Annotated in this window: 99 protein-coding genes and 1 pseudogene (1 of these 100 cut by a window edge); 45 read left to right on the top strand and 55 right to left on the bottom strand. The window is 72.2% G+C overall.

Translation table 11 applies throughout. The annotated features are described in order from the left end of the window. Positions 1-84 precede the first annotated feature (84 nt). The 4 genes from Pen02_RS19415 to Pen02_RS19400 all read right to left on the bottom strand — a co-directional run bounded on the left by Pen02_RS19415 (position 85) and on the right by Pen02_RS19400 (position 4,151). Positions 85-954, bottom strand: a complete 870-nt coding sequence (locus Pen02_RS19415) for an HAD family hydrolase (protein ID WP_203867489.1) — start codon at positions 952-954, stop codon at positions 85-87. Next, entirely contained in the window at positions 954-1,775 is an 822-nt protein-coding gene (locus Pen02_RS19410; RefSeq protein ID WP_203867488.1) for an HAD family hydrolase, read from the bottom strand. The genes Pen02_RS19415 and Pen02_RS19410 overlap by 1 nt, the downstream gene beginning before the upstream one ends. A 152-nt stretch (positions 1,776-1,927) precedes the next feature. Then, entirely contained in the window at positions 1,928-3,184 is a 1,257-nt protein-coding gene (gene serS, locus Pen02_RS19405; RefSeq protein ID WP_203867487.1) for a serine--tRNA ligase, read from the bottom strand. 121 nt (positions 3,185-3,305) lie between these two features. Beyond that, on the bottom strand, positions 3,306-4,151 hold the full coding sequence (locus tag Pen02_RS19400; RefSeq protein ID WP_203867486.1) for a hypothetical protein: 846 nt from the start codon (positions 4,149-4,151) through the stop codon (positions 3,306-3,308). 139 nt (positions 4,152-4,290) lie between these two features. On the opposite strand from Pen02_RS19400, the gene Pen02_RS19395 reads away from it, so the two are divergent. The 3 genes from Pen02_RS19395 to Pen02_RS19385 all read left to right on the top strand — a co-directional run bounded on the left by Pen02_RS19395 (position 4,291) and on the right by Pen02_RS19385 (position 6,024). Then, positions 4,291-4,722 carry an OsmC family protein gene (locus tag Pen02_RS19395; RefSeq protein ID WP_203859424.1) on the top strand — a complete coding sequence of 144 codons (432 nt, stop codon included), beginning with the start codon at positions 4,291-4,293 and terminating at the stop codon, positions 4,720-4,722. Between the two features lie 148 nt (positions 4,723-4,870). Continuing rightward, the gene (locus Pen02_RS19390) at positions 4,871-5,212 is read left to right on the top strand and encodes a metallopeptidase family protein (RefSeq protein ID WP_203867516.1); all 342 of its coding nucleotides are present in this window, start codon (positions 4,871-4,873) and stop codon (positions 5,210-5,212) included. 83 nt (positions 5,213-5,295) lie between these two features. Next, positions 5,296-6,024 carry an AIM24 family protein gene (locus Pen02_RS19385; protein WP_203867485.1) on the top strand — a complete coding sequence of 243 codons (729 nt, stop codon included), beginning with the start codon at positions 5,296-5,298 and terminating at the stop codon, positions 6,022-6,024. A 63-nt stretch (positions 6,025-6,087) separates the two neighbouring features. On the opposite strand, the gene pheA is transcribed toward Pen02_RS19385, so the two are convergent. From pheA to Pen02_RS19360, 5 genes are all read right to left on the bottom strand, one after another. Further along, positions 6,088-7,044 carry a prephenate dehydratase gene (pheA, locus tag Pen02_RS19380; protein ID WP_203867484.1) on the bottom strand — a complete coding sequence of 319 codons (957 nt, stop codon included), beginning with the start codon at positions 7,042-7,044 and terminating at the stop codon, positions 6,088-6,090. Between the two features lie 10 nt (positions 7,045-7,054). Beyond that, positions 7,055-7,618, bottom strand: a complete 564-nt coding sequence (locus Pen02_RS19375) for a hypothetical protein (protein WP_239140964.1) — start codon at positions 7,616-7,618, stop codon at positions 7,055-7,057. An 88-nt stretch (positions 7,619-7,706) separates the two neighbouring features. Continuing rightward, on the bottom strand, positions 7,707-8,096 hold the full coding sequence (locus Pen02_RS19370) for an ACT domain-containing protein (protein ID WP_203867483.1): 390 nt from the start codon (positions 8,094-8,096) through the stop codon (positions 7,707-7,709). Positions 8,097-8,343: 247 nt separating this feature from the next. Next, positions 8,344-8,781 (bottom strand): PAS domain-containing protein, encoded by a 438-nt coding sequence (locus Pen02_RS19365; RefSeq protein ID WP_239140963.1) that lies wholly within the window; start codon positions 8,779-8,781, stop codon positions 8,344-8,346. Between the two features lie 235 nt (positions 8,782-9,016). After that, positions 9,017-9,754, bottom strand: a complete 738-nt coding sequence (locus tag Pen02_RS19360) for a hypothetical protein (protein ID WP_203867481.1) — start codon at positions 9,752-9,754, stop codon at positions 9,017-9,019. Positions 9,755-9,918: 164 nt separating this feature from the next. On the opposite strand from Pen02_RS19360, the gene Pen02_RS19355 reads away from it, so the two are divergent. The 3 genes from Pen02_RS19355 (at position 9,919) to Pen02_RS19345 (ending at position 12,420) form a co-directional block, all read left to right on the top strand. Continuing rightward, positions 9,919-11,142, top strand: a complete 1,224-nt coding sequence (locus Pen02_RS19355) for an arginine deiminase (RefSeq protein ID WP_203867480.1) — start codon at positions 9,919-9,921, stop codon at positions 11,140-11,142. A 107-nt stretch (positions 11,143-11,249) separates the two neighbouring features. Then, positions 11,250-11,795 (top strand): helix-turn-helix domain-containing protein, encoded by a 546-nt coding sequence (locus Pen02_RS19350; RefSeq protein WP_203867479.1) that lies wholly within the window; start codon positions 11,250-11,252, stop codon positions 11,793-11,795. 31 nt (positions 11,796-11,826) lie between these two features. Further along, on the top strand, positions 11,827-12,420 hold the full coding sequence (locus Pen02_RS19345) for a PIN domain-containing protein (RefSeq protein ID WP_203867478.1): 594 nt from the start codon (positions 11,827-11,829) through the stop codon (positions 12,418-12,420). Positions 12,421-12,450: 30 nt separating this feature from the next. On the opposite strand, the gene Pen02_RS19340 is transcribed toward Pen02_RS19345, so the two are convergent. The 12 genes from Pen02_RS19340 to Pen02_RS19285 form a co-directional block, all read right to left on the bottom strand. Next, entirely contained in the window at positions 12,451-13,368 is a 918-nt protein-coding gene (locus Pen02_RS19340; RefSeq protein ID WP_203867477.1) for a DUF5926 family protein, read from the bottom strand. A gap of 125 nt (positions 13,369-13,493) precedes the next feature. Then, entirely contained in the window at positions 13,494-13,934 is a 441-nt protein-coding gene (locus Pen02_RS19335) for an ATP-binding protein (protein WP_239140948.1), read from the bottom strand. Positions 13,935-13,989: 55 nt separating this feature from the next. After that, positions 13,990-15,450 carry a sensor histidine kinase gene (locus Pen02_RS19330; protein WP_203867476.1) on the bottom strand — a complete coding sequence of 487 codons (1,461 nt, stop codon included), beginning with the start codon at positions 15,448-15,450 and terminating at the stop codon, positions 13,990-13,992. Between the two features lie 88 nt (positions 15,451-15,538). Further along, positions 15,539-16,339, bottom strand: a complete 801-nt coding sequence (locus Pen02_RS19325) for a glycerophosphodiester phosphodiesterase (protein ID WP_203867513.1) — start codon at positions 16,337-16,339, stop codon at positions 15,539-15,541. A gap of 138 nt (positions 16,340-16,477) precedes the next feature. Further along, positions 16,478-16,813 carry a rhodanese-like domain-containing protein gene (locus Pen02_RS19320; RefSeq protein ID WP_203867475.1) on the bottom strand — a complete coding sequence of 112 codons (336 nt, stop codon included), beginning with the start codon at positions 16,811-16,813 and terminating at the stop codon, positions 16,478-16,480. 40 nt (positions 16,814-16,853) lie between these two features. Further along, positions 16,854-17,900, bottom strand: coding sequence for an LCP family protein (locus Pen02_RS19315; RefSeq protein ID WP_443678482.1), 1,047 nt, complete (start codon positions 17,898-17,900; stop codon positions 16,854-16,856). A gap of 278 nt (positions 17,901-18,178) precedes the next feature. Further along, the gene (locus Pen02_RS19310; protein ID WP_203867474.1) at positions 18,179-19,426 is read right to left on the bottom strand and encodes an LCP family protein; all 1,248 of its coding nucleotides are present in this window, start codon (positions 19,424-19,426) and stop codon (positions 18,179-18,181) included. A 183-nt stretch (positions 19,427-19,609) separates the two neighbouring features. Further along, entirely contained in the window at positions 19,610-20,863 is a 1,254-nt protein-coding gene (locus Pen02_RS19305) for an LCP family protein (RefSeq protein ID WP_203867473.1), read from the bottom strand. Between the two features lie 75 nt (positions 20,864-20,938). Beyond that, a complete protein-coding gene (locus tag Pen02_RS19300) occupies positions 20,939-21,919 on the bottom strand; it encodes a UDP-glucuronic acid decarboxylase family protein (protein ID WP_203867472.1) in 981 nt (326 codons plus the stop codon). A 151-nt stretch (positions 21,920-22,070) separates the two neighbouring features. Then, a complete protein-coding gene (locus Pen02_RS19295; protein ID WP_203867471.1) occupies positions 22,071-23,762 on the bottom strand; it encodes a monocarboxylic acid transporter in 1,692 nt (563 codons plus the stop codon). Further along, on the bottom strand, positions 23,759-24,139 hold the full coding sequence (locus Pen02_RS19290; RefSeq protein ID WP_203867470.1) for a DUF485 domain-containing protein: 381 nt from the start codon (positions 24,137-24,139) through the stop codon (positions 23,759-23,761). The genes Pen02_RS19295 and Pen02_RS19290 overlap by 4 nt, the downstream gene beginning before the upstream one ends. A 241-nt stretch (positions 24,140-24,380) precedes the next feature. Continuing rightward, positions 24,381-24,989, bottom strand: a complete 609-nt coding sequence (locus Pen02_RS19285; RefSeq protein ID WP_307837722.1) for a flavin reductase family protein — start codon at positions 24,987-24,989, stop codon at positions 24,381-24,383. 102 nt (positions 24,990-25,091) lie between these two features. Here Pen02_RS19285 and Pen02_RS19280 point away from each other — a divergent pair, with 102 nt between their 5' ends. Together Pen02_RS19280 and Pen02_RS19275 are read left to right on the top strand one after the other, a co-directional pair. Continuing rightward, complete coding sequence (locus tag Pen02_RS19280) at positions 25,092-25,592, top strand: RNA polymerase sigma factor (RefSeq protein ID WP_203867469.1); 501 nt, start codon at positions 25,092-25,094, stop codon at positions 25,590-25,592. Beyond that, complete coding sequence (locus Pen02_RS19275; protein WP_203867468.1) at positions 25,585-26,418, top strand: hypothetical protein; 834 nt, start codon at positions 25,585-25,587, stop codon at positions 26,416-26,418. The genes Pen02_RS19280 and Pen02_RS19275 overlap by 8 nt, the downstream gene beginning before the upstream one ends. A 100-nt stretch (positions 26,419-26,518) precedes the next feature. On the opposite strand, the gene Pen02_RS19270 is transcribed toward Pen02_RS19275, so the two are convergent. The 4 genes from Pen02_RS19270 to Pen02_RS19255 all read right to left on the bottom strand — a co-directional run bounded on the left by Pen02_RS19270 (position 26,519) and on the right by Pen02_RS19255 (position 29,773). Continuing rightward, positions 26,519-28,162 carry a sodium/solute symporter gene (locus Pen02_RS19270; protein WP_203867467.1) on the bottom strand — a complete coding sequence of 548 codons (1,644 nt, stop codon included), beginning with the start codon at positions 28,160-28,162 and terminating at the stop codon, positions 26,519-26,521. Between the two features lies 1 nt (position 28,163). Then, complete coding sequence (locus Pen02_RS19265; RefSeq protein ID WP_203867510.1) at positions 28,164-28,571, bottom strand: DUF485 domain-containing protein; 408 nt, start codon at positions 28,569-28,571, stop codon at positions 28,164-28,166. 216 nt (positions 28,572-28,787) lie between these two features. Then, on the bottom strand, positions 28,788-28,970 hold the full coding sequence (locus Pen02_RS19260; RefSeq protein WP_203867466.1) for a DUF397 domain-containing protein: 183 nt from the start codon (positions 28,968-28,970) through the stop codon (positions 28,788-28,790). Then, positions 28,967-29,773 (bottom strand): helix-turn-helix domain-containing protein, encoded by an 807-nt coding sequence (locus Pen02_RS19255; protein ID WP_239140945.1) that lies wholly within the window; start codon positions 29,771-29,773, stop codon positions 28,967-28,969. The genes Pen02_RS19260 and Pen02_RS19255 overlap by 4 nt, the downstream gene beginning before the upstream one ends. A 601-nt stretch (positions 29,774-30,374) precedes the next feature. Between Pen02_RS19255 and Pen02_RS19250 the strand changes: the two genes are divergently transcribed. Next, positions 30,375-30,662 (top strand): flavin reductase, encoded by a 288-nt coding sequence (locus tag Pen02_RS19250; protein WP_203867464.1) that lies wholly within the window; start codon positions 30,375-30,377, stop codon positions 30,660-30,662. Between the two features lie 122 nt (positions 30,663-30,784). On the opposite strand, the gene Pen02_RS19245 is transcribed toward Pen02_RS19250, so the two are convergent. The 3 genes from Pen02_RS19245 to Pen02_RS19235 all read right to left on the bottom strand — a co-directional run bounded on the left by Pen02_RS19245 (position 30,785) and on the right by Pen02_RS19235 (position 34,761). Beyond that, complete coding sequence (locus tag Pen02_RS19245) at positions 30,785-32,488, bottom strand: DUF4153 domain-containing protein (RefSeq protein ID WP_239140959.1); 1,704 nt, start codon at positions 32,486-32,488, stop codon at positions 30,785-30,787. A gap of 359 nt (positions 32,489-32,847) precedes the next feature. After that, a complete protein-coding gene (locus Pen02_RS19240; protein WP_443678481.1) occupies positions 32,848-33,966 on the bottom strand; it encodes a HAMP domain-containing sensor histidine kinase in 1,119 nt (372 codons plus the stop codon). Positions 33,967-34,074: 108 nt separating this feature from the next. Further along, on the bottom strand, positions 34,075-34,761 hold the full coding sequence (locus Pen02_RS19235) for a response regulator transcription factor (protein WP_203867463.1): 687 nt from the start codon (positions 34,759-34,761) through the stop codon (positions 34,075-34,077). Positions 34,762-34,966: 205 nt separating this feature from the next. Between Pen02_RS19235 and Pen02_RS19230 the strand changes: the two genes are divergently transcribed. The 3 genes from Pen02_RS19230 to Pen02_RS19220 all read left to right on the top strand — a co-directional run bounded on the left by Pen02_RS19230 (position 34,967) and on the right by Pen02_RS19220 (position 38,174). After that, entirely contained in the window at positions 34,967-35,608 is a 642-nt protein-coding gene (locus tag Pen02_RS19230) for a hypothetical protein (protein ID WP_203867462.1), read from the top strand. Positions 35,609-35,685: 77 nt separating this feature from the next. Beyond that, on the top strand, positions 35,686-37,032 hold the full coding sequence (locus tag Pen02_RS19225; protein ID WP_203867461.1) for a radical SAM protein: 1,347 nt from the start codon (positions 35,686-35,688) through the stop codon (positions 37,030-37,032). Between the two features lie 5 nt (positions 37,033-37,037). Further along, positions 37,038-38,174 (top strand): formylglycine-generating enzyme family protein, encoded by a 1,137-nt coding sequence (locus Pen02_RS19220; protein ID WP_203867460.1) that lies wholly within the window; start codon positions 37,038-37,040, stop codon positions 38,172-38,174. A gap of 92 nt (positions 38,175-38,266) precedes the next feature. On the opposite strand, the gene Pen02_RS19215 is transcribed toward Pen02_RS19220, so the two are convergent. Beyond that, on the bottom strand, positions 38,267-38,827 hold the full coding sequence (locus Pen02_RS19215; protein WP_203867459.1) for a phosphoribosyltransferase family protein: 561 nt from the start codon (positions 38,825-38,827) through the stop codon (positions 38,267-38,269). Between the two features lie 208 nt (positions 38,828-39,035). Between Pen02_RS19215 and Pen02_RS19210 the strand changes: the two genes are divergently transcribed. From Pen02_RS19210 to Pen02_RS19195, 4 genes are all read left to right on the top strand, one after another. Further along, positions 39,036-39,668, top strand: coding sequence for a septal ring lytic transglycosylase RlpA family protein (locus Pen02_RS19210; RefSeq protein WP_203867458.1), 633 nt, complete (start codon positions 39,036-39,038; stop codon positions 39,666-39,668). Positions 39,669-39,977: 309 nt separating this feature from the next. Continuing rightward, complete coding sequence (locus Pen02_RS19205; protein ID WP_203867457.1) at positions 39,978-41,102, top strand: PP2C family protein-serine/threonine phosphatase; 1,125 nt, start codon at positions 39,978-39,980, stop codon at positions 41,100-41,102. A gap of 244 nt (positions 41,103-41,346) precedes the next feature. Continuing rightward, positions 41,347-43,239 carry an acyl-CoA dehydrogenase gene (locus tag Pen02_RS19200; RefSeq protein WP_203867456.1) on the top strand — a complete coding sequence of 631 codons (1,893 nt, stop codon included), beginning with the start codon at positions 41,347-41,349 and terminating at the stop codon, positions 43,237-43,239. 147 nt (positions 43,240-43,386) lie between these two features. Beyond that, positions 43,387-43,656 (top strand): DUF6458 family protein, encoded by a 270-nt coding sequence (locus tag Pen02_RS19195; RefSeq protein ID WP_203867455.1) that lies wholly within the window; start codon positions 43,387-43,389, stop codon positions 43,654-43,656. Positions 43,657-43,745: 89 nt separating this feature from the next. Here the strand turns inward: Pen02_RS19195 and Pen02_RS19190 are convergent, their stop codons facing one another. Continuing rightward, positions 43,746-44,294, bottom strand: coding sequence for a SixA phosphatase family protein (locus Pen02_RS19190; RefSeq protein ID WP_203867507.1), 549 nt, complete (start codon positions 44,292-44,294; stop codon positions 43,746-43,748). Positions 44,295-44,720: 426 nt separating this feature from the next. Here Pen02_RS19190 and Pen02_RS19185 point away from each other — a divergent pair, with 426 nt between their 5' ends. Then, positions 44,721-44,987 carry a DUF6458 family protein gene (locus Pen02_RS19185; protein ID WP_203867454.1) on the top strand — a complete coding sequence of 89 codons (267 nt, stop codon included), beginning with the start codon at positions 44,721-44,723 and terminating at the stop codon, positions 44,985-44,987. Positions 44,988-45,173: 186 nt separating this feature from the next. Here Pen02_RS19185 and trhA read toward each other — a convergent pair whose 3' ends face one another. The 7 genes from trhA to pdhA form a co-directional block, all read right to left on the bottom strand. Further along, a complete protein-coding gene (gene trhA, locus Pen02_RS19180; protein ID WP_203867453.1) occupies positions 45,174-45,851 on the bottom strand; it encodes a PAQR family membrane homeostasis protein TrhA in 678 nt (225 codons plus the stop codon). Positions 45,852-46,062: 211 nt separating this feature from the next. Beyond that, the gene (locus Pen02_RS19175; RefSeq protein ID WP_203867452.1) at positions 46,063-47,925 is read right to left on the bottom strand and encodes an NHL domain-containing thioredoxin family protein; all 1,863 of its coding nucleotides are present in this window, start codon (positions 47,923-47,925) and stop codon (positions 46,063-46,065) included. Positions 47,926-48,067: 142 nt separating this feature from the next. Next, positions 48,068-51,067: a hypothetical protein gene (locus tag Pen02_RS19170; protein WP_203867451.1), complete on the bottom strand. Its 3,000-nt coding sequence runs from the start codon at positions 51,065-51,067 to the stop codon at positions 48,068-48,070. 358 nt (positions 51,068-51,425) lie between these two features. Then, positions 51,426-51,563, bottom strand: coding sequence for a hypothetical protein (locus tag Pen02_RS19165; protein WP_203867450.1), 138 nt, complete (start codon positions 51,561-51,563; stop codon positions 51,426-51,428). Between the two features lie 234 nt (positions 51,564-51,797). Beyond that, entirely contained in the window at positions 51,798-53,255 is a 1,458-nt protein-coding gene (locus Pen02_RS19160; RefSeq protein WP_203867506.1) for a dihydrolipoamide acetyltransferase family protein, read from the bottom strand. A gap of 5 nt (positions 53,256-53,260) precedes the next feature. After that, complete coding sequence (locus Pen02_RS19155; RefSeq protein ID WP_203867449.1) at positions 53,261-54,250, bottom strand: alpha-ketoacid dehydrogenase subunit beta; 990 nt, start codon at positions 54,248-54,250, stop codon at positions 53,261-53,263. Beyond that, positions 54,250-55,431, bottom strand: coding sequence for a pyruvate dehydrogenase (acetyl-transferring) E1 component subunit alpha (gene pdhA / locus Pen02_RS19150; protein WP_203867448.1), 1,182 nt, complete (start codon positions 55,429-55,431; stop codon positions 54,250-54,252). Before pdhA ends, Pen02_RS19155 begins: the two co-directional genes overlap by 1 nt. Before the next feature lie 483 nt (positions 55,432-55,914). Between pdhA and Pen02_RS19145 the strand changes: the two genes are divergently transcribed. Further along, positions 55,915-56,736 (top strand): hypothetical protein, encoded by an 822-nt coding sequence (locus tag Pen02_RS19145; protein ID WP_203867447.1) that lies wholly within the window; start codon positions 55,915-55,917, stop codon positions 56,734-56,736. A 15-nt stretch (positions 56,737-56,751) separates the two neighbouring features. On the opposite strand, the gene Pen02_RS19140 is transcribed toward Pen02_RS19145, so the two are convergent. Continuing rightward, positions 56,752-57,447, bottom strand: a complete 696-nt coding sequence (locus Pen02_RS19140; RefSeq protein WP_203867446.1) for an NUDIX hydrolase — start codon at positions 57,445-57,447, stop codon at positions 56,752-56,754. A gap of 392 nt (positions 57,448-57,839) precedes the next feature. On the opposite strand from Pen02_RS19140, the gene Pen02_RS19135 reads away from it, so the two are divergent. Both Pen02_RS19135 and Pen02_RS19130 read left to right on the top strand, forming a co-directional pair. Then, on the top strand, positions 57,840-59,372 hold the full coding sequence (locus tag Pen02_RS19135) for a M28 family metallopeptidase (RefSeq protein ID WP_203867445.1): 1,533 nt from the start codon (positions 57,840-57,842) through the stop codon (positions 59,370-59,372). Between the two features lie 92 nt (positions 59,373-59,464). Further along, on the top strand, positions 59,465-60,019 hold the full coding sequence (locus Pen02_RS19130) for a Uma2 family endonuclease (protein ID WP_203867444.1): 555 nt from the start codon (positions 59,465-59,467) through the stop codon (positions 60,017-60,019). An 84-nt stretch (positions 60,020-60,103) separates the two neighbouring features. Here Pen02_RS19130 and Pen02_RS19125 read toward each other — a convergent pair whose 3' ends face one another. From Pen02_RS19125 to Pen02_RS19110, 4 genes are read right to left on the bottom strand one after another with little or no spacing between them, the layout of a single operon-like run. Beyond that, positions 60,104-61,333, bottom strand: coding sequence for a hypothetical protein (locus Pen02_RS19125; RefSeq protein ID WP_203867443.1), 1,230 nt, complete (start codon positions 61,331-61,333; stop codon positions 60,104-60,106). Positions 61,334-61,342: 9 nt separating this feature from the next. Then, positions 61,343-61,768, bottom strand: a complete 426-nt coding sequence (locus Pen02_RS19120) for a hypothetical protein (protein ID WP_203867442.1) — start codon at positions 61,766-61,768, stop codon at positions 61,343-61,345. Continuing rightward, on the bottom strand, positions 61,765-63,477 hold the full coding sequence (locus Pen02_RS19115) for a GTPase (RefSeq protein WP_203867441.1): 1,713 nt from the start codon (positions 63,475-63,477) through the stop codon (positions 61,765-61,767). Before Pen02_RS19115 ends, Pen02_RS19120 begins: the two co-directional genes overlap by 4 nt. Next, positions 63,474-65,312: a GTPase domain-containing protein gene (locus Pen02_RS19110; protein WP_203867505.1), complete on the bottom strand. Its 1,839-nt coding sequence runs from the start codon at positions 65,310-65,312 to the stop codon at positions 63,474-63,476. The genes Pen02_RS19115 and Pen02_RS19110 overlap by 4 nt, the downstream gene beginning before the upstream one ends. Positions 65,313-65,798: 486 nt before the next feature. Here Pen02_RS19110 and dnaK point away from each other — a divergent pair, with 486 nt between their 5' ends. The 7 genes from dnaK (at position 65,799) to Pen02_RS19075 (ending at position 73,505) form a co-directional block, all read left to right on the top strand. Beyond that, positions 65,799-67,676 carry a molecular chaperone DnaK gene (gene dnaK / locus Pen02_RS19105; protein WP_203867440.1) on the top strand — a complete coding sequence of 626 codons (1,878 nt, stop codon included), beginning with the start codon at positions 65,799-65,801 and terminating at the stop codon, positions 67,674-67,676. Between the two features lie 57 nt (positions 67,677-67,733). Beyond that, on the top strand, positions 67,734-68,717 hold the full coding sequence (locus Pen02_RS19100; protein WP_203867439.1) for a nucleotide exchange factor GrpE: 984 nt from the start codon (positions 67,734-67,736) through the stop codon (positions 68,715-68,717). Between the two features lie 140 nt (positions 68,718-68,857). Continuing rightward, positions 68,858-70,045, top strand: a complete 1,188-nt coding sequence (dnaJ, locus tag Pen02_RS19095) for a molecular chaperone DnaJ (protein ID WP_203867438.1) — start codon at positions 68,858-68,860, stop codon at positions 70,043-70,045. 106 nt (positions 70,046-70,151) lie between these two features. Further along, the gene (locus Pen02_RS19090) at positions 70,152-70,544 is read left to right on the top strand and encodes a heat shock protein transcriptional repressor HspR (protein WP_203867504.1); all 393 of its coding nucleotides are present in this window, start codon (positions 70,152-70,154) and stop codon (positions 70,542-70,544) included. A 620-nt stretch (positions 70,545-71,164) separates the two neighbouring features. Further along, a complete protein-coding gene (locus Pen02_RS19085) occupies positions 71,165-71,782 on the top strand; it encodes a DUF4360 domain-containing protein (RefSeq protein ID WP_203867437.1) in 618 nt (205 codons plus the stop codon). Positions 71,783-72,033: 251 nt separating this feature from the next. Next, positions 72,034-72,681, top strand: coding sequence for a DUF4360 domain-containing protein (locus tag Pen02_RS19080; protein ID WP_203867436.1), 648 nt, complete (start codon positions 72,034-72,036; stop codon positions 72,679-72,681). 185 nt (positions 72,682-72,866) lie between these two features. Next, positions 72,867-73,505, top strand: coding sequence for a DUF4360 domain-containing protein (locus Pen02_RS19075; protein WP_203867435.1), 639 nt, complete (start codon positions 72,867-72,869; stop codon positions 73,503-73,505). A 463-nt stretch (positions 73,506-73,968) separates the two neighbouring features. Here the strand turns inward: Pen02_RS19075 and Pen02_RS19070 are convergent, their stop codons facing one another. The 3 genes from Pen02_RS19070 to Pen02_RS19060 all read right to left on the bottom strand — a co-directional run bounded on the left by Pen02_RS19070 (position 73,969) and on the right by Pen02_RS19060 (position 76,306). Beyond that, positions 73,969-74,400 carry a hypothetical protein gene (locus Pen02_RS19070; protein ID WP_203867434.1) on the bottom strand — a complete coding sequence of 144 codons (432 nt, stop codon included), beginning with the start codon at positions 74,398-74,400 and terminating at the stop codon, positions 73,969-73,971. Positions 74,401-74,597: 197 nt separating this feature from the next. After that, positions 74,598-75,800, bottom strand: a complete 1,203-nt coding sequence (locus Pen02_RS19065) for a cation:proton antiporter (protein ID WP_203867433.1) — start codon at positions 75,798-75,800, stop codon at positions 74,598-74,600. A gap of 5 nt (positions 75,801-75,805) precedes the next feature. Then, positions 75,806-76,306, bottom strand: coding sequence for a cation:proton antiporter regulatory subunit (locus Pen02_RS19060; RefSeq protein ID WP_203867432.1), 501 nt, complete (start codon positions 76,304-76,306; stop codon positions 75,806-75,808). A gap of 117 nt (positions 76,307-76,423) precedes the next feature. Between Pen02_RS19060 and Pen02_RS19055 the strand changes: the two genes are divergently transcribed. From Pen02_RS19055 to Pen02_RS43005, 9 genes and pseudogenes are all read left to right on the top strand, one after another. Continuing rightward, on the top strand, positions 76,424-77,572 hold the full coding sequence (locus Pen02_RS19055; RefSeq protein WP_203867431.1) for a hypothetical protein: 1,149 nt from the start codon (positions 76,424-76,426) through the stop codon (positions 77,570-77,572). A 150-nt stretch (positions 77,573-77,722) separates the two neighbouring features. Next, positions 77,723-80,314, top strand: a complete 2,592-nt coding sequence (clpB, locus tag Pen02_RS19050) for an ATP-dependent chaperone ClpB (protein WP_203867430.1) — start codon at positions 77,723-77,725, stop codon at positions 80,312-80,314. Positions 80,315-80,381: 67 nt separating this feature from the next. Continuing rightward, positions 80,382-80,795, top strand: a complete 414-nt coding sequence (locus Pen02_RS19045; protein ID WP_203867429.1) for a hypothetical protein — start codon at positions 80,382-80,384, stop codon at positions 80,793-80,795. A 238-nt stretch (positions 80,796-81,033) separates the two neighbouring features. Then, positions 81,034-81,720, top strand: coding sequence for a hypothetical protein (locus Pen02_RS19040; protein WP_203867428.1), 687 nt, complete (start codon positions 81,034-81,036; stop codon positions 81,718-81,720). 361 nt (positions 81,721-82,081) lie between these two features. Continuing rightward, a complete protein-coding gene (locus tag Pen02_RS19035) occupies positions 82,082-82,858 on the top strand; it encodes an SDR family NAD(P)-dependent oxidoreductase (RefSeq protein WP_239140955.1) in 777 nt (258 codons plus the stop codon). Between the two features lie 182 nt (positions 82,859-83,040). After that, positions 83,041-83,580, top strand: coding sequence for an orotate phosphoribosyltransferase (pyrE, locus tag Pen02_RS19030; RefSeq protein ID WP_203867426.1), 540 nt, complete (start codon positions 83,041-83,043; stop codon positions 83,578-83,580). Between the two features lie 57 nt (positions 83,581-83,637). Next, complete coding sequence (locus tag Pen02_RS19025; protein WP_007073957.1) at positions 83,638-84,015, top strand: ArsR/SmtB family transcription factor; 378 nt, start codon at positions 83,638-83,640, stop codon at positions 84,013-84,015. A 94-nt stretch (positions 84,016-84,109) separates the two neighbouring features. Further along, positions 84,110-84,313 (top strand): annotated as a pseudogene (locus Pen02_RS43010) (class II aldolase/adducin family protein); the annotation flags it as partial. 144 nt (positions 84,314-84,457) lie between these two features. Then, on the top strand, positions 84,458-84,970 hold the full coding sequence (locus Pen02_RS43005) for a class II aldolase/adducin family protein (RefSeq protein WP_372445631.1): 513 nt from the start codon (positions 84,458-84,460) through the stop codon (positions 84,968-84,970). A 106-nt stretch (positions 84,971-85,076) separates the two neighbouring features. Here the strand turns inward: Pen02_RS43005 and Pen02_RS19015 are convergent, their stop codons facing one another. The 3 genes from Pen02_RS19015 to Pen02_RS19005 all read right to left on the bottom strand — a co-directional run bounded on the left by Pen02_RS19015 (position 85,077) and on the right by Pen02_RS19005 (position 90,298). Next, positions 85,077-85,790 carry a DedA family protein gene (locus Pen02_RS19015; protein WP_203867424.1) on the bottom strand — a complete coding sequence of 238 codons (714 nt, stop codon included), beginning with the start codon at positions 85,788-85,790 and terminating at the stop codon, positions 85,077-85,079. Positions 85,791-86,018: 228 nt separating this feature from the next. Beyond that, the gene (locus Pen02_RS19010) at positions 86,019-88,610 is read right to left on the bottom strand and encodes a polynucleotide kinase-phosphatase (RefSeq protein ID WP_203867423.1); all 2,592 of its coding nucleotides are present in this window, start codon (positions 88,608-88,610) and stop codon (positions 86,019-86,021) included. Further along, positions 88,607-90,298, bottom strand: a complete 1,692-nt coding sequence (locus tag Pen02_RS19005; protein ID WP_203867503.1) for a 3' terminal RNA ribose 2'-O-methyltransferase Hen1 — start codon at positions 90,296-90,298, stop codon at positions 88,607-88,609. Before Pen02_RS19005 ends, Pen02_RS19010 begins: the two co-directional genes overlap by 4 nt. Before the next feature lie 200 nt (positions 90,299-90,498). On the opposite strand from Pen02_RS19005, the gene Pen02_RS19000 reads away from it, so the two are divergent. The 3 genes from Pen02_RS19000 to Pen02_RS18990 all read left to right on the top strand — a co-directional run bounded on the left by Pen02_RS19000 (position 90,499) and on the right by Pen02_RS18990 (position 94,014). Further along, complete coding sequence (locus Pen02_RS19000; RefSeq protein ID WP_203867502.1) at positions 90,499-90,978, top strand: SigE family RNA polymerase sigma factor; 480 nt, start codon at positions 90,499-90,501, stop codon at positions 90,976-90,978. 2 nt (positions 90,979-90,980) lie between these two features. Further along, positions 90,981-92,129 (top strand): LCP family protein, encoded by a 1,149-nt coding sequence (locus Pen02_RS18995; protein WP_203867422.1) that lies wholly within the window; start codon positions 90,981-90,983, stop codon positions 92,127-92,129. Positions 92,130-92,436: 307 nt separating this feature from the next. Continuing rightward, complete coding sequence (locus Pen02_RS18990; protein ID WP_203867501.1) at positions 92,437-94,014, top strand: glycosyltransferase family 4 protein; 1,578 nt, start codon at positions 92,437-92,439, stop codon at positions 94,012-94,014. A 59-nt stretch (positions 94,015-94,073) separates the two neighbouring features. On the opposite strand, the gene Pen02_RS18985 is transcribed toward Pen02_RS18990, so the two are convergent. Further along, on the bottom strand, positions 94,074-94,322 hold the full coding sequence (locus Pen02_RS18985; RefSeq protein ID WP_372445626.1) for a hypothetical protein: 249 nt from the start codon (positions 94,320-94,322) through the stop codon (positions 94,074-94,076). Positions 94,323-94,423: 101 nt separating this feature from the next. Here Pen02_RS18985 and Pen02_RS18980 point away from each other — a divergent pair, with 101 nt between their 5' ends. Then, entirely contained in the window at positions 94,424-94,804 is a 381-nt protein-coding gene (locus Pen02_RS18980; protein ID WP_203867421.1) for a phage holin family protein, read from the top strand. Between the two features lie 222 nt (positions 94,805-95,026). After that, a complete protein-coding gene (gene fbaA, locus Pen02_RS18975; protein WP_203867420.1) occupies positions 95,027-96,055 on the top strand; it encodes a class II fructose-bisphosphate aldolase in 1,029 nt (342 codons plus the stop codon). 95 nt (positions 96,056-96,150) lie between these two features. Here the strand turns inward: fbaA and Pen02_RS18970 are convergent, their stop codons facing one another. Next, positions 96,151-97,389 (bottom strand): LOG family protein, encoded by a 1,239-nt coding sequence (locus tag Pen02_RS18970; protein WP_203867419.1) that lies wholly within the window; start codon positions 97,387-97,389, stop codon positions 96,151-96,153. A gap of 261 nt (positions 97,390-97,650) precedes the next feature. On the opposite strand from Pen02_RS18970, the gene Pen02_RS18965 reads away from it, so the two are divergent. After that, a complete protein-coding gene (locus Pen02_RS18965; protein WP_203867418.1) occupies positions 97,651-98,079 on the top strand; it encodes a DUF3151 domain-containing protein in 429 nt (142 codons plus the stop codon). A gap of 198 nt (positions 98,080-98,277) precedes the next feature. Here Pen02_RS18965 and Pen02_RS43000 read toward each other — a convergent pair whose 3' ends face one another. After that, positions 98,278-99,951, bottom strand: coding sequence for a MinD/ParA family ATP-binding protein (locus Pen02_RS43000; RefSeq protein WP_372445630.1), 1,674 nt, complete (start codon positions 99,949-99,951; stop codon positions 98,278-98,280). A gap of 1,174 nt (positions 99,952-101,125) precedes the next feature. Further along, the gene (locus tag Pen02_RS18955) at positions 101,126-102,121 is read right to left on the bottom strand and encodes a diacylglycerol kinase family protein (protein ID WP_203867417.1); all 996 of its coding nucleotides are present in this window, start codon (positions 102,119-102,121) and stop codon (positions 101,126-101,128) included. A gap of 127 nt (positions 102,122-102,248) precedes the next feature. On the opposite strand from Pen02_RS18955, the gene Pen02_RS18950 reads away from it, so the two are divergent. The 3 genes from Pen02_RS18950 to Pen02_RS18940 all read left to right on the top strand — a co-directional run bounded on the left by Pen02_RS18950 (position 102,249) and on the right by Pen02_RS18940 (position 105,811). Then, entirely contained in the window at positions 102,249-103,547 is a 1,299-nt protein-coding gene (locus Pen02_RS18950; RefSeq protein ID WP_203867416.1) for an adenylosuccinate synthase, read from the top strand. Positions 103,548-103,623: 76 nt separating this feature from the next. Continuing rightward, positions 103,624-104,913, top strand: a complete 1,290-nt coding sequence (gene purD, locus Pen02_RS18945) for a phosphoribosylamine--glycine ligase (protein WP_203867415.1) — start codon at positions 103,624-103,626, stop codon at positions 104,911-104,913. Positions 104,914-105,169: 256 nt separating this feature from the next. Next, on the top strand, positions 105,170-105,811 hold the full coding sequence (locus Pen02_RS18940; RefSeq protein WP_203867414.1) for a hypothetical protein: 642 nt from the start codon (positions 105,170-105,172) through the stop codon (positions 105,809-105,811). Between the two features lie 33 nt (positions 105,812-105,844). Here the strand turns inward: Pen02_RS18940 and Pen02_RS18935 are convergent, their stop codons facing one another. The 3 genes from Pen02_RS18935 to Pen02_RS18925 all read right to left on the bottom strand — a co-directional run. Beyond that, positions 105,845-107,434: an AMP-binding protein gene (locus tag Pen02_RS18935; RefSeq protein WP_203867413.1), complete on the bottom strand. Its 1,590-nt coding sequence runs from the start codon at positions 107,432-107,434 to the stop codon at positions 105,845-105,847. A gap of 130 nt (positions 107,435-107,564) precedes the next feature. Then, complete coding sequence (locus Pen02_RS18930; protein WP_203867412.1) at positions 107,565-108,779, bottom strand: acyl-CoA dehydrogenase family protein; 1,215 nt, start codon at positions 108,777-108,779, stop codon at positions 107,565-107,567. Positions 108,780-108,970: 191 nt separating this feature from the next. Further along, positions 108,971-109,091, bottom strand: the end of a protein-coding gene (locus tag Pen02_RS18925; protein WP_203867411.1) for an SCP2 sterol-binding domain-containing protein. Its footprint extends 332 nt past the window's final position; 121 of the gene's 453 nt are visible here — the last part of the coding sequence; the start codon falls outside the window, past its right edge — the gene reads right to left on this strand; the stop codon is at positions 108,971-108,973.

The raw sequence follows: 109,091 nt of genomic DNA, 5'->3' as shown, positions 1-109,091 counted from the left end.
CGTGGCGATCGGTCAGGCCGTGGCGATCGGTCAGGCCGTGGCGATCGGTCAGGCCGTGGCGATCGGTCAGGCCGTGGCGATCGGTCAGGCCGAGCCGACCCGGCCCGTGGGATGCGCCTGCGGGCCGGCGTCGCCGTCCGGCCGGTCGGCGTCGAGCAGGTTCTCCAGGTACGCCGCCACGCCGTCCTCCTCGTTGCTCGCCGTCACGTCGTCGGCGATCTCCAGTACGGCCGGGTGCGCGTTGGCCACCGCCACCCCACGGCCGACCCAGGTGAGCATCGGTACGTCGTTCGGCATGTCCCCGAAGGCGAGCACGTCGGCGGCGTCCAACCCGTGCTGGGCGCAGTACCAGGCCAGCCCGGCAGCCTTGGTCACCCCGGCCGCCGAGATCTCGATCAGCCCGCTGTACGACGAATGGGTCGCCTCGGCCAGCCCGGCCAGCGCCCCGGCGACCACCTTCACGAAGACGTCCGGGTCCTGGGCACCGGCCCGGGCCAGCAGCTTCACCGCCGCGACGGCGTGCAGGTCCGCCGCGGCGTCGATCATCCGGATGTCGGGGCTGCCGCGGTCCCAGTTCAGCGGAAAGTCCACCTCGTGCCGGAACTCCCGGCTGTCGGTCACCTCGACCGCGAAGCTCACCCCGGGCACCTCGGCACGGAGCCGCTCGACCACCTGGGCGAGCAGTTCGGGAGCGAGCGGATCGGCCCGGAGCACCTGGTCGGCGACCGGGTCGTAGACCACCGCGCCGTTGGCGCAGACCGTCGGCAGCGGGGTGCCGAGCTGGTCGTAGACGTGCCGGAGCCAGCGGATCGGGCGGCCGGTCACCAGGGCGACGTCGACGCCCCCGGCGGAGATCCGCGAGATCGCCTCGACGGTACGCGGACTGACCGTCTTGTCCGCCCGCAGCAGCGTGCCGTCGAGATCCGTGGCCACCAGCCGGGGTAGTCGTCCCATCAACGCGAGAGTAGTCGATCGAGGTAGACCGCCACGCCGTCGTCGTCGTTGCGCAGGGTCACCTCGTCGGCGGCCCGCCGTACCGTCGGGTGGGCGTTGGAGACCGCCACCCGCCCCCAGCCGGCCCATTCGAACATCGGCAGGTCGTTCGGCATGTCCCCGAAGACCAGCACCTCGGCGGGGTCGACGCCGAGGGCCTGGGCCACCACGGCCAGCCCGGTCGCCTTGTCCACCCCGGGCGGGCAGATCTCGATGAACCCGAGGCCGGCCTGGGTGACCGACGCCTGATCCGCCGGTACGACCCGGCGGGCCGTTTCGAGCAGGGTGTCCACGTCGTGGTCGGGCGTACGGGCAAACGCCTTGATCACGTCGTTGCCGAGACAGTCGATCCGGGCCCGTGCCTCGAACCGGTCCTGGTACGGCCAGGTCGCGTCGAAGTCGCCCCACAGCGGCGCCCCCGGGGCGTCCAGCGCCTCGACCATCACGGTCAGCGGTCCGACCTCGGCCTCCAGCGCGCGCAGCAGCTCGGCCAGGGTGGTGCCGGGCAGCCGCTCGTCCCGGAGGATCACCGGGCCGGCCGGGTCGGTCTGGTCGACCACCCGACCGCCACCGGCCATCACCAGGAAGTCGGCGGCCCGGATGTCGTTGCGGGTGAGTTCGGCCAGCCGGGGCCCGCGTCCGGTGGCACCCACCACCGGGATTCCGGCGGCCCGCACCCGGTCCAACACCTCGTGGGTGTAGGCCGAGACGGTCTCGTCGGTACGCACCAGTGTGCCGTCGAGGTCGGTGGCGATCAGCTTCGGCAATCCGGGTCGGGGCATGGCTCCTCCTCCAACCCCGCGCCCGCCGGGCGTGGATGACCTGCCGGAACCTGCTGCTACCGGGTCAGCCGGCGGTGACGGGGCAGCAACCGTATCTCACCTTCTGGGGTGGCTCCATGACTTTTGTGTGAAGTGCTCTTCACCGGCAGGGTTCACTTCGGTTCGAGTACGTCCCGGCCGCCGAGGTACGGCTGGAGGGCCTTGGGTACCCGTACCGAGCCGTCCGGTTGCTGGTGGTTCTCCAGGATCGGCACCAGCCAGCGGGTGGTGGCCAGGGTGCCGTTCAGGGTGGCGGCCATCTGCGGCCGGCCCTGTTCGTCCCGGTAACGCACGTTCAGTCGGCGAGCCTGGAAGGTGGTGCAGTTGGAGGTCGAGGTCACCTCGCGGTAGCGGCCCTGCGACGGTACCCACGCCTCGCAGTCGTACTTGCGGGCCGCGCTGCTGCCCAGGTCGCCCGCTGCCACGTCGATCACCCGGTACGGCAGCTCGACCTTGGTCAGCATCTCCTCCTCCCAGGCCAGCAGCCGGAGGTGCTCCTCGTGCGCCTCCTCGGGCCGGCAGTAGGAGAACATCTCGACCTTGTCGAACTGGTGCACCCGGATGATGCCCCGGGTGTCCCGGCCGTACGACCCGGCCTCCCGGCGGTAGCAGGACGACCAGCCGGCGTACCGGACCGGCTGGGCCAGGTCCACGATCTCCCCCGAGTGGTACGCCGCCAGCGGCACCTCGCTGGTGCCGACCAGGAACAGGTCGTCGGCCTCCAGCCGGTAGATCTCGCTGGCGTGCGAGCCGAGGAAGCCGGTGCCCTCCATCGCCTCCGGCTTGACCAGCGACGGGGTGATGGTCGGGATGAAGCCGTATTCGACCGCCTGGGTGATCGCGAGTTGCAGCAGGCCGAGCTGGAGCAGCGCGCCCACCCCGGTCAGGTAGTAGAACCGGCTGCCGGAGGTCTTCGCGCCGCGCTCGACGTCGATCGCCCGCAGCGCCTCGCCCAACTCCAGGTGGTCGCGCGGGTTCTCGATCTCGGGCCGGGTGCCGACCTCGCGGAGCACCACGAAGTCGTCCTCGCCGCCGGGCGGGGCGCCCTCCTCGACCACGTTCGGGATCGCGTACTGCGCCTGGCGCAGTGCCGCCTCGGCCGCGCCGACCGCCGCCTCGGCCGCCTTCACCTCGCCGGAGAGTTCCTTGGTCCGGGCGAGCAGTTCGGCCCTCTCCGCCGGGTCGGCCTTCGGCATCCGCTTGCCGAGCTGCTTCTGCTCGGCCCGCAGCGCCTCGAAGCGCCCAACCGCCGAGCGCCGCTCCTCGTCGGCCCGCAGCAGGTCGTCGACCACGGACTCGGACTCGCCCCGGGCACGCTGGCTGGCACGTACGGTGTCCGGATCGTCGCGGAGCAGACGCAGGTCAATCACGAGAACCGAGCCTACCGGTGCGTGCCGGGGCGGGTGTATCGAGATACGCCCGTCCCGGGCCGTCAGCGCGGGCACGGTCAGCCGTCGCCGCCGCGCCGAGCCGGTGCCGACGGAGCGCCGGTCAGTGCGCGAACGGCTTCGTCGGGGTCACCGTCAGGTCGATCGGCGGCGGACGGCCGTCATCGTCGTCGGGTACCTCCGGCGCGGAGGCCGCCCGGGGTCGCCGCCACGGCCAGTCGGACTCCTCCTGCGGCGGCACCTGTCCGGTCGGGGCGGGCGTGCCCGGCTCGGCGGCCGGTGCCGGCTCGGCGGCGGAACGCCGGACGAAGCGCCCGGCGAGCAGCAGGGCCAGCCCGAGCCCGCCGGTGCCGACGTACGCCATCACCAGGCCCTGGCCGTACTCGATGGTCATCCCGTCGAGTTGGCCGTACATCTGCCAGCGGTCGGCCAGGGTGTCGAGCGAGCCGGCGGTGGCGAACAGTACGCCGAGCACCGCCCCGGCCACGGCCAGCCCGGCGACCCGGGCGTCGTGGCGTACCCGGGGCGAGCCGAAGAACACCAGTGCCAGGCAGCCGACCACTCCGAAGACCCCGACCAGGTACGCCGTGCCGAACCCCGACATGTCCGCCACACCGCTGCCCAGCGTGACCGAACTCTCGGCGCCCTCGACCGTCATGCTGGTGACCGCCCAGTCGCCGACCAGTGAGGCGAAGACCGCCCCTGCTCCGGCCACGCCGACCACCGGTACCAGCCGACCGTCCCGACCGAGCCGGTGCAGCATCAGCCCGGCCCGCCCACCGGTACGCGGTGGGTCGCCCCACGACACGACGCCGGCACCGTCCGGTGTGGTGTCGGTGGCCCCGCCCGACGGCGCCGGATCCTCCCCGCCGGCGTCCCGACGTCCGTCCGGACCCTCCCGGCGGGGGACGGATCCGTCCTGGCGCGGGATGGAGACGTCGTCGGGCATCGCTGACCCCTTCCACGGCGGGCTCCTGGATCGATGATGGCACAGCAGGGGCCGACCAGCGCCGTGGCGCGGGCCGGGTGATCCGCGTCCCGGGCCGGGGTCGTCGCGCCGGGGGTCGCTTTGAGCTAGCGTCGGCACCATGCCTATCCGCACCGCATCCGCCCGCTGGCAGGGCAATCTCACCGAAGGTTCCGGCACGATCCGCACCGGCAAGGGCGGACTGCAGGGGAACTACTCGTTCAAGTCCCGCTTCGAGGAGGGCGAGGGCACCAACCCGGAGGAGCTGATCGGTGCCGCGCACGCCGGCTGCTTCTCGATGGCCTTCTCCAAGGCCCTCGCCGACGCCGGATTCACGCCGACCTCCGTCGAGACCACCGCCCAGGTGCACCTCGACAAGACCGACGCGGGCATGACGGTGACCCGGATCGACCTCGACACCGTCGGCGACGTGCCGGGGATCGACGAGGCCGAGTTCAACAAGCTGGCCGAGGCCGCCAAGGCGGGCTGCCCGATCTCCCGGCTGCTCTCGCCGGGTGCCGAGATCTCGCTGAACGCCCGCCTCTCCGCCTGATTCTCCCGGCGGGCTCCCCGCCACCCGTCCTCCGGTCGCGGTGGTCAGGGCGCGATCCGGCGTACCGCCGCGTGCGGCGCCGTCGGCCCTGATCATCGCGATCGCCCGTGCCGGTCCGGTACGGCACAATTGGGCGGTGCCGGTCGAGATGAACCGCGAACGTTTCGAGGAACTGGTCGCCGAGGCACTCGACGAGGTGCCGGAGGAACTGCTCAACCTGATGAGCAACGTCGTCATCCTGGTCGAGGACGACTCGCCAGCGGACGGCCCCGAACTGCTCGGCCTGTACGAGGGCCACGCGCTGACCAGCCGGGGCTGGGACTACGCGGGCGTACTGCCCGACCGGATCTTCATCTACCGCCGGCCGATCCTGCGGGTCTGCGACACCGAGGACGACGTCGTCGAGGAGGTCGCGATCACGGTCGTGCACGAGATCGCCCACCACTTCGGCATCGACGACGACCGGCTGCACGACCTCGGCTGGGGCTGACCACCGGAAACGAACACACCCCGGGAACTGCCTGGTTGCGCCGGTTGCCTACCCTCGGTCCTCCACCCGTCAGGAGGCACGTGATGCGCAGCGCGCTGTTCTCGGCAGAGAACCTGGAGAAGGAGTCCCACCAGCCGGGCATGCGGCTGCAGAACTCCAAGATGTTGAAGATCGAACTCAACGGCGAGGCGATGGCCCGGGTCGGCTCCATGGTCGCGTACCAGGGGCAGGTGCAGTTCCAGGCACTGGGCTCGGGCGGGCTCGGCAAGTTTCTCAAGCAGAAGCTGACCGGCGAGGGCGTACCGCTGATGAGGATCAGCGGGCGGGGCGACGTCTTCCTCGCCGACTACGCCGCCGACGTGCACATCATCGACCTGGAGCCGGGCGACGCACTGTCGATCAACGGCTCCAGCGTGCTCGCCTTCGACTCCACCCTGCAGTACGACATCAAGATGGTCGGCGGCGCCGGCATGATGTCGTCGTCCGGCCTGTTCAACTGCGTTTTCAGCGGCTACGGCCGGATCGCCATCACCACCAAGGGCACCCCGGTGGTGCTAAACGTCGACGCGCCGACGTACGTCGACCCGCAGGCGGCGGTCTGCTGGTCGGCGAACCTGCAGACCGGCTACCACCGGGCCGAGCAGCTCGGCCTCGGCACGCTGCTCGGCCGGCGTACCGGTGAGGCGTACACGATGAGCTTCGCCGGGCAGGGCTTCGTGATCGTGCAGCCGTCCGAGGAGCCGCCGATCCAGGGCATGGGCCGCCAGGAACAGAGCGGCGGCGGCGGACTGCTCAACCAACTGCTGGACTGACTCCGGCTGCTGGACTGACTCCGGCCTTCGGGGCGCCCGGTCCGGGCGCCCCGAGCCGTCGGTTCAGGCGAGTTCGCCGGTCCGCAGCCGGGAGAGCCAGGCCGCCGCGTCGGCGTAGTCGCCGTCGGAGAGCCCGGCCGGCGCCGGGACCGGCCGCTCGGCCATCGCCGTGGTCCCGCGATGCCTCGGGTACGACCCCAGGAAGCGCACCTCCGCACAGATCCTGCGCAGCCCCTGGAGCGCCTCGCCGACCCGGTCGTCCGCGACGTGCCCGGTGCAGTCCAGGAAGAAGGCGTACCTGCCGAGCGCCTCGCCGGTGGGCCGGGACTCGATCCGGGTCAGGTTGACCCCGCGTACCGCGAGTTCCATCAGCACGGCGAGCAGCGCACCGACCCGGTCGTGCGCGATGTAGACGGCCAGCGAGGTCAGGTCGTCGCCGGTCCGGGGCGGCGGTGGGCCCGGCCGGCTGAGCAGCACGAACCTGGTCACCGCGTCGTCATGGTCGGCGATCTTGTCCGCGAGCGTGGCCAGCCGCTGCCGGCCGGCGCTGATCGGCGCGCAGACCGCCGCGTCCTGCTCGCCGTTCGCCGCCGCGGCGGCTGCCGCCGCGTTGGAGAGCACGTCCACCACCACCGCGTCGGGCAGGTGCTCGCGCAGCCAGCGCCGGCACTGGGTGGACGCCTGCGGATGGGCCGCCACGGTGTGCACCTCGGCGAGGCTCCGGCCGGCCGGGGCGGCGAGCACGAACTCGACCGGCAGCACCACCTCGCGGGTGATCACCAGCGGCTCGCCGTCGACCATCTCGTCGAGGGTCACCGCGACGGCGCCGCCGATGGAGTTCTCCAGCGGTACCAGTGCGGCGTCGGCGTCACCGGCGCGTACCGCGTCCAGCGCCTCCGGAACGCTGCGCGCCGGCGTACGCGAGCCGCGTTCGGCGGCCGGGATGGTCCGCAACGCCTGCTCGGCGAAGGTCCCCTCGGGTCCGAGGAAGACGAAGCGGGTCGGCGGTGTTCCGGGCATGCCGTCCAGCCTACAAACCGCCGCCGAACGGCGGGGGCGCGTCACACACCCTCGTCCGGAGTATCGGCGGCGCCTCGGCCCGGACGGTGATGTTGCAGACGTCGGAGCCGGCGGTGACCAGCCGCAGGTTGCCGGGCCGGCCCCGGGTCACCGCCTGCAACGGCTCCCGGTCGGCCATCGACACGACGCTGTACTGCCAGTCCTCGACGCAGAGCGGTCCCGTGTCGAAGGTGACCCGGCCGGATCGGGGCAGGTTCGCGGTGCGACGCAGCAGTGCGATCACCTGGTCCCGGCTCGGTCGGCCGCCCGGACACGCGGCCAGCCCGCTGGGGCTCGGCGTCGGCGTCGCCGGCAGGCTCGGCCCGGGCGTCGGTACGCCGCTCGCGGTGGCCGTCGGGGAGGGCGTCGGCCGGGTGGGGGTGGCCTGCGGCTGTTCGAGTTCGGGCGGCACTCCGCAGGCCGCCGTCAGGGTGAGGCAGCCGGCCAGGGCGAGCGGGGCGGCCAGCCGGGCGAGCGGGGCGCCGACGGCACGGCGACGGCCGGTGGTGCGGTCGGGCGACGGGAGACGGAGCACGGCCGGGTCCTCGGGCATAGATGGCTGCCGTGGGTGGTGCGGCGGATGGCCCCGCCAATGGTAGGGCGTCGCGATCATCGACCCCGCCTCAGGTGGTGATCCGGTGTCCGAACTGCCGCAGCGCCTCCAGCGCCTCGGCTAGCCGTACCGAGGGGACCAGCAGGTAGTCGGTGTCGTACGTCGAGAACGCCACGATGTTCACCCGGGCGTCGGCCAGCGGCACGACCAGGGAGGCGAGGATCCCGGTCAGGGCCAGGTCGAGCGGACCGGCCACCCGCAGGCAGCGCCACGGGGTCTGCACGGTGGCGTCGGCCGGCACCTGGTCGGCCGGGCAGATGATCGACAGTTCGTCGCCGGTCCGGGTGACCGACACGACGCCGGAATCCGCCGGAGGGTTGAGCAGACCGGCCGGCACCGGTGAGCCGGCGGGGAGCCGGCACACGGCGTACTCCTCCGGCAGCAGAGCGATGTCCAGCATGAGGAGACCCTACGGGGGCTGCGGCATCGGCCCAAGACCGACGCCCGGTCGGAACGCCGGATCGCGACGTGCGTCACCCGCCCGGCCGCTGCTCGGACCTCCGCGACGGGCGATGTTCAACCGCCCGAAAGGCGACGTTCAGGGCTGCCCCGCGAACGGCGCCGTGTTCGGGGTGGCCCGGGAGAGGCGGCGGCTCGGGCTGCGGCGCGAGACGTGGGCGCTGCGGCCGGCTGGCGAGAGGTGGTGCTCAGACTTCCGAGAAGAAGGTCAGCGAGCCGGCGACCTGGCCGTCGGTGAGGATCGGCGTGGCGATCGCGTCGACGGTGGCGTCCGGCCCCTCGATCTCGGGGCACCGCACCCGGAGCAGCCCGCGGGCGAGCCGGCCCGAGTGCAGGGCGAGCAGCGGTGGGATCTTGTCGACGTCCTGCTCGGTGAGGTCGCCCCGGGCGGCGGTGAAGTCGAGCAGTCGCAGCTCGCTGCCGAGCAGCGGCCGGCCGAGCGCGTCGAACGGGCGGCCGAGGCCGAGCAGTTGGCAACAGGATGTGGAGACGGCGGCGATGGTGGTGTCCCGGTCGATCAGCAGGCACGGCTCGGCGGCTGTGGAGACCGTCTCGGACCACCGGCTGAGGCCGTCGAGGTGGCCTCGACCGTCGACGTCGTCGAAGCCGGTGGACCCGTGCTCCAGCGACGAGGTCGCCTGGGTCGGGAATGCCTCCGAGATCGAGAGCTCGACGTGGGCCACCGCGCCTCCTATTTGCCGCACCACACCCCACGCTATCCGGTACGTCCCGGGAGTCGCGACCCCCGCGGTGTACCGGCAGGTGAGGCCGTTCCGCAGCCCCCGCCGGTGCGGCCCACACCCCGCGCCCCCCGGGGGCGGCGGCTGGGCGCCGCCCGACGGGTGGCGTCGGATCGTGACGCTACCGGCGACCGGCGGCCTTGTCAGCCGCCGTTCGGCCCTCCTCGTACCACCGGTAGTCCGCCGCCGAGCGGTACGGGGCGTTCAGCCAGGTGGAGGGGGACTGGGCGACCCGGGACAGCTTCTCCGCGGTGGCGGCGCTGATCCGGTTGCCGCCCGCGACGAGCAGCCGGTCGAGTTCCCGGTGGGTCGCCACCAGGCACTCCTTGGGCAGTCCGTACACGCTGATCACGCCGGAGCCGACGAAGGTCAGCACCGGGGTGACCGGGATGGTCAGGCCGACCGCGTTGGAGAGCGCCTTCGCGGCCCGCTTCGCGTCCCGCCGCGCCTCCGACACGTACGCCGGTCGCTTGCCGTTGATCTGCACGACGTCCCCGGCGATCAGCACCCGGGACCGACCGTGGTCGGCAACGGTGACCGCGAAGAGGCCGCTGGGGCCGATCGCGAGGAAGCCCGCGCGCTCGTCCCGGGACCGGTAGTCCAGGTCGAGCATGCTCGACTCGGTCATCTCGGTACGCGGCCAGTCGACCACGTGCCACGATGGACCGAGGTGGTCGAGTCGGCTGAGCGCCCGGGCACCGGCCGCCTCGATCCGGCGGGTGTCCCGCTCCTGGCGGCGTCGACGGGCCCAGTCCATCGGGGTGGGTCGCACGGCCTCCAGGGTAGGAAGCGGGTTGCCCGGCGCGGGTGGGAGGGCTCGAGCGGCGGGTACTGCTGAGCGTGCAGGAAAGACAGTCATCGTGACCTCCGGCAAAAGGTCCCTCGAAGTTATCTCCTCACTACGGTACGTGGCCAGTCCTAGGGGTCGGCAAGTCGAAGCGCCGGAGTGAGTGTGGATGAATGCCCTATTCACCCAAAGCCCTTTTTCCCGGATGGCGCCAACTGCTGCCCTACGCTGCGAAGATGACCCATTTCGTGGACAGCGAGGTTGGGCGTCTCGGCACCGTACTCCTGCATCGTCCCGGACCTGAGCTCGCCCGACTCACGCCCCGGAACAACGACTCGCTCCTCTTCGACGCGATCCCGTGGGTCGGGCGGGCGCAGGAGGAGCACGACGCCTTCGCCGCAGCGCTGCGGGAGCGCGGCGTCGAGGTGCTCTACATCGGAACCCTACTCGCCGAGACGCTGGCCGTGGCCGACGCGCGGGCCGAAATGACCGAGCGGGTACTCGACGATCCCCGACTGGGCGACACGCTGCGGCGGCGGGTCGCGGCACACCTGTCGTACCTCGATCCGGCTGCGCTGGCCGGGGTGCTGATCGCCGGCCTCGCCCATGAGGAACTGCGGCTCGGCGGCCGGGGCGGCGGCCTGGTCTACCGGCTGATGGACCGGCTCGACTTCGTGATCGACCCGCTGCCGAACCTGCTCTTCACCCGCGACTCGTCCACCTGGATCGGCGACCACGCCGCGGTGACCAGCCTGGCCATGCCGGCGCGCGGCCGGGAGACCAGCCTGACCGACGCGATCTACCGGCACCACCCCCGGTTCGCCGGTACGTCCTTCGTGTACGGCCCCGGGCTGGAGCACCTGGAGGGCGGCGACGTACTGCTGCTCGCCCCGGGGGTGCTGGCCGTCGGGGTCGGCGAGCGGACCACCCCGGCCGGGGCGGAGCGGCTGGCCCGCCGGGTCTTCGACGCGGGGCTGGCGCACACCATCCTGGTGGTGCCGATCGCCCAGGAGCGGGCCACCATGCACCTGGACACCGTCTGCACGATGGTCGACGTCGACGCCGTGCTGATGTACCCGAACATCGCCGACACGCTGTCGGCGTACACGGTGGTGGCCGGTGCGGACGGCGATCTCCAGCTCGACGGGCCGGCCCCGTTCCTGCGGGCGGCGGCGGACGCGATGGACCTGGACACGCTACGGGTGATCGACACCGGCCTGGACCCGGTGACGGCGGAACGCGAGCAGTGGGACGACGGCAACAACACCCTCGCGCTGGCGCCCCGGCTCTGCGTCGCGTACGAGCGGAACGTGGAGACCAACGCGCAGCTCGAACGGGCCGGCGTCGAGGTGATCCGGATCGCCGGCTCCGAACTCGGCTCCGGTCGGGGCGGCCCCCGCTGCATGTCCTGCCCACTCGTCCGTGAACCGCTGCGGGGTCGCCCTACTTCCCTGAAGTAGGGCGTTCCAGCGCCCTGTGAAGCCACTACTCCAGGGAAAGAGCGCGATCTCCGGCCCACGCTGACGAATGCTAGACGCAGCAAACGAAAGCCATTACGATAGTTTCGGTGAGGGAAGAGATGAACGCGGCCACCCTCCGGCAGGAGACCTATCTGCCGGAGGGTGGTGGCGAGGTCGCCGAGGTCTACGACTTCCTGAAGGCTCACGAGGAGGCCGGCAGGGGCCGTCCGGGGCCGCGCTACTTCCTGGCCGGCGCCGAACCCGGCGATCAGGTAGAGCTTCCGTCCGAGGTCTACAAGGTGCTTCGGCAGGTCGTCGAGGCTCTGCGGCAGGGACTTGCGGTGACGGTCGCGCCCCTGACGCAGACGCTGACCACGCAGCAGGCTGCCGATCTGCTCGGCGTCAGCCGGCCCACCCTGATCAAGTTGCTCGACCAGGGCAGGATTCCCTTCGAACGGGCGGGTACGCATCGCCGAGTGCTGCTCCGAGATCTCCTCGCGTACCGAACACGCCGTCGGGCCGAGCAGTACGAAGCGCTTGCTGCGACAAGTGTCAGTCTGGATGACGAGGACGATCTCGATACCGCTCTGGAGCACTTGCGGACAGCACGACAGGCAATTGCCCGACGGCGACGGGGGGAAATCGGGTCGTGACGCAGCGGTGAAGTGCTGACAAGATTCGATGGTGTTTACGGCACTCCTGGACACCTGCGTCCTATGGCCGAGTCTTCAGCGCGACTTCCTGCTCTCGCTGGCAATCGAAGGTCTGTACAGGCCGGTGTGGAGTTCCGTCGTCCTGGAGGAACTCGAGTGGCACGAGGCAGCCAAGCTGATCAAACGAGGAAACGATGAGGACGCAGCCCGCCAGCGAGCCGAGGCCCTCGTCCGCCAGCTACGTTCTGCCTTCGAGGACGCCGAGGTTCAGGGCTGGGAAGGACTGCAAGGCACGTACGGACTTCCTGACCGTGACGACGAACATGTCGTGGCAGCGGCTGTTGTCGCGGGTGCGGGCGCCGTCGTCACGCACAACGTGAAGGATTTTCCGCACGACAGAATTCCCGCCGGCATTCAGGTACTCCAGCCGGCGGAGTTCGCCACGAACACCGTCGCTGTGGATCCGGTGCAGGCACGCGCTGCGGTGGCGGCAATCGCCAGCCGCTCAGGCAGAAAGGGTCCCTTCCTGACCGAGGACGATGTTCTCGACAGCCTTTCCCGTCGCTATGGCATGACACGTGCGGTCGAACTCATGGCGCAAGTCGACCTTCGGAAACAGGGATGACCGTCTGGTCCGTCCGGTCGAGGTTGCGGGCTAGCGGAGTGTGAGTTGGCGGCCGAGCAGGCCCTGCTTGGCGCGCCGGCCTGCCGCATCCAGCGGGGTCGGGTCGGCGAGAGCCGTGGCGTACCGCTTGGCGAAGTCGGCCAGCGGGGCCTCCCAGGACTCGGGCGCGGCGTCGCGCGGGATGTCCCAGACCGGTACGAGCCGGCCGTGCGCCCGGAACATGCCGGCGAACCGGGTCTCCGGGCCGAGTGGCAGCTCGCCGACGGCGGAGAGCCGGGACAGCGCGTCCAGCGCGGCGTCCTCGTCGTCGGGGAGTACCCAGCGGACGTGGCTCTTGTCGCTTACCTGGCACCAGTACGCGGCGGGCGCCGCGGCCAGCCGGACGGTCGGGTAGATCGAGGCGTTGGCGCGTTCGAGAGACGCCTTCACGTTGGGGTCGTCGGCGGCACCCGTGTCGAGCCAGAACTCGAAGCCCTCGTGCATGGTGACGTCGAGCGGGCCGTCGACCAGTACGTCCGGCAGCCGGGGACCCTCGCCGGGCAGCGCCGGCACCGACACCGTGCCGCCGGGCTCGGTACGCAGTGCACAGAGCAGCGCCTCGGCCAGGTCCCGGGAGACGTCGCCGGACTGCACGTGCCGCTGGAGACCGATCATGATCCGGCCGTCCGCCTTGGTGATCGCGGGCGTGGCCATCGGCAGCACGGTGGCCAGGGTGACCGGGCGGTCCCCGAACTCCTCGACCAGGTGGGGCGCGAGGGTCAACGGGGCGGAGGCCGCCGGCACCAGTTCGCGGAGCGCGATCCACTCCGCCTCGTCGGTCAGCCCCTCGAAGGGGCGGGGTACGAAGATGTCCCGTACCTTCTGCCGCTTCTCGGACCGGTTCTCCCCGCGCGCGGAGCTACTGGCGTCCGCCGTGGCGGACCGGGAAATCTTTCGACGCTTGCCCACGGCGAGACAGCCTAGGCGCTACCGCGCAGGCGTGGACACCGGGCGGCGCCAGCGGCGGGTCGCCCGCCGAGCACCGCGCGCTCCGGCGGCTGGCGGGAGTAGGTGCCGGGGGTGGCGGGAGCGCGTCAGTGGACGGCGAGGGCGTGCCGGGCCGGGTGGACCAGCCGGGCCCAGACGCTCTGGCCGAGCCCGTCGCGTTCGACCCCCCAGTCGGTGGCGAGCGCGGCCACCAGGAACAGTCCCCGGCCGTCGGCCGCGTCGGGCCCGACCCGCCGGATCCGGGGCGGTCCGGCCGCGCCGCCGTCGGTCACCCGGATCTCCACCAGGTCGGCGGTCGGGCCGGTACGCAGCAGCCAGGTCAGCCGGATCATCCCGCCGGGCAGCGGTGCGGCGTGCCGTACGGCGTTGCCGAGGAGTTCGGCGGCGACCATCTCGGCATCGCCGACCAGGGCTCTCGGCACCGTACCGTCGAGTTCGGTTCCGAGCCGGTGCCGGGCGGTACGCGCCCCCTCGGCGTGCTGCGGCACCAGCAGGCACCACGACCGTTCGGTCGAGACCCGAGCCATCCCAGATGCCTCCTCGGCGGACCACCGGGGCACGGCACCGCCGGTCGATCTCGGTTCAGCCTCGGGGCAGCCGGACCTCTGCGACCGTACCGCCACCTTCACGCGGGCGGAGGGAAACCCAGCCGTTCTGCCGCTCGACGATCCGGCGGACGAGATAGAGGCCCAGGCCGGCGCCGGGATAGCGACGCCGGTCACCCGACTCCCCCTGCCAGAACCGTTCGAATGCGCGCTCCACATGCTCGGGACGTACCCCGATTCCCCGGTCGCTCACCCGGAATGCCACGGTCCGTCGGTCGGCCTCGGCGGTCAGCAGCACCGGCGAGCCGTCCGGCGAGTACTTGCCGGCGTTGGTGGTGAGTTCGGTCAGCACGGTGGCCAGGCTGGCCCGGTCGCCGAGCGCCTTCGGCAGGTTCTCCGGAAGCTGGATGACCAGCCGGTGACGCAGTTCGGCGGGGAGGTCGGCGGCGGCGGCGCGGAGCGTGTCGAGCAGGTCGAAGGGGATCGGCGGGGAGCCGCCGACCGGGCCGGCGTCGTTGGTGGTGGCGAGCAGCCGGTCCACCAGCCGGGCCAGTTCGCCGGCCCGCTGGCCGATCACCCCGGCCGCCTGCCGCCGGTCCGGGTCGGGGAGCGACTCCCAGTGCGTGCCGAGCGTGTCGGCGTACCCCTTGATCACGGTGACCGGGGTACGGAGTTCGTGGCTGGTCACCGCCACGAAGAGGTCCCGGTCGTGGTCCCGGATGTGCTGGTCGCTGCTGTCCCGGAAGGTGACCACCCGGGCCGATGCGGTGCCGGGCAGTTCGCCAGAAGTGATCTTGAGCCATCGCCCGTCCGGCAGCCGGTGGTCGAGCACCTGGCCGGGCGGCGGCACCGGGAACGGCAGCGGATGGTCGAGCAGCTCGGCGGCGCGCAGCCCGGTGACCTTCTCGGCGGCCGGGTTCCAGAGCTGGACGGTGCCGTCCCGGGTGACGACCGCCAGCCCGTCGGCGAGCGCCGCGACCACCGTGCCGTCGCCGTGTACCGGCAGGCCGGCCTGGTCGCCGTACATGTGCGCGGCGGTGGCGGCCAGGAAGCCGAGTACCGACCGGTGCTCAGGGTCGGCGGGGCGCTCGGCGTCCGGGTACAGCGCGTAGAGGTTGCCGATGGTCAGCCCGCCGATCTCCACCCGGGCGGCGAGCAGGTGCCGCAGCCCGCGCCCGTCCAGCTCCACGGCCAGGTCCGGCGGCAGGACGTCGACGCTGATCGCCCGGACCCCGGGGCCGCAGAGCGACTCGTCGGCCGGCTGTTCGAGGCTCGGGATCGGCCGGCCGACCGCCCAGTCGAGTTCACCGGTGCCGGAGACCACCCGGCCGCCGTTCGGGCCGAACTCCACGAACGCCATGCCGGCCGCCCCGAGCGCCCGTACGGCGACCAGCACGAGCTGGTTGAGCACCGGGAGGCCCACCTCGCCCGCGTTGAGCATCTCCATCACGTGGGCGTGGCCGGCGACGAGGCAGGGGTAATCGGGGCGCTCCGGCATGCTCCGAGTCTGCCCGTTCACCGCCGCTTTCGGCAGTACCGCCACCCGTCCCGGGACCACTTGTCGATCTTCAGCTAGCTGGTGGGGCTCACCGGCCTAGCCGGTCGAGGACCATGGCGGGGCGGTCGGTGATGATCCCGTCCACCCCGCAGGCCAGGGCCAGATCCAGTTCGGGAGCGTCGTTGACCGTCCAGACGTAGACCCGGTTGCCGGCCCGGTGCAGGGCCGGGACGAGCTGCGGTCGGGTGCGCAGCAGCTTGAGGCTCGGGCCGGCGATCCGGGCGCCGAACGGCAGCCGGCCCCGGCGCAGCCCCGGCGGCGCGACCTCCAGCAGCAGTACCGTGGACAGCCGGGGCGCGAGCCGGCGGATCTGGCGTACGGCCAGCGGGGAGAAGGACATCACGGTCGCGCGTACCGGATCGTCCGGCCGGGGATCGGCCAGCCCGTGCCGGCGCAGCATCGCGACGAGCCGGCGCTCGACGCCGGAGCCGTACCGGGCCGGGTGTTTCGTCTCGATCAGCAGCTCGACCTCGCGGTCGGCGGCCCGGACCGCGCGGAGCAGGGCGTCCAGGGTGAGTAGCCGGGTCCGTTCCGGGTCCGCCGGCAGGCCGCCGTCGGGCGCGGTCCGGTCGTGCCACGAGCCGTAGTCGAGCCGTTCCAGCTCGGCCAGGGTGTACGCGCCGACCGGCCCCCGCCCGTTGCTGGTCCGTTCCAGCCGCCGGTCGTGTACGCACACCAGGTGCCCGTCCCGGCTCAGCCGTACGTCGCACTCCAGCCCGTCCGCACCCTCGGCCAACGCCCGGACGTACGCCGCCAGGGTGTGCTCCGGCAGCGCCGCCGAGGAACCCCGGTGCGCGAAGACCAGCGGGCCGGTCCCGAACCCCGGCACCCGGGGCCGAGGGGCCGGCCATCCCGGCTCACCCGTCGCGCTCACGGTCTTCGCCGACCTTCGGACACCTCACCCGCCGACCCTGAACGGAACTCGGACGACTCGGCTCGCACGGAACTCGAACGATTCGGACAGTACTCAGATAACCCGGGCCTGGTGCCCGTCCTCGCTGGCCAGCGGGCGGCCGGCGGCGGCCCAGTCCCGCATCCCGCCGTCGAGGTTGCGCACGTTGTCCCAGCCGTTGTTCATCAGATAGCCCACCACCTGGGCGGACCGGCCACCGGAGCGGCAGACCACGACGACGTCGCCGTCGGAGGGGATCTCGGACATCCGCGCGGGGATCTCCATCATCGGCAGGTGGTGGGCGTCGGGCGCGTGCCCGGCCGTCCACTCGTCCGCCTCCCGTACGTCGAGCAGGTAGGCGTCGGCGGGTACCTCGGCGGCGGTCACGGAGGGCAAGTTGGCTGCGAACACGGTTACCAAGGGTAGAGCCTCGCCGGGGTACCGCCGCAATCTAGAGCCGGTTGACCCACTTCGGGTGCTGTCGTGCCCAGTTGTCCAGGTCGGCGCCGTGCATCGCGCCGAACAGGGTAGTTGCCGGCTCGTCCAGCAGGACGTACGAGACTCCGTCGATGTCCTCCGAGTGGGACGGAAGCTGGATCCCGCGCAGCGCGTCGGAGCGGATCCGGCGCAGGCCGAAGATCAGCTCCTCCAGGGGTACCCCGTTGGTGTCGACGGTGAACGACGAGCCGATGGCCCGGATCACCTGGTCCATCCGGAGCGGGTTGCGCAGCATGTCCGTGGTGGTGGCCCGGTCCATCATCGCCCGCAGCAGTTGCTGCTGGTGCCGCTGCCGGTCGAAGTCGCCGTTCGGCAGGTCGTAGCGCTGGCGGGCGTAGTCCAGCGCCTGCGGGCCGCTCATCTGGTGGCAGCCGGCCTCGAAGACGTGCCGGGTGTGTATCGAGCGGACCGGGGTGTCGACGCACATGCGTATCCCGCCCAGCAGGTCGATGGCGCGCTGGAAGCCGGCGAAGTTGACCAGGGCGGCGCCGTCGAACCGGATTCCGGTGAGCCGGGTCAGGGTCGCCGAGAGCAGCCGGGTGCCGCCCTGGCCACCGCCGCCGTACTGGAACGCTGAGTTGATCTTGTCGGGTCCGCCGGGCCAGCCGCTGGCCGGCGCGGGCGGGATCTCGACCAGCAGGTCCCGGGGTACCGAGATCAGGTAGGCCCGGTCCAGCCCGGCGGGCAGGTGGGCGATCATGATGGTGTCCGACCGCTGGTCGGCGCCGGGGTCGGCGCTGGGGCGCTCGTCGGAGCCGACCAGCAGGTAGTTGAGCGGGCCGGCGACGTCGCCCCGCTCGCCCCGGGCGGCCGGATCGAGGAGCAACTCCTTGACCACGCTGTTGTCGTAGCGGTTGGTCAGCATGTGCAGGCCGGCGCCGCCGGCTCCGGAGATCAGCAGCAGCACCAGGCCGAGCCCGAGCGCCACCTTCGCCCAGGCGGGCGCCGGCCGCCGGTGCCGCCGCGCGCCCTCGGACCCGCCGGTACGGCCGGCGGTCACGTCGCGTCCTGGCTGCCCGGGTTGGTCCGGAACCGCCCGTTTGGGTGTGAACGTGACCCCTCCCCGGACCGACTGGGTGAAGCTTCTTCACCTCAGGCTAGGGGCCCGGTTTGAGCGTTCAGTGGCTTTTGGCATTTTCGCTGGCGCTGCCAGCCGCAGCCAATCCGATGCTGCGGACTACCTGTCCGGTGTGTGCCCGACTACCGGCGCCGGTGTACCGGAACCCTGTCCGGTGTGCCCGGCCCGGTGTGCCGGGTTGACCTGCCCGGTGCGCCGGGCTACTTGCTCGGGGCGAGCACGGTCGGATTGCTGATGATGAACTCGTCCAACCTGTCGTTCTTGACCGCGGTGAACATCTGCTGGCTGATCGGCTTGAGGGTCTCCCGGCCCTCGCCGTTGCCGCTGAAGTTGCCGTCGTTGGTACGCAGCAGCACCAGGTCGTTGGCGGCCACACCCCGCATGGTGAAGATGAAGTTGGCGATCGGCGTGCCGCCGGTGTCCAGGATGAGTGCCTCGCCGGCCGCCTTCATCAACGCGTTGAGCTTGCCGATGTCGGTCATCACGCCGTCGCTCATGGCCTTCTTGGCCATCGCCTTGATCAGTTGCTGCTGGTTCTGCTGGCGGTCGTAGTCGCCGTGGGTGAGGCCGTACCGCTGGCGCGAGTAGTCCAGCGCCTCCCAGCCCTCCATCTGCCGGCAGCCCTTCTTGTGCACCACCGGCTTCTTGGTGCCGCTGACCTTGTCGGCCTCGTGGTTCCACATCGGCTTGCCGTTGACCATCTTCATGTGGTGCGACTTGACCTCCTGGCGCACGCACATCGGGATGGTGCCAAGGGCGTCAATGATCTTCTTGAAGCCGCTGAAGTTGATGATCGCCGCGCCGTCGAAGCTGATCCCGGTCAGCTTGTTGACGGTGAGCGCCATCAACTGCGCACCGCCCTTGAGCCCGCCGCCGTTCTGTGCGCCGTGGTAGAACGCCTCGGTCGCCTTGGCGGTGCCGCCGCCGTACTTGCTGGTCTTGAACGCCGGCACCTGCACCTCGGTGTCGCGCGGGATGGAGAGCAGGTACGCCTGGTCGTGGGTGGCCGGGATGTGCAGCACGATGATGGTGTCGGCGCGGACGTTGTCGGCGTCCAGTCGGGCCCGCGCGTCGATGCCGAGCAGCAGCAGGTCGATTGGGCCTTCGAGGTCCTCGCCGCCCTCGGCGTCGGACTTGCTCGCCGCGCCGAGCAGGTTCTCCTGCTGGATGGTGCTGGTGGCCTGGTCGATCACGACCCGCATGCCGACGATGGCGACTCCGCTGGAGAGCATCAGCACCGCGCCGAATACCAGCGTGAGGCGGGCCCAGAGCGGGGTCTTGCGGCGCCGGGCGTTCTTGCCCCCCTTGCCCCTGCTCCCCTTACCGGTCGGGCCGTTCGGCCCGTCCCAGTCGTCGAGAGCCGCGACGGGCGCGACGGACGAGGCCGCACGGGCGGACTGGGCCGTCGAGTTGGGCCGTGCGGGACGTCGGCGGGATTGCACCGGCATGCCTGCTCCAGGGTCAGGGGTGGGGGACCGGGACGCCGTGACATGGTGCGGACACCGGCCAGTCGCCCCGAATTCAACTACGTTACCTGCTCCTGTTCATCTACGGGTACGCGCGCGGATCGGTTCAACCGCCGCGCACGCGACTCGACCCGGAAGTCGGCGCGTGCGCGGCGTACGGCCGGTTCAGCCGCCGTTGGCCGGCTTGGGCGTCGGCGAGACGTTCGCCGTCACCCAGGCGTCCATTGTGTCCGATGCCATGGCCTTGTACATGGCCAGCGCCTTCTCCCGGTTCGACACCACCACCGACTCGCCGTTGATGGTCTCGCTGCCGTTGTGCGGGCTGGTGATGAACTGGAGGTTCTCGCCCCGCAGGTTGCGGAACTGGACGGCCATGTCGACCAGGGAGAAGCCCTCGTCCACGGTGACCGCGCCGGTGACCGACTTGAGGAAAGCGTTCAGCTTGCCCGGGCTGGTCAGCGTGCCGCTGCTGGCCGCCTTGTCCATCAGGGCACGCAGGAACTCCTGCTGGTGACGCATCCGGGCGAAGTCGCCGTCCGGGAACTGCTTCCGCTGCCGGATCCAGTCCAGCGCCTCGGCGCCGTTCATGTGGTTCACGCCCTTGGTGAACTTCCGGTACGGCTTGTGGATCGAGGTGATGTTCCGCTCGACCTTCAGGTCGACCCCGCCCAGTGCGTCGGTGACCTCCTTGAAGCCGGCGAAGTCGATCGCCATCACGTGGTCGATCCGGACGTCGGTGAAGCACTCCACGGTGCGTACGGCCAGCGGCAGGCCGCCGAAGGCGAACGCCGCGTTGATCTTGCCGCGTTCGCCGCTGCCGCAGTCCGCCTTGGCGTTCTCCGGGATCGGCACGTAGAGGTCCCGGGGCACCGAGACCAGGTACGCCTTGTCGTGGCTGGCCGGGATGTGCATCACGATGATGGTGTCGGCCCGCCACTTGCTGGACTGGTCGACCGGGGCGTCCGGATCCCGCGAGTCGCTGCCGACCAGCAGGATGTTCAGCGCGCCGCTTACCGACTTGGGCCGACCACCGGCCAGCTCCGAGAACGGGTCGGTCCGGGCCAGGTCGTTGTCGAGGCCGCGGACGTAGAGCCAGAGGCCGCCGCCGGCGAGCAGGCCCAGCACCAGCACCGCGACACCTGCCACCAGGGCGATCCGACGCCAGTTCGGGCGGGGACCGCTCCGGCCCGGCCCGCCGGGGAGACCGGGGCCGCCAGGACCGCCGGGGCCACCGCCGCCGGGACCGGCGGGGAAGTCGCGTGGGCGGGCCTGACCTGGTACGCCCACGTGGGCCCGGCCGGAGATCCGGCTCGACCCGGAGGGCTGACCCGGGCCGGGCACCGACGCCCGACCGGCGGATCCGCCGGCCGTCATCCGGGATTGGCTGTTGGCCGCGTTCGGGGGAGGGCTCTCGAACATGCCCTCAGGGTACGTAGCGGATCCAAGGAACCGCTGTGTGCCACGGCCCGGCTGGCCCGGACCCGGTATCCTGCGCTACCCCGCCAGACGCTGGCTGAAGTGCTCGATCGTCCGGCGCAGGCCGTCGGCCGGAGCCACCTCGGGCTCGTAGCCGAGCCGTTCGCGGGCCAGCGTCAGGTCCGGGCGGCGCATCTCCGGGTCGTCGGCGGTCCGGGTGATGTAGCTCACCTGGGACCGGCTCCCGGTCAGCGCGGCGATCGTCTCGGCCAGCTCCCGCATCGACACCTCGTGCTCGGTGCCGCAGTTGATCGGGCCGGTCTCGGTGGAGTCGAGCAGCAGCAGGATGCCCCGGACCAGGTCGCTGACGTAGCAGATGGACCGGGTCTGCGAGCCGGTGCCGTGTACGGTCAGCGGCTCGCCGCGCAGTGCCTGGGTGATGAAGGTGGGGATGGCCCGCCCGTCGTCCGGCCGCATCCGGGGCCCGTACGTGTTGAAGATCCGTACGATGCCGACGTCGAGCCCGTGGTAGCGGTGGTACGCCATCGTGCTCGCCTCGGCGAACCGCTTGGCCTCGTCGTAGACGCTGCGTACGCCGATCGGGTTGACGTTGCCCCAGTACGTCTCGACCTGCGGGTGCACCTGCGGGTCGCCGTACGCCTCGGAGGTGGAGGCGAGCAGGAACCGGGCCCGGTCCGCGACCGCCCGGTCGAGCAGGTGCAGGGTGGCCAGCGAGCCGACCCGGAGGATCTCGATCGGCAGCGAGGCGAAGTCGGTGGGGCTGGCCGGCGAGGCCAGGTGCATGATGGCGTCGAACCGCTCGGCGATGGCCGGGTGGTGCTCGGGCAGCCCCTCCGAGACGTCCGCCTCGACCAGGGTGAACCGGGGATGGTCCGCCAGATGGGCGACGTTCTCCTTCGACCCGGTGACGAAGTTGTCCACCGCGACCACCGTGCAGCCACGCGCGATGAGCGCGTCGACCAGGTGCGATGGGACGAATCCGGCACCGCCGGTGACGAGGATCCGGTGTTCCGCTCCGAAACGCTGGGCTACCACCATACGGCCAGCCTACCCAGATTGCTGATCTCCGGCTGGCCGAGGGACCCCCACCGGAGCCCTTCGGACGGGACAGACGGAACGGGTGGTGCCGGACAGTACTCGTGTCCGGCACCACCCGTTATGTCGACCTGACTGTGGGTGAGAATCCGCGTCAGTGTGCTCCGGCGCCGGTGAGCGCACGCACCTCCAGTTCGGCGTACTTGTCCTCGTCCGACTCCTTGGAGATCAGGGTGCCGATCCAGCCGCAGAGGAAGCCGATGGGGATGGAGATGATGCCCGGGTTGGACAGCGGGAACCACTGCCAGTTGTGGTCCGGGAACATCGCGGTGGGCGCCCCGGAGACCACCGGGGAGAAGAACACCAGCCCGACGGCGCTGATCAGACCGCCGTAGATCGCCCAGACCGCGCCGGACGTGTTGAACCTCTTCCAGAACAGGCTGTAGAGGATCGCCGGCAGGTTGCCGGAGGCCGCCACCGCGAAGGCCAGGGCCACCAGGAACGCCACGTTCAGGTTCTGCGCGAAGATCGACAGTACGATCGAGATCGCGCCGATGACCAGGGCGGCGACCCGGGCGACGTTGACCTCCTGGCGCTCCGACGCCTGCCCGCCCTTGATGACGTTGGCGTAGAAGTCGTGCGCCAGGCTGGACGAGGAGGCCAGGGTCAGCCCGGCGACCACCGCGAGGATGGTGGCGAAGGCCACCGCCGCGATGATCGCGAGCATCGCCGCCCCGCCGACGTCGCCGCCGAGGAAGTCGACCCCGAGCGCCTCGGCGAGCTGCGGTGCGGCGGTGTTGCCGGCCGCGTCCTGCGCGGTGATCGCCTCCCGGCCCACCAGGGCCGCCGCGCCGAAGCCGAGGGCCAGGGTGAACAGGTAGAACGTGCCGATGATGCCGATCGCCCAGAGCACGCTCTTCCGGGCCGTCTTGGCGGTCGGCACGGTGTAGAAGCGGATCAGGATGTGCGGCAGGCCGGCCGTGCCGAGTACCAGGGCGATGCCGAGGGAGAGCAGGTCGACCTTGTTGTAGAAGGTCTTCGTCGCGTCCCCGGCCACTTCCACGCCGTAGCGGAGTCCTGGTTCGAGGAACGCGGATCCCTTGCCGGAGGCGTTGGCCGCGTCGCCGAGCAGGGTGGAGAGGTTGAACTTGTAGTGCGCCAGCACCAGCAGCGTCATCACCAGGGCGCCGCTCATCAGCAGGAACGCCTTGACGATCTGCACGTAGGTGGTGCCCTTCATGCCACCCACGGTGACGTAGATGATCATGAGGGCGCCGACCATGATGATGGTGGCGATCTTCGCGGCGTCCGCGTCCATGCCGAGGAACGTCGTACCCGGCCGGATGCCCAGCAGCAGTGCGACCAGCGCACCCGCGCCGACCATCTGGGCCAGCAGGTAGAAGATCGACACAGTGATGGTGGAGACCGCCGCCGCCGTACGGACCGGCTTCTGCCGCATCCGGAACGCCAGCACGTCGGCCATCGTGTAGCGGCCCGAGTTCCGCAGCAGTTCCGCCACCAGCAGCAGGGCGACCAGCCAGGCGACCAGGAACCCGATCGAGTAGAGGAACCCGTCGTAGCCGTACAGCGCGATGATGCCGGCGATGCCGAGGAACGACGCGGCGGACATGTAGTCGCCGCCGATCGCCATCCCGTTCTGGAAGCCGGAGAACGACCGACCGCCGGCGTAGTAGTCGGTGGCGGTCTTGGTCTGCCGGCTGGCCCAGATGGTGATGCCCAGGGTCACCGCGACGAAGACCAGGAAGAGTGTGATGGTCAGGGTACGGGCGGTGCTGCTCCCCGCCTCCGCAGCCAGCGTGAAGCCGGCGATGACGTCCCGACTCATGCCGTCGCCTCCTTCTGCTCGTCGGTCGCGACCGCACTGGTCTCGCCGTTCAGATCCTCACGGATCTTGTCGGCGACCGGGTCCAGCTTCTGACTGGCGTACCGGGAGTAGAGCCAGGCGATCAGGAAGGTGGAGACGAACTGCAACAGCCCGAAGACGAGGGCCACGTTGATGTTGCCGACGAGCTTGGTGCCCATGAAACCGCGCGCGTACGCGGAGAGGATCACGTAGAGCGCGTACCAGAGGAAGAACGCCACGGTCATCGGGAAGACGAAGCCGCGAAGCGCCTTTCGCAACCCGACGAACTCGTCCGATCGCTGTGCGGCGACGTACCGATCCGGCGGTGCGCTGGCCGGCGCGGGAGTGTCCGTAGACATGCTGGTCTCACCACCTTCGCAGGAGCAGGGAGTTTCCGCGCACCGTAGGGAGCCGTCCGGTCATCGGAAAGCAGTGATCCGGAGCCTGGTCGCCGGGTGCGCCGAACGGGCCGGTGGCTGCGCCCAGTGACCCGGGTCACGCCGCTTGGCGACGGGACCGGGTCAGCACCAGGGCTGCGGTGGCCGGGTCGAGCTATCCGGCCAGTTCCGGGTCGAGCTACCCGGCCAGTTCGGGGTTGAGCTACCCGGCCAGTTCGCGGTAGCGGCCACGGTGGTGCAGCAGCGGTGCGGCCGTACCCGCCAGCTCGACCGTCTCGATCGTGGCCTCGACCAGCAACGCCCAGCCGTACTCCCGGGCGCCGTCCAGCCGGCAGCCGGCCCAGCCGCCGATGTCGGCACCGCCCGGTACCGGGCCGTAGGGCGTGCGCGTCCACTCGCCGGTGGCGAAGAGGCCGCCGGGCGAGGGGAAGAGCCCGGCGAACCGGTCGGCGAGCTGCCGGTGTGCCGGGCCGAGCAGGGTGACCGCGAACCGGCCACCGGCCGACGCCGCCGCCCACAGCTCCGACTCCTCGTCGACCAGCCCGAGCAGTCGACCCGGCTCGCCGTCGGCGACCAGCGTGGACGAGACGGTCAGCCCGGCCGGTTCGCCCGGGTCGCCGGTCGGGCCCGTCGTCGCGTACGCCGTCCAGAGCGTCACCGGTGCCGGTAGCCGGCCGCGCAGCCGGCGCACCGGGGAACGGTCCCGTTCCGGGGTGGCGAACGGGTCGGTGTGGTGGATCTGCCCGCCCGGCGGCTCGGCTCGGTTCACCGCACCATTGTGCCGGCCGAGCCGCCCGGCGGTGCCGCGCACGGCTCCCCCTCGCCCCGGCGGTGTCACGTCTTCGACAGGAGACAGGAAACCGTGGCCGGTCCCGGCGGGTGTTAGCGACAGGGGATCCGGACGGGAGGGGCGATGGCCCAGGGGAGTGATTTCGAGGAGTTCTACCAGAGCACCCGGCATCGGGTCGTCACGGTGCTCTACGCACTCGGCGGCAACATGGCGGACGCCCAGGACGCCACCCAGGAGGCGTACGCGCGGGCCTGGCAACGCTGGACGAAGGTGGGCGGGTACGCGGATCCGGAGGCATGGGTGCGGGTCGTCGCCCGGCGGATACAGCTCAACCGCTGGCGGAAGCTGCGGAACGGCCTGGTCGCGTACCGCCGGCACGGTCCGCCACCGCCGGTGGAGCCACCGTCGGAGAACAGTGCGGCGTTGGTGGCGGCGCTCCGGCAACTGCCTGCGGACCAGCGCGAGGCGATCGTGCTGCACCACCTGGTGGACCTGCCGGTGGCGGCGGTGGCGACCCAGCTCGGGGTACCGGTCAACACCGTCAAGACCCGGTTGGCCCGTGGTCGTCGAGCCCTCGGCCACCTGATCGGGGCCGAATTCACGGAGGAGAACGCGCATGCCTGACCGACTCTTCGAGGATCTCTACCGCGACACCGAGGGACTGCGCTGGGCGACGGCGACCCAGGTGCGGAAGCGGGGCCGGCAGCTTGCCCGGCGGCGGACCGCCACCGGACTGGCGGTCGCCGTCGTCCTGGTGGTCGCCGGTGCCGCCGGTACGGCGGTCGCGCTGGCCGGCTCCGGACCGTCGCCCGAGCTACCCGACGTGGTGGCGACCGCACCGAGCACGCCCCCGCCGTCGGCCGTAACGCCGTCCGCCACCCCGCCGACCGGAGGCGGGCCGTCCTCGCCGACCACGAGCCGGTCGGACCCGCCGGCCCTGGCCGACCGCACCGGCGGCGACGCGTCCCGGGCGATGCGTGTTCCGGCCGACGCGATGCTCCGGGCGTCCGACCTCGCGCCCGGGTACCGCGTCGACGACCCGGAGCACGAGGGCGACTGGCTGCTCGGCTTCTTCGCAGGGCTCTGCGACGGGTGGGACTCCGGCGGTCTGTCGCCGGTGGCCTACCGGGAGCGGTACTTCGTGCACGGCCGCGACGGCGTCCAGCAGCGGGTGGAGCGGTACACCCGGACGTTGGCGTCGGACTATCTGCCGACCCTGCGGGCCAACCTGCGGAACTGCCCGGAGATCGGTGTCGACGTCGTCGACGAGGGCTTCGCCGGTGACGAGTCGCTGCTCGCCGTCACGGACGACCGGCACGGCTGGATCGTCGTCCGCAGGGGCGACCTGGTGACCCAGATCGCGATCGACACGCCCGGCGACCGGGCCGGGGCCCGGCGGCTCGCCGAGCGGGCGGCCCTGCGGCTCTGCGCCGGTACCGACCGGTGCTGACGCCGGCCCGGCGTTGACCCGGGCGGACGTAGGGCGGACCGGTGCTGGCCCCGGCCCGGTGTCGACCCGGGCGGACGTAGGGCGGAGACGCTTCGGCTGGTCAGAGCCGGAGCGTCTCCGGGGCGTGCAGCCGCAGCATCGTCGCCGCGACGTCGGTCGGCGCCCGGCGCCGGGTCGCCCAGGAGACGGTGACCATCACCGTGAAGGCGAGCGGCACGGTCCAGGCCGCCGGCTGGGCGATCAACACGGCCGGCCAGCCGGCCAGCTCCGGCCCGGTCACGGTGAAGAGCACCGCGCCGACCGCCGCGCCGCCGCCGACCAGGATTCCGGCCGCCGCACCCGCGTCGGTCAGGCCGCGCCACCAGATGCCGAGCACCAGCAGCGGGCAGAAGCTCGACGCGGCGACCGCGAACGCCAGCCCGACGACCTGGGAGACGTCCATCCCGGAGACGTTCAGCGCCAGCACCATCGGCACCAGACCGGCGACCACCGTGGCGAGCCGGAAGTCGCGTACCGAGCCGCGGCCGAGAACGTCGGTGGAGAGCACCCCGGCCACGCTGGTCAGCAGCCCGGACGAGGTGGAGAGGAAGGCGGCGAACGCCCCAGCGGCGACCAGCGCGGCCAGCAACTGGCCGGTCAGGCCGTCGCCGAGCGCGGCGCCGGGCAGCAGTACCACCACCGCGTCGGTCCGGCCGGTCAGCAGCAGTTGCGGGGTGTAGATCCGGCCGAGGACGCCGTACAGGGTGGGGAACAGGTAGAAGGCGCCGACCAGGGCCAGCACCACCAGGGTGGTACGCCGGGCCGCCGCGCCGTCCGGATTGGTGTAGAAACGCACGAGTACGTGTGGTAGCCCCATCGTGCCGAGGAAGGTCGCCAGGATCAGCGAGTAGGTGGCGAAGAGTCCCCGGTCGTCGTCGCCGGCCATGCTCGGCAGCAGCCAGTCGAGCCCGCCGGCCGCGTCCACGCTGGAGATCTCCGGCACCGGCTCACCGGCCGCGAAGGTCAGCTCCTCGCCGGGGCGTACCTCCCGGAAGGAACCGTCCGGCAGGGTGAGCGTCGCCGGCTCCTCGACCACGACGGTGGTCGCGGCCGGAAAGACCGGACCGCCGACCGGGGTGACCGGCGGTCGGGCGTCCGCCTGCCACTGCAACACCAGGAAGATCGCGGGTACGGCCAGCGCGGTGAGCTTGAGCCAGTATTGAAACGCCTGCACGAAGGTGACCGCACGCATCCCGCCCAGCGCCACGTTGGCGGTCACCACCGCCGCGACCAGCAGCGCACCGAGTTCGTAAGGTCCGCCGGCGACCGTGGTCAGGGTCAGCCCGGCGCCCTGCAACTGCGGCACCAGATAGAGCCAGCCGATGAAGACGACGAAGAGGGTGGCCAGCTTGCGCAGCCGGCGGGAGCCGAGCCGCAGCTCGCAGAAGTCGGGCAGGGTGAACGCCCCCGACCGGCGCAGCGGGGCGGCCACGAAGAGCAGCAGGGCCAGATAGCCGGCGGCGAACCCGACCGGATACCAGAGCACGTCCACGCCGTACTTGAGGATCAGGCCGGCGATGCCGAGGAAGGAGGCGGCGGAGAGGTACTCCCCGCCGATCGCCGCCGCGTTCCAGGTCGGGCTGACCATCCGGGACGCCACCAGGAAGTCCGAGGTGGTCCGGGCCAGGGTCAGCCCGTAGAAGCCGATCGCGACGGTGACCAGGGTGACCACGATGATCGCCGGCACCGTGTACGCGTTACCCACCTCAGCGCTCCGGCCGCTGGACCACGTCGGTGAAGTCCTGCTCGTTGCGCTCGGCCAGGTGCACGTACGCCCAGCCGACCGCGACCAGGAACGGGAAGGCGGCCAGCCCGAGCAGCAGCCACGGCAGGTTGACCCCGAACAGCTTCGCCGCGCCGACCTCCGGGGCGATCGCGAACAGCAGCGGCAGCCCGCCGAGCCCGATCCCGACCACCAGTGACAGCCGTAGCGCCAGGGCGAGTTGGGCCCGGACCAGGCCGCGTACCAGTGCCTCGCCGACCTGGGTCTGCTCGGTCAGCTCGGCCCGGGTCCGTTCGGCGCCGGTGCCGACACGGGCCACCTCGGCCAGTACCACCCGGGTCCGGCGGGCCGGACCGGGCGGCCCCGGCTTGGGCTGCGGATCGACGGGGATGGCCACCCCGGCAGTCTCACCGCCTGGCCAGGAAAGTCAAGTCACCACCTGGCCCGCACCGGGCGGCCCGACTAACTGAACGACGTTGCCGGTAGCCGCCGTGGCGGACGCGTGGGTAGCCCGGGTGTCACTACGTCACGGCCTGCCATCGGGCGGGCCTGAAATGCGCGAAGGACCCCCGGCATGACGCCGAAAGCCCCTGCGGGGGTGCTGCGGTCAGTGCCGCTTTGCGAGGCCGACGAACGCCCGCCACGCAGCCGGCTCGAAGGCCAGCGTTCCGCCGTCACGGTCCTTCGTGTCCCGGACCAGGACGACGCCGGGCAGGTTGTCGGCAACCTCTACGCATGACCCGCCGTTCGTTGACGAGCGGGTCGACTTTCGCCACCGTGCGCCGGTCATGTCCATCTCTTGGCCACTTCCTTGATCAAGTCAAGCGACTGTCTGTTCGGGAGCGCCTCGCTCCGCACGGCCTCCCACGATCTTGTCAGATTAGCAATGTCGCTGGGGCGCTCGATGATGTCGGCGCCGATCTGGTGGTCCAGGTGGCCGTACTGGCGGTTGTCCTCCATCGTGGCGATGATGAACGACCCGGCCAGCCCGGGGTAGAGCCCGACGTCCGACGGCACGACGTGGACCTGAACGCTGGGCAACTCCGCGCAGACGATCAGGTGGTCAAGCTGCTCGGCCATCAGCTTTCCTGAGCGGCCGACCGTGCGCTCCAGGACCGACTGGTCGAGCACGACAGTGAGGCTCGGCGGCTTCTCTCTGCTGAGGATGCTCTGCCGCTCCATGCGTGATGCCACCCGCTTGTCGATTTCGTCCGGCGTGAACAGCTTGCCGACACCGAGTGTCGCCCGCGCGTACGCCTCGGTCTGAAAAATGCCGGGGATGAACGACTGCTCGTACCAGCGGAGCGCTGCGGCCTCGCGCTCCAGCACGATCCACTCACGGAGCCAGATCACGGCCTCCGCGTAGTCCTTGACCATCTCGTCCCAGGCGTTCTCGAAGTAGCCGTCCGTCTCCAGCGCGGCGTCCACGAAGCGCAGGTGTTCCAGGGTGAGCGGTGCCGTGCCGTTCTCGATCGCGGATATCTGGGAGCTGGAGCAGAAGCACTTCGCGCCCAGAGCTTCCTGGCTCATGTTCGCGGCCTTACGGCGGCGGCGCAGCTCCCGAAGCAAGAACTCCAAAGGTGAAATTCCCACGCCTTGCACACCTCTCCACGATTTTCCCGAAGCTGCCAGAGATCGCCAGGAGCCGCCGGACCTGGGTCTGATACGCCGGAAAGCAGCTCCTCCACTGTCGACTGTAGGCCCGCAAGCAGCAGAGTGTCACTCAGCAGAACTGTTCGGTGACCGCTTAGCGCCCGAGTGGAACTCGCCCGGGAGCCGGTCTCATCCCCCGCTGAGATTGGCTCCCCTCCAACTCCCCGAGGAGGTTGTGATGAGAAGGCTCCTTCGGTATTTGACCGGGCGGCCCTACCACCGGCGGGACTGGCGGCGGCTCTGGCTGTTCTGCCGGTGCGGGCACCGTTGGTGCTGCCCCGCTTCGTCGCCGTCAGCGTCGGTAATCCCGGACCGCGCTGCATTCCGGGCGGGGGTGCGCCGCGCCCAGGCCGAAGCCGCGATCACTCGCGTGGCCGCCACGGTCCGGCAGACTCACCCGGCGCCGGGGCGCCGCGTAGCCAACCGCCGCGACGGATGGAACAGCCCGACCCGCGCGTATCCCAGGCTCTCCAACGGCCGGGCCGGAAACCTCACGCCCGCCCAGGAACACCGCGCCCGGCACAGCGAGCGGGTCTGACCAGTGATCGGGCCGTGGGCGCGCTGGGATCGGCACATCGCCCGACGGCGCCGGCTTGAGCACCAGATCGGCCAGCATCTCCCCGGAGCCACGTACGTCTGTGTGGAATGCGAACACGACTGGCCCTGCCCACACGCCCGCCTGGCACTCCTGATCGGCTTCGACGGCAACCGGGTCGGGCTGATGATGTACCTCGCCGCGCATCTTCCTCGCGCCTTGGAGGCGTTACCCGACCGGCATCCCGCCCTGATCGTCGGCCAGATCCTCTACTGGGTACCGCGCCGACGTTGACGAACCTGCCTCATCACCCCACACCTGCCCCGGGCCGCCAGTTCTTCCCCCGTAACGAAGGCGGCCCGGGGTGGGCCTCGAAGTCAGATCGTCGTCGGGGCCGGGTCAGGTCACGATCCGGGTCAGGTCGGGCAGAACCTTCGGCTGGTCGCCGGGCGCTCGGCAAGAATCCGGCGGGCCTCGATCCGGGCGAGATTGGTCTCCCGCCAGTCGTCCGGTCGGGAACCGGCCGCCAGGCTCCACAGCGCGCAGTCGCGCAGCGAATCCGGCAGCCGGTCGAGCGCCGGTACCGCGTCGGCGGAGAGCCCGGACAGGTAGGCGATGTCGATCTGGCCGCTCTGCCGGTACCGGTCGACGTTGTGCTCGGCGATCAGCCGGTCCGGATTCGCCAGCGCCAGGGTGAGCAGCGCGAGGACCGCCGTACCGATCGCCAGTCCGGGCAGCCAGCGGGCGGCCAGCCGTACCCCGGCCAGCGCGATCAGCACGAAGACCAGCCCCAACCACGCCTCGCAGACGGCGACCAGCAGCCGGAGCCGGGTCGCGCCGTACGCGTCGGCGTAGACGTCCATCCGGAACAGTGCCGAGGCCACCACCACCAGGCTGAGCAGGGTCAGCGCGCCGAGCAGGATCCGGATCAGCGCCCGGTCCGTCCGGCTCTTCCGGGGCGCCCAGCGGGCGGCGGCGCCGATCACCAGCAGGGTGAGCAGGGAGACGGCGAGCAGTTGCCAGAAGCCGCGCCGGGCGTACTCGGCGTAGGTGAGCCCGGCGGTCCGCAGCACGTGCTCCGAGCCACCGAAGAGGGTGGTGACCTGGACCGCGACGAACCCGGCGAAGAGCGCGTCGAGCAGGACGACCGGCAGCATCCACTCGGCCCGGTGGAGCCGTCGACGGCTCGGGTCGGCCGCCATCCCGGTCAGGTCCGGCGGGGCCGCGAGCACGTACGCCGCGCCGAGCAGCGCCGCGCCGACCGTGACGAACAGGAACACCCAGCGGAACATGGTGCGCACCGAGAGTTCCGGAAGGATTTGGTCCAGCAGTCCGGCGAAGGCCGCGTCGGCGGAGGAGAAGAGCAGGCCGAAGACGACGAGCAGGCCGAGCGACACGACAACGCTGACCAGGGTACGCGCCACCGCCGGCCCCCGACCCGACCCTGCCGACCGGGTCAGCCCCTTGGCCAGCCACGGCATCGCCTCGATCACGGCTGCCGGCGGGACCAGGGCGGAGAACAGGAGTGCGCGTACCGACCGGCCGTCCGTGATGGTCAACGTCGCCGTGAGCGCGGCGGTGAGCAGGCAGAGTACGAACAGCCAGCCCGCCGCCCGGATCGTGCCGACGCCGAGCAGCGCGACGGTCGCGGCGGCCCAGAGCGGCCGGACCCAGCCGACTCGGCGCCAGCCCTCGGCCGGGCCGCTCGCCGGGCGGGTGCCGCTCCCGGTACCGACCGGGCGGGTGCCGCTCCCGGTGCTCGGCGGTCGGGTACCGCCAGGGGCGCCGGCCGAGTGGATGTTTCCCGGGGTGTCGGTCGGGCGGGTGTTGCCCGGGGTGTCGGTTGGGCGGGTGTCGGCGGGGTGTGCGGTGGGCCAGGCGGCGGTGACCAGGGCGGCCGTCCCGGCGAGTCCGGCGATCAGCCAGCCGATGCCGGCCCGGGTCAACGGGATGCTCACCGCAGCGACGGTCGCCGCCGCTGCCACCCCGACGAGCACCGGACGGGTCGGGCCACCGATCGGCCCGGGCCAGCGGGTGGCGATCCACGACGGGGCGGGCACGGCCACCGGACCCGGTGCCATACCCCAGCCGGCTACGGGTGCGGCCGGTGCCCAGACCATCGGGGCACCGCCGGGCGGCGGCGGCCCGAGTGGCCGGAGCGGGGTCGGACCCGGTGCCGGCCCGGCCACCGGACCCGGCGCCGTCGGGCCCGGACGCTGAGCCGGGGCGGGCACGCCGACCGGCCCGGCGGAAGCCGGCGGCGGCGGGTCGGCCGGGGCGGAGGCGCTGTCACCCGAAGCCGTGCTGCCGGGACCCCCGTCCCTGCTCGGCCCGGTCGTGGTCGGTCCGGTCGTGGTCGGTCCGGTCGTGGTCGGTCCGGTCGTGGTCGGTCTGGTCGTGCTCGGTCCGGTCGTGCTCGGCCCGTTCGGGGTTGGTTGGTCCGGGGTCGGTTGGTCCTGCTTCGTCGGGTCCACGTCGCTCACCTTTGCTCCACCAGTACGGCGGAATGCGCTCCGGCGAGCGGTGGCACCATCGGCAGGCTCACCCGGATCTGGCAGCCGACGGGTCGGTTCGCGCCGATCGACGTACCGGACTCGACCAGGGGGCGGTCGGCCACCGCGATGCTGCCGCCGTGCAGTTCCACCACCCAGTGCGCGATCGCCAGGCCCAGCCCGGTACCGCCGTCGCTGGTCCGCTCGCCCCGGGTGAACCGTTCGAACACCTCCGGCCGGAGCCGGGCCGGAATCCCCTCGCCCTCGTCGGTCACCTCGAACCGCATCTCGTCGCCGACCCGCTCGGCGCTGACCAGTACGGTGCCGCCGGCTGGACTGTGCCGGGCGGCGTTGTCCAGCAGGTTGGCGAAGACCTGGTGCAGCCGCCGGGGATCGGCCCGCACGGTCAGCGGGGCGGACTGCTGGCGTACCTCGAACCGGACGTCGCGCCCGGCACCGGACGCGGTCACCGCGGCCTGTTGGATCACCTCGGCCAGGAACTCCGCCACGTCGAGGTCCTCCCGGCGCAGCGGCAGCACCCCGGCGTCCAGCCGGGACAGGTCGAGCAGGTCGGCGACGAGGTGACCGAGCCGCTCGGTCTGGGCCAGCGCGACCCGCAGCGTCGGCAGGTCCGGCTCCGCCACCCCGTCGACGATGTTCTCCAGTACACCCTGGAGGGCGGTGATCGGGGTACGCAGCTCGTGCGACACGTTCGCGATCAGCTCCCGTCGACGCCGGTCGGCCTCGGCCAGGTCGCCCGCCATCTGGTTGAACGCGGCGGCCAGCGTGCCGACCTCGTCCCGGGAACTGGCCCGTACCCGCCGGGTGTAGTCGCCCCGGGCCATCGCCCGTGCGGCGGCGGTCATCTCGCGCAGTGGCGAGGTCATGCCGTGGGCCAGGAGCTGCGAGGTGAGCAGCGCCAGCACCACCGCCGTACCGGTGGTCCAGGGCGGCAGCCAGCCGATGCCGATGATGAAGACGGTCATCCCGGCGGCTCCCGAGCCGACCATCAGGATGCCGAGCTTCAGTTTGATCGACCAGATCGGGTCCAGCGGTCGGGGCAGTACGTCCATCGTCCGGTTCACCCCGGTCCAGAAGCCGGTCACGGTGCAGTCCTTTCGTTCGCGACTGCGGGGCTCGCAAGCTCACTCCTCGCGCTCACGGTGCAGTCCTTTCGTTCGCGACTGCGGGGCTCGCAAGCTCACTCCTCGCGCTCACGGGCGTACCTCCAACGCGTAGCCGACGCCGTGCACGGTGCGGATGAGATCGGCGCCGAGCTTGCGGCGCAGCGCCTTGACGTGGCTGTCGACGGTGCGGGTACCCGAGCCGTCGGCCCAGCCCCAGACGTCGGCGAGCAGCCGTTCCCGGGGCAGTACCGTCCGGGGCCGGTTGGCGAAGTGCGTCAGCAGGTCGAACTCGGTCGGGGTGAGGTGTGCCTCGACCCCGTCCCGGCGGACCCGCCGTTCGGCCTGGTTGATTTCGAGGTTCCCGATCCGGAGGATCTCGGCCCCGTCCCGGGCCGCGCTCGCGGCCCGGTCGACCCGACGCAGCAGCGCGTGCACCCGGGCGGCGAGTTCGCGCAGCGAGAACGGCTTGGTGAGATAGTCGTCGGCCCCGACGGCGAGCCCGACCAGCAGGTCCGTCTCGTCGTCCCGGGCGGTCAGCATCAGCACCGGTACCGGCCGGTCGGCCTGGATCCGCCGGCACACCTCCAGCCCGTCGAAGCCGGGCAGCATCACGTCGAGGACGACGAGTTCGGGGCGACCGCTGCGGAACGCCTCGACGGCGCCCGGCCCGTCCCGCGCGATGTCCACCACGAAGCCCTCGGCCCGCAGCCGGGCGGCCACCGACTCCGCGATGGTGCGCTCGTCCTCCACGACCAGGATCCGGCGTTCCGTCATGCCACTGACTGTAGAAACCCGGCGTGCGGGAAGCGGGACCACGTTGTGAACAACCTGTGTAAAACCGCGTCGCCCTGTGGATAACCGTCGGACCAGGGGAAATCCGGGCCGGATTCCGGCCGGAAAGCACCGGAAAGGGTACGTCTCCGGCTGGCGTCGCTGCGGTAGGTTGGGCGACCTTGGAGCGGCGGGACGAGAGGTGGGCATGCCGGACCGGGAACTGAAACTCAACTCGGTGTCGAGGTACGCCAAGGAGTCGCCGCTGTTCATCCTGGAGGAGCACGGGCACTGCGAGGTGCCGGCCGGTTGTGGCGGCGTGGTGCTCCGCTGGCGGGACCCGCTGGCCGGGGTGCCGCTGCGGGTCCAGCTCTACGCTGCCGGGGAGTGCCGGTTCCTGCTCGACGGCGTGGAGCCGCCCTCGGCCCGCCCGGTCGTCCCGTACGGCGAGCACGTCCTCGCCTTCACCGTCGCGGACGTCGACCCGGCGTTCATCGCGCTGATGTTCGCCGCCGTGCACCGCCCGGGCCACGACCCGCACGTCGACTCCACCCCGGAGCAGGCGGTCGAGATCTCGATCCTGTCCACCGTGGACGGCGGCTGGCGGTGGTCGCCGGTCGAGCCGGCCGACGACCGCTGGACCCGCCCGGGTTTCGACGACGGCGACTGGGCGCCGATGGAGCCCCGGACCGCGCACCGGCCGCCCGAGGGTACCGGCTGGGACCAGGCCGGCTACCAGGTCGGGCGGCTCGGCGAGCTGGGTGCGGTGGGGTTGGGCGTGCCGGTGGCCGCCGACCGGATCTGGGTACGCGCCGGCTTCCGGCTCACCCCACCCGGCGGTACCCGGTGACCGGCGCGGCGGCGGCCCAGTCCCCGTCCCCGACGCCGGCCACGATGCCGCCCCCGTCGCCGCCCCCGCCTCCGCTGGTGCTGGTTCCGCAGCACTTCGGCAGCCTGGTCTTCGACCGCCGCACCTCGCGGTACCTGCCGTTCGACGCCGAGGCCACCGCACTGCTGCGCCGGCTCGTCGACCGGCCGGTCGGGGAGGTGCTGTCGGAGGTGGCCGACGACGGGCACCGCGAGCGGCTGCTCCGGTTCTACGAGCACTTCTACGAGCTGGGCTTCTTCACGGTGGGGCACCGGTTCGCCGGTGTCGTGCTCGACGGTCCGGAACCGCCGGCCGACCACCTGGCCGGGCCGCTCGCCGTACACCTGGAGGTCGTCTCCGCCTGCAACCTGAGCTGTACGCACTGCTTCGCGGGGGACCTGCCGCGTCGGGAGCGGCGGCTGAGCCTGGCCGAGATCGATCGGCTCTTCGCCGAGATGGCGAGCCTCGGCAGTTTCCGGCTCGGCCTCACCGGCGGTGAACCGCTGCTCCGCAAGGACCTGTTCCAGATCATCGACCTCGCCACCGCGCATGGTCTCGCCCCCTGTGTCACCACCAACGGGCTGCTGGTCACCGAGGAGATCGCCCGGGAGTTCGGCCGGCGGGAACTGGTCTGGCTCAACGTCAGCCTGGAGGGCGCCACGGCCGAGAGCAACGACCGGGTACGCGGCGCCGGCACCTTCGACCGGGTGCTGGACCGGTTGGCGGTGCTCCGCCGGTACGCCCGGTTCACGCTGGCTTTCACGATCATGCGCTCGAACGTCGCGGAGGTCGAGGCGTGTGCCCGGCTCGCCCGCGAGGTGGGCGCGGACACGGCGGTGTTCCGGCCGCTCTACCCGGTCGGGGTGGCACAGCGGCACCTGGAGCTGATGCCGACCTTCGCCGAGTACAACACCGCGCTGAACACCCTGGCCCGGCTGGACGACGACCGGATGGAGCTGCGCCAGATCGACCCGTTCGGCCCGCACACCCGGCGGGATACCCAGTCGGTGGTGCAGCAGAACTACGGCTGCGGCGCCGGCAACCTGGTCTGCTCGGTCTCGGTCGCGGGCGACGTCAACCCGTGCAGCTTCCTCGGCCCCCGGTTCGTCGCCGCGAACGTCCGGGACCGGTCGCTGGCCGACATCTGGCGACACAGCACCGGATTCCGGTCGATCCGGGCGCTGCCGCACACCGAGCCGGCCAGCAGCCGGGGCGGGACCGCCACCTTCGGCGGCGGCTGCCGCGCGCGGGCGCTGGTGCTGAACGGCTCGGTGAACGCGCCGGACCCGTGGATCACCGACCAGGTCGCGCTGGAACGGCTCACGCCGGATCCGGTACGCAATCCGCTGGTGGTGCTCGACGTGTCGGCGGGGACGGGGCGGGGCCGCCCGTCCTGCGGGAGCTGACCGGGGTGACGGCGGTCGAGGAGTGGCTGCGCGCCGAGCGGGCGGCGACCGGTGGGCCGGTCCGGCTGCGCCGACTGGCCCGGAAACTGGTCCGGGCCGGCGAGCTGCGGGCCGCGGCGGCGGTTTACGACCGGGCGTACGCGCTCGACCCGGGCGACGCCGAGCTGGCCGGCGCGCGGCGGGACCTGTTGGACCGGTTGGCCGTCGAGGAGCACGGACTGACCTTCCGGTACGTCCCGGCCGGTACCTTCCTGATGGGCTCGGAGACGGCCGACCCGGACGAGTGGCCGGTGCACCGGGTACGGCTGGACGGCTACTGGCTGTCCGAGACGGCGGTGAGCTGGTCGACGTACTGCCGGTTGATGGGGTGGCGACCGCCGCCGGACGGGCAGCCGGAGCCGGACGACGATCCCGACCCGGCCGGCCGGCGCGGGCGGTTCGTGCTCGACTCGGCGAACCGGATCCGACTCCAGTACTGCGAGGACGAGACCACCCGGGCGGTCGACTGGCACGCACACCATCCCCGGATGACGCTGAGCCGGGGCGACGAGCCGGTCGACCCGGCGTCCGTGTTCGGCGTACCGCCCCGCGCTGATCCGAGCCGGCCGTGGGGGTACGACGACAAGCCGATGGTCTGCGTCGCCGCGCAGGAGGCCGAGGAACTCTGCGCGGCGATCTCCACGGAGACGGTCCGTTACCGGTTGCCGACCGAGGCGGAGTGGGAGCGGGCGGCCCGGGGCGGGCTGGTCGGCCGCCGCTATCCGTGGGGGGACGAGCCGCCGACGCGAGAGCACTGCGACTTCGACCGGTTCGACGAGTTGTCGATCCTGCCGATGCGCCGGCTTCCGCCCAACGGCTACGGCCTGTACGGGATGGCCGGCTCGGTCTGGGAGTGGACGGCCGACTGGTACGACGCCGAGTACTACCTCGAAAGCCCGGTGGAGAGTCCGACCGGCCCGGCCGACGGGGAGCAGCGGGTGCTCCGGGGCGGTTCCTGGGCCGACTGTGCCGGCGCGGTAAGCGTCTCGTTCCGGATGTCCCGCGCCTCGACGAGTTGGCGGGACGACGACTGGGGCGACCACCTCGCGCCGAACATCGGCTTCCGGCTGTGCCGTACGGAGCAGCCGCCGCCGGCCACCTGAGAGTCTCGGCACGCCTACGCTCGGCCACCTGAGAGTTCCGGCACGGCTACACCCGGCCACCTGGCCGACAGGGCACGACTGCGCCCGGTCGGTCAGGGGTCAAGGTCGGTCGGGGTGAGCAGGCTGTCCAGCCGGAGTTCGGCCGCCACCTCCGGGGAGCACTCGGCGACCAGGCAGGCGGCGCCGAGCACGGTGGCGCCGCGCGCGGCGGCGACCTCGTAGAGGGCACGTACCTGGGCGCCGCTGGCCACCCAGTCGTCCACCACCAGTACCCGGTCGCCGGGGCCGAGGTGCCGGTCGCGTACCCCCAGGGCCAGCCGGCGGCCCCGGTAGTCGGCGCCGGTCCAGGCCCAGGTGGTCGGCTCGGCGATCCGCCGCTCTCCGGTGTTCTTGTACGCCGGCACGAGCCCGACGCCCAGCGCGGTCGCCACCAGCGGCGCCAGCAGCAGCCCGGTGACCTCCGGGGCGACCACCACGGTGGGCGGATCGGCCCGGTACGGCTCGGCCAGCGCCGGACCGAGGTCGGCGAGGATCGCCGGGTCCCGCCACCAGCCGGAGGCGTCGCTGACCAGGTGGCTGCTCTCCGGCCCGGGGTCGGTCCAGCGGAACGCCTCGACCAGCCGTCCACGCAGCCGCGCCCGTACGGGAAGCATCCTGTGATTCTCCGTGACGTCCGACCCGGCCCCGACCGCCCCCGCCCCCCTCGCGGTACCGGGCACGTCCGACCCACTCGGGGTCGGATGATCGGCTACACGTTTCACCACATAACCGGGCGAAAACACATGATCACGTTGACTTCCGAAGTACCACCCTCGTTACGGTCCGACCTGATCTCTGTTGTTGCTGGGAGGGGACGGTCCGGTGGCTGGAAAGCATGCCCGTGCTCGGATTCTGCGCTGGCCGACCGGTGTGGTGGCCGCCGGTGCGGTCGCCGTCGCGCTGGTCGGCGCGGGTGCGGCCGGCGTGGTGAAACTCGGCACGGATCCGGCCGCCAGCACCTCGGCGCCCACCCTGGTCGACGTGACCAGTCCGGGTACCCCGGGCGGGCCGGTGACCACATCGCCGACCCCGGACGCGCTGCCGCCCAGCCCGACCCGGTCGCCCGAGCGCGCCTCCCGGGCCAGTACCCGCCCCTCGCCGAGCCAGACCCGGCGCAGCACCGCGAAGCCCGCCACCAAACGACCGGTGGCCAGCCCGACGAGCCGGGTGGTCGAGACCGGGTCCTGCGGCGCCTCCTACTACGACCAGGGCCAGGTCACCGCGAACGGCGAGGCGTTCGACCCGAACGCGCTGACCGCCGCGCACAAGACGCTGCCCTTCGACACCCGGGTCCGGGTGACGAACCCGGACAACGGCCGGTCCGTGGTGGTCCGGATCAACGACCGGGGGCCGTTCGTCGAGGGGCGCTGCATCGACCTGTCCCGGGCCGGCTTCGAGGCGATCGCGTCGCTGAGCCTCGGTGCCATCGACGTCCGCTACGAGGTACTCGGCTGAGTGCCCCGGACCGTCGGCGCGGCACCCCTCGACGCACTGGCCCGAATCCGTGCTCTGGTCCGGGATCGGCGCGGCGGCTCGGGATCGACGGGGCAGCTCGGGATCGGCGGTTCGGGATCGGCGGCGCGTCCCGGTGACGGGGCGACCGCGTGACGTGAGCCCGATGATCTAAGAATGTTCATTCGACTTGCAACGGTTGGCTGACTCGGCGACAAGATCCGGCGGATCCGGACCGCTGGGATGCGCCAGGTGGCCAGAACCCGATCGGACGAGGAGTCAACTTCGTACAATCGCGCTCGTCGATCAGGCATGCTGTTCGGCGTACCCATGCAACTGATGCCGCCGGGCCGTCGCCCGCTGAGCCAAGGTTCCCGCGCCGGCCTCGGCGCGGCCCTAGTGCTGCTCGCGCTCGTCTCGGTGGTGGAGTTCGCTGACGAATCCAGGGTCAACTATGTCGGCCTGGTCGCGGCGGCCCCGTTCCTGGCCGCCGCCTTCGCCTCCTGGCGGGTGGTACTCGCGGTCGGCGTGATCGCCACCGTGCTGGCCGCCTCGCTGGCCTGGGGCGGCCGGGTGGTGCCGCTGGCCACCACGGTCAACCTGGTCGGCGTGGTACTCGCGACGGCGATCGCGGCGCTGTTCGCGGTGATCCGGCAGCGGCAGGCCGACCGGATCGCCGAGTTGTCCAAGCTCGCCTCCGTGGCCCAGCAGGCGGTACTCCGTCCACTCGGTCCGCAGGTCGGCAGTCTGGCGGTGGCCGGGCACTACATCTCGTCGACCGCCGCCGCCGACATCGGCGGTGACCTGTACGAGGCGATCGACACCCCGTACGGCGTGCGGATCATCATCGGCGACGTCCGGGGCAAGGGGCTGGACGCGGTCCGGCTGGCCAGCATCGTGCTCGGCTCGTACCGGCACGTGGCGTACGAGCGGGCCGACCTGCGGGCGATCGTGGCCGACCTGGACCGGTCGGTGGCCCGGAACGTCGGCGACGAGGACTTCGTCACCGCGGCCCTGGTGGAGGAGCGCGGCGGTACGCTCACGATCGTCAACTGTGGTCATCCGGCCCCCCTGCTGCTGCGGCGTGGTCAGGTGATCCCGATGGAGCCGCCGGCTCCCGCGCCGCCGCTGGGGTTCATGCCGGTGGTCCGGCCCCGGGTCGAGCGGCTCGAACCGGGCGACCGGCTGCTGCTCTTCACGGACGGGCTCGGCGAGGCGCGCCGGGACGGGGAGTTCTTCCCCACCGCCGACCGGGCCTGGCGGCTGCTCGGGCACGGCACCGTCGCCGACGGACTGGCCTCGCTGGAGACGGCACTTGTCGAATGGGTACGCGGCCGGCTCGACGACGACATCGCACTGGTCCTGATGGAGTACCCGGGACCGCACTCGGCAACCGCCGCGCCGGTGCCGAGCTGGGAGGTCGGCGCCCCCGACTGAGCGACGCGGAACTCGGCGGCCCGGCGGTGCGGTGTCCGAACTGTGGACGGAGGCGGCGTCCTAGCCAAGATGGTGCGACCGGCCGCGACGCGCCGGGCGTCCGGTCCGGTACTGTGCGTCAGCTTGCTGTCACTGTGGTGCGGGTCACTGGTGTGGGTGCGCCACCATGACTTACCCGCGAGTAATATAACTCCTGTTACTGCCGGGTAACCTGTGTTCGCGACGTCCGGGGGGCAGAGGCGTAATGACCCACTACAGGAGCAATCGGCGAGACCTGGAGTTCAACCTCTTCGAGGTCTTCGGCGCGGACCAGGCGTTCGGCGCCGGCCCGTACGCCGAGTTGGACGCCGACACTGCGCGGAGCGTGCTCGCCGAGGTGGACCGGCTGGCCCGGGAGGACCTGGCGGCCAGCTACGCCGCGAGCGACCGCAACCCGCCGGTCTTCGACCCGGCCACGCACAGCGCACCGCTGCCGGAGCCGTTCAAGAAGTCCTACCACGCGCTGATGGCCTCGGAGTTCTGGCGGATGGACCTGCCGGCCGAGCTGGACGGCACGATGGCACCCCGCGCGCTCTGGTGGTCGGCGGCCGAGCTGATCCTCGGCGCCAACGCCCCGCTGTGGATGTACGCGGGTGGCCCCTCCTTCGCGCACACCCTCTACCGGGAGGGCACCGAGCGGCAGAAGAAGTGGGCGAAGCTCTTCGTCGAGAAGCAGTGGGCGTCGACCATGGTGCTCACCGAGCCGGACGCCGGTTCGGACGTGGGCGCCGGCCGGACCCGGGCGATTCCCCAGCCCGACGGGTCCTGGCACATCGAGGGGGTCAAGCGGTTCATCACCAGTGGTGAGCACGACCTGACCGACAACATCATCCACTATGTCCTGGCCCGGCCGGTCGGGGTGGAGGGCGTCGGCGGCCCCGGCACCAAGGGCCTCTCGCTGTTCGTGGTCCCGAAGTTCCACTTCGACTCCGAGACCGGGGAGCTGGGCGAGCGCAACGGCGCGTACGCGACCAACCTCGAACACAAGATGGGGCTCAAGGTCTCCAACACCTGCGAGATGACCTTCGGCGAGCACGGCGTACCGGCCAAGGGCTGGCTGCTCGGCGACGTGCACGACGGCATCCGGCAGATGTTCCTGATCATCGAGTACGCCCGGATGATGGTCGGCACCAAGGCGATCGCCACGCTCTCCACCGGCTACCTCAACGCCCTGGACTACGCGAAGAGCCGGGTGCAGGGTGCCGACCTGCTCCGCTCGACGGACAAGAACGCGCCCCGGGTGACCATCACGCACCACCCGGACGTGCGCCGCTCACTGATGCTCCAGAAGGCGTACGCCGAAGGGCTGCGGGCGTTGGTCTGCTACACCGCGACCTGGCAGGACCGGATCAACCTCGCCGAGGCGAACGGCGACGAGTCGACCGCCAAGCTGGCCAAGGGCGTCAACGACCTGTTGCTGCCGCTGGTCAAGGGAGTCGGCTCGGAACGCGCCTACGAGCTGCTCGGTCACGAGTCGTTGCAGACGTTCGGCGGCTCCGGTTTCCTCCAGGACTACCCGCTGGAGCAGTACGTCCGGGACGCGAAGATCGACACCCTCTACGAGGGTACGACCGCGATCCAGAGCCTCGACCTCTTCTTCCGGAAGATCGTCCGGGACCGTGGTACGAGCCTGATGGCGGTGGCCGGGGAGATCGCGGCGTTCGTCGAGTCCGGTGGCGGCACCGAGCCGGCCGACGCGGTCTCCGGCGGGCCGGGCGACGGCCGGCTCAAGGAGGAGCGGGCGGCCCTGGGTCGGGCGCTCGGCGAGGTGCAGGCGATGCTCGGCACCATGACCGGGTGGCTCGGCGACGCGCAGGGCGGCGAGGCGCGGGCGCTCTACAAGGTCGGGCTCGCCAGCCGGCGCTTCCTGCTCGCCGTCGGTGACCTGGTGGTCGGCTGGCTGCTGCAACGGCAGGCCGAGGTCGCGCTGCGGGCGCTGAGCGGCGAGGTATCCGCCCAGGACAAGGCGTTCTACACCGGCAAGCTGGCCGCCGCCCGGTTCTTCGCCCGGGAGGTGTTGCCCCGGATCGGTGCCGACCGGCGGATCGTGCAGGGCGCCGACCTGGAGCTGATGGACCTGCCCGAGGAAGCCTTCTGACCGAGCGGTACTCCGACGCTGTTCTCCGGCGGCCGGTGGAGCTGTTGCTCGCCGGCCGCCGCGCTATTGTTGAGGCGGTGCTAGGAGCAGTTTGACCTGATTTGTCATGAAAGCCCACGACCCATCGCACGGGGGAGTGCAGCGGACATGGGCATCGGTACAGGAATTTTCCTCATCACCCTGGGAGCCATCCTGACGTTCGCGGTCAGGGCGAACGTCTGGTGGCTCGACCTTCGTACGGTCGGCTGGGTCTTCATCCTGGCCGGGCTCGGCGTGCTGGCCACCACCATGTGGTACTGGCAGGACCGCAAGAAGCGGGCCCGGACCCTGATCGTCGAGGAGAACCGGCTGTCGCATCCGACGGCGATGATGCCACCGCCGCCGGATCCACCGCCGCCGAGCGCGCCACCCACCTGACAACCGTTTCGGGTGCCCGGCCTGGTCGCGACCGCACCGGCCGGGCACCCTTCGTCGGGGTACGCGGCACCGTGCCGCGATCCGTCCGGTCAGCCCCGGGCGGTGTGCCACTTGACGATCGGTCCCGCCCCGGGGCCCAGTTCCGCCCACCCGCCGTCAAACCGGTGGATGACGATTCCGCTGGTACGCAGCCCCTCCGGGTCGGCGTGCACCGGATCGAGCAGAGTGGACAGTTCCGAGATGGTCGGGTTGTGTCCGACCAGCAGCAGGGTGGGTGCGTCCGGATCGGTGCAACGGACGAGGTCGAGCAGATCTGTCGCGTACCCGTGGTAGATCCGCTGGTCGTACCGGACGGTCGGTACGCCGCCCGCCTGGCCGGTGCCGTCGGTACCTCCGGCGGGTCGGGCCTGGCCGTCGAGCGGGCGGATCGGTGGCGCGGCCATGCCCAGTGCGGCGTCGTGCCAGGTCTGCCGGGTGCGTTTGGCCGGCGAGCAGAGGACCACGGTCGGCAGGTAGCCGCCGTGGCCCAGCCAGGCACCTGCGGCGGCGGCGTCCGCGTGCCCACGGGCGGTGAGTGGACGGTCGGCGTCCGGCGCCGTGGTCGGCCGCTCGGCCTTGGCGTGCCGGAGCAGTACCAGACTTCGCGGCTGCGTTCCGGACGCGACCGGTGCCCCGGCCCCACCCGGCCGCCCGGCACTGCCCGACGCCGCACTCCCGCCCGATTCCGGGTTACCGCCCGACGCCGCGTTCCCGCCCGATTCCGGGTTACCGCCGGTTCCGCCGGCCGCGCTGGTGTCCGTCACGTTGTCTCCCCTGCGTCGCGTGGCGTGTGCGTCCGTCGCGTCGTCCCGGTGCGTGGCCGGCGTCGTCCCTGTGCTGCTCGGCCTCTGTCGCGGCGGCTGGCCCGGCCGGGCCAGCCGCCCGCCGGTTCGGCACCGGCAGCGACGCTGCTCCCAGCTTGCCGGATTCGGATTTGAAACGCCTGGGTATGTCGATGGACACCGCGACCCCGCGGACGGGACCGGCCCGACCGGTACCAGTCGACAGCCTAGGAGGGCGACACAGTGGGCATCGGTGGAAGCATCTTTCTCATTGCGCTCGGCGCGATCCTCGCGTTCGCGGTGGACGTCGAGACGGGCTGGCTCAACCTGAACGCCGTCGGCTGGGTACTGATGCTCGCCGGCGTGGTCGGGATCATCATGACCACCTACCTCTGGCGCAACCGTCGCCGTACCGTCGTCACGCCGGTGGTGGCCCCCCGGGTACCGGCCCGGGAGGAGCAGGTCGTCGAGGAGTACCACGAGGTACGCCGCCCCGGCCGCCCGCTCTGACGGCTGCTCCCCGAGGTCTGCACCGCGCGCGAATTCGCACCGTGCACCGCATCTGCACCCCGCACCGCCTCTGTACCGGGGACTGAGTCTGCACCGCGCGAAGTCGATACCGGGCACGGAGCCTGTACCGCCGGCCGATGGACGGGCGGGCGGGCGACGGCGGTCAGGCGGGCGGGGCGGAGCAGGTCAGGCGAACAGGGCGAAGTAGATCGCCACGTGGTGGCAGATCGCCGCGACCAGCGTGCAGGCGTGGAACAGCTCGTGGTGCCCGAAGACGGTGGGCCACGGGTTGGGCCGGCGCAGCGCGTAGCAGACGGCGCCGATGCTGTAGGCCGCGCCACCGGCGACCAGCAGCGCGAGCACGGTGACTCCGCCCCGGTCCAGGATGTCCGGCAACACCGCGACCGCGACCCAGCCCAGCGCCAGGTAGAGCGGCGCGGAAACCCAGCGGGGCGCGTGCGGCCAGACCAGCTTCATCGCCACCCCGGCCACCGCGCCCGACCAGACGATCAGCAGCAGTACGGCCGCGCTGCCCGCCGAGAGCACCAGCAGGCAGAACGGGGTGTACGTACCGGCGATGAACACGAAGATCATCGAGTGGTCCATCCGGCGCATCACCCGGTAGCCGCGTTCGGACCAGACCCGACGGTGGTAGAGCGCGCTGGTGCCGAAGAGGCCGCAGACCGTGACGCTGTAGACGGCGCAACTGACCAGCGGCGTCCAGCCGGGCCGGGTCGCGGCGATCGAGCAGAGTACGACGCCGGCCACCACCGCGACGAAGAAGGCGTACGCGTGCAGCCAGCCTCGCATCCGTGGTTTGCCCAGGTCGACAGGGCGTAGCCGGGTCGGCGCGGAAGTACTCACCAGATCAGGTTACGGCACCGTAGGTTACCCGGGGGTAGTGGTTGCGGGAGTGGTTCCTGTCACGTCCCTACTCGACCGTCGCCACGTCGCTGGTAGCCGCCCGTGCCGTGTTGGATGAAGAAGATGCCGGTTGGTGAGGTTCGCCGCCGAACTGCTCGGCCCGCGCGCCCCGTCCCCGGTCGGCGGCTCAACGGTCGGCTCACCTGTCGGCTCAACTGTCCAGGCCACGCAGGACGAGTGGCAGCCGGTGCACCCCGTCCGGGGTGATGCGTACCGGCACGCCCCAGTCCTGCCGGCTCAGGTGGCAGGCGGCGTGCTCGGCCTCGGCGTCACAGGTGGCGGCCTGAGCCACCACCTGGAGCACCCCGGAACTGACCTGGTCGTTCAGCACCAGCTGGCGGGACAGCTCGGTGCCCACCCCGGCCCCGTCGAGCAGCAGTTCCGGCGGGGAGGCGGAGACCTCCAGCCGGGTGGATGGGCCGAACGAGTCGTCCAGCTTCTGCCCCGGCGGTGGCTCGAAGATCACGTCCAGGGTCAGTTCACCGGCGGCGAGATCGGTCGGCGGACGCTCCGTACGGTGCCGGTTGCCGGCGACCGTGCTGGCACCGGCAGCCGACAGGGAGCCCGGCGCCAGCCGGCTCAACCGGTGCCCTGCGGACTCGACCACCAACACCTCGCCGTCCGCGGTGACCACCAGGTCGCTCGGCTCGGCGAGCCCGTCGGCGACCGTCGACACGGTCCCGGTCTCCGGGTCGAACCGCCGGACCGCCCCGTTGTAGGTGTCGGCCACCAGCACCGACCCGTCCGGCAGCGCGCCGACGCCCAGCGGATGCTGCAACAGCGCCTGCTCGGCCGGGCCGTCGACGTGCCCGAAGTCGAAGAGCCCCTGCCCGACGGCGGTGCTCAGCACCCCGCCCTCGACGTAGCGCAGCGCGCTCGTCTCGCTGTCGGCGATCCACAGCCGACTGCCGTCGGCGGAGACGGAGAGCCCGGACGGCTGCGCCATCCAGACGTCCGGCAGCGGGCCGTCCCGCAGCGCCTCCACGGTGGTGCCGGCGTACACGCCGACGGTCCGCTTGATCGGGTCGAACCACCAGAGCTGGTGGATGCCGGCCATCGCGACGATGACCCGGTCGTCGTACCAGGCCAGGTCCCAGGGGGAGGAGAGGTCGGCGGAGAGGGCGTCGTGGGCGTGGTCGTCCACGGTCGAGCGCCACTGCCGACCGGTACCGGCCACCGTGGTCACCTCGCCGGTCGCCAGCCGTACGCCCCGGAGCAGGTGGTTGACGGTGTCCGCGACCACGATGTCGTACCCGGCGATCTCGGCGGTGTGCTCGGGCAGCCGGCACACGCCCTGCGGCTCGGCGAACCGGGCCAGCTCGGCCGGGCCGTCCGTCCGGCCCCGTTCCCCGGCCCCGATCCGGCGCAGCACCGTCTCGCCGTCCGGCGCCAACTCGACCAGGGAGTGCCGGGCCGAGTCGGAGACCAGCAGCGTTCCGCCCGGCCCGCCTCCCGCCCGCGCCCCTCCGCCGTCCAGCGCGATCACCTTGCCGGGGAAACGCAGCGCGGTCTCCGGTTCGGCCGGCGGCACGTACGGGCCGTCGCCCCGGTGCAGCGTGCCCTTGGCCTCGTGGGTGGCGATCAACTCGTCTAGCAGCCGGGCGAGGCCCTCGGCGTGACCCTCGCCGGCCATCGAGGCGACGACGTACCCCTCCGGGTCGATCACGTTCAGCGTCGGCCACGCCTTCGCGGCGTACTGCTGCCAGGTGGCCATCTCGACGTCGTCGAGTACGGGGTGCGCGACGCCGTACCGCTCGACGGCGGCGGCCAGCGCCTCCGGGTCCCGCTCGTGTTCGAACTTCGGCGAGTGCACCCCGATCACCACCAGGGCGTCGCCGTACTTCTCCTCCAGCGGGCGCAGCTCGTCCAGCACGTGCAGGCAGTTGATGCAGCAGAACGTCCAGAAGTCCAGCAGGACGATCTTGCCGCGGAGGTCGGCGAGGGTCAGCTCGCGCCCGCCGGTGTTGAGCCACCCTCGACCCCGGAACTCCGGTGCCCGTACCCGTGCAGTCATGGCCCCATAGTGCAGGACCCGGCCGGAACCCGCTCCGTGACCCCGGCCCTCGTCGCGCCCCGGGACCGCCGACGACCAGCGCCCCGCCTCCCGGAGTACCGGAAGGCGGGGCGCCGTGATGGTCCTGCTGTCGTGCCGCCCGCTATCCGCCGGCCGGTGCCGCCGCCGGTTGCAGGCAGAGCACCTCCTTGCGGTCCGGTACGACGATCGTCTGCGGAGTCTCCGCCGGGCACTCCTTCTTGTCGGTCACCTTCGAGGCGACCTTGAAGACGCCCTGCTCGGCGCAGTCCGCGATCACCGGCGTGCCACCGGAGTCCTTGACGCAGGCACCCACCGCCGGGTTGAACGGCGGCGGCGCGTCCCCGCCACCGAACTTGCCGAGCAGCCAGAGCGTGCCGAGCGGCACCGCCAGCAGCAGTACCGCGGCGACCAGTACCAGGAACAGCACCTTGCCGTTGCGGACCTGCGGCGTCGGGGCCTCGGTCTTCGGCTCCGCCGACTCCGCCGCCTCCGGCTTGAACGAGTCGAACCGACCCTGCTCGCCCTCTTCCTGCCCACCCCAGCCGGGGCCGGAGGACGCGGGTGCGCCGTACGTCCCCGCCCCGCCGGGCGGCCCGCCGGGGGCACCGTACGTCCCCGGTCCCGCCCCGGGCGCTCCGTACGTCCCCGGTCCGGCACCTGCCGGTCCGGGCCGGCCGAACCCGGGCCCGTCCGCGTCGGGAAGCGGGCCGAAGCCCGGCTGTCCGGGCGGCGGCCCGAAGTCGGGGTGTCCGGGCGGTGGTCCGCCGAACCGGTCGGTGCCGGGCGGGGCGGACGCGCCGAACTGGCCGGCACCGGACGCTCCGGGACCACCGAAGCGGTCCCCGTCGAACGGCGCCGGTCCACCGAACTGGTTGCCACCGGCCGCCCCTGGACCGAACCGGTCAGGCTCGCCCTGCCCGGGTCCGCCGAACCGTTCGGGGCTGCCCTGCCCGGGTCCACCGAACCGGTCCGGGTTGCCCTGACCAGGGCCGCCGAACCGGTCAGGCTCGCCGTGACCGGGTCCGCCGAAGCGGTCGGGGTTGCCCTGCCCGGGCCCGCCGAAGCGGTCGGCGCCGCCCTGGCCGGGGCCACCGAAGCGGTCGCCGTCGAACGGGGCCGGTCCGCCGAACTGGTTGCCGCCGGCCGCCCCGGGACCGAACCGGTCAGGCTCGCCCTGGCCGGGGCCACCGAACCGGTCGGGCTGCTCGCTTTGCCCGGGACCACCGAACCGGTTCCCGTCGAAGGGAGCCGGTCCGGGTCCGTCCGCCCCGGGCCCGCCCGGTCCCGGCCCGAGCGGCGCGCCGGGCGGGCCGATCAGGTCGGCGAAGGGCGAGTCCTCCGACGGGCGGTTCGGGGCGTCGGGCTGTGCCGCCCGGGCGCCGGGAACGGCGACCCGGGTCGCGGGCGGGTCGTCCGGGAAGCCGTCACCGTGCTCGTCCGGCCCGGACGGGGCCGGCGGTGCGCCGTAGACCGTCGGTGCGGACCGGCGTGCCTCCGGGCCGCCCGGCCGGTCGGCGTCCCAGCCCCCGGGCGCGGCCGGCGGTCCGGACGACTGTCCGGCGTCCCAGCCGCCCGGTCCGTCGGCCGGCCCCGGCTGGTCGGGCTCGTCTCCGGCCGGCGGCCGGCCGTACACGCGTGGTTTGGGCGCCGGTACGGCGGGCGCGGCGGCAAGGTCGGCGGGGGGCAGTACCCGACTGGCCGCCGGTACGGCGGCACTGCCGGCCACGGCCCGTCCGGTGGCCCGGTCGGGCTGGGCGGCCGGCTCCGACTGTCCCGCCAGCCCGGGTACCGAGACCCGGCCGGCGACCGCCGACTCGGTCGGGATGCGCGGCTGCGGTACGACCGCTGCGGCACCCGAGCCGGGTGCGGGCGACTGTGGTGCCGCTTCGGGCCCTCCGGGTGCCCATCCGCCCGGCTCCCGAGCCGGTCCGCCGTACTCGCCGGGCACCTGGCGGCCGGCGGCCGGCGGGTAGTCGGCCGGCGGTGAGGCGGCCAGGCTGGCACCCGGGATCCGGGTCTCCTGCGGCGGCAGCGGTACGGCGTTCCCGGGCGAGATCCCCGGGCCCGGTCCGGGCTGGTACGCCGCCCCGTCCGGCTCTCGCCGGTCGAAGTCGGGTTCGCGCCGGTCGAAGTCGGGTTCGCGCCGGTCGAAGTCGGGTTCGCGCCGGTCGAAGTCAGGCTCGCGGCGTTCGAATTCGGGCCGGGCCGGCTCGAACGGACCCGGCCTGGCCTCCCCGGGCCCGGACGACCAGGTCGGCTGCTGCGGCGCCCAGGCGCCCGCCTGGGGTGCACCACCGGCCGGCCCGTCCGGTTCGGCGGGCGGCCGGGGGCGCTGTGGGTAGTCGTCCGGCGGACCGCTTGCGTCGCCGCGTGGTGCTGCCGCGCCCCATGCCTCGGCCGCCGGCCACGGCTCCACGTCGGGCAGGGACGCCCGGTTCACCGGTTGATAGCTCGCCTCGGCGGGCTGGGCCGGGCTGCCGGGTGCCGACGGCGGATAGGCGGGGCTGCCCGGTGCGGCTGGCGGGTACGCCGGGGCACCGTACTGCTGGCCGGGGTAGCCGGGGGCGCCCCCCGACGGCTCCGGATATCCGGGCGGTCCGGCGGGCGAGCCGGGCTGGTTGGGGTATCCCGCCGGCCCGGGGGGCGGGTCGGCCGGGGCCGGGTATCCCGGTGGGCCGCTCGACGGCTCGGCGGCCTGGCCGGCACCGGACCAGCGCGGCGGGCCGGACTGGCCGGGTGGGCTGCCCCACTCCGGCGGGAAGCCGGAGCCCTCGGCGGCCGGGGACGGGCGTCCGGCGGCCTCCGGCGGCGGGCCCCAGGGGCCGTCCGCGCGCGGGCCGGGTGCGCCCGGCTCGTCGCCGGGACCTCCCCAGCCGGCCGGGCCGGGGTGGCCAGGGGCGCCGCCCGGTGACTCGTTCCAGGCCACCGGCGCGCCGGCCCGGCCGGCCGGCGGTGGCGGAGCCCAGCCGAAATCGGCCGGCGGATTACTGCTACCCGGACCCTGGGGCGGAAACCGGTCGTCGTGGTGTGGTGCGGGGTTGCCGTACGTGGCTGGGCCTGCGGCGCCCGGCGCAGCCTCGTCCGGCCACCGGCCGGGGTGCTGCGGATCCTCGGACGTCATGCGCGCGCCTCCTCCATCACATGTCGGCCGCGCCGGTCTCACGCGCCGATCGCCGGCCAGGTCGCCGTCGACTCCGGCGTGACACCGGCTGGGCAAGCTCCCCGCACGGTAACCGGTCCAGGCCGGTACCGCCCGGGCAGCGCGGGTCGCCGGGCCCCGGTCGCCCGGGCGAGCCGAACGCAGATCTGCTCGGCGTACTTCCTACCGGCCGGTCGGGCGGCGACCGAGCCCACCGTACCGGGCGGTGTCGCAGGGGCGGTACTCCGGTGGCGTACGGGTGGGAAACGCCGACGGCCCGCCCGGAGCGCTCCGGGCGGGCCGTCGAACTGGTGCGGAGGAGGTGAGGAGTCTGTCGAGGTCAGCCGTAGTAACGCTGCGCGGCGATCAGGATCTCGTCACGGACAGCCGGCGAACTGGTCGCCCGCAGTGCCCGCTCGATCGCCCGCGCGCGACGCGCGCTGTCCCGGCGGTTACGAAGTCGGTTGAGCATGCTCATGGTGTTGCGCCCCCTGGCTATTCGGTTGTCGTCCGCGTCTGATGTGTCTATTCAACCTCGCCAGGCCGCGATCCGCCAGCGATTATTAGGTGAGCTGAGACACCAGCCTACGAATCAAAGGTCCGGCGGCCCTCAAGGTGACGGTTCTTCGTAACCTTACGGAAACAGCCGGTGTGCCCGGGAGTAACCCGGGACACACCGGCTGCCTCGTGCCAGGTGGTGGCGGACGGCGGATCAGGTCCAGCCGAGCAGCGCCGCCTCCGGATCGGCCAGGAAGTCGCCCACGTCACGCAGGAACTTCGAGCCCAGCTCGCCGTCGATGATCCGGTGGTCGAAGGAGAGCCCGAGCGTGGTCACCTGCCGGACCTTGACCTTGCCCTTGTGCACCCAGGGCATCTCCCGGACCGCGCCGAAGGCGAGGATCGCCGACTCGCCCGGAGGCAGGATCGGCGTACCGGTGTCGACGCCGAAGACGCCGACGTTCGTGATGGTCAGGGTGCCGCCGGACATGTCCGCCGGAGCCGTCCGACCCGTCTTGGCGGTCTGCACCAGCGCCGTCATCGCGTCCGCCAGCTCACGCAGGGTGAGCCGGCCGGCGTCCTTGATGTTCGGCACGATCAGGCCGCGCTCGGTCGCCGCCGCGATGCCCAGGTTGACGTACTCCTTGACGACGATCTCGTCGCCGGCCCAGGTCGAGTTGACCATCGGGTGCCGGCCGACCGCCAGCAGCACGGCCTTGGCCACCAGCAGCAGCGGGGAGACCCGGACGTCCCGCCACTCCCGGCGCCCGCGCAGCCGGTCGAGCGCCTTCATCGAGCGCGTCACGTCGACCGTCAGGAACTCGGTGACGTGCGGCGCGGTGAACGCCGACGCCGCCATGTTCTGTGCCGTGAGCTTTCGCACGCCCTTGACCGGGATCCGCTGCTCCCGGTCCGGCCCGAAGGCCGGTGCCGCCGTGCCCGGGCCGACCGGCGCCGGCTCGGCCGCCGTCGCGGACCCGCTCGCCGCCAGGTGTACGTCGTCCCGGGTGATCGAGCCGAGCGGCCCCGACCCGGTCAGGGTACGCAGGTCGACTCCGAGATCCTTGGCGAGTTTGCGTACCGGCGGCTTGGCCAGCACCAGTCCACCCGGTGCGACGGTGCTCCCGCCACTGCGGGGTGCCGGTGCGACAGCCGCCGGACGCACCGGCTCGGGAGCCGCACGCACCGGCTCGGGCGCGACCGGTGCCGGGGCGGCCACCGGGACACCGTTCGCGGCGGGTACTCCGGCACCCTTGCGCGGCCGGCGCTTGGCGGCGCCGGTCTTCGGGCCGTACCCGACCAGCACCGCCGTCCGGCCACCCGGAGCGGGCCCGCCGATCAGGCCGGGCTCGACGGCGCCCTCGGCGGGCGCGATCTCGACGGCGGCCAGCGAGGCCGCCGACGGCTCCGGCAGGTCACCGGCGCCCGGGTCGGTGTCCACGGCGAAGATCGGCGAGCCGACGTCGACCACCGTGCCCTCGTCGTGGAAGATCGAAGTGATCTTCCCGGCCCACTTCGCCGGGATCTCCACCGCCGCCTTCGCGGTCTCGACCTCGACCACCGGCTGGTTCAGTTCGACGACGTCGCCGACCTGTACCAGCCACTTGAGGATCTCGCCCTCGGTCAGCCCCTCGCCGAGGTCCGGCAGGGGAAACTCCCGCACCCGCGACATCCCGCTCACCAGCCGAAGGTGCGGTCGACGCCGTCGAGCACCCGGTCGAGGTTGGGCAGGTAGTCCTCCTCCAGCCGGGCGGCCGGATAGGGGGTGTCGAAGCCGGTCACCCGGAGCACCGGGGCCTCCAGCGAGTAGAAGCACTCCTCGGTGATCCGGGCCGCGACCTCGGCGCCGAGGCCGAGGTTGCCGGGTGCCTCGTGCACGACCACGCACCGTCCGGTGCGCCGCACCGACTCGTAGACCGGGCCGAGGTCCAGCGGAGAGAGGGTACGCAGGTCGATGACCTCCAGGTCCCGACCGTCCTCCTCGGCGGCGGTGGCCGCCTCCATCGCGGTACGCACCATCGGCCCGTACGCCAGCAGCGTGGCGTCCCGGCCGGGCCGGACCACCCGGGCGGAGTGCAGCGGGTACGCGTCGCCGATCGGGGCGTCCAGGTCGACCTGGCCCTTCTCGTGGTAGCGCCGCTTCGGCTCCAGGAAGACGATCGGGTCGTCCGAGGCGACCGCCTGCTGGATCATCGTGTACGCGTCCTGCGGCGACGAGCAGGCCACCACCTTGAGCCCGGCGGTGTGCGCGAAGTACGCCTCCGGGGACTCCGAGTGGTGCTCCACCGCGCCGATGCCGCCGCCGAACGGGATGCGGATGACCATGGGCACCTTGACCTTGCCCTGCGAGCGGTAGTGCATCTTCGCCACCTGCGACACGATCTGGTCGTACGCGGGGTAGACGAAGCCGTCGAACTGGATCTCGCAGATCGGCCGGTAGCCCCGGATGGAGAGGCCGACCGCGGTGCCGATGATGCCGGACTCGGCGAGCGGGGTGTCGATCACCCGGTTCTCGCCGAAGTCCTTCTGGAGGCCGTCGGTGATCCGGAAGACGCCGCCGAGCTTGCCGACGTCCTCGCCCATGATCACGACCTTGGGGTCGTGCTCCAGTGCGCGGCGCAGGCCGCGGTTGATCGCCTTGCCCAGGGTGAGGGTCTCGGTGGCCATCAGTGCACGCTCCCCTCGAACGAGTCCAGGTAACGGGCGGTGGCCTCGCGCTGGGCGTCCACCTCGGGCGAGCCGTTCGGGAAGACGTTGTCGAAGAGGGTCAGTGGCTCGGGGTCGGGCATCTCCAACACCCGTTCCCGCAGCCGCAGCGCCTCCTGCTTGGCCTGCTCCTCCACCTCGGCCAGGAACGCGTCGTCCGCGATGCCCTGCTTGGTGAGGAATGCCCGGACCCGTGCGATCGGGTCCTTCGCCTGCCACGCCTCGACCTCGCTGGCGATCCGGTAGCGCGTCGGGTCGTCCGTGGTGGTGTGCGCGCCCATCCGGTACGTGTACGCCTCGATCAGGGTGGGGCCCTGACCGTGACGCGCGTTGTCCAGCGCCGCCCGGGTCACCGCGTACGTGGCCAGCACGTCGTTGCCGTCCACCCGTACGCCGGGGAAGCCGAAGCCCGCCGCCCGCTGGTAGAGCGGGATCCGGGTCTGCCGCTCCAGCGGTTCCGAGATCGCGTACTGGTTGTTCTGGCAGAAGAAGACGATCGGGGAGTTGAAGACCGCCGACCAGATGAACGCCTCGTTCACGTCGCCCTGGGCGGAGGCGCCGTCGCCGAAGTAGGCGATCACCGCCTCGCCGTCGTCGGTGCCGGTCCTGCCGTCCATGTTCACGCCCATGGCGTAGCCGGTGGCGTGCAGGGTCTGCGCCCCGATGACGATCGTGTACATGTTGAACTTGAACTCGTTCGGGTCCCAGCCGCCCAGGTCGACGCCGCGGAACAGGCCCAGCGGCATGATCGGGTCGATGCCCCGGCAGTAGAGCACGCCGTGCTCCCGATAGGTCGGGAAGGCCATGTCCTGCGGGCGGAGCGCCCGACCCGAACCGACCTGCGCCGCCTCCTGGCCGAGCAGGCTGGCCCAGATGCCCAGCTCGCCCTGCCGCTGCAACGCGGTCGCCTCGGCGTCCAGCCGCCGCACCAGCACCAGGTCCCGGTAGAGGCCGCGGTACTCCTCGTCGGTGAAGTCGACGCGGTACTCCGTACCGTCGGACCAGGTGACCTTGTCGATCCGGTCGCCCTCGGGCGTGAGTAGTTGCACCAGGTCAGTGCCTGGGGATTTTCCGCCAGACCGTGCGGACCGGGGTGTGGCTCGCCTGCCGCGGGCCGTGCCCGCGGGATCGCCCTTCGCCATCCCTATCTCCCTGTCGTTCGTGCGTCGGCACCGGGGGTGTCCCGACCGCGCAGCTCGTGCGCCCGTCCGGCTGGTGCCGGGCCGGGGGTGGCTGCCGCGCCTGCCCCGGTAGGGGTAGCCACGCGGCGTGAACCAGATTCTGGCCGAGTCTGGTCCACCGAGCGCCGGCATCACGTCCTGCCTGCCGCGGGGGTGCGCGAAGGTCGCGGCCGCGTTGCCGTCGGCTCCATATTCGCAGAGCAGCTCAGTACCGCTATAGCTCGGCCTCCGCCGGATCCGGACCGCCGCCGGCTTCGCACCAGATAGGCCGATTTGATCGGGTACGGAGGTCGGATTGACCAAATCTCGGTCGCTGACACGCTGTGCGGCGCTGGCCAACACAGGGTTACTCCGCCACTGTAGGTAGCGACCCCGTCACGGTGGTCGCGATCAGTTCCCACCGGCCGCAGCCTGGCCCGCGCCGCCGACGACGAGGAGTTTCCCGTGCCCAACCACGGTTACGAGCCCCCGGCTCCCGTGCTGCTGGCCCGGCACCGCCGCTCCGGCGGCGCGCACGTCGGATATCGGAGGGTGACCGGGGTGCACCGGGCCGAGGGACTCGGCCGCCCGGCCCGCCGGTACCTGTTCACGGTCGCGCTGCTGGCCGGTACCTCCTCGCTGCCCATCCTGGCCGCGATCGGCAGCGGTTCGGCGACCGTCGCCGACGGGATGCCCCCGGCCGACGCCACCCCGTTCGTCCCACCCTCGGCCGGGCTGCCGCCGCTGCTGGTGTCGCCGCACCCGACCGTCCCGCCGGTGGTCGAACCGGGCCCGGCCGGTACGGGTGCCCGGTCCCAACGGACCGGCTGGCGCCCGTTCCTCGTCCCACCCGGCGGCCTGCCCGACCGGGCCGCTCCGGCCGACGGCGAACCCGGCCGGCTGCCGCCGGTCGAACCGCCCGGCGCGAACGACCCGGGGCTGCCCGGCGCACCGGTACCACCGACCGCCGGCCCGCCGCCCCAGTCGCCCGCCCCGCCCGCGCCGCCGTCCCCTTCACCGGAAACGCCGTCCCCCACCCCCTCCCCGGTGGCGTCCCCGTCCCCGTCCCGGGACTCGTCGACCGGATCGCCGTCGGCGGCGCCCTCCGGGCCACCCGCGCCGTCCGGTACGCCCACCGCGCCGTCCGGCCCGCCGGCACCGACCGGTGCCGCGCCCACGCCGGGCGCGACCGCCTCGGCCGGCCCGACCGCCACCCCGGAACCGACCGACCACCCGGCCACCCCCGCGCCGACTCCGGCACCGGTACCCAGCACCCCGCCCGTCTGACGGCGCCCCGGGGCGTCAGCTTCGGGCGACCGAGGGGCGGAGCATCGGTGGGTGCAGCAGTTCGGCCGGGCCGCGGCGGAACAGTTGTGCCGGCCGTCCCCGGTCACCCTCGGTGACCCGGCCGGCCGCCGCCACGAAACCGGGAGTACTGGTCACCTTCCGGTGGAAGTTGCGGGGGTCCAACCGGCTGCCCCAGACGGTCTCGTAGACCGTGCGGAGCCGGGCGATGGTGAACTCCGGCGGGCAGAACGCGGTGGCCAGCGGGGTGTACTCCAGCTTGGCCCGGGCCCGTTCGAGTCCGTCGGCCAGGATCACGTCGTGGTCGAAGGCGAGTTGGGCGTCGGCGATCCGGGACACCGGCAGCCAGTCCGCCGCGGCGGCGTCCGTACCGGCCACCGGTGGCGGCAGGTCGGGAAGCAGGGCCAGGTACGCCACCGTCACCACCCGGCCGCGCGGGTCCCGCTTCGGTGAGCCGTACGTGCCGAGCTGTTCGAGGTGGCCGATCGGCTCGGGTACCCCGGTCTCCTCGGTGAGTTCCCGGGCGGCGGCGTCCGGCAGGTCCTCGTCGAACCCGACGAACCCGCCAGGCAGTGCCCATCGATCCTGGTAGGGCGGTACACCACGGCGTACCAGCAGGATGCAGAGTTCGTCCGCGCGCACGGTGAGGACGACCAGGTCGACGGTCACGGCGAATGGCGGAAATTCGGCCATCTGAATTATCACCACCTTGACGAGAAGCTACCACAGTGGTTATCGTCAGTAGGACGAAAAAAGATTCGGTCCCGGACCCACCGGCCGGGCCGAACCACCGGAACAAGGTCGTCGACCGGCAACGACGGCCTTCGGCGGCGCTGGCCCTCGGGCCGGCGCCGCCGCCCTGATCGGCTGGCGGGGGGCCAGTTCGGTCACCGGCGGTGCCGGCGGGCCCGGCCTGCTCCCCCAGGGCGTGCCCGCCGGCCATCGGTGCCCGACCGTTCGCCTCCGGCCCGGCACTACCGGGCAGTAAGCGCACTCGTGTGGACGATTCACCGGCCAGTGACGCATGGCTATGCTGACCTCCCTCGATAAGACCGGTAACCCCGGTAACCCGACAGGGAGGCAGCGTGGGGCGCACCAGCAAACGATGGAGCCGTGGCCTACTGGCCACTACGCTCGTGACGGCGCTCGCGGTGACGGCCGCGCCGGCACCGGCGCAGGCCAGTTCCGGCCTCGGGAGTCTCGGCTCCTGGGTGCTGCGCAAGGCGGTCACGGCCAAGGGCGTGCACAAACACCTCAAGGAACTACAGAAGATCGCTGACCGTAACAACAACAACCGCGCCTCGGGCGCGCCAGGATACGACCGGTCGGTCGACTACGCGGAGAAGGTGTTCCGGAAGGCCGGCTACCGGGTCACCCGGCGGTCGTTCGACTTCCAGACCTTCCTCATCAACACCCCGTCCGAGTTGGCACGGGTCTCGGCCCCGGCCGGCGACCTGCCACATCGGATCATGAGCTACTCGGGCAGCGCCGACGTGACCGCGCCGGCCAGCGTGCCGGCCGGCGACTCGCAGGGCTGCAACCCGGGCGACTTCGGCCCGGCCAACGTCGGCACGATCGTCGTGATCAGCCGGGGCACCTGCCCGTTCGGGCAGAAGGCCACGACTGCGGCGGCGGCCGGCGCGGCGGCGGTGGTCATCTACAACAACATCCCCGGTGACCTCTCCGGAACGCTGGGCAACGCGTACACGTTGGACTTCGGGGCGGTCGGCGTCTCGCAGGCACTCGGCCAGGAACTGGTCGGCCAGGTCGCGGGCGGGCTCACCCTGCGGGTCTTCACCGACACCTTCAGGGGCCAGGCGACCACCGAGAACATCTTCGCCGAGTCGCGCTGGGGCGACCCGGGCAACGTCGTGATGGCGGGTGCACACCTCGACTCCGTACCGGAGGGCCCGGGCATCAACGACAACGGCAGCGGCAGCGCCGCGCTGCTGGAGGTCGCCGAGCAGATGCGGCTGTTCCCGACGAAGAACAAGGTCCGGTTCGCGCTATGGGGCGCCGAGGAGGCCAACCTGGTCGGCTCGACGTACTACGTCGCCAACCTGCCGCAGGCGGAGCGGGACAAGATCGCGCTCTACCTGAACTTCGACATGGTCGGCTCGCCGAACTACGTCCGGTTCGTCTACGACGGCGACAACTCGGCCTTCCCGCCGGGCACCGGCTCGGCACCCGGCCCGGCCGGCTCGGGAGCGATCGAGAAGCTGTTCCACGACTACTTCCGGTCGCAGCGGCTGGCCTCGGCCGAGACGCCGTTCTCCGGACGCAGCGACTACGGCCCGTTCATCGCGGCCGGGGTCGACATCCCGTCCGGCGGCCTCTTCACCGGGGCCGAGCTGGTCAAGACGGCCGAGGAGGCCCGGGTCTACGGCGGTACCGCCGGTCTGGCCTACGACCCGTGCTACCACCAGTCCTGTGACGACATCGACAACATCAGCCTCAAGGCGATCGACGAGATGTCCGACGCGCTGGCGCACGCGGTCATCACGTACGCCTACGACACCCGCAGCCTCACCACCCCGCTGACCGGCCCGACCAAGGGCACCACCGCGCCGGCCGGTGGCGGTGGCGGCCTGCACGACGACCACGACGTAGCGATCTAGCACCACCCGGTACGACGACGGGGGCGGCGCACTCGCGCCGCCCCCGTCGTCGTTGCGTGAAACTGTCGGTGCTCACCGTTACCGTGGCGCCCGTGAACCTTCCACCCCACGTTGACCGGCGCTGCGAGTTGATTGAGGGGCACACCATCGTCTCGGCGTCAGAGACGCTTGACCACAACACCGTCACGCGCTGGATCGCCACCATCCTCTGGGATTCCATTCCCTCCGACGATTACGTGATCGGCACCGACCAGTCGACCACGGTCGACGAGCACAACGAACCCCGGCCGGACGTGGTGGTCACCCGGGCCGAGCACGTGCGGCGTACGCCGTTCCCGATCAATGACGCGTTGCTGGTGGTCGAGGTGGTGTCGCCGACCTCGGCGCTGCGGGACACCGAGACCAAGCGGGCCCTCTACGCCCGGGCCGGCGTCCCGGCGTACTGGATCGTGGTGCCGGAGGAGGACAAGCCGACCATCTCACTGGCCGAGCTGGTGCTCGACCCAGGCAGTCGGAAATATCGCTACGTGACCCACTACACCACCGAACCGTTCGCCACCGAGCAGCCGTGGCCGATCCGGGTGGACCTGCCCGCGCTGACCGCCCGCCGGGCCCGGTTGCTCGGCCAGCCGACCGAGGAGCGCTGACGGCGCGGCAGCGCATTACGTCGGCGTCGTCCAGGTGCTGGCGGTTCGAGTCGACGGAGGAGCGCTGACGAGCGCGAGGACGCGCTACGCCGGGTCGTCGTCCAGGCGCTGGCGGTTCGACTCGATCCAGGCGTCCAGCGCCGCCGGGTCGTTCGGGTCCACGCCGTCGGCGATGAGCTGGGCCACCGCCGCCGTCGCCGGGCTGCGCCGCTCCCCGGTGGTGTAGAGCCGGACGAACTCCGGCACCATCTCCTCGATCGAGGTGTCGGTCTGGGTCGTCGCCTCCGCCGGCAGCCCCCGGAGCCGGCTGGCGTACGCGGCCCAGCTCCGGACCACCCGGGGCAGCATCGCCGCGTCGTCCATGTCGAGTACCGCCCGCCGGTGCACCCAGTCGAGCAGGAACAGGCCGGACACCGCCGGACTCCACCGCATCGGATCCGGGTCGGAGAACGTCGCCGAGTGGTCCAGCACCAGACTCAGGCAGAAGTGCAGCGAGGCGAGGTCCGCCTCGGGCACCTCGGGCAGGCCGAACCGGGCCGCCTCCGGCGAGGCGAGGAAGGAGCGGACCAGCCGGTCCCGCTCGGCCGAGGAGAGCGGCTCGGGCTCGTCGCCGACGACGGCGGTCGGCGCGGGCCGGGGCAGCAGCGCCAACCGGGCGCCGACCAGGGTCCGGTCGGTGGCCAGCGAGCCCTCGTCGGGCAGGTCACCCAGTTCGTCGGTGATGTCCAGGTGTCGGGCAACCTCGCCGCGCAGCCGGGCCGGATCCTCCTCGCGGAACCAGGTCAGCGCGTCGCCGGCACACATCTCCCGGACCTGTCCGAGGATCCGTTCGGCGGGGCCGCCGACGAAGACGTCCTTGGTGATGCCGATGTTGTGGTCGACCAGGGCCACCACGGCGTGTTCGGGACCGCCGGCCGCACTGTCGTCGTACGCGAAGGTGGCGAGGTAGGAGGTCTGGTCGCCGTACACGTCGCCGTAGGCGTAGCTGCCGGTCAGGCGTACCTTGCCGAGCTGGCCGGACCAGGACGGCGCCTGCGCGCCCGGCTTGACCGACGCGGCGCCGGCGGCATCCGGCACCAGGGCCGCGAAGACGGTCCGGATCGTGGTCGCGGCGGCGGTACGTCGACGGGACGTCGCGGAGAGGAAATCGCCCACGAAGGCCCGGACGGCGCTGTTGCGGTCCTCTTCCGCGATCGCGTAGACACTGCCCAGCAGTGCCGTGCCGAGCATCTCGGCGTCCAGCGCGCAGTCGAGCTTGGTCACGTCGCGGGCGGCATGCAGCACGGCTTCAAAGGGGGTGCGAGGCGAGGCCATGGACCGACCCTACGCCCGAGGGTGCCGGTCCAGCATCAGCAGCGCGCCGGGGCCCAGCACGCCGAACAGCAGCACGGTCCGGCTGGCGAGCAGATCGGCGCTGGTCAGCGTGCCGGCGTGTGCCAGGTGGAAGACCAGGTGCACGGTACTGAAGATCAGCAGGCCGCCCAGCACCACGGCGGTGACCCGGCGGTCGTCGAGCCAGGCGGCGGCCAGCAGCATCGCTCCCAGGGTCAGGAACGCCCCGCCCACATCCGTCATCAGGTGCGAGTTGTACGGCGGATAGCCGGCCGTCCAGGAGAGCCCGAACCCGGGAAAGTTGTCGAAGAACCAGCGCGGCGCCAACACGGCCGGCACACCCCAGGAGAGGTGGAGTACGCCGAGCAGCGCCAGCCCGCCCCGGACCACGATCCGGCGGGACCGGCCGGCGCTCACCGTGGCGCGGCGACGGCCAGTGCCGACCGTGCCTCGGCGTACGCCCGGAGCACCTCGCGGACCGGCGTCACCACGTACCCCCGGGCGGCCTCGGCCACCGCGTCGTGCATCCGGCCCTCGGCCCGCCACCGGGCCCGCCGGGCGGCCCACCTGATCACCGGCTTGACCAGCAGCGAGAGGAGTACGCCGGCGAGCAGGCCGCCGAGCAGCAGCACGGTGGGCAGCGGTGCCGACCCGACCAGCGGATAGTCGAGTTCGGGCAGCCCGAGGGCGCGTACGGCGTAGCCGAGCACCAGCCAGCCCAGCCCGACCGTGGCGGCGACGGTCACCAGCCACTGCACGGCGTTGACCAGCCGCCACCAGATCGGCTGACGTTGTACGCCGAGGTCGGTACTGGCCACCGCCCGGTCCAGCGCGTCCGGCAGGTCTGCCAGCCGGGACCGGGACGCTGCGGTCACCGCCGCCGACCAGGGCGCGGGCAGGGTCGCCCCGGCCCGCTCGGCGACCGCCCGGACGGCCAGCCCGACGGCGGAACGCTGTGCGGCGGTCGGCTCGGGTACCGAGGTCGCGGCCACCGGCGGGCGGTCGAGGCCGAGCAGCCCACCGTGATCCGGTACGCGCTCCGGCTCGGCGGGAGCCTCGGCCAGGTGCAGCCGCCGCAGCGGGTCGGGCCTGAGCCGGCGCAGCCCCCGGGCCAGCGGCCAGCCGGTGGCCGCCACCGCCCGGTGCCGGTACGCCTGCTCGGTCGCCTCGGCCACCGCCGGCACCCCGGCCGCACTGGCGAGCGCGTCGATCAGCCGCCGGATCGTCGGCCGGTCCACGTCGTCGTCGGCCCGCCCGGTGTCGACTAGGTCGGCGAGCCCTTCGACGACCGTGTCCACGTCACCGGAGAGCCGGCGCAACGCCGCCTGCCGCTCCGCGACCGCCTGCTCCAGGGTGGCCCGCAGCGGCGCGGTGCCGGCGTCGCCGAGCGCCGAGGTGGCAAGTACCGGAACCCCGCCGAGCTGGTCGGCGTCGACCAGCCGGCGCAGGTCGGCCAGTACCCGGGTCAGTTCGTTCGCGGTCAGCCGGTCCGCCTGGTTGAGCGCCACCACGGTGACGTCCCGGTGCCGGTGGAACTCGCCCAGATAGCTGTCGTGCAGCACCTTGTCGGCGTACTTCTGCGGGTCGACCACCCAGACGACCAGGTCGACCAGGCCGAGCAGCCGGTCCACCTCGGAGCGGTGCGACCACTCCACCGAGTCGAAGTCGGGCAGGTCGAGCAGGACCAGCCCGTGCAGGGCCGCCTCGTCCGCACCGTCCAGCGCGCTCTCCCGGACGAAGCGGTGCCGGGGCAGCACCCCGACCCAGTCGAGCAGCCGGGCGGCGCCGTCCAGCGGCCCCCAGACGCAGGCGTGGGTGACCCCGGTGGTCGGCCGGCGTACCCCGACCGGCGACATCTCGAACCGGGCCAGCGAGTTGAACAGGCTGGACTTGCCGCTGCCGGTGGCGCCGGCCAGGGCCACCACGGTGTGGTTCAGGGAGAGCGCCAGCCGGGTGCCGGCCCGTTCGATCAGGGTGTGCGCCGCGACCAGCCGCTCGTCGGGAAGGTGGCCGTCGACGGTGGCGAGGAACCGGTTGACCGCGTGCAGCCGCTCGACCAGCCGGTCCGGGTCGGCGCGCTGGTCAGGGCGGAACACGTCCCGGACCCTGCCCAGGATGTCGGTCATCGGGCCGCCTCCGCTCCGGCTGTCTCGGTGCCGTCCGGCCCGGCGTCGGCCCGCGCGGCGTCGACCAGCCGGGCCGCCTCGCGGAGCTGGTCGCCGTGGCCGGCGTCGACGCCGGCCGCCGCGGTGCGGGCCAGATAGCGGGCCGCCTCCTCGTCGAACAGTCGGTCGACCATACCGAGCAGGTCGGACCGGGCGCGGGTGGCCAGGGCCCGGATGGCCTGGTCGCCGAAGATCGCTTCGAGCACCTTCTGCGCGGCGACGGTGGTGCCGCCGGCCGCCGCCACCTCCAGCCCGGTCGGGATGAACGCGGTGGAGGCGAAGACCGCGACCATCACCGCCAGGCCGGTGGCGTTGACCGCGTACGCCGCGCTGCGGGCCACGAACCGCTTGTCGCCGCCCTGGGTACGGACCAGTTCGAGTACGCTCCGCTGCCAGTCCCGGACCAGCCGTTCGGCCCGCTCCGGCAGGTCTTCCGTGGGCCGGGAGAGTTCGTCGGTGAGCAGTGCGGCACCGGCCGGATGGGTCTGCCAGGCGGCTGCGGTCTGCTCGGCGGCCGTGGCGGCGGCCTCGCGGAGCAGCGTGACGAGCTGGGACTCGATCGCCGTCCGGAGCTGGGCGTTCGGGGCGGGTCGACCGGTCATCGCCGCGACGAGCCGGTCGCGGAGCTGGCCGACCCGGGCCTCCAGGGTGCGGAAGAGTTCGCCGGTGCCGACGAACTCCTGCCAGCGGGCCAACACCTCGCCCCGGAGCAGCCGGCCGTCCCGCAGCGCCTCCTCCACCGTACGGCGGGCGCCGCGATAGCCGCTGCGGACCCGTTCGTCCAGCGCCTGCGCGGCGGTGGCCTGCTGGTCGGCGGCGGTGGCCAGGCTCTCGACGGCCGGGCCGAGCGCGGCGACGGCGCCGTCCAGGGTCTGCCGGATCACCGCCGCCCGGGCCTCCGAGTCGGCGGCGAGCCGGCCGAACCAGGAGCGCAGGGGTTCGGTGTGCCGCCCCGGCAGCAGCCCCTGGCCGTCGACCACGGTCTCCGGCAGGACGAACAGCGGCGCGGCGCCGAGCTGGTGTGCGGCCAGCATCTCGGCGAGGTGCGCGGTCACCTCGTCTGCGGCGGCCGGCGGCACCCGGTCGAGGACCAGCGCGATCGCCGTACCGCGCAGCCGGGCGGTGCGCAGCAGTTCCCAGGGGACCGCGTCGGCGTACCGGGCGGCGGTGGTGACGAAGAGCCACAGGTCGGCGGCGGCGAGCAACTGGGCGGCGAGCGCCCGGTTGGCGTCGACCACCGAGTCGATGTCCGGGGCGTCCAGGAAGGCCAGCCCGGCCGGCAGTGCCGGCGCGGTGACCAGGTGCAGGGTGTCCGGCTGGTCTCCCGGGGTGGTGGTCCGGGTCAGGCCGGGCAGCAGGTCACCCTGGCGGAACCAGGCCGAGTCGAGCGGGCTGCACACGAGCACCGGTGACCGGGTGGTCGGCCGGAGCACCCCGACAGTGCTGACCCGGGCCTGGACCAGGCTGTTGACCAGGGTGGACTTGCCGGCGCCGGTCGAGCCGCCGACGACCACCAGCAGCGGCGCGTCGAGCCGGGCGAGCCGGGGCAGCAGGTAGTCGGCGAGTTGGGCGCGCAGCGACGAGCCGAGCTGGCGGGCGTCGTCCGCCCCGGGCAGGTTCAGCGGATAGGCGGTGACGTCGATCGCGGCACGCAGCCGGGTCAGCGCCCAGCGCAGGTCGGTACCGGCGTCGCCGTCCGGCCCGTCGGCGGCACCGGTCCGGCCCTGCGGCGCCGGACCGGCTTCGGCGGCGGCGTCCGGGGCGTCCGGCGCGGGTGCCGGCCGGGCCGGAGTGATCTGGGTGGTGTCCGGTTCCGGGGCGCGTCCGGGCGCCTGCCGGTCCGGGGCCGCCAGCGGCCAACTCGGCGGTGGCCGGCGCGCGGCCCCGTCGGCCCGGTCGCGAGCGATGTCGTCGATGGGGGCTTCTGCACCGACCGGGGGCGTGCCGAGGCCGGTGGCCGGATCGCCGTGGGTCGTCACGGGTAAAGACTGCCCGATCCCTGCAACACAGACAACAGGCACGGTTGCTTACGGATCAGCCGGTTGTCGGCTGCCGGTTCCCCGACCGGGTGTCCGGATCGCCACGATCGCCGTCGATGCTCCGGTCGCCGCACGGATTCGTGGTGGTAGAAGCCTTGCCGGGGGTTGCGTCGATGTGACTCAAGTCCGACTTTGCGCGGACGGGGGATCGTGGCACTATTGAGTCCGGTCCACTCAACTTGCGGTGGGTGCGCTGCGGGCCGGTGCCCGTCACCCGCCTTGTAACGAAGCGAGGAAGCGAAGATGGCACGTGCGGTCGGAATCGACCTCGGCACGACGAATTCCTGCGTCAGCGTTCTCGAAGGCGGTGAGCCTACCGTCATCGCCAACGCCGAGGGCTCGCGGACGACTCCTTCGATCGTCGCGTTCGCCCGCAACGGCGAGGTGCTCGTCGGTGAGGTCGCCAAGCGTCAGGCGGTGACCAACCCGGACCGGACCATCCGGTCGGTCAAGCGGGAGATGGGCACCAACTGGTCCGTCGACATCGACGGAAAGAAGTACACCTCGCAGGAGATCTCGGCCCGGACGCTGATGAAGCTCAAGCGGGACGCCGAGGCGTACCTGGGTGAGCGGATCACCGATGCGGTGATCACCGTCCCGGCGTACTTCAGCGACGCCCAGCGGACCGCCACCAAGGAGGCCGGGGAGATCGCCGGCTTCAACGTGCTGCGGATCGTGAACGAGCCGACCGCGGCGGCGCTGGCGTACGGGCTGGACAAGGGCTCCAAGGAGCAGACCGTCCTGGTCTTCGACCTCGGTGGTGGCACCTTCGACGTGTCGCTGCTGGAGCTCGCCGAGGGGGTCATCGAGGTCAAGTCGACGAGCGGTGACAACCACCTCGGTGGCGACGACTGGGACGAGCGGATCATCGACCACCTGGTGAAGACCTTCCGGGGTCAGCACGGTGTCGACCTGTCGCAGGACAAGATGGCGATGCAGCGGCTCCGCGAGGCGGCCGAGAAGGCCAAGATCGAGCTGTCCGCCGCCACCACCACCAGCATCAACCTGCCCTACATCACGGCCGGTCCGGCCGGTGGCGACGGTGCACCGTCGGCGCCGCTGCACCTCGACGTGACGCTGTCCCGGGCCGAGTTCCAGCGGATGACGCAGGATCTGCTCGACCGCTGCAAGGGCCCGTTCGACCAGGCCATCAAGGACGCCGGGGTCAAGGTCTCCGACGTCGACCACGTCATCCTGGTCGGCGGCTCGACCCGGATGCCGGCCGTCTCCGAGCTGGTCAAGCAGCTCACCGGGCGGGAGCCGAACAAGGGCGTCAACCCGGACGAGGTCGTCGCGGTCGGTGCCGCGCTCCAGGCCGGCGTGCTCAAGGGCGAGGTCAAGGACGTCCTGCTGCTCGACGTGACCCCGCTGTCGCTGGGCATCGAGACCAAGGGCGGCATCTTCACCAAGCTGATCGAGCGCAACACCACCATCCCGACCAAGCGCTCCGAGGTCTTCACCACGGCCGACGACAACCAGCCGTCGGTGCTGATCCAGGTCTTCCAGGGCGAGCGGGACATCGCGGCGTACAACAAGAAGCTCGGCACCTTCGAGCTGACCGGCCTGCCGCCGGCGCCGCGCGGCGTACCGCAGATCGAGGTCACCTTCGACATCGACGCGAACGGCATCGTGCACGTCAACGCGAAGGACCTCGGCACCGGCAAGGAGCAGTCGATGACGATCACCGGCGGCTCGGCGCTGCCGAAGGACGACATCGAGCGGATGATGCGGGACGCCCAGGACCACGCCGACGAGGACAAGCGGCGGCGGGACGAGGCCGAGACCCGCAACCAGGCCGAGCAGCTCCAGTGGCAGACCGAGAAGTTCCTCGCCGAGAGCGGCGACAAGCTGCCGGCCGAGCCGCGTGACCAGATCAACGAGGCGCTCGGCGACCTGCGCTCGGCGCTCGGCGGTACCGACCTGGAGAACGTCAAGACCGCACACGAGAAGCTGCTCAAGGTCTCCCAGGAGGCCGGCTCGCTGCTCTACGCGCAGCAGCAGTCCGAGCCGGGGCAGCCGGGTGCCGGCGGCGCGGGCCCGGAGGCCGGTCCGACCGGAGCCAAGGGCGGCGCCGACGACGTGGTGGACGCGGAGATCGTCGACGAGGACGACAAGAAGTGACGACGCGTTCGCCGCGTACCCGGGCTGGTCGTAAGCACAACGGATTGAGGTAGTGGTATGACGGACAGGCCACGAGCCGCCGATCCGGCGTCCACCGGATCGGCGCCGGGTGGCTCCGCGCCCTCGGGCACGGCCGGCGAGGGCGTCGTCATCCGGAACAACCGGAAGATCAACCTGACCGGCGACCAGCCGGGCTCCGGCGGAGCGGCCGGAGCCGGCACGTCCGGCGGCGCCGGGCTGGCGGCGAAGGACCCGAACCCGGACCCGGAGCCGCCGGCCGGCGACAGCGAGACCGTGGTGGCGGCCGGAGAGGTCGACGACACCGCGTCGACCGCCGCCGCCGGCTCGGTCGACGACGCCAAGTCGACCGAGAGCGGGCCGGAGGTGGCGGGCGACGAGGCGACGACCGAGCCGGCCGAGGCGACGAGCGACGCCCCGGACATCGCGACCACCGATCCGGACCCGGCCACCCCGGTCGTCGACGACAACGAACTGGCCGAGGTGCTGGCGGCGGAGCGGCCGTCCGGCACGGACGGGCCGGTGGTGGACGCTCCCGCGACGCCGGTCGCCGAGCCGGCTGCCGGCGACGCCGGACCCGGGCCGCTCGGCGCCGAACTCGCGGCGCTGCGGGCCGAGCTGGACGAACGGACCAGGGACCTCCAGCGGGTGACGGCGGAGTTCGCCAACTACCGCAAGCGGATGGACCGGGAACGGGCCCGGGACGCGGACCGGGCCACCCGGGTCGTCTTGGCCGCGCTGCTGCCCGTACTCGACGACCTGGACCGGGCCCGCGAGCACGGCGACCTGGTCGGGCCGTTCGGCACGGTGGCGGAGCAGTTGACCGCCGCGCTGACCAAGTTCGGGCTGACGCCGTTCGGTGAGAAGGGCGACCCGTTCGACCCGAACCAGCACGAGGCGGTCGCGCACCAGACCTCGGCCGAGGTGACCGAACCGACCTGTGTCGAGGTGCTGCGCCGCGGCTACCAGGTCAACGACTCGCTGCTGCGGCCCGCGCTGGTCGCGGTGGCCGACCCGGAGTGAGTGCTCCGACAACAGCGGAAACCGGGCCGGAGCGAGGTTGAGCCGGTGCATCGCGGTCGAGGTGTCTTCCGTGCACCGTCCGTAGGACGGGTCGCGGGCGGCACCTCGACCGCGCCACAGGGAGAGGGGGTGGACGACCGATGAGTTCCAAAGACTGGCTGGAGAAGGACTTCTACGCCGTGCTGGGGGTGGCCAGGTCCGCCTCCGCCGACGAGATCAAGAAGGCATACCGCAAGCTGGCCCGGGAATCGCACCCGGACCACAATCCGGGGAACGCCGAGGCGGAGGAGCGGTTCAAGGCCATCTCCGAGGCGTACGACGTGCTCGCCGACGCGCGCAAGCGCAAGGAGTACGACGAGATGCGCTCGCTCTTCGGCTCGGGCGCGTTCCGCCGCAACGCCCGGTCCGGCGGGCCGGGCGGCTACCCGTTCGACGTCTCCGACCTCTTCGGCGGGGTCGGTCAGCCGGGTGGCGCGGCCGGCGGTGACCGCCGGTTCGGCGGGGCGGGCTTCTCCGACCTGTTCAGCTCGATCTTCTCCGGCGGCGGTCCGACCCGGACCCGTGGCCCGGCCCGGGGCCGGGACGTGGAGGCCGAGGTGATGCTGGACTTCGACGACGCGGTACGCGGCGTGACGGTGCCGTTGACGCTGCGCGCGCCCGGGGTCTGCGACACCTGCCACGGTGACGGCGCCAAGCCGGGGACGTTGCCCCAGACCTGCCCGCAGTGCCGGGGCGCCGGGGTCGTCACCCGCAACCAGGGTTCGTTCAGCTTCTCCGAGCCGTGCCGGGAGTGCCAGGGCGTCGGCACGATCGTGGAGGAGAAGTGCCCGGAGTGCCGGGGTACCGGCGGGGTGACCAAGTCCCGCACCCTGAACGTCCGGTTTCCGGCCGGGGTCGCCGACGGCCAACGGATCCGGCTCGCCGGCCGGGGTGAGCCCGGTGACCGGGGCGGCCCGCCCGGCGACCTGTACGTCCTGGTCAAGGTCCGCGAGGACGACCTGTTCGGGCGCAGTGGCGACGACCTGACGCTGACCGTGCCGATCACGATCGCGGAGGCGGTGCTCGGTACGGACCTGCGGGTGCCCACGCTGGACTCGGCGGTGACGTTGCGGGTGCCGCCGGGCACACCGAGTGGCCGTACGCTGCGGGCCCGGGGGAGGGGGGTGGCCCGGCGCGACGGTCAGGCCGGTGACCTGCTGGTGACCGTGGAGATCGTGGTGCCGGAGCAGCTCTCGGCCGAGGCCCGGGAGGCGCTGGAGACGTTCGCGGCGCAGACTCCGGCGGCCGGACGGGAACATCTCGACGCCCGGGTGCGTCGTTTCAACTGAGCTAGTTGGCAGGATCGACGGGGCTTTCGGCAAGGCGGAGGTGATCAAGGTGGCTGAGGAGTACATCGTCGTCTCGATCGAGCAGGCGTCCGATGCCAAGGTTCTGATGATCTCGGTAGCCGCCCGGATGGCGGGCATGCATCCGCAGACCCTCCGGCAGTACGACCGGATGGGGCTGGTGCAGCCGGGCCGCGCGCCGGGCGGCGGGCGCCGGTACAGCGCCCGCGACGTCGCCCTGCTCCGCGAGGTGCAGCGGCTCAGCCAGGACGACGGGGTCAACCTGGCCGGCATCAAGCGGATCATCGTGTTGGAGCAGTTGGTCGACGAACTCCAGCAGCGGGTGGCCGGGCTTCAGGCCGAGTTGGAGGCCGCGTACCGCCGGATGGCCGAACTGGAGGCGCTCGGCGGCCTGCCCCGGCGGGATCTGGTACCGACCAACCGGCCCTCGACCGCGCTGGTCGTCTGGCGCCCCCGCCGCAGCAGCGATCCGTCGGCCTGACGTCCGGACCGCTCTGGCGGTCCCGACGGCGACGGAGCGTTCGCCTGACCGGCGGTGTCGTGCGGCGGGGTCCGGCCCGTAACCCTTCCGGATTCCGGCTGGCCGGTCCGGACGCCTTTCGGAAACCGGGTTATCCGCCGGTAAGCCTTCCCGGGCAGGCGGTGTCGATCCCTGGACGCCGCCGATACGACGCCGGGTGCTCCGAAACCATTACCCCGGGTGTTTCGGGAACATTACGCCCGATTCTCGGGAATCCATTAGTCGGAAGACTCGGAAACCATTACCCCGGGCCCGTCGTGAGGCTTCACCGTACATAGCGGTGACGTCGGAACTTCGCTGATCTTCCGATCGGCTGATCTTTCCGGCGTACGCACGGCGAAGGTCATGAAGCGAACTCGTCGATCCGGTCCGATGTGGGGTACGGGGCGGCGAGTCGCCGAGTGGTGTCCCGGTGCGCGCTATGTCGCGGCCCTGCGGTTGCCTGTGGCCGGCGTCGACAGAATTGATCAGCAGTTCCAGAAAATGTGGTTGGTAACAAGATTGTTTAATTGACGGCTATCTATGTTCTGACTATGGTGGGCTCGGGCGCGACCGCATCGCGACGACCGGAAGGAACTACCATGCCCAACGTGATGGCTGTCGGCGGCGTACTCGCGGCATTGTTTGCCTCGACGGTGGCTACCGAGCCCTTGGTGATCCCGGCCGAGCGGATCACCATCAGCGTGGAGACCGTCAATGGCTCAGGCTGCCCGGCCGGGACGGCCGAGGTGAGCACCGCAGCCGACAACACGGCCTTCACGGTTAGCTACAGCGACTATTTCGTGCTGGCCGGTGCCGGGGCGAAGCCGACCGAGTTCAGAAAGAACTGCCAGCTCAGCCTGAAGGTCCAGATTCCCCAGGGGCTCACCTTCGCGGTGGCCCAGGTGGACCTACAGGGCTTCGCGTACCTCCAGCGCGGGGCCACCGGTGCGCAGTACTCGCACTACTACTTCATGGGTACCTCGCCGACCGCACAGACGAGCCACGAGTTCACCGGGCCGTACAGCGGCGGCTGGCGTACGTCCGACCGCGCCGCGACCCTGGTCTACGCGCCCTGCGGCCAGGTACGCAACCTCAACGTCAACACCGAGCTGCGGTTGGACGCCGGTGATGCCGAGAGCGGCACGAGCTTCATGGCGATGGATTCGAGCCGGGGCAGTGTGCGCAGCATCTACCACCTGAGCTGGAAAGAGTGCTGACGGCGCCGCCGTGCCGCGTCCCCTGACGGCAGAGTGCGGGGCTGACGCGAATTAGGGCCCCCCGGGGTGGCCGATGGAATGGTTAATGTCCATCGTGCCGACTCGGGGGGCCCTTGCGTTTTTCGCTTCGGGTCGTCGTACCGTGTTTCGCTCTGTTGCGGATTCGTCTATAAGACATTGACGGACATCAATAAATAGAGCTAGGGTGTGCGTGCGCGCGCGACATTATCGCCACGATCGGGAGGGAACCCATGATCAGTGTGCTGGCCATTGGCAGTCTCGTTGCCTCGTTGCTTGGCGGCGCGATTGTCATCCCGACGGATCCGCCCGTGGAGCCTCCGGACGAGAAGATTCTCATCGAAGTCATCACCATCAACGGCTCCGGTTGCCCGGCCGGGACCGCGGCCGTCGCGGTCGCCCCCGACAACACGGCCTTCACGGTGACGTACAGCGACTATCTCGCCCAGGTCGGCGTGGGGGCGCGGCCGACCGACTCCCGGAAAAACTGCCAGTTGGCCCTCCAGGTGCACGTTCCGGAGGGCTTCACCTACGCGATTCTCCAGGCCGACTACCGCGGCTACGCGTATCTGGCCAACGGCGCGACGGCCCAGTCGCGGGCGAACTACTACTTCCAGGGCTCCTCGCCGACGACGTACAAGAGCCACTCGTTCAGAGGCCCGCTCGACGACAGCTGGCAGACGACCGACACCGAGGAACTCACGTCGGTGAGCTACGCCCCCTGCGGCGAGATGCGGTTCCTCAACATCAACACCGAACTGCGGGTGAACGTCGGGACGTCCAACCCGGCGACCACCACGAGTTTCATGGCGATGGACTCGACGGATGGCGGCATCAACACCATCTACCACTTCGCCTGGAAGAAGTGCCCCGAGTCCTGACACGTCTCCTCCGGGCCGGGATGCCGAGCTGCCGTTACGACATCCCGGCCCGGAGGCGGGCCCCGCCCGCCCGGCACTGGCGGGCGCGGGCGCCCGGTGAAAGAGGCCATCCGATCGATGGATGAAAGGTGATACATCGCGCGGGCAGAACGGCCCGCGCGACGGTGACCGAAGGGAGCCCGGAAATGTTGCACACGTTGGTTCTCGGCAGTCTGGCGGCGTCGTTGATGGGCCTGCCGGTACTCGCCGACCCCGTCCCGACGACCAATCCGCCGGCCGAGCGCATCACCATCGAGGTAGTCACGGTCAACGGGTCCGGCTGCCGGGCCGGCACGGCGGCGGTCGCCACGGCGCCGGACAACACGGCGTTCACGGTGACCTACAGCGACTACCTCGCCCAGGCCGGCGCCGGCACCGCGCCGACCGACTTCCGGAAGAACTGCCAACTGGTCCTCCAGGTGAACGTCCCGGGCGGCTTCACGTACGCGATCGGGCAGGCCGACTACCGCGGCTTCGCCCATCTCGAACGCGGTGCCAGCGGCATGCAGCGGGCGAGCTACTACATCCAGGGCCAGTCGCCGACGGCGATGCGGACGCACAACATCGCCGGCCCGACCAGTGACAACTGGCAGACGACCGACGTCACCGACGTGGCCGAGCTGGTCTACGCCCCCTGCGGTGTGGTCCGACTGTTCAACATCAACACGGAGCTGCGGGTGAGTCGCGGTACGTCGGACCCGAGGAGCACCAGCTTCCTGATGATGGACTCGGTCGACGGCAGCGTCAGCACGACGTACCACTTCAACTGGATGCGGTGCGAGTAGGCCCGTCCGGGACCGGGTCCCGGCGCGGCCAGCGCAGCGCACCGTCGACGTACGCCGGTACGACAGCCGCCGGTCGGCGTCGCTCGGCTCAACCGAAGATCCCCGCTGGCGCTCGTCGACAGGTCTTCGAGCGCCAGCTCTTCCTGCCCGGCCCCGCCGGCTGCCCGGTTCCGGCGCGCGCGGCCGACGAGATCAGTAACCTGACCAGTGGTGCGGACGACCGCATCTCGCGGTCCTCCGGTACGCAGGTCAGGTCCCGTGCTCCGCGCCGGCACCAGAGGTGACTGGTGGTCCGGGGGCCACGGGGGGTCCCGGCCCACCGCTCGCTCGCCCGGCGGCCCCGCCCCGACATCGACCGGTCGACCAAGCCGGCGGCGGGTCGCCCCGACCGAACGCCAGCCGCCCGGCGGTCAGCGCCCGGGCCGGAGCACGACGCCCGGTCCGCTGGAGAAGCTAGTCGCGGTCAGCCCAGCCGGCGGGCCTGTCGGACCAGGCCGCCCTCACACCAGTCGCGGTAGTCGAACAGCTCCGGCCTCGCCTGGAGCATCCGGGTGTTGTGCGCCCAGATGACCATCTGCTCGTCGCCGTTCCGCTCGGCCTGCTCGACCAGCTTGCGCAGCCGCCGCTTGGGGTGGGCCTGGAACTTGGTCCGGATGCCGTCCGCCGCGTAGATGTAGAGACAGTGCAGCGCGAACCGGCGGGCCGGGCACGACTGGTCCATCGCCAGGTCGAACAACGTGGTGATCAGCCGGTCACCGGAGACCAGCAGGTCCCAGTCCTTCGGCATGGTGTGCAGCGGCACCGAGTCCGGCTCGTACGCCCAGGCCCGAAGCTCGGCGGGAGAGGGGTCCACCGGGTTGGCAAAGCCCCGGAACGCAGAATCCTGCACGCTCAACGGGCCGCCTTTCCGCTCACGCGGCTGCCGGGCCCCGGCCCCCGCAAGTACCTGTGGCTATTGCGGCGACACGGTAACGCGCTGTTGCCAGCCTGCGAAAGGGTCGCCACGTGCTATTTCATCAACCCGTTACGCAGTGCTGGTACCGGCCGAACGGTGATCCCGAAATGTGGGGCGCGGGCGTGCCGCGCCCCACCTCAGTCCGTCGCCGGAGCCGGTGCCGGACCAGCCGCAGCCGACCGGCGCAGCCAGCGCTTGAACCACCCGAAGTCGGGCAACCGGGCCAACATCGGGCCGGTCACCACGGTGATCAGCACGTACGCGGTGGCCAGCGGGCCGAGTTGCGGGTTGACCACACTGGTGGCGACGGCCAGCCCGGCGATGACGATGGAGAACTCGCCCCGGGGCGCCAGGGCCAGCCCGGCCCGCCACCGACCCGGCAGGCCGATGCCGACCCGCTTCGCCGCCAGGTAACCGGTGAGCACCTTGGTGGCCATGGTGACCACGGCCAGCGCCAGCGCCGGCAGCAGTACCGGCGGGATGGCCCGGGGGTCGGTGTTCAGCCCGAAGAAGACGAAGAAGACGGCGGCGAAGAGGTCCCGCAGCGGCGAGAGCAGCTCCGTCGCGTTGTGTGCCACCGGCCCGGAGAGCGCGATGCCGACCAGGAACGCGCCGACCGCCGCCGACACCTGGAGCCCGGCCGCGATGCCGGCGACCAGCAGGGTCAGCCCGAGTACGCCGAGCAGCAGCGCCTCCGGATCCTTGGCGGAGAGCATCCGGGAGATGAAGTTGCCGTACCGGATCGCCACCACCAGCACCAGCACCACGGTGAAGACCGCGATGGCCAGCGCGATGCCGCCGCCGAGCAGGCTCTGGCCGCTCAGGATGGCGGTCACCAGCGGCAGGTAGAGCGCCATCGCCAGGTCCTCGATGACCAGCACCGACAGGATGACCGGGGTCTCCCGGTTACCGACCCGGCCGAGGTCGGCCAGTACCTTGGCGATCACGCCCGACGAGGAGACCCAGGTGACCCCGGCCAGCACGATCGCGCCGACCCAGCCCCAGCCGAGCAGCAGGCCGAAGGCCGCCCCCGGCAACGCGTTGAGCAGACCGTCGAACAGCCCGGCCGGGGCCGCCGCGCGCAGGTTGCCGACCAGTTCGCTGGCGGAGTATTCCAGGCCCAGCATGACCAGCAGCAGGATCACACCGATCTCGGCGCCGACCTCGAAGAACTCCTCGCTGGCAGACAGCGGCACCAGCCCGCCGTGCCCGAAGGCGAGCCCGGCGAGCAGGTAGAGCGGGATCGGCGAGAGCCCGATCCGCCGGCTGAGCCGGCTGAGCAGTCCGAGGGCGAGCAGCAGCGCGCCCACTTCGATGAGCAGGATTGTGGTGTGATGCATCCGCCTCAGCCGTCCGGATCGGTCTCGGCGAGGATCGCGGTGACACCGTCGAGTCCCTGGCGGGTGCCGACCACGACCACGACATCGCCGGCCTCGAACCGGAAGGTCGGATCGGGTGAGGCGATCACCTCGCGCTCCCGGAGGACCGCGACGATGGACGCGCTGGTACGGGTGCGTGCCTGTGTGTCGCCCAGCCGCCGGCCGACGTACCGCGAGCCGGCCGGGATGGCGATCTGCTCGGTGAGCAGCCCGGCGGCCTGCTGGCGCAGCCCGGAGAGCTGGCCCAGCATCAGCGAGGCGCCGAGGATGTCGGCCAGCGCCTCCGCCTCGTCGTCGGTGAGCGGGACGTCTGCCGTGCAGGAGTCGGGATCGTCGGGGTCGTACAGCACCAGATCCCGTCGACCGTTGCGGTGCGTCACCACACCGAGCCGACGCCCGGACGCGGTCACCACGTCGTGGCGTACGCCGATCCCGGGCAACGCGGTCTGCTCCACACGTACTCGCACGTAACCAACGTTACCCGTATGTCGATCGAGGGTTGAACCGGCCGGTACGCGGGGTGTGGCGGCGCGGGGCGGAACCGTACCGTCGGTCGGGGGCTCGGTGCTCTGTGGAGGTGACCGATGGGCGTTTCGGTAGGGCGTACCGGATCGGTGCTGGCGGCGGTCGTGGCCGGCGCGCTCGTCGCCGGCTGCACCACCGGCCCGATCGGGGAGATCCGGCGGGCCGCGCCGGCCCCACCGCCGGGGCCGGCCGACCCGGCGCCGACGGTGGAGCCACGCCACGTGCGGCTCGCCGTTCCGCCGGGCGCGGTGCTGCACCAGTTCGAGTTCACCGACGCCGCGCGCGGCTACGCGCTCTTCGTCGACAACGGCACGGGCGCGGCCTCCGGCCCGGGTACGCCGGCCGCCGGACCCTCCGGGCCGAACGCGACCAACCTGCTCTTCGGTACCGGCGACGGCGGGCGTACCTGGCAGCGGCTCCGGCATCCGCAGCCGGCCGGCTTCCAGCAGCTCTACACCGGCAACGGTCGACTGGTGCTCTGGGTCCAGCCGGCGGACTGGTACGTCTCCGTCGACGCCGGCCGGAGCTTCCGGCACTATCCGGGCGAGCAGCCGCCGGCCGCGTACCACCCGACGCAGGGGAGTTACCAGGTCTGCTGCGACGGCGACGATCCGCCGAGGGTGGTGCGCTGGGCCGGGGAGGAGCGCCGGGACGTGCCGACCCAGCCGCCACTGCCCGGGATCTCCGGGGTGGCGAGCAGTGGTGACCGGCTGCTCGTCAGCGGGTTCGCCGACGGCCGCCCGTACGCGTCGGTCTCGCCGGACGGCGGGCGGAGCTGGCGGACGACGGCGCTGCCGGCGGTGGACGGCGGTCTGGGGGCCGTGCTGCCGACGATGGCGGCCGACGGCGACTCCTGGCTGGTCGGCTACCACGCCGACGACCGGACCCGGTTCCCCCGGCTGTGGCGGCGGGTCGGTGTCGACGAGCCGGCCCGCTGGCTGCCGGTGGAGCCGGTGGGCCGGCCGGAACGGTTCACCTCGGCCGTGCCGCTCGGCGCCGGCCGGCTGGTGGTCTCGTCGCCCGAGGGGACCGGGCTGGTCGTCAACGGCCGGTACGCGGAACTGGCCTGGCCGGTCGGCGAGCACTACCTGCGGATACTTGACGACGGCACGTTGTTCGCCGCGGATCCACCGAGTGGCGAGGCGTGGCTCGGCCTCGGCTCCGGTACCGACCGGCGGTGGGTCGGGGTGCGGTTGAGCGGAATGTGACCGACGTCACGACCGTAGAGTTGAGTGGAATAGACTCAACTCTGGTTGTGTCGTCAGTACTGGAGGTGGTGTCGCCGGGTGCGGCGTCGCCGCCCGCCACGCTGCCGATGCCGGCCCGTGCCCACGGCCGGCGGACCGTATTGGGAGCCCATGAACGCCGAACGTCTCACCACGAAGAGCCGCGAAGTCATCACCGGCGCCGTCGCCACCGCCAACCAGCGCGGCCACGCCACCGTCGAGCCGTGGCACCTGCTGCTGTCCCTGCTGGACACCGGCGGCTCGACCGCCGCCGGACTGCTGCGGGCAGTCGGGGCGAATCCGGCCGACATCCGACGGGCCGCCGCCCGGGCCGTGGAGAAGCAGCCGGCCGCCCGGGGATCCAGCGTCGCCGAGCCGAGCCTGGCCCGGGAGTTCGTCAACGCGATCGGCGCGGCCGAGCAGATCGCCCGGCCGCTCGGTGACGAGTACACCTCCACCGAACACCTGCTGGCCGGGCTGGCCCGGGTCGGCGGCGAGGTCGCCGGCACCCTCAAGCAGGCCGGCGCCACCGAGGAGAACCTGGTCGCCGCCTTCCCCGCCGTACGCGGCGGCGACCGGCGGGTCACCACCGCCGACCCCGAGCAGACCTACCAGGCCCTGGAGAAGTACGGCGTCGACCTCACCGCCAGCGCCCGGGACGGCAAGATCGACCCGGTGATCGGCCGGGACGCCGAGATCCGCCGGGTGGTCCAGGTGCTCTCCCGGCGTACCAAGAACAACCCGGTGCTGATCGGCGAGCCCGGCGTCGGCAAGACCGCGATCGTCGAAGGGCTGGCCCAGCGGATCGTCGCCGGTGACGTCCCCGAGTCGCTCCGGGACAAGAAGCTGGTCTCGCTCGACCTCGGCGCGATGGTCGCCGGAGCGCAGTACCGGGGGCAGTTCGAGGAGCGGCTCAAGTCGGTGCTGGAGGAGATCAAGAACTCCGACGGCCAGGTCATCACCTTCCTCGACGAACTGCACACCGTCGTCGGTGCCGGCAAGGGCGAGGGCTCGATGGACGCCGGCAACATGCTCAAGCCGATGCTGGCCCGGGGCGAACTGCGGATGGTCGGCGCGACCACGCTCGACGAGTACCGCGAGCACATCGAGAAGGACCCGGCGCTGGAGCGGCGCTTCCAGCCGGTGCTGGTCGGCGAGCCGACCATCGAGGACACCATCGGCATCCTGCGCGGGCTCAAGGAGCGCTACGAGGTGCACCACGGCGTACGGATCACCGACGCCGCGCTGGTCGCCGCCGCCAGCCTCTCCGACCGGTACATCACCGAGCGGTTCCTGCCGGACAAGGCGATCGACCTGGTCGACGAGTCCGCCTCCCGACTCCGGATGGAGATCGACTCCCGGCCCACCGAGGTCGACGAGATCGAGCGGGCGGTACGCCGGCTGGAGATCGAGGAGATGGCGCTGGCCAAGGAGCCCGACCCGGCCTCGGCCGAGCGCCTCGAACGGCTCCGCAAGGAACTTGCCGACAAGCGCGAGCAGCTCACCGCGCTCAGCGAGCGGTGGCGGCTGGAGAAGGATCACATCACCCGGATCTCCACCACCAAGGAGGAGTTGGAACGGCTCGGCGGCGAGGCCGAGCGGGCCGAACGGGACGGCGAGCTGGAACGCGCCGCCGAACTGCGCTACGGCCGGATCCCCGAGCTGAACGCCGCGCTGACCCGGGCCGAGTCCGAACTCGCCGGGTTGCAGGCCGACGGGGCGATGCTCAAGGAGGAGGTCGGCGCCGACGACATCGCCGCCGTGGTTGCCTCATGGACCGGCATCCCGGCCGGCCGGCTGATGGAGGGCGAGACCGCGAAACTGCTCCGGATGGAGTCGTCGCTCGGCGCCCGCGTGGTCGGCCAGGCCGAGGCGGTGGCCGCGGTCTCCGACGCGGTACGCCGGGCGCGTGCCGGCGTCGCCGACCCGGACCGCCCGACCGGCAGCTTCCTCTTCCTCGGCCCGACCGGCGTCGGCAAGACCGAGCTGGGCAAGGCACTCGCCGAGTTCCTCTTCGACGACGAGCGGGCCATGGTCCGGATCGACATGAGCGAGTACGCCGAGAAGCACTCGGTGGCCCGGCTCGTCGGCGCCCCGCCCGGCTACGTCGGGTACGAGGAGGGCGGCCAGCTCACCGAGGCGGTGCGCCGCCGGCCGTACTCGGTGATCCTGCTGGACGAGGTGGAGAAGGCCCATCCGGACGTCTTCGACGTACTGCTCCAGGTGCTCGACGACGGCCGGCTCACCGACGGCCAGGGGCGTACCGTCGACTTCCGCAACGCCATCCTGATCCTCACCTCCAACCTCGGCTCGGCGGTCGTCTCCGACCTGACGCTCGGCGAGGAGGAGCGCCGGGAGGCGGTGCTGGCGGTGGTCCGGTCGCACTTCAAGCCGGAGTTCCTGAACCGGCTCGACGACATCGTGGTCTTCGCCTCGCTCACCGGTCAGGAACTGCGCGGCATCGTGGACATCCAGCTCGACCGGCTGCGCCGGCGGCTCGCCGACCGGCGGCTCGGCCTGGACGTCACCGACGAGGCCCGGAGTTGGCTGGCCGAGCACGGGTACGACCCGATCTACGGTGCCCGGCCGCTGCGCCGGTTGGTGCAGTCGGCGATCGGCGACCGGCTGGCGAAGGCGCTGCTGGCCGGCGAGGTACGCGACGGCGACACCGTCCGGGTCGACCTGGCGGACAGCAAGGAGTCGCTGACCGTCGTCCGGGCCTGACCGGCCGGCAGCCCGCCCACCGGACTGCCGGCGGGCGCTTCCGGCCGGTCCGGGTGACCATTGGGTGATGACCGAGTTGCCGGAACGGCCGGAGCGGCCGGTACAGCGGGAACAGCCGGAACGCGTCGACGAGTTGGCGGCGGCGCTGCGCGAGTTGGCCGGCGCCGACGTCGTCGCGTTCGGCGGAGTGGGCCTGGCGGGACAGGTGCTGCCACCGACCGAGGCGTACCGGACGGTGGCGGCGCAACCGCCGGAACGGGCCGACGAGATCCGTGGCCGGCTGGGCTGGCTGCTGGCCAACGGCTCGGCCGCCGGCAGGGCGTACGCGGTCACGCTCCTCGACCGGCTGGACCCGGCGGCGGCCCGGACAGCCTGGCGGGGACTGCTCGACGATCCGGCCGAGCTGACCACCTTCAGCGGCTGCCTGATGGACCAGACCACCCTGGGCGAGTACGCCGCCGCCCGCCTCGACCAGGACTGACGGGTACGGGGCAGCAGGAGGGTCGGCCGGGGCGGCGGGAACGGATCCGGGGCCGGGCCGGGCTGCCGGCGGCGGTTCGGCCCGGCTCGGCGAGACCCGTACCGATACGGTGGTCCGGAATCTGGGAAGTTGAATCCGGGAACACCCGATCCCGCACAGACCGATCCCGGGAACCCGCGCCGGGAACCCGAGCCAGGAAAGGAGAGCCGTGTCGGTACCCGCACAACCTGCGCCGACCGTGAGGCCGCGCCCAGGCACAGTCACCATCGCCACCTACCTGCTCTATCTGACGGGCGCCCTGTTCGCCGTGGTCGCGGCGATCGGCTTCGCCGTCCTCGGCACCGTCTCCACGGTCTACCGGGAGGCGTACGCCGGCACGCCCGCCGAGGGGTCCGAGGGCATCGTCGTCGGCGCCAGCGCGTTCGGCGCGGGCGTGCAACTGCTGGTCGGCCTCGGCCTGGTGGTGCTCGGCCTGCTGACCGCGCAGGGGCGCAACGGCGCCCGGATCGCCACCTGGGTGGTGGCCGGGCTGGGCGTCTGTTGCGCCGGGGGCAACGTCGTCGGCTCGGCGCTCTCCGGGTTGGGCGTCGGCAGCGGTTCCACAGGGGACTCCCCGGACCCGGCCGAGGTCCAGCGCCGGCTCGAGGCGGAGCTGCCGTCCTGGAGCGGGCCGCTCTCGCTGACCTTCTCGATCATCGCCCTGTTGGCGCTGATCGCCGCGATCATCCTGCTCGCGTTGCCGGCGTCGAACGAGTTCTTCCGCAAGCAGCCGGTCGGCTGGGAGCCGCCGGTACCGGGTACGGCGTACCCGGGCCAGCCGCCCTATCCGGGCCAGTCGCCGACCTACGGCACCGACCCGGGGTACCCGCAGTACCCGCCGACCAACCCGCCCACGAACCCGCCGACCAACCCGCCGGGGAGCTGATCCCGACGGCCCGGATCCCCCGGTCGGCACCGGCCGCCGGGGGATCCGGTGCGTCCGGCCGCCGGTCGTCGACCGCGCCGGCCAGGCGAGCGAAGCCCGTACGCCACGCGGCGGCGGGCTTTTCCGGTCCCGGACACTCGGCTACGTTGTGGGAGCGGTGCGGCTGGTCCGGCGGTACCGCTGGTGCCACCGCACGGTCGAAGCCGCGTCGCGGCCCCGCCCCGACCCGTGCCGTGTCCCGCCGTACGCCAGTGACGTCGTCGAGGTGAGGAAGTCCGTGGCAGCAGACGTTCCCCCGCAGGGCAGCGGATCCGACGCCGGTCGGCCGTCCGGAGCGGGACGGGACGGAGCGCGCCGGGCACTGGTCACCGGGGCCACCGCCGGCATCGGCGCCGCGTTCGCGCGACGACTCGCCGCCGACGGGTACGACCTGCTGCTGGTGGCCCGGGACGGTGAGCGGCTCGCGGAAGCCGCCGCCGAGCTGATTGCCCGACACGGCAACCGGGTCGACGTGCTGCCGGCCGACCTCGCCACCGACGAGGGTTGCGGCCTGGTCGAGGCCCGGCTCGCCGACGCGTCGGCCCCGGTCGACATGCTGGTGAACAGCGCCGGGATCAGCCTCAACCGCTCGTTCGTGCGGTCGACGGTCGCCGACGAGTCCCGGCTGCTCCGGCTGAACGTGCACGCCGTACTGCGGCTGACCCTCGCCGCCCTGCCCGGGATGACCGAGCGGCGGCACGGGGCAGTGATAAATGTCTCTTCCGTCGCCGGCTTCGGGCCGGTCATGCCCGGATCGACGTACCCGGCCAGCAAGGCGTGGGTGACCAACTTCAGCGAATCGGTCGCCCAGTCGGTCCGGCCGATGGGCGTACGGGTGCTGGCACTCTGCCCGGGCTACACGCGTACCGAGTTCCACGACCGGGCCGGCATCAACATGACGAAGACGCCCGAGTGGCTCTGGCTGCGCGCCGACGACGTGGTGCGGGACGCCCTTCGTGACCTGGATCGGGACCGGATGGTCAGCGTGCCGGACTGGAAGTACAAGGTGGCGGTCTTCGGTCTGCGGCACGCACCGGGCCGGGTCTGGCGGGCGGTGGCCAAGGACGCCCGGGGTCGGACCGGTCGCGGAGAGTTGTGATCCGGCTCCGGGGCGGCGATCCGGCGCTTCGACGGCGGGTGTGAGACGCCCGAGCCCGGGCAAGATTCAGTGCGGAGAGTAGCCGATTTTTCGTCCCATCGGCCACCGTCAGACCGACGCGAACGGCCCCGTTCCCGGGTCGGCCATTCGGCTCTCACCTTGGCGCAGTACCCTTACCGGCCATGGGGGACCACGACGACCTGCGTAAATTCATCACTGACCTCGCCGTCGTGCACGGGCGGGTGGTGCTGTCCTCGGGTCGTGAGGCGGACTGGTACGTCGACTTGCGCCGCGTGACGCTGCATCACGCGGCGGCACCGTTGGTCGGCCGGACCATGCTCGACCTCACGGCGGACTGGAACTACGACGCCGTTGGCGGCCTGACGTTGGGTGCGGACCCGATCGCCGTGTCGATGCTGCACGCCGCTTCGGCGGCGGAGCGTCGACTCGATGCCTTCGTGGTGCGCAAGGCCGGCAAGGCGCATGGTCTACAGCGCCGGATCGAAGGTCCGGAGGTTAGTGGTCGGCGGGTGTTGGCGGTGGAGGACACCTCGACGACGGGAGGCAGTGTGCTGACCGCAGTGGAGGCGTTACGGGAGGCCGGAGCCGAGGTGGTGGGTGTGGCGGTTATTGTTGATCGTGGTGCGGGCGACGCCGTACGAGCCGCCGGATTGCCATACCGGGCAGCCTATACGTTGGCTGACCTCGGCCTAGTGGCCTAAAAGTTTGCCGATTCGGATCTGCTGATATGCAGGCGGGTCGATGCTGCTGGTGGAAGGATGGAATACGTGGGAACTGCGTTGGCCGAAATGACTATGCCTCAGATCTCGCCGCTTGCCGGCGAGCCGATCGAGCGCGCCGACGCTGAGCGGCTGGCGGGGGTCCTCAAGGCCCTTGCCGACCCCGCTCGGCTTCGACTGCTCAGCCTGATCCAGTCGGCACCGGAGGGCGAAGCGTGCGTGTGTGACCTCACCGCGCCGCTTGGCCTCTCCCAGCCGACGGTCAGCCACCACCTCCGTATCCTCACCGAAGCCGGCTTGCTGGAGCGGGAGAAGCGGGGCGTGTGGGCGTACTACCGACTGGTGCCGACGGCGATCGCGACGATCGCCGATCTGCTGACCCCGCCGCGTAAGCGGGCCACGAAGAAGGCCCGCTGAATCAGGGTCCGGCCCGTCTGGTGTCCGCCCTGTGCAGGACGGCGCCAGACGGTCCAGCCGCTGATGACGCGGTGGGGCGGGGCGGGCTTCCGGCGTGAACTATCTGCGGGGTGACCTTCGGGATCAGCTCACGTACGTCGGACAGGACGTCGTCCGGACCGGTCTTGTGGTCGGTTCCGGCGGCAACCTGTCCGCCCGGCTGCCCGACGGCGACTCGTGCTGGGTGACCGCTGGCGGCACCTGGCTGGATCGGCTTGACCGCTCCTCCTTCGTCCGGGTGTGCATATCGGATGGTTCCGTCCTCACGGACGATCCGTTCCACTCGGACGATTCGCCGTACCCGGACGGGTCCACTCGCCAGGACGGCACCACCCTCCCGGCTGGTACGGCGCTGCCCGCGCCACGGGGTCCGGGCGCCGGTGGCAGGACGGGTTCCGTCACCATGCCCGCTGCCGCTGCCGCTGCCGCCGACTCCGACTCCGCCGACGCGATGCCGCCGGGCGGGCGGTCGAGGCCGGCGATCCTGCCGACCAGCGAGGTCGAGTTGCACCTCGCCACCTACCGGGCCCGGCCGGACGTGAACGCGATCGTGCACCTGCACCCGCAGACCGTGCTGCTGCTCGACGCGCTTGACGAACAGGTCCGGCTGGTCACCACCGACCACGGCTTCTACCTGCGCCGGGTGGCCCGGGTGCCGTTCCGGTCGCCGGGCACCACCGAGCTTGCCGAACTGGCCGCCGACGCGTCCCGGGACGGCACCAACTGCCTGGTCCTGAGCCGGCACGGCTGCTCCGTGCTGGCTGACAGCGTCGAGCTGGCGCACAAGCGGGCCGCCAACCTGGAGGAGGCGGCCCGGCTGACGTACCGGGCGCTGGCCGCCGGGCGCCTGGCCGACCTGCCGGAGCTGCCCGCCGAGTTCCTCGCCCGGATAGCCGACGGCGCGACCAGCGTGTGAGCCGGTCGCGCCGTTCTGCCGACCCTCGCCGGCATCTCGTCGGTCGCCCCTCCCGGGCCGCCGGGTCGCCGACACAGTTCTGGCGGCGCGCCGACCCGGAACAGTCCTAGTAGCCCTGGCGGTGGCGCTGGGCCTCCTGGGCGGCGTGCTCCAGTTCGGCCCGCTCGGCCGAGGTGGTGCCGCGCTTGGCGGCCAGCCGGGCCCGGAGCAGCTCGATGATGATCGGGACCACCGAGACGAAGACGATGGCGATCAGGATCAGCTCGATGTTCGCCTTGACGAACGGGATCTGGCCGAGGAAGAAGCCGAGCACCGTGACGCCGGTACCCCAGAGGATGCCGCCGATCACGTTGTAGATCACGAACGTGCGGTAGCGCATCCCGCTGACCCCGGCGACGATCGGGGTGAAGGTACGGACGATCGGCACGAACCGGGCCAGTACCACCGAACGGGCGCCGTACTTCTCGAAGAACTCGTGCGCCTTGATCAGGTTCTCCTGCTTGAACAGCTTGGAGTTGGGCCGGCGGAACAGCGCGGGCCCGACCTTCTTGCCGAACGCGTACCCGACCTGGTCACCGGCGATCGCCGCGATGGTGATCAGCAGGCAGACCAGCCACAGCGGGTAGGTGATGTACTCGCCGTCGGCGGTCAGCAGCCCGGCCGTGAACAGCAGCGAGTCGCCGGGCAGGAAGAAGCCGATCAGCAGCCCGGACTCGGCGAAGACGATGGCCAGGATGCCGAGCAGCCCGAAGGTCGAGATCAACCACTCCGGATCCAGCCAATCCGGACCCAGAGCCAGCGTGGTGGTGGGCGTCGGCACGAGGAGACCTCCGGAACTCTCGGCATGGCGCGGTGAAGGGCCGCCAGCATGGTGGCGGGTACCACAGCAGTCTAGGCGGACCTTCCCGGCAGCCGGCGAGTGATGCCGGCGCCGGCCGGATCAGGACGGAATCGGGCAGAACATCTCCCGAACCGCCGACCGGCCGGCGCGCGTCACGTTCAATCTCCCGCTTACGCGAAGCGTCTGGAACCTGCGATGCGTCCGGACCTAGAGTCGGGGATCGACCGGTTCCGACTCGCAGGCGAGGATCGCGAAGACCAGCTCGTGCCGTCGCCACAGCGGGGCGCCCTCGGCCAGCCGGTCCAGCGCGGCCAGGCCGAGCCCGTGCTCGCGCAGGGCCAGCCCCCGCTTACGCCCCAGCGACCGGTGCCGCAGAACGGCCAACTGGTCCGGTTCGGCGTACTCCGGGCCGTAGATGATCCGCAGGTAGTTCCGGCCACGACACTTCACACCGGGCTGGAGCAGCCGACCGTCGGCGTCCCGGGCGCCGAGCCCGGCGTACGGCTTCACCACCATCCCCTCGCCGCCGGCTGCGGTCAGCTCCAACCACCAGTCGGTGGCCGCCGCCTCCGCCGCCGGGTCCCCCAACTCCACCACCCGGCGCCGGGTCGGAGTGAACAGCTCCGGATCGGCCGCGTGCAGCCGGTCGGCCAGCGCCAGGTGCCAGCCGTGGTCCCGGTCGGCGTACGAGGCGCCCTCGCCGGCGAGCACGGCGAACGGCGCCAGGGTCACCCCGGCGAGGCCGTCGGTCGGCCGCACGTAGCTCTGGTACGCCTCGGTGTACCGGCTCAGGTCGGTCGCCCGGCGAGCCATCCGGGCCCGCAACTCGGCAACCGGCAGGTCCCGCCCGGCCGCCTGGTCCAGCGCCGCGAGTACGGCCGGCAGCGCGGCCCGTCCCGCCGCGCCGACGCCCGCGTACTGCTCCCGGATCAGGTTGCCGGCCTTGGCCGACCAGGGCAGCAGTTCGCAGTCCAGCAGCAGCCAGTCGGTGTCGAGTTCGGCCCACAGCCCCGCACTGCCGACGGCGGCGCGTACCCGGGACAGCAGTTCCCGGTCCCGGTCGCCGCCGAAGAACGGCCGGCCGGTCCGGGTGTAGACCACCCCGTCGCCCGGCCCGAACCGGCCGGCGGTCGCCGGTGCCGACGGGTCGACCTCGTCCCGGCAGACCAGCACCACCGCCCGCGAGCCCATGTGCTTCTCCTCGCACACCACCCGGTCGACCCCGGCCTTGCGGTAGTCCTCGAACGCCTGCGCCGGATGCTCCAGGAAGCCCTCCAGCGTCGAGGTGGAGCAGGGCGCCATGGTCGGCGGCAGCCAGGGCAGCCAGCGCGGGTCGACGGCGAACCGGCTCATCACCTCCAGCGCGGCGGCGGCGTTCTCGGCCGGTACGGTCACCGCGCCGTAGCCGTAGTCGACGTGCCGTCGCCCGGTGACGTCCCGCAGGTCCAGCCCGAGGTCGTCCCGCTCGACGGCGCCGGACCGGCCTCCGCCCGGCGTCGCTGGCGTACCGGCCGGCGTCGCGGTCAGCGGTCGGGCCGGCGGGTAGTACTCCTTCGCCGCCGGCACCGAGACGAGTTCCCGGCTCGGGTAGCGCAGCGCCGTCAACGTGCCGCCGAAGACACAGCCGGTGTCGATGCAGATGGTGTTGTTGACCCACTCCGGCGTCGGGGTCGGGGTGTGGCCGTAGACGACCGTGGCCGAGCCCCGGTAGTCCCGGGCCCACGGGTAGCGCACCGGCAGGCCGTACTCGTCGGTTTCGCCGGTCGTCTCGCCGAACAGCGCGAACGCCCGGACCCGGCCGGACGCCCGACCCTGGTATTCGGCCTTGAGCCCGGCGTGCGCGACCACCAGCCGGCCGCCGTCCAGCACGTAGTGGCTGACCAGGCCGTCGACGAACGCGGAGATCTCGGCGACGAAGCCGGGTTCCTCGGCGTCGAGCTGGGCCAGCGTCTCGGCCAGGCCGTGCGACACCGTGACGTTGCGGCCGCGCAGCTTGCGCAGCAGCTTCTGCTCGTGGTTGCCGGGCACGCAGAGTGCGGTGCCGGCGCCGACCATCCCCATCACCAGCCGGAGTACGCCGGGCGAGTCCGGCCCCCGGTCGACCAGGTCGCCCACGAAGATCGCGGTACGTCCCTCCGGATGCGTCGCGTTCACCGGCCGTCCCGCCTCGTCCCGGTGCAGCGTCCAGCCGAGCCGGACCAGCAGCGCCTCCAGCTCGACCCGGCAGCCGTGCACGTCACCGACGATGTCGAACGGCCCGGTCAGCTCCTTCCGGTCGTTGAACAGCTTCTCGTAGCGGATCTCGGCGGACTCGATCTCCTCGATCCCGCGCAGCACGTGCACCTTGCGGAAGCCCTCCCGCTCCAGCCGTCCGAGGCTGCGCCGCAGGTCCCGCTGCATCCGGCCGAGTACGGGCCGGCCGAACGTCCGGTCCGGGCGGGCCTGGGTACGTTCCCAGCAGAGCGGTTCGGGCACGTCCAGCACGATCGCCACCGGCAGTACGTCGTGCTCCCGGGCGACGGTGACCAGCCCGGCCCGGGCGTGCTGCTGGAGGTTGGTGGCGTCCACCACGGTCAGCCGGCCGGCGCGCAGCCGCTTCCCGGCGACGTGGTGCAGGACCTCGAAGGCGTCGCCCGAGGCGGACTGGTCGTTCTCGTCGTCGGCGACCATCGCCCGGAAGGTGTCCGAGGAGAGCACCTGGGTCGGCGCGAAGTGTCGGCGGGCGAAGGTCGACTTGCCCGAGCCCGAGACGCCGACCAGGGCCACCAGGGCCAGCTCGGGAATGTCCAGCGTGCTCATCGGGAACCTCCTCCGTCACCGCTCGTGCTGTCGCCGTTCGCGCTGCTGGTCGCGCTGCCGATCGCGTGTCCGACCGTGCTGTCGTCGGCGCCATCGGTCGCGCTCCCGGCTTCCGCCTTACTGGTCGTGCTGTCGGCTCTCGCGTCTCCGGTCGTGCTGTCGTCGTTCGCGTTGCCGGTCGTGCGGGTGGCGCGGCCGGTGTCCGCCGGGACGGTTGCCGGGGGCGGCGCGGCCAGGGTGAAGAGCGCGAGTTGGGTGGGGCTGCCGACCTCGGGGTCGTGCGCGCCGACGCCGCTGATCGTGACCGTGTAGCCGTGCTGCGCGCCGACCGCCTCGGCCCAGGCCGCGAACTCGGCCCGGGTCCACTCGAACCGGTGGTCGGTGTGCCGGAAACCGCCGGCCGTGAGTCCGGGGTACCGCACGTTGTACTCGACGTTCGGCGTCGTCACGACCACCGTCCCGGGCCGGGCGTGCCCGAAGACGGCCGCCTCCAGGGCCGGCAGGCGCGGCGGATCGAGGTGCTCGACCACCTCCATCAGTACGGCGGCGTCGAAGCCGCGCAGCCGGTCGTCCCGGTAGGTCAGCGCGGACTGCCACAGCTTGATCCGGTCGCGCTGCCGGGGCGGCAGCCGGTCCAGCCGCAGCCGCCGCTCGGCGACCGCCAGCGTCCGGGACGACACGTCGGTGCCGACGATCTCGGTGTAGCGGCGGTTCCGGACCAGGTCGGTGAGGAGCGCGCCCGCGCCGCAGCCGAGGTCGAGGACCCGGGCGGCACCAGAGGAGTCCAGTGCGTCGAGTACGGCCGCCCGGCGCAGCGCCGCGAGCGGCTGCCGGTCGACCGTCGCCGGCAGGTTCGCCTCCTCGTCCGCCCCGCCGTCGGTGGTCTCGACGACGGTGTCCGGGTCACCCGGCTCGTCCGCGAGCCGCTGCTCGGCCAGCCGGGCCAGCGCGGCACCGGCCAGCGCCCGGCGGTGCGCCAGGTAGCGGCGGGTGATCAGACCCCGTTCCGGATGTTCGGCCAGCCAGCCGGCACCGGCCCGGAGCAGCTTCTCGATCTCGTCCGGCGCGACCCAGTAGTGCTTGGCGTCGTCCAGCACCGGCAGCAGCACGTAGAGGTGGTTGAGCGCGTCGGCGAGCCGGAGCGTACCGGTCAGGACGAGGTCGACGTACCGGCTGTCGCCCCAGTCGGGCCGGGTCGGGTCGAGCGGGATCGGGGTGGCGGTGACCGTCCAGCCCAGCGGGGCGAACAGCTTGCCGGCCAGGTCGGCACCGCCCCGGCAGCGCAGCGCCGGCACCCGCAACTCCAGCGGGATCGCCGTGGCCGCCAACTCGGGCCGGTCCTTCGAGGCGCCGCGCAGCGCCGACCGGAACACGGTGGACAGTGCCGAGGAGAGCAGGCTGGAGGCGGCGTACGCCCGGTCGTTGACGTACTGGCCGAGGGTGAAGCCGTCCGGCGTCGGGCTGGTACCCCGGCCGGACTTCCCCCGCCGGGACCGGCCGCCGGCCAGGGCCAGTGGGTCGATGTCGAGGAGCAGGGCCGCGGTGCAGCGTTCGGTGCCGGCCTCCGGATACATCACGTACGCCGTACCGGTGGGCACCTCGAAGGTGTGCACCCGGTCGGGGTGCTTGACGAGCAGGTAGCCCAGGTCGGTGGCCGGCTGGTAGGTGGTGGTCACGGTGATCAACACGTGCACCATGCTGACAGTCGACCACCCATCCCGTCGCGTCGATTTACCGCCGCCGGGACCAGCCGGTTACCCCGCCCGGACCGGCCGGTTACCGTCGCAGGGACCGGCCGACCGGAGCCGACCGGACGTCTGGTTCGGTGACTCCGGCAATCTTTCGACTCCGTCGAACCGTCCCTTTAGGGAAGAGGCCGGAGGTGTCCGTGACGTACGAGGAGTTCGCCGACTCCAGACTCACCGCGCTGCTGCGCTATGCGGTGATGCTGACCGGCGACCCCCATCTCGCCCAGGATCTCGTACAGGAGACGATGGTGCGGGTCCAGCTCAACTGGCGGCGGGTGACCCGTGCCGACGCTCCGGAACGGTACGTACGCCGGATGCTGACCAACCAGTACCTCGACTGGCAGCGCGGTTCCTGGGTGCGGCGGGTGCTGCTGCGCGCGGAGCCCGACGAGGCGGTGGTCGTACGCGTCGACCACGCCGAGACCACCGTGGAGCGGGACCAGGTGTGGACCTGGCTGGCCCGGCTGCCGCGCCGACAGCGGGCGGCGCTGGTACTCCGTTACTACGAGGACCTGCCGGACGCCGAGATCGCCGAGGTGCTCGGCTGTGCGGTCGGCACCGTCCGGTCTGCCATCTCCCGCGCCCTCGCCACCCTTCGTGCCGAATTCGTGGAGGCCTGAGCATGAGCGACGACGACATCAAGGTGTCCGGCGACCAGCGCGGGGCCACCGGCCCGGGTGGTCCGGACCCGGCCCTGATCGAGGACGAGTTGCGGGCGGCGTTCGTCCGACACGAGTCGCTGACCCCGGACCCGGTGCCGCTGCGCGCCGCGATCGACCGACGGGCGGTACGCCGACGGCGGCTACGCCGGACGGCCACCGTCGCCGGTGCCGCCCTCGCCCTGACCGGCGTACTCGCGCTGCCGATGCTCGGCCGTACCGTGGGGCCGCCGCCTTCGGTGCCGGAGGTCGCCGCACCGCCGCCCGCGCTGGACCAGACCGGCCCGGCCGAGCCGCTGAACTTCCTCGTCCTCGGCGTCGACGGCGGAGGCGGGCAGAGCAACGGCCACCGCGCGGACACCGTACTCGTGGTGCACGTGCCGGCGGACCGGAGCCGGCTCTACCTCGTCTCGCTTCCCCGGGATCTCGGCGTCGAGGTGCCCGGGCACGGCTTCGGCAAGCTGAGCGCCGCGTTCTACCTCGGCAGTCACCGGCCCGGTCACCGGCCCGACCTGGCGGCGGGCGCCGCGCTGACCGAGCGGACCGTCACCGCGCTGACCGGCGTACGCTTCGACGCGACCGCGACGCTGACCTACACCGGGCTGCGCGAGGTGACCGACGCCGTCGGCGGGGTCAAGGTGTGCCTGCCCCAGCAGGTGCGGTCGTACCACACCACGCGTGTCTTCCCGGCCGGCTGCCAGAAGCTGGACGGTGCCGGCGCGCAGGACCTGCTGCGCCAGCGGTACGCCCTCGCCCAGGGGGCGCACGAGCGGGACCGCAACGGGCAGCGGTTCGCCGAGGCGCTGCTGCACGAGATCACCGACCCGGCCAGCGCCGTCAACCCGGTCCGGGTCGCGGAGATCGTCCGGGCGCTCGGCCGGAACCTGGTCCTCGACCTCGACGGGATGACCCCGGCAGAGCTGTTCACCACCCTGCGGGCGGTCGCCGCCGCCGACGCGGTGGGGATCGGCTGGACGCTGCACCCCGACTCCGGGCGGCGGAGCGGCATGGAGAGCCTGGACCCGATGCTCAGCCGGAGCCTGTTCGACGCGTTCCGGCGGGACGCCCTGGCCGACTGGGTCGTCCGGCATCCCGACCGCGTCACCCGCTGACCGGGCTCGTCGCCGGGCCCGCCACGCTCGACCTGCGGGTGGGCTGCGGCGTCTCGACCGCGACCCGGCCGGCCGCCGTGCGGCTACGGGGTCGGTCGGTGGGCGGGGTTCCGACGCGTGTTGTTCACCTTCGCGTCACCCGGTTCCCGCCCTGGTCGCAGGCGTCGGCCCGTACACTCGCCGGGTTCGTGGGACGGTGCGCGGGGCTCCGGCGGCGTGCACCGGCGCCGCCGGGATCGGGGACGGAGACGAGATGACGCCTGACGATGCCGGAGCGGCGGGCCGCCGCGTGCCGGGCCGGATCGTCATGCTTGTCGACAACGGCGTCAACGGGGACTCCCGGGTGCAGAAGCAGGCCCGCTCGGCGGCGGACGCCGGCTGGGAGGTCGTCCTGCTCGGCCGGTCGCCGACCGGGGTCGCGCAGAGCTGGCAGCTCGGCGGGGCGCAGGTCCGGTTGCTGCCGATGCCCGAGCCGCTGTTCCGCAAGCGCCACCAGTACAAGCGGGCCTGGCTGCGCTGGCCGCTCGGCTACCCGCCGAACGGGATCGCCGAATACCGGGCCCAGCAGGTCGCCGCCTGGCGGGCGGACCTGCGGTTCCGGGGCGCCCAGCTCGAACTGGCCGCCCGGGCCGGCCGCCGGAACCGGGCGGCGGAACTCTGGCACCGGGCCCGGCTGGGCGTGGCCGACCTGGCCGGGCGTTGGGTCTGGGTCCGGACGAAGATGCACAACCGGGGCATGTACGCCCGCCGCTACCGCAACCCGTGGGATCGCGGGTACACGTTCTTCTGGCAGAAGGTCCTCGGGGACGGGGCCTGGCGCCGGCTCGAACCGGGGCTGTGGGACTACGAACTGGCGTACGGGCCGGTGGTCGACGAACTGGCGCCGGACCTGATCCACGCCAACGACTTCCGGATGTTGGGCGTCGGCGCTCGTGCCAAGATCAGGGCACAGGCGGCCGGTCGACAGGTCAAGCTGGTCTGGGACGCCCACGAGTTCCTGCCGGGCATCCGGCCGTGGCAACCGAACATCCGCTGGCTGCCCGCCATGCGGGCGCACGAGCGCGAGTACGCCCCGTACGCCGACGCCGTGGTCACCGTCTCCGACGCGCTGGCGGACCTGCTCCGGGCCGAGCACCGGCTCGCCGAACAGCCGGCGGTGGTGCTGAACGCGCCCGCCGTCGAACACGCGCCGGACGGGTCGGACGACTCGGTCCCCGACCTGCGGCAGCGCTGCGGGCTCGGCCTCGACGTGCCGCTGGTGGTCTACAGCGGCAGCGCCGCCGAGCAGCGGGGACTGCGGACCATGGTCGACGCGTTGCCCGAGCTGCCCGGCGTACACACCGCGCTGGTGGTGAACCCCGACCTCCAGTACGTGCGCAAGCTCGTCGCGCACGCGCGAAAGATCGGAGTCGCCGACCGGGTGCACGTGCTGCCGTACGTCTCGCACTGGCAGGTGGTGCCGTTCCTGGCCGGCGCCGACGCCGGGGCGATTCCGATCCACCACTGGCCCAACCACGAGATCGCGCTGATCACCAAGTTCTTCGAGTACGCGCACGCCCGGCTGCCGCTGGTGGTCAGCGACGTGAAGACGATGGCCGGTACGGTCCGGTCGACCGGGCAGGGCGAGGTGTTCCGGGCCCGCGACGTGGCCGACTACGCCCGCGCCGTCCGGGCGGTACTCGCGGACCGGGAACGCTACCGGGCCGCGTACGACCGGCCGGGGCTGCTGACCGGTTGGACCTGGACGGCCCAGGCCGAGATCCTCACCGGGGTCTACCGCCGGCTGCTCGCCGGAACGGGCGAATCGGCGGAGATCACCGGCCCGCCGCCGACCCTCGCGGACACTCTGGACGCGCTACCGCTCCCGGCGGCGGCCCGGCGGTAACGCGACCGTCGACTCGCCGGCAGTCGTCGTGGGGGCTCGGCGGTAACGCGACCGTCGGCTCAGCGGTAGTCGTCGTCCTGCGGACCGACCACCCGGGCCTGTTCGAGGGCGTCCCACTCGTCCACTTCCAGCCCGCGCTGCACCTCCGGCTGGTCCTCGGTGTTCGGGTCCGCGACGGTCGCCTGCTCCACGGCGTCCTCGGCCGGCGCCTCCGGATCGCGCTCGTCCGGGGCGAGGTGGTCGCCGGGAGCGAAGTCCTCGTCGGGCTGGCCCATGTCCCACTCCTGCCGGTCGGCGTCTTTCTCCACCGTACGGGCTGATCGGACGGCCCGTACCCGGAGCACGGTGCCCGGTCCCGGACCGGGCTAAACCGCCCGTCCCGGAACGGGTCACGTGCCACGATGTGGCGGTGGGCTTCCTGATCAGGCTGGTGATCAGCGCACTTGCGCTGTGGGTCACCAGCCTGGTGGTGCCCGGCATCGAGCTGACCGGCCGCACCACCGGCGAGGACGCGCTGACCGTACTCGTGGTCGCGTTCATCTTCGGGGTGGTCAACGCGGTACTCAAGCCGATCATCCGCGTCGTCGGCTGCGTCTTCTACGTCCTGACCCTGGGACTGTTCGCGCTGGTCGTGAACGCGCTGCTGTTCCTGCTCACGGACTGGATCGCGCACGTGTTCGACCTGCCCTTCCAGATCGACGGCTTCTGGCCGGCCTTCTACGGTGCGATCGTGATGGCGGTGGTGAGCTGGCTGATCGGTGTCGTCTGGCCGGGCCGGTCCGAACGCTGAGCCGGGGCCGGGTGGGGTGAAGTGGTGCGAGCGGCCTGCGGGATACTTCGGGGCGGAGGACAGCGCGGTCCGGGCGTACCCACCGAACCCTTTTCAACCTGAACCGCGCGGCACCCGCGCCTCGACATCACCTGCGGCCACGACGGACCGGCAGGGGGTTGAAGAAGGTTCATTCAGACAGCGGCCGAGCAGGCCGAGAGCGGTTAGTAAGGAGCGTTTCACATGCCCATCGCTTCCCCCGAGGTCTACGCGGAGATGCTTGACCGCGCCAAGGCGGGCCGGTATGCGTACCCCGCGATCAACGTGACGTCCTCGCAGACCCTGAACGCGGCGCTGCGCGGTTTCGCCGACGCGGAGAGCGACGGCATCGTCCAGGTCTCGACCGGTGGCGCCGAGTACCTCTCCGGCCCGACCGTCAAGGACATGGTGACCGGCGCGGCGGCGTTCGCCGCGTACGCCCGCGAGGTGGCCAAGAACTACCCGGTCAACATCGCGCTGCACACCGACCACTGCCCGAAGGACAAGCTCGACAAGTTCGTCCGGCCGCTGATGGCGATCTCCAAGGAGCGGGTGGCGCGCGGCGAGGAGCCGCTGTTCCAGTCGCACATGTGGGACGGCTCCGCCGTACCGGTCGGGGAGAACCTCGAAATCGCCGCGCAGCTCCTCGACGAGGCGGCGGCCGGGCACATCGTGCTGGAGATCGAGGTCGGCGTGGTCGGCGGCGAGGAGGACGGCGTCGAGAACGCGATCAACGAGAAGCTCTACACCACCGTCGAGGACGGCATCGCCATGGTCGACGCGCTCGGCCTCGGCGAGAAGGGCCGCTACATGGCGGCGCTGACCTTCGGCAACGTGCACGGCGTCTACAAGCCCGGCAACGTCAAGCTCCGCCCGGAGATCCTCAACGAGATCCAGCAGGCGGTCGGCGCCAAGTACAACAAGGGCGACAAGCCGCTCAGCCTGGTGTTCCACGGCGGCTCCGGCTCGCTGCTCTCCGAGATCCGCGAGGCGCTCGACTACGGCGTGGTGAAGATGAACATCGACACCGACACGCAGTACACCTTCACCCGGCCGGTCGCGGACCACATGTTCCGCAACTACGACGGCGTGCTGAAGGTCGACGGCGAGGTCGGCAACAAGAAGATGTACGACCCTCGGGTCTGGGGCAAGGCGGCCGAGGCGGGGATGGCGCAGCGGGTCGCCGAGGCGTGCGAGCACCTGCGCTCGACCGGTACGACGCTGGCCAAGTAGTACCCCGGCGAACACCCGGCGGTGGGTGGGCCGCGCGACCGGTGCCGGAACTTCCGGTACCGGCCGGCCCACCCGTCCCGGGCGGTCGCCGCTGGCTACGGCGCGGTGGTGAGCAGCCGGACGGCCTCGTGCACGTCGTCGGTGACGTGCACCGAACGGGCCAGGTCACCGGCGGGAGCGAGAGCCAGCAGCGGGCGCAACAGGGCCTCGATCGGCAGCGTCTGGGTCCAGAAGGCGCGGTCCAGGAAGACGTACGGACCGCTGGCGCCGTCGGTGCCGTAGAACGTCTTGGTGGCCGCCTGGAACACCTCCTGCACCGTGCCGGCCCGGCCGGCGGCGAAGACGATCCCGCCCCGGGCCAGTCGGAGGATGGTGTCCTCGCGGATCGCGTTGGAGAAATACTTGGCGATCCGGCCGGCGAAGAGGTTCGCCGGCTCGTGCCCGTACAGCCAGGTGGGGATGGCGAGCCCGCCCTGCCGGGCCCACCGGTCCGGGTCGGCGTCCCGGCGCCCGTTCCCGTTCCCGTTCCCGGTGCGGGGCTGCGGTACCGCCGGTGCGAACCGGGCCCGGACCTGGAGCGCCGCTGCGGTGTAGGGATCGTGGTCGGTGAAGTCCGGCGCGGCGGCCAGCAGGTCGATCGCGGAGGTGAGTTCGTCCGCCGACCGCTCGGCGAGGTAGGCGCCCAGGTTGGCCGCTTCCATCACCCCCGGCCCGCCACCGGTCACCACCAGCCGACCGGCCCGGGCCAGTTCCCAGCCCAGCGTCGCGGCCAACCGGTACGCCGAAGTGCCGCGCGGTACCGCGTGCCCGCCCATCACCCCGACCACCGAGGCCGGCCCGTGCCGGGTCAGCCAGGACCGGGTGGCGTCGGCGAGCGCGTTGTCGACGGCGTGGTCGTGCAGCCGCTGGGCCAGCGCCTCCCGGAGTTCCGGCAGCGCACCACCGTGCCGCCGGAAGTGCTCGTAGACCACGGTGTCGTACATCCCGGCGAAGCCGTCGGTCTCGAACCCGTGGGCCAGTTCGTCGGCGGCATAGAGCCGGGACGGGTGCGTCGGGTACGGCAGCTCCCCGAACGCCGGCACCACGGTCGCGCCGCGCCGGACCAGCTCCGCCTCCACCTCGCGGGAGACGAACCGGCACCCGGCGAACAGGGTGTCGGTCAGGTCGACCGTGGTCAGGTCCGGCACCGGATCGAGATCCAGCCGAAGCCCCTGCACGGTCAGCCCGGCCAGGCTGCCGGTCCGGAGGTGGAGATCCAGTTCCGCGCGGGACTCGATCTCGTCGACGGTGTCGTCGTGCGGTTCGAGTACGTCTGCGGGCGGTGGGGTAGGCACCCTGCCATCTTGCCCCCGCCAGGCAACCGGCCCGGAACCGGGAAGTCGACCACAGATGGGGCGGAATCGGCGAGAGCCCGACGACACCAGGTCGCCGGGCTCTCTGTTACCGGGTCCTGGGGAGGCTCCGGACCTCCATTTGTAGTCCAGTCCCGGCCGAACCGCACCGGCCGCACGCGTGACGGATCCATCAGCCGTTCAGCCATGCCACGTGACACACCCCGCTCGCCATCGCTGCTGGCGGCCGGGTTGAATGGTCCGATGCAGAACCTCTTGCCCGAACCGCCGGCCACCCTGCTGCCCGCAGACGACGGGGCCGAGGCGGCGCTCGCCGACGCGCGGTCGGCGGACACCGACGAGGCGTACGCCTCGGTCGCCGCACAGCACCCGACGTTCAGTGCGGCCTGGGCGGCGCTGGGCGCGCGGGCGCTCGACTCCGGCCAGGTCGTCGCCGCCTACGCGTACGCCCGCACCGGCTATCACCGGGGGCTGGACCAGCTCCGCCGCAACGGCTGGAAGGGACACGGTCCGGTGCCGTGGAACCACGGGCCGAACCAGGGTTTCCTGCGCTGCCTGCACGTGCTGTCCCGGGCGGCCGGCGAGATCGGCGAGTCCGACGAGGCGGCCCGCTGCGCGCAGTTCCTCCGCGACTGCGACCCGGCGGCCGGGGACGCCCTCTCCGGCACCTGAGCCCGCGACTGTGAGCTGTTAGCCGGGGGCGCTGTCCGGCGTCCGAGCCCGCGACTTCGACCGGTCGGCCTGGGGCACTCTCCAGCGCCTGACTCCGCGACTTCGACCTGTCGGCCGGGGCGCTTTCTGGCGCGAGAGCCGTAGCCGCCGTAGCCGGGCGGGCGTACCGCCGGGTCGAGGGGCCGCCGTGTCCGGAGGTCAGAGCCCCTCGGCCACGGCGGCGGCGATCTTGAGCCAGGCGTCCCGGGTCGCGGAGGAGAGCTGGGCGTACCGGATCGGCTCGCCGGTGTCGATCAACCGCTCGTACGGCGCCAGCAGCACCGCCCTGGTGCGGGCGGCGAAGTGCCGCTCGATCGCCGGCAGGTCGATCTCCTTGCGGGACGGCGGCATGGAGACCACCGTCACCGCCTGCCGGACGAGCCGCTGCCGGCCGCTCTGCTCCAGGTGGTCCAGCATCCGGGCGGCCGTCTCGGCGGAGTCGTTACGGGCCGACATGGTCACCACGAGCTGGTCGGTGGCGTCGATCGCCGCCTGCCAGTTCTGGGCCCGGACGTTGTTGCCGGTGTCCACGAAGATCAACTTGTAGAACCGGCTGACCACCTCGCGGATCTCGGCGAAGGCGGCGGCGGTGAGCATCTCGCCACCGGTCGCCGACTCGTCCGAGGCGAGCACGTCGAACATGCCCTCGCTCTGCGAGCGTACGTACTGCGACAGGTCGCCGACCCGGCCGTGTGCGCCCTTGAACTGGTAGAGGTCACGCAGCATGTCCCGGACGGTGCGGGAGTGGAAGTCCTGCTGGGCCCGCATGCCCAGGGTGCCCTGCGTCTCGTTGTTGTCCCAGGCCAGCACGTACCCGCCGCGCTTCTGCCCGAAGGTCATCGCCAGCAGCAGGATCGCCACCGTCTTGCCGGCACCGCCCTTGGGGTTGACGACGGTCACCTGCCGGAGCCCGCCGAAGTTCCGGCGGATCATCTCGATGTCCTGCTTGATCTCCTGCTCGTGCCGTCCCGGAGCGAGCTTCACCAGACCCAGGGTGGTCTTGTTCACCGCAGCCCGGATCCCGGTCTGCGCGACCGGGTCGGCGGGGCGTACCGCCCGGCGCCGGGCGAAGTCCTCCGCCGTGGGGGTGCCGGAGTCCGGCGTCCAGAGCGGGTCGGGATAGGCGTTGACCGGCTGCTGCGGCGGCACCCGCTGTACCCCGGGCGACTCGGCGTACGGCTGCTGCGGCACGTCGGTGACGCCGGGGTGCGGCGGTACCGGTGGCGGCGGCGGGGCCCAGCCGGACTGCGGCGGGCCCGGTACCGGCGGCGGGGGCGGGTAGCTCGGGTAGCCGGGCTGGCTCGGGTAACCCGGCGGCCCGGGCTGGTTCGGCGTCGGCGGCGGGTACGACGGCTGCGCCGCGACCGGTGGCACCGGCGGCGGTGGCGGTCCCGGATGCTGGGGGGCCGGCCCCGGCCCGGGTGGATAGGCCGACACCGGACGCACCGCCGCCGAGTACGGGCCGGGCCCCATCGTGGGCGGATACGGGCCGACCGGGGGTGCGGAGCCGGTCGTCGGCTCCGGACCGGTGACCGGCTGCGGTGGCACCGGCTGCGGCGCGACCGATGGTGGTGCGACCGGCGGCGGGGGTACGACCGCCGGGGTGCCCTGCTGCGGGACGACCGGCCGCTGCGGCGGCTGCGCCCACGGTGACTCGGTGGCCGGCCGGGGCACGCCGCCGCCGTCCGGCTGGGGTCGGCTGGTGGCGGGCAGTGTCGCCCGGCCGCGTGCCGGTTCGGCGGCCCGAACGGGTTCCCGCTGCTCGGCCGGACCGGCCTGCGGCGGCACCGCACCGGCCTCGGCCGTCCCGTCGGAACCGCCGACGGCCGACACCGACCCGTCCTCCGCCGCGCCGGCCCGGGACTCGGCGCCAGCCTTGGACTCCGCGCCGACCCTGGACTCCGTGCCGACCCTGGACTCGGTCGCGCCGGCCCGCTGCTCGGTCGGCCCGGAACCGCCGCCGGCCGCACCGCTGACCGGCACCGGCCCGCTGGTCGTACCGGCGTCACCCGTCGTCGCCGTGCCACCGGTGGCGGTCAGTCCGTCGGTCGAGGTCGTGTCGCTGGTCGGGATGGCCGGGATCGCTCCGGTCGCCGGGCCGACAGTCGCCTTGCCGGCGGCCGCGCCCACCGTGGCCTTGCCGGTGGCGGCCGGCCCGACGGTTGCCTTGCCGGCGGAGGGGCTCACCGGGCTGACCGTCGCCTTGCCCGCGGTCGGGCTGACGGTCGCCTTGCCGGCCGCCCGTGGCTCGATCGTCCCGGTGCTCCCGGTACGCGGCTCCTCGCCGGTCGTCGACCGGTCCGGCGATTCCGCCCGGGCCCGGCCGACCACGTCCTGGCTGCCGGTGTTCTCCGGTCGGCCGGCACCGTCGGGACGGCGGATCTCACCCGTACCCACCGTCGCCCGGCCCTGGTTGCTCGGACTGATCGTCGGCCAGACCCGGGTCGGTCCGTTCACCGGGTTCGCCGGCACCGACGCCGAGGTGCCGGTGGTCGGGGCGGGTCCGGGCGGTGGCGGCACCGGCGGCGTCGGCGGATGCACCGGTACGGCGGCCACCGGCGGAACGGGTGGCGGCTGTGGAACGGGCGGCCCGGGTGGCGCGGGCGGGACCGGCGGCGGGCCGAACGAGTGGGGTACCGGCGGAACCGGGATCGCGGGAGGTGGTCCGGGGACCGGAGACGGCGGGGTGGACTGGTAGGGCTGGTGCGCGACGGGCTGCGGCACTCCGGCCATCGGTCCGGGCGGGGTCGCGTCCGGCGGCGGTGGCGGGGCCGGTGCCCAACTGATCGGATTGGACTCGTCACGCGGCTCGGCGACGATCTCGTCCGGCGGCCACAGCGGCTCCGCCTCCTGCGGCGCCGCCGGCACCTGACCCGGCGGTACGTACACCCGGTCTCCATGACTGTTCACCACGGCCTACCTACCTCCCTCCTACTGCCCGAGGATAAGCCCGTCGGTCGGCCTCGGCCGGGCACGGAGGTCCCCACCTACAGCCTTCCACAAGAGATCAGCGGTCGTACACTGCCCATGCCCCCGGCTCGATCCACCACGATCGCTTGCGGGTCAGCGTCCCGGTCACCCCGTCGTCCAGGAACGGCACCTCCGGGTCCCGGGGCGTGACCGCGACGGCACGGCCACGGGCCCGGCGTACCTCGATGCGGGCCGTCCGGCGTCCCCAACGGGACCGGACGACCACCGGTACGGCGACCGCGACCTCGACCGTGCCGTCGGCCGGGTCCGCCGTGGACAGTAGGCGTACGTCGCCCAGTTCGGCGTAGCCGCCCGCGTTGCCGATCGCGGCGGCGAGCAGCGGGTCGTCCCCGCCGGAGAGCACCGTGTCGTCCACCTCGACCCGGCCGCGCCAGGCCAGCGGGGTACCGGCGTCGTCGGCGGCACCGAGCAGCGCGCCGTCCAGGGTGACCGAGCCACCGTCGTTGCGGAGCAGGTCGAGTCGACGGACCCGCCCGTCGAGTACCGCCGCGGCGACCGCCGCCGGTTCACGAGGCAGGCCGAGCTGCCCGGCCAGGTCCCGAGGCGTACCGGCCGCCGTCGACCGGCTCGGGTCCAACGGCAGTACGCCGATCGGCGGCAGGTCGGGCACGGTCCGGTTGTCGGCCAGGTCGGCCGGGCGGCGGCTGGGCGGCGGGGCGTACCGGCGGACCAGCCGGCGCATGACGGCGCGTAACTGTCCGTCACTCGCGGTAGCGACGACGAGTCGGGTCTTGCCGTCCGGATCGGGCCAGTCGAGACCGTCCGGCCGGGGCGGACCGTCCAGTCGGGCCAGCACCGCATCGATCTCCCGATCCGAGCGGGCGGTCACCGACTCCACCCGGGCGCCCCGGGCGGTCAGCGCGTCCGCGCAGGCCAGGACCGGTACCCGTGGGGTGTCCGCGCAGTTTCCCCGCTCGGGTGCCGTACCGGACGAGCAGCAGTCGCCGCCCGTGCCGCAGCCCGCCGGGTCGTCCTCACCCGGGGCGAGGGTGAGCAATACCACGTCGTACACCGGGAGTCGCCTCCTGCCGCCAGCCCGGCCTCCGTAAGCCGGGTCGTCACTTTTTGTTAGCCTGACACCTCGGGCTCGCCACGCGGTCGCCACCTGGCACCCGAGCCCCCTGGAGGCGGGTTTAGAGATGCCGGCGATCGTGCTCATCGGGGCGCAGTGGGGCGACGAGGGCAAAGGCAAGGTTACCGACCTGCTGGGTGACCGGGTCGACTACGTCGTCCGTTACTCGGGTGGCAACAACGCCGGGCACACGGTGGTCACCCCGGACGGACAGAAGTACGCACTGCACCTGATGCCCTCGGGTGCGCTCTCGCCGAGCGCGGTGATCGTGATCGGCAACGGGGTGGTCGTCGACCCGAAGGTGCTGATCTCCGAGATCGACGGGTTGGCCGAGCGGGGCGTGGACGTCTCCCGGCTGCGGATCTCCGGTGACGCGCACCTGATCATGCCGCACCACCGGGCGCTGGACCGGGTGGTCGAGCGATACCTCGGCTCGGCCCGGATCGGCACCACCGGCCGGGGCATCGGCCCGGCGTACGGCGACAAGGTGGCCCGGATGGGCATCCGGGTGCAGGACCTGCTCGACCCGGGCATCCTGCGCAAGAAGCTGGAACTCGCGCTGCGCGAGAAGAACCAGATGCTGTTCAAGGTCTACAACCGCAAGGCGCTGGACACCGACGCGGTGACCGAGGAATACCTCGGCTACGCGGAGCGGCTGCGGCCGTACATCGCGGAGACCCGGGTGATCCTCTGGGACGCCCTGGACCGGGGCGAGACGGTGCTGCTGGAGGGCGCCCAGGCGACCATGCTCGACATGGACCACGGCACCTACCCGTTCGTCACCTCGTCCAACCCGACGGTCGGCGGCGCGTGTGTCGGGTCCGGCATCCCGCCGACCGCGATCAACCAGGTGATCGGGGTGACGAAGGCGTACACCACCCGGGTCGGGTCGGGGCCGTTCCCGACCGAGCTGTTCGACGACAACGGCGCGCACCTGCGCAAGGTCGGCGCCGAGTACGGCACCACCACCGGCCGGGAGCGCCGGTGCGGCTGGTTCGACGCCGTCATCGCCCGGTACGCCGTCCGGCTCAACGGCATCACCGACCTGGTCGTCACCAAGCTCGACGTCCTCTCCGGCCTGGAGAAGGTGCCGATCTGCGTCGGCTACGAGATCGACGGCGAGCGGTACGACGACATGCCGATGACGCAAACCGCCATCCACCACGCCAAGCCGATCTACGAGGAGCTGGACGGCTGGTGGGAGGACATCTCCAAGGCGCGTTCCGAGGCGGAGCTGCCGGAGAACGCCCGCCGCTACCTGGCCCGGATCGAGGAGCTGTGCCGGACCCGGGTCAGCGTGGTCGGCGTCGGCCCCGGCCGGGAGGAGAACATCGTCCGGCACGAACTCATCCCGGCCAGGAGCTAGCGGGTCCTGCCGGGCGGGTAGGACGGCCGGCAGGCGGCCGGGGCGAGGTCGGGCCAGGGCCGTAGGATCGGTCGTCGTGCGCGTACTACTTATCGGCGGCGGCGGGCGGGAGCATGCTCTCGCGCTCGGCCTGGCCGCCGACCCGGCCGTCGACCAGTTGATCGCCGCACCGGGCAACCCGGGCATCGCGGCGGTCGCCGAACTGCGCCCGGTGCAGGCCACCGATCCGGCGTCGGTCGCGGCGCTCGCCGTCGAGGTGCAGGCTGACCTGGTCGTCGTCGGTCCGGAGGCGCCGCTGGTCGCCGGGGTGGCCGACGCGGTACGGGCCAAGGGGATCGCCTGCTTCGGCCCGTCCGGTGCGGCGGCCCGGATCGAGGGGTCCAAGGCGTTCGCCAAGGACGTGATGACGGCGGCCGGCGTACCGACAGCCAAGGCCAGGGCGGTCGACAACCCCGGTACCGGGGTCGGGGCGGCGCTGGTGGCCCAGGCGCTGGACGAGTTCGGCCCGCCGTACGTGGTCAAGGACGACGGGCTGGCCGCCGGCAAGGGCGTGGTGGTCACCGAGGACCGGTCGGCGGCACTGGACCACGCCGCCGGGTGTGGCCGGGTCGTCGTCGAGGAATACCTGGCCGGACCCGAGGTCTCGCTCTTCGTGGTCACCGACGGCGAGACCGCGCTGCCGCTGCTGCCGGCCCAGGACTTCAAGCGGGTCGGCGACGGCGACGCCGGCCCGAACACCGGCGGCATGGGGGCGTACGCGCCGCTGCCGTGGTTGCCGCCGGGCACCGTGGACGAGGTACTGGCCACGGTGGTCGAGCCCACCCTGGCGGAGATGCGCCGCCGGGGTACCCCGTTCGGCGGGCTGCTCTACGTCGGGCTCGCCATCACCGCGCACGGCCCACGGGTGATCGAGTTCAACGCGCGGTTCGGCGATCCGGAGACGCAGGTCGTACTCGCACTGCTGGAGACGCCGCTCGCCGGCCTGCTGCACGCGGCGGCGACCGGCACGCTGGCCGGGCATCCGCCACTGCGCTGGCGTTCCGGCGCGGCGGTCACCGTGGTGCTCGCCTCGGCCGGCTATCCGGGCACGCCCCGCACGGGTGACGTGATCACCGGCGCGGAGCGGGCCGGGATCGTGCACGCCGGTACCGCCCGCCGGGCCTCGGACGGCGCGCTGGTCTCCGCCGGGGGCCGGGTCCTCTCGGGTACCGGCCTCGGCGCCGACCTGGACGCGGCCCGGTCCGCCGCCTACGAGCTGGTCGCCGGAATCGACCTGCCGGGCGCGCACCACCGGACCGACATCGCGGCGCTGGCCGCGGCCGGCAAGCTCGCCGCGCCCGAGCGCGTTCCACCGCCGGCCGACTGAGCGGCACCGGCGTCCCGGCCGAGTGAGCCGCACCGTCTTCCCGGCCGACCGAGCCGCACCGTCGTCCCGGCCGACTGAGCGGCGCCGTCGTCCCGGGCGGCCCGCGCGGATGCCGTCGTCCACCCGGCGTCCGGCACCGCCCCGGGTGCGGTCCGCTCCGGCTGGCACGAAATCGTGATTCGCCGATCGCGACGGGTTCCTACCGTGAGATCAACCCCGGCCGTCGGTCCCGGGGAATCCGAGCAGAGGAGCGACCATGCACAGGTACCTGGTTCGGGCGGCGCTGGTCGCCCTCGGCGGAGCGGTCGTGCTCGGCTCGACCGGCTGCGGCACGAGCGGGACCGGCGGCAACCGTCCGGCCACCTCGGCGCCGGCCCCCGGTGACGCGGGCCTGGGCAGCGCGCCGTCGGACGGGGCGAGCGGCCAGCCGGAGGCGACCGGCAGCCCCGCCGGCCAGGGCGGGCAACCGGGTGGCGGCCAGACCGGCAGCGGCGGCGACAACACCGGTGGCGGTAACACGGGCGGCGGCAGCAGCGGCGGTGGCAACACCGGCGGTACGAAGGACAAGAAGCCGGCCGGCCCGACCATCGTCAGCTACCGGATCAAGCAGAAGCCGCAGTGCGACCAGGGCACCAACGTCAACCGGGTACCCGGGCTCCCGGTGGTGCTGGAGTGGAAGGTGACCGGCGCCGACAAGGTGACCATCTCCGTCGACGGACCCGGGATCTACGACACCTATCCGGCGGTCGGCACGGCGACGATCAACTTCCCGTGCGGCGACGGGCAGCCGGGCGCGTACGTCAAGCACACCTACGAGCTGCGTACCGTCGGCGGCGGCGAGGTGCGGTCCAAGACGCTGAGCGCCTCGGCCCTGGTCCACGAGATCCCCCAGGTCTGAACCGGCGTACCGACCACCGGGCCGGGCGGCGGTTCAGGCCCGGTGGTAGCGGCGCAGTTCCCGGGTCAGCACCTTGCCGGTCGCGTTGCGCGGCAGCGCCGGTACGAAGAGGACGTCCCGGGGCACCGAGAACCGGGCCCGGTAGCGGCGGACGTACTCGCGTACCGCCTCGGGGTCGAGCGTCTCGCCCGGGTGCAGCACCAGGTACGCCGCCAGCCGCTGCCCGTACGTCCGGTCCGGTACGCCGATCACCGCCACCTCGCGTACCTGGGGCAGCTCGGCGAGCAGGCTCTCCACCTCGGACGGGTGGACGTTCTCACCGCCGGAAACGATCATGTCGTCCGCCCGCCCGTCGACGAAGAGCAGCCCGTCGGCGTCCAGGTGGCCGAGGTCGCCGGTGTCCAGCAGTCGCCCGCCGGCCGGATCGTCCCGGCCCGCCCGCTCCGGTGCACCGGCTGTGTACCCCTCGAAGAGCAGTTCGTTGCCGACCAGGATCCGGCCGACCTGGCCGGTCGGGGTCGGTCCGCCCTGCCGATCGACGATCGCCAGCCGGGTGCCGTGCGGCGGCCGACCGGCCGTGTCCGGGGCCCGGCGCAGCTCGGCCGGGGTGGCGATGGCGGCCCAGGAGACCTCGGTGGAGCCGTACAGGTTGTAGAGGATGTCGCCGTAGCGGTCCATGAACCGGGTGGCCAGCCCGCCGGGCAGGGCCGAGCCGCTCACCGCGACGATCTCCAGCGGTGGTCGGGTCGCCGGTGCCGGCACCTCCAGCAGCCGCTGCACCATCACCGGTACGGCGAACAGCGCCGTGCAGGCGTGCCGTTGCACCGCCTCCAGCGCCGCCACCGGCTCGAACCTGCGGTGCAGTACGACCGTGCCGCGCAGCGCGAAGGCCATCTGGAGCGCGGCGTACCCCCAGGTGTGGAAGAGCGGGGCGGCGATCATCATCCGGGCGCCGCTGTGCAGCGGTATCCGGTCGATGATCGCGACGAGCGGGCCGAGGCCGTTCGGGGTGGGCCGGCGGGCGCCCTTCGGCGTACCGGTGGTGCCGGAGGTGAGCACGATGGTCCGGCCGTCCCGGGCCGGCGGGCGCAGTTCGCCCAGTGGCGCCCCGGCGAGCAGCTCCGGATAGTCCCGCTCGTCGATCCGCTGCACCTCCGGCGGCAGCCCGACCACCCGGTCGACGAACTCGGCGTCGTGCACCAGCAGCCGGAGCCGCTGCTCCTCGGCCACCACTGCGAGCTGCGCCCCGGAGAGCCCGGTGTTCACCAGTACGATGTCGGCGCCGAGCAGCCCACCGGCGAGGGCCGTCTCGACCAGTCCGGAGTGGTTGCGGCAGAGCGCCCCGATCCGGTCCCCCTCGCCGACGCCGTACCGGCCGCGCAGTGACCGGGCCAGCCGCTCGGCCCGGTCCAGCAGCTCCCGGTAGCTGATCTCGCCACGTTCCTCGTCGACCAGCGCCACCCGGTCCGGATCCCGGGCCGCCGCCTGACGCAGCTCGCCGGCCAGGCTGAACCCCCAGTTCCGCAGCGCGCCGAGCTGCGCCGCGATCCGCCGGGGCGAGCCGGGTTTGAGCAACCCGCGCCGGGTCAGCGTGGCGACGAGGAACGCGAGGTCGGAAGGCAAGGTGAGGCTCCGCGGGATCGGTTCTGCTTTCGGGTACGAGGCTCGCCGGTCGGATCGCGCCCGACAGCGGCGGTCAGCGGCAGTCAGCGGCAGTAGGCTCAGCGGCGGGACGGGTCAGCCGTGGGACGGGTCAGCGGATCTGGCGGCCGGAGATGGCCCGGGAGATGACCAGTCGCTGGATCTCCGAGGTGCCCTCGAAGATGGTGTAGATCTTCGCGTCCCGGTACCAGCGCTCGACCGGGTGCTCGCGCAGGAAGCCGGCGCCGCCGAGGATCTGCACCGCCCTCTCGGTCACCGAGACCGCCACCTCGCCGGCCTTGAGCTTCGACATCGAGCCCTCGCCAGCGGTGAACGGACGGTTGTTCCGGCCCATCCAGGCGGCCCGCCAGACCAGCAGCCGGGCGGCGTCGATCTCCATCCGCATGTCCGCGAGCTGGAACGCGATCGCCTGGTTCTCGATGATCGGTCGGCCGAACTGGACCCGCTCACCGGCGTACGCCAGGGCGTACTCGTACGCCGCCCGGGCCACCCCGATCGCCTGCGCCCCGACGGTGGGCCGGGACAGTTCGAAGGTACGCATCGCCGCCTGGCTGTTGCCGCGCTGGCCGGACCGGGCGCGGTCGAGCCGTTCGCGCAGTGCGTCCCGCCCGCCGAGCAGGCAGCGGCCGGGCACCCGTACGTCGTCGAGGAAGACGTCGGCGGTGTGCGAGGCGCGCAGGCCCAGCTTCTTCAGCTTCTTCGTCGCGGTCAGCCCCTCGGTGCCGGGCGGCACCACGAACGCGGCCTGGCCCCGCGAGCCGAGTTCGGGCTCGACCGAGGCGGTCACCACGTGCACGGCGGCGATCCCACCGTTGGTGGCGTACGCCTTCTGCCCGGTCAGTACCCACTCGTCGGCGGCCTCGTCGTAACGCGCCCGGGTACGCATGGCGGCGACGTCGGAGCCGGCCTCCGGCTCGGTGGTGCAGAATGCCGCCACCGCCGGCCGGTCGGTGTCGCCGTAGCACTGCGGCACCCATTCGACCAACTGCTCGGGCGTGCCGGCGCCGTAGATGGCGGCCACCGCCAGGGTGGTGCCGAAGAGGGCCATGCCGATCCCGGCGTCACCCCAGAAGAGTTCCTCGTTGGCGAGGGGCAGGGACAGCCCGGTCGGGTCGGCCCAGCAGTTCGCGATGAACTCGAAGCCGTAGAGCCCGACCTTCGCCGCCTCCTGGATCACCGGCCAGGGAGTCTCCTCGCGGGCGTCCCACTCGGCTGCGGCCGGGCGGACGATCTCGGCGGCGAAGCCGTGCACCCAGTCGCGCAGGTCCCGTTGCTCTTCGTTCAGGTCGAGCGAGAACTCGGTCACGCCGTCCCCCTCGTGGTAGGTCGTCGGGCGGTCCGGGCGGGCTCGCCGCCCGGACCGGCGCCGGGGTCAGGCCATGGGCATCTCGAAGGTCAGACCTTCTAGGAGTCGAGAGTCATGCCTTCGGAATGTCGAAGGTCAGGACTTCGTCGTCGTCCTGCGGGGTCATCCCGACGATCTTGGGATGTCGGGAGTCATGCCTTCGGGATGTCGAACAGGTTGGCGATGCTGGCCGCCAGGCCCAGGTCACCCTTTGCCTTCAGCTTGCCGGTCATGAACATCATCACCGGGTTCGCGCCACCCGAAACGATCTTC

Origin of the sequence: Plantactinospora endophytica (assembly GCF_016862915.1) — a bacterium.
Lineage (GTDB): Bacteria > Actinomycetota > Actinomycetes > Mycobacteriales > Micromonosporaceae > Plantactinospora > Plantactinospora endophytica.
This window is presented reverse-complemented; position numbering and strand designations above follow the sequence as displayed.

Excerpts from the sequence above, each read along its gene's own strand:
- pheA (WP_203867484.1), bottom strand. The coding sequence starts at position 7,044 with ATGCCCGGAACACCGCCGACCCGCTTCGTCTTCCTCGGACCCGAGGGG.
- Pen02_RS19155 (WP_203867449.1), bottom strand. The coding sequence starts at position 54,250 with ATGGCCACCGAGACCCTCACCCTGGGCAAGGCGATCAACCGCGGCCTG.
- Pen02_RS19125 (WP_203867443.1), bottom strand. The coding sequence starts at position 61,333 with ATGGCCTCGCCTCGCACCCCCTTTGAAGCCGTGCTGCATGCCGCCCGC.
- Pen02_RS19280 (WP_203867469.1), top strand. The coding sequence starts at position 25,092 with ATGGCCCAGGGGAGTGATTTCGAGGAGTTCTACCAGAGCACCCGGCAT.
- pyrE (WP_203867426.1), top strand. The coding sequence starts at position 83,041 with ATGGGGGACCACGACGACCTGCGTAAATTCATCACTGACCTCGCCGTC.
- Pen02_RS43005 (WP_372445631.1), top strand. The coding sequence starts at position 84,458 with ATGCCCGCTGCCGCTGCCGCTGCCGCCGACTCCGACTCCGCCGACGCG.
- Pen02_RS19100 (WP_203867439.1), top strand. The coding sequence starts at position 67,734 with ATGACGGACAGGCCACGAGCCGCCGATCCGGCGTCCACCGGATCGGCG.
- Pen02_RS19295 (WP_203867471.1), bottom strand. The coding sequence starts at position 23,762 with ATGAGTCGGGACGTCATCGCCGGCTTCACGCTGGCTGCGGAGGCGGGG.
- Pen02_RS19205 (WP_203867457.1), top strand. The coding sequence starts at position 39,978 with ATGCTGTTCGGCGTACCCATGCAACTGATGCCGCCGGGCCGTCGCCCG.
- Pen02_RS19300 (WP_203867472.1), bottom strand. The coding sequence starts at position 21,919 with ATGGTGGTAGCCCAGCGTTTCGGAGCGGAACACCGGATCCTCGTCACC.
- clpB (WP_203867430.1), top strand. The coding sequence starts at position 77,723 with ATGAACGCCGAACGTCTCACCACGAAGAGCCGCGAAGTCATCACCGGC.
- Pen02_RS19025 (WP_007073957.1), top strand. The coding sequence starts at position 83,638 with ATGGAATACGTGGGAACTGCGTTGGCCGAAATGACTATGCCTCAGATC.
- Pen02_RS19065 (WP_203867433.1), bottom strand. The coding sequence starts at position 75,800 with ATGCATCACACCACAATCCTGCTCATCGAAGTGGGCGCGCTGCTGCTC.
- Pen02_RS19165 (WP_203867450.1), bottom strand. The coding sequence starts at position 51,563 with ATGAGCATGCTCAACCGACTTCGTAACCGCCGGGACAGCGCGCGTCGC.
- Pen02_RS19090 (WP_203867504.1), top strand. The coding sequence starts at position 70,152 with ATGATCTCGGTAGCCGCCCGGATGGCGGGCATGCATCCGCAGACCCTC.
- Pen02_RS19335 (WP_239140948.1), bottom strand. The coding sequence starts at position 13,934 with ATGGCTCGGGTCTCGACCGAACGGTCGTGGTGCCTGCTGGTGCCGCAG.
- Pen02_RS19260 (WP_203867466.1), bottom strand. The coding sequence starts at position 28,970 with ATGACCGGCGCACGGTGGCGAAAGTCGACCCGCTCGTCAACGAACGGC.
- Pen02_RS19080 (WP_203867436.1), top strand. The coding sequence starts at position 72,034 with ATGATCAGTGTGCTGGCCATTGGCAGTCTCGTTGCCTCGTTGCTTGGC.
- Pen02_RS19330 (WP_203867476.1), bottom strand. The coding sequence starts at position 15,450 with ATGCCGGAGCGCCCCGATTACCCCTGCCTCGTCGCCGGCCACGCCCAC.
- Pen02_RS18965 (WP_203867418.1), top strand. The coding sequence starts at position 97,651 with ATGCAGAACCTCTTGCCCGAACCGCCGGCCACCCTGCTGCCCGCAGAC.
- Pen02_RS19175 (WP_203867452.1), bottom strand. The coding sequence starts at position 47,925 with ATGACTGCACGGGTACGGGCACCGGAGTTCCGGGGTCGAGGGTGGCTC.
- Pen02_RS19195 (WP_203867455.1), top strand. The coding sequence starts at position 43,387 with ATGGGCATCGGTACAGGAATTTTCCTCATCACCCTGGGAGCCATCCTG.
- Pen02_RS19370 (WP_203867483.1), bottom strand. The coding sequence starts at position 8,096 with ATGCTGGACATCGCTCTGCTGCCGGAGGAGTACGCCGTGTGCCGGCTC.
- Pen02_RS19010 (WP_203867423.1), bottom strand. The coding sequence starts at position 88,610 with ATGAGCACGCTGGACATTCCCGAGCTGGCCCTGGTGGCCCTGGTCGGC.
- Pen02_RS19055 (WP_203867431.1), top strand. The coding sequence starts at position 76,424 with ATGGGCGTTTCGGTAGGGCGTACCGGATCGGTGCTGGCGGCGGTCGTG.
- Pen02_RS19395 (WP_203859424.1), top strand. The coding sequence starts at position 4,291 with ATGCCTATCCGCACCGCATCCGCCCGCTGGCAGGGCAATCTCACCGAA.
- Pen02_RS19275 (WP_203867468.1), top strand. The coding sequence starts at position 25,585 with ATGCCTGACCGACTCTTCGAGGATCTCTACCGCGACACCGAGGGACTG.
- Pen02_RS19160 (WP_203867506.1), bottom strand. The coding sequence starts at position 53,255 with ATGTCGCGGGTGCGGGAGTTTCCCCTGCCGGACCTCGGCGAGGGGCTG.
- Pen02_RS19230 (WP_203867462.1), top strand. The coding sequence starts at position 34,967 with ATGCCGGACCGGGAACTGAAACTCAACTCGGTGTCGAGGTACGCCAAG.
- dnaJ (WP_203867438.1), top strand. The coding sequence starts at position 68,858 with ATGAGTTCCAAAGACTGGCTGGAGAAGGACTTCTACGCCGTGCTGGGG.
- Pen02_RS19310 (WP_203867474.1), bottom strand. The coding sequence starts at position 19,426 with ATGCCGGTGCAATCCCGCCGACGTCCCGCACGGCCCAACTCGACGGCC.
- Pen02_RS19360 (WP_203867481.1), bottom strand. The coding sequence starts at position 9,754 with ATGACTGTCTTTCCTGCACGCTCAGCAGTACCCGCCGCTCGAGCCCTC.
- Pen02_RS19115 (WP_203867441.1), bottom strand. The coding sequence starts at position 63,477 with ATGACCGACATCCTGGGCAGGGTCCGGGACGTGTTCCGCCCTGACCAG.
- Pen02_RS19045 (WP_203867429.1), top strand. The coding sequence starts at position 80,382 with ATGACCGAGTTGCCGGAACGGCCGGAGCGGCCGGTACAGCGGGAACAG.
- pdhA (WP_203867448.1), bottom strand. The coding sequence starts at position 55,431 with ATGGCGAAGGGCGATCCCGCGGGCACGGCCCGCGGCAGGCGAGCCACA.
- Pen02_RS19215 (WP_203867459.1), bottom strand. The coding sequence starts at position 38,827 with ATGCTTCCCGTACGGGCGCGGCTGCGTGGACGGCTGGTCGAGGCGTTC.
- Pen02_RS18940 (WP_203867414.1), top strand. The coding sequence starts at position 105,170 with ATGCACAGGTACCTGGTTCGGGCGGCGCTGGTCGCCCTCGGCGGAGCG.
- Pen02_RS18990 (WP_203867501.1), top strand. The coding sequence starts at position 92,437 with ATGCTTGTCGACAACGGCGTCAACGGGGACTCCCGGGTGCAGAAGCAG.
- Pen02_RS19245 (WP_239140959.1), bottom strand. The coding sequence starts at position 32,488 with ATGGTCTGGGCACCGGCCGCACCCGTAGCCGGCTGGGGTATGGCACCG.
- Pen02_RS19385 (WP_203867485.1), top strand. The coding sequence starts at position 5,296 with ATGCGCAGCGCGCTGTTCTCGGCAGAGAACCTGGAGAAGGAGTCCCAC.
- Pen02_RS19390 (WP_203867516.1), top strand. The coding sequence starts at position 4,871 with ATGAACCGCGAACGTTTCGAGGAACTGGTCGCCGAGGCACTCGACGAG.
- fbaA (WP_203867420.1), top strand. The coding sequence starts at position 95,027 with ATGCCCATCGCTTCCCCCGAGGTCTACGCGGAGATGCTTGACCGCGCC.
- Pen02_RS18995 (WP_203867422.1), top strand. The coding sequence starts at position 90,981 with ATGAGCGACGACGACATCAAGGTGTCCGGCGACCAGCGCGGGGCCACC.
- Pen02_RS19305 (WP_203867473.1), bottom strand. The coding sequence starts at position 20,863 with ATGTTCGAGAGCCCTCCCCCGAACGCGGCCAACAGCCAATCCCGGATG.
- Pen02_RS19355 (WP_203867480.1), top strand. The coding sequence starts at position 9,919 with ATGACCCATTTCGTGGACAGCGAGGTTGGGCGTCTCGGCACCGTACTC.
- Pen02_RS19235 (WP_203867463.1), bottom strand. The coding sequence starts at position 34,761 with ATGACGGAACGCCGGATCCTGGTCGTGGAGGACGAGCGCACCATCGCG.
- Pen02_RS19400 (WP_203867486.1), bottom strand. The coding sequence starts at position 4,151 with ATGCCCGACGACGTCTCCATCCCGCGCCAGGACGGATCCGTCCCCCGC.
- Pen02_RS19200 (WP_203867456.1), top strand. The coding sequence starts at position 41,347 with ATGACCCACTACAGGAGCAATCGGCGAGACCTGGAGTTCAACCTCTTC.
- Pen02_RS19290 (WP_203867470.1), bottom strand. The coding sequence starts at position 24,139 with ATGTCTACGGACACTCCCGCGCCGGCCAGCGCACCGCCGGATCGGTAC.
- Pen02_RS19170 (WP_203867451.1), bottom strand. The coding sequence starts at position 51,067 with ATGACGTCCGAGGATCCGCAGCACCCCGGCCGGTGGCCGGACGAGGCT.
- Pen02_RS19410 (WP_203867488.1), bottom strand. The coding sequence starts at position 1,775 with ATGCCCCGACCCGGATTGCCGAAGCTGATCGCCACCGACCTCGACGGC.
- Pen02_RS19415 (WP_203867489.1), bottom strand. The coding sequence starts at position 954 with ATGGGACGACTACCCCGGCTGGTGGCCACGGATCTCGACGGCACGCTG.
- dnaK (WP_203867440.1), top strand. The coding sequence starts at position 65,799 with ATGGCACGTGCGGTCGGAATCGACCTCGGCACGACGAATTCCTGCGTC.
- Pen02_RS18950 (WP_203867416.1), top strand. The coding sequence starts at position 102,249 with ATGCCGGCGATCGTGCTCATCGGGGCGCAGTGGGGCGACGAGGGCAAA.
- Pen02_RS19075 (WP_203867435.1), top strand. The coding sequence starts at position 72,867 with ATGTTGCACACGTTGGTTCTCGGCAGTCTGGCGGCGTCGTTGATGGGC.
- Pen02_RS19140 (WP_203867446.1), bottom strand. The coding sequence starts at position 57,447 with ATGGCCGAATTTCCGCCATTCGCCGTGACCGTCGACCTGGTCGTCCTC.
- Pen02_RS19085 (WP_203867437.1), top strand. The coding sequence starts at position 71,165 with ATGCCCAACGTGATGGCTGTCGGCGGCGTACTCGCGGCATTGTTTGCC.